The organism is Variovorax sp. 770b2 (assembly GCF_900115685.1).
GTDB lineage: Bacteria > Pseudomonadota > Gammaproteobacteria > Burkholderiales > Burkholderiaceae_C > Variovorax.
In genome coordinates this window covers 279,907-392,339 of the sequence record NZ_FOXJ01000006.1, presented here as the reverse complement: position 1 = coordinate 392,339, position 112,433 = coordinate 279,907, and the positions used below count along the sequence as shown (strand labels likewise).

The window sequence follows — 112,433 nt, the reverse complement described above, 5'->3', positions numbered from 1 at the left end:
AGCGCAGTAATGCGTTAAGCTAACTGATACTAATTGCTCGTGAGGCTTGACCCTATAACTTTGATCAAAATACAGATCAAGGTGTTATGCCAAGTTGACGCATTCAAAATACATTCAAGCCAGTGCAAGACAATTGCATGCTGATTCCAAACTCTATGAATTCGTCTGATTGATCGCGTGATCAACCAGACAACCCTTTATGCCTGATGACCATAGCGAGTTGGTACCACTCCTTCCCATCCCGAACAGGACAGTGAAACGACTCAGCGCCGATGATAGTGCGGGTTCCCGTGTGAAAGTAGGTCATCGTCAGGCTCTTACAGCCCAGAAAACCTCAGTCAGCAATGACTGGGGTTTTTTGCTTTGCGGCAAGCGCCTTTATTCAATGCTAAAGGGCGAATATTCCAGCGAGTAGCTTGAAGCAATCGACCAATAAAAAAGCCCGGTGGAGCAATCCACCGGGCTTTAATTATTTAAAGCTGCTGAAGATCAGGCAGCCAAGCGTTGTTCAATGGCTGCCTTGGTTTCCGGCAGCTCCTTCGGCAGGTGATGCGACAGCTGCTGGAACAGTTCCGCATGCAACTTCAGCTCGGCTTGCCAGGCAGCCTTGTCGATGCTGGTTACCGTGGCGAATTGCTCGGCGCTGAATTCCAGCCCCGTCCAATTGAGATCTTCATAACGCGGGCTCACACCGGTGATGTGTTCGATGCCTTCGGTCTTCTTGCCTTCGACACGATCGATCATCCACTTCAGCACGCGCATGTTCTCGCCATAGCCAGGCCAGACGAACTTGCCGTCGGCACCCTTGCGGAACCAGTTGGTCGTATAGATCTTCGGCAGCTTGGCGCCCGAAGCCTCCAGCTTCTTGCCCACGTTGAGCCAATGCTGGAAGTAGTCGGCCATGTTGTAGCCGGCGAACGGCAGCATGGCGAACGGGTCGCGGCGCACCACGCCTTGCTGGCCGCCGGCCGCTGCCGTGGTTTCGGACCCCATCGTGGCTGCCATGTAGACGCCTTCGACCCAATTGCGCGCCTCGGTCACCAGCGGCACCGTGGTCGAACGGCGGCCGCCGAAGATGAAGGCGTCGATCGCCACGCCCTTCGGATCGTCCCACGCGTCGTCCAGCGCCGGATTGTTGGTCGCGGCCACGGTGAAACGCGAGTTCGGGTGCGCCGCTTTCGCGCCGGTTTCCTTGGCGATCTGCGGCGTCCAGTCCTTGCCCTGCCAGTCGGTCAGGTGCGCGGGCAGCGTCCTGGTGTCCTGCTCCATGCCTTCCCACCAGACGTCGCCGTCGTCGGTGAGTGCCACGTTCGTGAAGATCACGTCGTGGTTCAGGCTGTCCATGCAGTTCGGATTGGTCAGCATGTTGGTGCCAGGCGCCACGCCGAAGTAACCCGCTTCGGGGTTGATCGCGTACAGGCGGCCGTCCTTGCCGGGCTTGATCCAGGCGATGTCGTCGCCGATGGTCGTGACCTTCCAGCCCTCAAAGCCGGCGGGCGGCACCAGCATCGAGAAATTCGTCTTGCCGCAGGCGCTCGGGAAAGCAGCCGCCACGTGGTACTTCTTGCCCTCGGGGTTCGTCACGCCCAGGATCAGCATGTGCTCGGCCAGCCAGCCTTCGTCGCGGCCCATGTTCGAGGCGATGCGCAGCGCGAAGCACTTCTTGCCCAGGAGCGCGTTGCCGCCGTAGCCCGAGCCGTAGCTCCAGATCTCGCGCGTCTCGGGGTAGTGAACGATGTACTTGGTCTTGTTGCAGGGCCAGGACACGTCCTTCTGCCCGGCTTCGAGCGGCGCGCCCACGGTGTGCACGCAGGGCACGAATTCGCCGTCGGCGCCCAGCACCTCGTACACGGCTTGGCCCATGCGGGTCATGATGCGCATGTTGACTGCCACATAGGGCGAATCGGAGAGCTCGATGCCGATGTGCGCGATCGGCGAACCCAGCGGGCCCATGCTGAACGGCACCACATACATCGTGCGGCCCTTCATGCAGCCGTCGAAGAGCGGCTGCAGCGTCGCACGCATCTCGGCGGGCGCCATCCAGTTGTTGGTCGGGCCGGCGCTTTCCTTCTCGTTGGAGCAGATGAAGGTGCGGTCCTCGACGCGCGCGACGTCGGTCGGGTCGGACACCGCCAGGAACGAGTTGGGCCGCTTGGCAGGGTTGAGCTTCTTGAAGGTGCCCGCATCGACCAGTTGCTGGCAGAGGCGGTCGTACTCTTCCTTGCTGCCGTCGCACCAGTAGACGGCCTCGGGTTTGCACAGCGCGGCCATGTCGGCCACCCAGGCAATCAGTTTCGCGTTCTTGACGTATGAGGGCGCCTGAATGGCGAGGCCCTTCATCGTGGGTGCGTTCATCGGAAATCTCCTAAGTTGAAAAATCGTCTTTCCGAACGGGACGCCGTGCCTGCGTGGGCGCGGAGGTCCGTTTGAGAAAACGTTTCGCGAAGGGAGATTGCGCCGCCGCGGGCCGCACCGCCCGCGGACGACAGCCCAACAGGCTGTCAGGCCAAGTAGACAGCGATGGATGCCAGCAGGAGCATCAGCACGCCGCCAGCGAGCGGCAGCACGAGCGGCATCAGGTGAACGACCGATTCGACGGCGTCATGTTCGGTGGCCGCGGCGTGGCCGGGCTCGACGGGAGTGGGGTTGGACATCGGGAAGTACCTCGAATACACAAATGACAAAACTGCCGGCATTTTACCGGCGGGGCTCCGCGGAGCGGTCTAGGGGGTTGCGAGCCCCTCTCGCGCTCTCAATGTTGCTCCTCGGCCTCGAAGCCGGCGTCCTTCAGGGCCATGAGGACGCTGGCCAGGTGGGCCCGGCCGCGGGTCTGCAGGACCAGTTCGATGTCGACGTTCTGGGCTGCCAGCATCGTGAACGCGCGCTGGTGATGAACCTCATCGACGTTAGCACCCGCTTCGGCCACGGTGGCCGTGATCTCGGCCAGCGAGCCCGGCACGTCGCGCGCGCTCACCCGCACCCGCGCCAGCCGCCCGGCCCGCACCATGCCGCGCTCGATGATGGCCGCGAGCAGCAGCGGATCGATGTTGCCGCCCGACAGCACCAGCCCCACCCGCTTGCCCTTGAAGCGCTCCGGATGCCGGATCAGCGCCGCAAGGCCGGCCGCACCCGCACCTTCCACAAGGGTCTTTTCGATCTCCAGCAGCATCAGCACGCCCTGTTCGATGTCGCCTTCGTCCACTAGCAGCAGGTCGTCGACCTTGCTCGCGATGATTTCCTGCGTCAGCACGCCCGGCGTGCCCACCGCGATGCCTTCGGCGATGGTGCTCTTGCCCTGCACGTGGTGCGTGCCCTTGATGGCATTCACCATGCCCGGGAAGCGCGTGGTCTGCACGCCGACGATCTCGATGCCCGGCTTGCGATCGCGCGCCGCGACCGCCATGCCGGCGATCAGCCCGCCGCCGCCGACCGCGACGACCAGCGTGTCCAGGTCCGGCACCACGTCGAGCATCTCCAGCGCCACCGTGCCCTGGCCGGCGATGATGGCCTCGTCATCGTAGGGATGCACGAAGGTCAGCCCTTCGCGTTCGGCCAGTTCCAGGGCATGGGCACGGGCTGCATCGAGCGTGTCCCCGTGCAGCACCACCTCGGCGCCGAAGCCGCGGGTGCGCTCGATCTTCACCCCAGGCGTGAAGCGCGGCATCACGATGAGGGCCCGGAGCCCGAGCCGCTGCGCGTGATAGGCCACACCTTGTGCATGGTTGCCGGCCGACATGGCGATCACACCGCGCGTGCCCGCCGCCGAAAGATCGACCAGCTTGTTGCACGCACCCCGCTCCTTGAACGAGGATGTGAACTGCAGGTTCTCGAATTTCAGGAACACCTGCGCACCGACGATTTCGGAGAGCGTGCGTGACTCGACACAGGGCGTATTGAGCACCTGCCCCTCAAGGCGCACCGCGGCGCGCCGGATTTCTTCGATTCCAACCATGGCGCGCATTGTGGGGGTGGAACGGCCGGATCAGGGTTTTTACCCTTTCGGCGTCTTCCCGAAGCCAAAAGTCTGCGTTATGGTCTCTCCACGAAATTCCTCATCGGAGGTTGCCTGATGGTCAAGCGTGCGGGTGTCGATGCAGTGGCTGCTGCCGTGCGCGGGCAGGCATTGCCTTCGCCTGGCCTGAAGGAAGCGCCGGTGCTCGAGCTCATGTGCTCGCACTTCGTGCTCACGCTCGCCGCCAAGCAGGGGCCGCGCTTCAATGTGCGGCGCGATATCAACGGATTGCTCTCGCTCACGGGGCGCCACCTCGTGTGGCCCGTCGCGGTATTGCAGCGATTGCGCGAATTCCTCGGCCGACGCTGCGCGGGCAACGAAGCATGGAAGGGCGTGGAGAATTTCGACGGCCGCACGCTGCTCGAACGCCACGGCGTCTGGCGCGGCCCGTATGAAGAAGGCACGCTCTTCTTCTACCTGGACGAATACGCGAAGGACCAGCCGAAAGACCTGCTCTCGGTGCTCGCCGTCACGCGCGACTGGCTCACGCATGCCCTGCGCAAGCAATCGACTTTGGTCGAGAAGAACATCGATGCGCTCGCGGGCCTCCTGCAGCTCAACAAGGCCGAGCGCGCGCTGCTGCTCTACGGCACGCTCGCGCGTTATCAGCGCGACCTGCGTTCCCTCCTGGTCGAGTTCAAGGTCAACAACGCGCCCGAGGCCTACGCCGCCATCGCCGACATCGCGGGCGTCAACGCGAGCGAAGTGGGCGAGGCGCTGCGCGCAGGCTCGCGGCTGGAGCGCATCGGCCTCGTCGAGAACCTGATCTCCGAGCACAACATCACCGACTTGGCCGACCTCATGAAGGTCAGCGAGAAGCTGCCGCCGGTGCTGATGCGCGAGTACCGCGACCACAACGAGTTGATGGCGGTGTTCACGCGGCCTTCGGCCAAGAGCGCGCTCACGCCGCACGATTTTTCCTTCGTCGAAGAAGACGCGCAGATGCTCGTCACGCTGCTGCGCGCCGCCGTTGCGCGCAAGGAGCCCGGCGTCAACGTGCTGCTCTACGGCCCGCCCGGCACCGGCAAGACCGAGCTCGCGAAAGTGGTTGCGCAAGCTGCGGGACTGGAGCTCTTCGAGGTCGAATACGCCGATCGCGACGGCAACTCCTTGAGCGGCCGCGATCGCTACCGCTCGCTGCAGATCGCGCAGGTGTTCCTGAAGGGCAGCGCGCAGGCCGCGTTGCTGTTTGACGAAGTCGAGGACGTGTTCCCGCCGATCAGCACCGAGGCCGCGCAATTCATGGCGCGCGCCGAACAGATTCCGGCGTCCACCAGCGGCAGCGTGAGCGGCAAGGCCTGGGTCAACCAGATCCTGGAGGCCAACCCCGTGCCCACGCTGTGGGTCACCAACCGCATCGAGCAGATCGACCCTGCGTTCCGCCGCCGCTTCGCCTACCACCTGGAACTCAAGTCGCCGCCGCCCGGCGCGCGCGAGCAGCTCGTGAAGAAGACGCTCGAAGGCGTCGTGGTGTCCGAGGCCTTCACCGCCAAGCTGGCCGAGCGCAAGGGCCTCACGCCCGCGCAGATCCGCACCGCGGTGCGCTTCGCAGGGCTCGCCAAGACCGACGACGCCTCGATGGAAGGCCTCATCGAGCGGCAGCTGCGCAACGCCGACCTGGCGCTGGGCACGTTGGACACCGGCCGCGGCGAGCGCCGCAACGTCACCACCTACGACCTGGACATGCTCAACGTGGAGACCCGCTTCGAGATCCCGCGCATCGCCGAGGCGCTCAAGGCCCGCGGCCACGGCACGCTGTGCTTCTACGGCGCGCCGGGCACCGGCAAGACGGCGCTGGCCGAGCACATCGCGCGGGCCGTGGGCCGGCCGCTCATCATCAAGCAGGCCAGCGACCTCATGAGCAAGTACGTCGGCGAGACCGAGCAGAACATGGCCGCCATGTTCAAGGAGGCCGAGGCCGAGAAGGCCGTGCTGCTGCTGGACGAGGCCGACTCCTTCCTGCAGGACCGGCGCGGCGCGCAGCGCACCTACGAAGTCACCGAGGTCAACGAGATGCTGCAGGGCATGGAGCGCTTCAACGGCGTGTTCGTCTGCACCACCAACCTGCTCGAGCGGCTCGACCAGGCGGCGCTCAGGCGCTTCACCTTCAAGATCAAGTTCAAGCCGCTCACGGCCGTGCAGCGCGAACGCATGTTCGTGACCGAGGCGCTGGCGGGCGATGCGGCGCTCCTGACCGGCGAAGCGAAAACGCGGCTCGCGCAATTGGCACAGTTGTGCCCGGGGGATTTCGCGGCGGTGAAACGCCAGACCGATATCCTCGCGGTCGAGTTCTCGGCGACGGAGTTTCTCGACCAGCTCGAGGCCGAGCACCGCATCAAGCCCGAAGTTCGCGAATCGCGCGGCATGGGCTTCGTCCAGTAAAGATCAACAAGCGGGCGTGTCCGCCGTCGCGGGCACGAGGAGGACATCCATGGGCTTTCGCAACACAGACCTGCGGCAGTTGCCGCGTCCCGGCGCGTGGGCGGCCGCGGCGGCGCTCGCCGTGGCCGGCCTCCTGGCGGGTTGCGGCGGTGGAGGCGGGGGCGGAGGAGGCGGCGGCGGCTTTCCGATCGTCGGCGGGCCGCCACCCACGGGCAATCCGCCCACCGACGGCGGTGGCGGGAATGGCGGCTTCGCCCCCTCCTCGGAGGCTGCCGGCCTGTGCGCCGCGCCGCGCCGCGGCATCAACCCCGAAACGGGGGGCGCCTACCCCGACAACGCGGGCACCGTCGACAACGAAAAGAACTGGGTGCGCAGCTGGATCGACGAAACCTACCTTTGGTACAACGAGGTGCCGACCACGCTCAAGGCGGCCGACTACGCGACGCCCGTCGCCTTCTTCAACGTGCTCAAGACGCCGGCCACCACCTCGCCCTCGGGCCGGGCGAAGGACCGCTTCCACTACATCTACGACACCGAGGTGTACCGCCAGCTGTCGCAGGCCGGCGTCTCGCCGGGCTACGGGATCGAGTTCGCGTTCGTGCGCAGTTCCCGTCCGAACCGCGACCTGCGCGTGGCCTTCGTCGAGCCGCACGCCAGTTCGCCTGCCGCGGCCCAAGGCATCGCGCGCGGTGCAAAGATTCTGGAGATCGACGGCATCGACGTGCTCAACGGCACCAACACGGCGGTGATCAACCGCGGCATCTCGCCGCAAGCAGCTGGCGAGACGCACACCTTCAAGCTGCAGGAAGGCAGCGCGACGCGAACCATCGACCTCACGGCCGCCCAAGTGACGCGCACGCCCGTCCAGAACGTCAAGACCATCGGCGATCCGGGCAACCGCGTGGGCTACCTGCTGTTCAACGACCACATCACGACCTCCGAGGCGCAGCTCATCGCGGCGGTGAACAAGCTCAAGGAGAACGGCGGCATCCAGGACCTGGTGCTGGACATGCGCTACAACGGCGGCGGCCAGCTCAATATCGCGAGCCGGCTGGCGTACATGGTGGCCGGGCCCGGCCAGACGGGCGGCAAGACCTTCGAGCTGCTGAGCTTCAACGACAAGAACCCGTTCCGCCTCACGCTCGCACAGGCCCTCACGCCGTTCCTGGGCACCAGCCGCACCAACCAGCCGCTGCCCACGCTCGGCCTCTCGCGCGTCACCGTGCTGACCAGCCCCGACACCTGCTCGGCCAGCGAGTCGGTGATCAACAGCCTGCGCGGCATCGGCGTCACGGTCAACCTCGTGGGCGGCACCACCTGCGGCAAGCCCTACGGCTTCTACCCGCAGGACAACTGCGGCACCACCTACTTCGCGATCCAGTTCAAGGGCGTGAACCAGGCGGGCTTCGGCGACTACGGCGACGGCTTCGCGCCCAATGCCAACTGCACCGTGGCCGACGACTTCGACCACCCGCTGGGCGACCCCGCCGAGGCGCGGCTGGCCGCGGCGCTTGCGCTGCGCAGTGCCGGCGCGTGCCCCGTGCCGGCGGCATCGGCCAAGGCCGCGCCGGGCACCGGCCTGGACAAGGCCCAGGTCGGGCCCGAGGAGGAACAGCCGGCCCTCCTGAACCGCTCGCCGCTGCGCGAGAACCGCCTGATCGACCCTCCGCCCAGCGCGGGCTGACAGGGAATCGACGGGCGCCCGTGGCCGCTTCGCACGGCCTCGCGGAAAACCCCTAGCCACAGCACCTTGCCATGCATGCGCTTCGGCATTTAGAGTTAGGCAAACGTTTGCGCAAAGGTTTGCGCAAACGTTTGTATTTCAGTGGCCTCGACTGAAAACCAAATTCTTAGGAGAAGCAGATGCGCAAATGGATCGGGACGGTGTTCACCCTCATCGTCGTCGCCGTACTGGCGGGTTGTGGTGGCGGCGGCGACGGCAACGGCGGTTTCGGGCTCGCGCCCGGCTTCGGCGCAACGCCGCCGCCCGCGCAGAAGATCATCATCGACAGCGACTACAACACCATGAGCGACGACGGCCAGCTCGGCGTCATGGCCGCGCAGCTGCAGGCGGAGGGCAAGGTCCAGGTCATGGGCATCAGCGTGGTCTCGGGCAACCAGTGGCTCAAGCAAGGCGTGGCCGATGCGCTGATGTCGGTGGAGCGGCTCGGCGTGGGCGATCGCATCGGCGTGTACGTGGGCGAGAACTATGCGCTCAACCACACCTTCGCCGACGTCGAGGCCGAAATGGCCGCAGGTGCGAGCAACGACGGCTACCTGGGCGCCTGGAGCGGCCCCGAGCCCAAGACGGACGCCGACCTGAAGCCCTCGCCCGACGGCTTTGCCACCCACACGCTGGTGCAGCGCAAGAGCGCGGTCGACTTCATCATCGACACGGTGAAGGCCAACCCGAACGAAGTCACCATCCTGGCGATCGGCCCGCTCACCAACATCGCGCGCGCGGTGAAAAAGAGCCCCGAGATCGTGCCGCTGATCAAGAAGATCATCTACATGGGCGGCGCCGTCGACGTGGCTGGCAACACCACCAAGACGGCCGAGTTCAACTGGTGGTTCGACCCCGATGCCGCGCAGTTCGTGGTGCGCCTGCCGATCCCGCAGGTGATCGTGCCGCTGGACGTGACCGACACCGTGTTCCTCACCAAGCCGGTGTACGACCGCATCGCCCACCCGGCCAAGCCGACCGCCGTGACCGAAGTGTTCCGCAAGCTCAACGGCTATGGCTTCAGCGGCACGAACGGCTTCGAGAACAACCCGGACTACACGCAGAACATCTGGGACACCCTCACGCTCGCCTACCTGATCGACCCGACCTACGCCACCAAGACGGTGGAGCGCTACGTCGACGTGGTCGCCAAGCCGGGCGCCGCCGACAACGGCCGCTCCATCGGCTACGCCTCGCAGCCCGCGGGCCCGACGCTGCAGAAGATGACGGTGGTGCAGCGCTTCGACAACCCGCGCTTCTTCGAGCTCTTCGTCGACCTGCTCACGCGGCCCGTGCCGATCACCCTGCCCGCAACTGCGAACTGAACTCGCAACAGGGGAAACGCCGCGGAACCGGCTTCGCCGGGCCGCAGGTGTTGCCCGGGCAGGGGGTTGGCGAAGCGACACGAAGTGCGCGAAGCCTGGGGGTGAGCCTTTTCAAAACGCCGAGCACACGCGCAGCACCTCGGTGCCGTAAGCCTCGAGCTTCTTGGTGCCGATGCCGCTGATGCCCTGCAGGTCCTCGAGCGTCGCTGGTGCGCGCTCGGCGATCGACGCCAGCGTGGCGTCGTGAAAGATCACATAGGCCGGCAGGTTGTGCTCCTTGGCCACCTCGCCGCGCCAGGCCTTGAGCGCCTCGAAGCGCTTCTTGCCGGTGTCGTCGAGCTTGGCGGCGGCCGGCGAAGGCGCGCCCTTGGCGACCTTCTCGCGGCGCGGCTTGCGCTCGGCCGGTGACGAGATGGATTCGCGCAGCGTCACGTTCGCCTCGCCCTTGAGCACCGCGCGCGATCCCTCGGTGAGCTTGAGCGTATTGAACGCTTCCGCATCCACCGCCAGCGCGCCCGTGGCGATCAGCTGGCGCAGCACGCCGCGCAGCTGCACTTCGCTGAACTCCGCGCCCAGCCCGAAGGTGCTGATGCGCTCGTGCCCGAACTGCTTGACCTTCTCGGTCTCCTTGCCGCGCAGGATGTCCATGATGTGCCCCGCGCCGAAGCTGATGCCGCTCAGCTGCTGCACGCGGTAGATGGTGCTGAGCAGCTTGCGCGCGGCATCGGTGCCGTCCCACACGTTCGGCGGATTCAGGCAGTTGTCGCAGTTGCCGCAGGGCGTGCTCTTCTCGCCGAAGTAGCCCAGGAGGCGCACGCGCCGGCAGTCGCTCGCCTCGGCCAGCGACAGCAGCGCATCGAGCTTGCCGCGCATCACCTGCTTGAACTCCTCGCCAGCCGGGCTCTCGTCGATCATGCGGCGCTGGTTCACCACATCGTTCAGGCCGTAGGTCATCCAGGCGTCGGCGGGGGCGCCGTCGCGGCCTGCGCGGCCGGTTTCCTGGTAGTAGCCCTCGATGTTCTTGGGCATGTCCAGATGGCCGACGAAGCGCACGTCGGGCTTGTCGATGCCCATGCCGAAGGCGATGGTCGCGACCATCACGATGCCTTCTTCGCGCAGGAACCGGTCCTGGTGCTTCTGGCGCACCGCCGCGTCCAGGCCCGCGTGATAGGGCAGGGCGTTGATGCCGGCGCCCTGCAGCGTCGTCGCGAGGTCTTCCACGCGCTTGCGCGACTGGCAATAGACCACGCCCGCGTCGCCTTCGTGCTCGCGCTCGATGAAGCGCAGCAGCTGCGTGGTCGCGTCCTTCTTCTCGACGATGGTGTAGCGGATGTTGGGCCGGTCGAAACTGGAGACGAACTGGCGCGCCTCTTCCAGCTGCAGCCGCTCGACGATGTCGGCGCGCGTCAGGTCGTCGGCGGTGGCGGTGAGCGCGATGCGCGGCACGCCCGGATAGCGCTCGTGCAGCACGGTGAGCGCGCGGTACTCGGGGCGGAAGTCGTGGCCCCACTGGCTCACGCAATGCGCCTCGTCGATCGCGAACAGCGAGAGCTTGCCGCGCTCCTTGAGCGAATCGAGCTGCGACAGGAAGCGCGGCGTGTTCACGCGCTCGGGTGCCGCATAGAGCAGCGTGATCTCGCCGCGCAGCATGCGGCGCTCCACGTCCTGCGTCTGCTCCCAGTCGAGCGTGGAATTGAGGAACGCCGCATTCACCCCCGCCTCGTGCAGCGCGCCGACCTGGTCGTGCATCAGCGCGATCAGCGGCGACACCACCACCGCGACGCCGCGCCCCGCACGCTGCCGCGCGATGGCCGGGATCTGGTAGCAGAGCGACTTGCCGCCGCCCGTGGGCATCAGCACCAGCGCGTCGCCGCCGCCCACCACGTGATCCACGATGTCCTGCTGGGCGCCGCGGAACTGCGAATAGCCGAAGACTTCGTGGAGGATTTCGGCCGGTGCGGTGCTGCTGCCGGGAGCGTCGAGGGGGTGGGGTGCGAGGGAGGACACGGGCTGCGGAGGCGGACGTCGGGAGGGGATGAAGGGTGGGCTGGCGGGGGAGGCGGTCGATTGTCCCCCAGCCACCCGGTTATGACTGTGGCACGAGCTTTGCAATGGAGACCCCCGTCCCGCCGCCTTTCTTGTCTAGACAGCAATCTGGTGCATCTTCCTGAAGAAATGCACCGAAACGACCCTCCCGGGTTATCCTGTATATACAAGTTGGGGCGCTTGGCAACAATGCGAGGCGCGCGCAGCCCAGGCCCTGGGGCGCATCGCCGAGCCATATCTGAAAAACGGAACCAGGAGTACCCATGGTCAAGACGGTAGTTGTGAAAGTCGCTTCGCTGCTGGCAGCAGGTGCATGTGCAGCGGGCATGGCCGGAACGGCCGCCGCCCAGGACACCAAGATCTCGCTCGGCATGTCCGGCTGGACCGGCTTCGCGCCGCTTTCGCTGGCCGACAAGGCCGGCATCTTCAAGAAGAACGGCCTGGACGTCGAACTGAAGATGATCCCGCAGAAGGACCGTCACCTGGCCCTGGCCTCGGGCGCCATCCAGTGCGCGGCCACCACCGTGGAAACGCACGTCGCCTGGAACGCCAACGGCGTGCCGATCGTGCAGATCTTCCAGATGGACAAGTCCTACGGCGCCGACGGCATCGCGGTGCGCAACGACGTGAAGACCTTCGCCGACCTGAAGGGCAAGACCATCGGCGTGAGCGCCCCCGGCACCGCGCCGTACTTCGGCCTGGCCTGGATGCTCAGCAAGAATGGCATGACCCTGAAGGATGTGAAGGTCGTCTCGCTCGAGCCGCAGCCCGCAGCCCAAGCCTTCGTGGCCGGTCAGAACGACGCCGCCATGACCTACGAGCCCTACCTCTCGACCGTGCGCGCCAACCCCGCCGCCGGCAAGATCCTGGCCACCACGCTCGACTACCCGATGGTGATGGACACCGTCGGCTGCGCGCCCACCTGGCTCAAGGCCAACCCCAAGGCGGCCGCGGCGCTCACCAAGTCGTATTTCGATGCGCTGGACATGATCAAGGCCGACCCGGCCAAGTCGAACGAGCTCATGGGCTCGGCCGTCAAGCAGAGCGGCGAGCAGTTCGCCAAGTCGTCGGCCTACCTGCGCTGGCAGGACAAGGCGGCCAACCAGAAGTTCTTCGCAGGCGAACTCACCACCTTCATGAAGGAAGCCGCGGCAATCCTTCTGGAAGCCGGCGTGATCCGCAAGGCGCCTGAAGACTACGCAGTCACCTTCGATGCAAGCTACGTCAAGTAAGGCGCTGCCGCAGGTGCCGCCCCGCGCGGCATCGGCGGGTGCCGCGTCCTCCCAGCCCGTCGCGGCGCCCGTGCGCCGCCGCGCGTTCGCGCCGCTCGAGCCCATCGGCGCGCGTGCGCGCGTGCTGCTGGGGCTCGGCTTCTTCGTCGTCTTCGTGCTGGTGTGGTCGCTCGCCACGCTCGGCGGCTTCGTGTCGCCGACCTTCCTCGCGAGCCCGCCGACCATGGTCAAGGAAGGCTGGCTGCTCTTCACCGAGTACGGCTTCATCGGCGACATCGGCATGACCGTGTGGCGTGTGTTCGGCGGCTTCCTGCTGGCCGCAGTGTTCGCGGTGCCTCTGGGCATCGCGATGGGCACCTGGAAAACGGTCGAGGCCTTCTTCGAGCCCTTCGTCTCGTTCTGCCGCTACCTGCCGGCCTCGGCCTTCATTCCGCTCCTGATCCTCTGGGCGGGCCTGGGCGAAATGCAGAAGCTGCTGGTGATCTTCATCGGCTCCTTCTTCCAGATCGTGCTGATGGTGGCCGTGACCGTGGGCGGCGCGCGGCGCGACCTCGTCGAGGCCGCCTACACGCTGGGCGCGAACAGCCGCGGCATCGTGGCGCGCGTGCTCATTCCGGGCGCCGCACCGGGCATCGCCGAAACGCTGCGCCTCGTGCTCGGCTGGGCGTGGACCTACGTGATCGTGGCGGAACTGATCGGCTCTTCGTCGGGCATCGGCCACATGATCACCGACAGCCAGGCGCTCTTGAACACCGGGCAGATCATCTTCGGGATCATCGTGATCGGCGTCATCGGCCTCCTGTCCGACTTCGCTTTCAAGGCGATGAATCGCCGTCTGTTCGCATGGGCCGCACTGTGAAGAACCAGCTTTCCATTCAAGGCGTCTCGCGCGTCTTCACCGGCACCAAAGGTCAAAGCACGCAAGCGCTCTTGCCCATCGACTTCGAGGTGAAGGAGAACGACTTCGTCACCATCCTCGGCCCGTCGGGCTGCGGCAAGTCGACGTTGCTGCGCATCGTGGCCGGCCTGGACTTTCCGACGACCGGCCAGGTGATGCTCGACGGCGAGCGCATCGAAGGCCCGGGCGCCGACCGCGGCGTGGTGTTCCAGAGCTACACGCTCTTTCCGTGGCTCACGGTGGCGCAGAACATCCGCTTCGGCCTGCGCGAGCGCGGCATGAGCGAGGCCGACCAGAAGGAGCGCAGCGAGTTCTTCATCGCCAAGGTGGGCCTGCGCGGCTTCGAGCACCACTTTCCCAAGCAACTCTCGGGCGGCATGCAGCAGCGCACGGCTATTGCCCGCGCGCTCGCCAACGACCCCAAGATGCTCTTGCTCGACGAGCCCTTCGGCGCCCTGGACAACCAGACGCGCGTGCTGATGCAGGAGCTCTTGCTCGGCATCTGGGAGTCGGCGCAGAAGACGGTGCTCTTCGTCACGCACGACATCGACGAGGCGATCTTCATGGCCAATCGCGTGGCGGTGTTCAGCGCGCGGCCGGGGCGCATCAAGACCGAGATCGCGGTGGACTTTCCGCATCCGCGCAGCTACACGATCAAGACCTCGCCCGAGTTCATGGACATCAAGGCGCGCCTGACCGAAGAGATCCGCGCCGAGTCGATGGCCGCGGCCGAGCATTGAACAGCGCACGATGAAACGCGACCTGCCGACCCTCGCGCTCTACGCGCAAGTCAAGGATCACATCTCCCGCAAGATCCAGGACGGCACCTGGCCGCCCGGCCATCGCCTGCCTTCGGAGCACGAGCTGGTCGCACAGTTCGGCATGGCGCGCATGACGGTGAACCGCGCGCTGCGCGAACTGGTGGAGCAGGGCCGCATCGTGCGCGTGGCCGGCGTCGGCAGTTTCGTCGCGGAGAACAAACCGCAATCGACGCTGCTGCAGATCGCCAACATCGCGAGCGAAATCCGCCAGCGCGGCCATGACTACCGCTGCGAGATGCTCGCGGTCGAGCGCATCGCCGCTTCGCCCGACGTGGCCGCATGGCTGGACCTGCGCGCGGGCGATTCGGTGTTCCACAGCGCCTGCCTGCACCTGGAGAACGACACGCCGGTGCAGCTGGAAGAGCGCTACGTCAATCCGCAGGTCGTGCCCGATTACCTCGAGCAGGACTTCACCCTGATGCCGCCCAGCGAATACCTGGTGCGCAACGTGCCCTTCGACCAGATCGAGCACGTCGTCGATGCGGTGCTGCCCAACGCCGAACAGGCCGAGCGCCTTGCGATGGAAGTCACCGACCCCTGCTTGCTGCTCACGCGCCGCACCTGGACGCGCAACACGCCCGTCACCTGGGTGCGCTGCCTGCACCCAGCGTCGCGCTACAGCCTGGGCAGCCGCTTCAAAGCCGACGGCAACCCAAGCTTCGGCTGATTTTTTTCGTCTCACAGACCGATCGTTATCTCTCGCAACTACTTGTATAGACAGGTTCACATGCCAAGCAATCACAAAGCTTCATCCGATGCCACCCTGACCCTCACGCCCGGCAAGGTCGACCTTGCGATGCTGCGCCGCATCCAGGCCGGCGGCGTGCGGCTCGTGCTCGATCCTTCGGTGCTGGACGGCATGGCGAAGGCCGAGGCGGCGGTGCGCCACATCGTCGAGAACGACCAGGTGGTCTACGGCATCAACACCGGCTTCGGCAAGCTCGCGAGCACGCGCATCGGCAACGACCACCTGGCCGAGCTGCAGCGCAACCTCGTGCTCTCGCACAGCGTGGGCACGGGCGAGCCGCTGGCCGCGCCGGTGGTGCGCATGATCCTCGCGACCAAGGCGGTGAGCCTGGCGCGCGGGCACTCGGGCGTGCGGCCCGCGCTGGTCGATGCGCTGCTGGCGCTGTTCAACGCGGGCGTCACGCCGAGCATTCCGTGCAAGGGCTCGGTCGGTGCGTCGGGCGACCTCGCGCCGCTCGCGCACATGGCCTGCGTGCTGATCGGCGAAGGCCAGGCGACGCTGGCGGACGGCAGGGTCGTCAGCGGCGCAGAAGCGATGCGCAGCATCGGCCTCGAACCCTTCGTGCTCGGGCCGAAGGAAGGCCTCGCGCTGCTCAATGGCACGCAGGTGTCGACCGCGCTGGCGCTTGCCGGGTTGTTCGGCGCGGAAGACGTGTTCGCTGCCGCGCTGATGTCGGGCGCGCTGTCGCTCGAAGCGATCCAGGGTTCGATCAAGCCCTTCGACGCGCGCATCCACGCAGCGCGCGGCCAGCCCGGCCAGATCGCCGTCGCAGACGCCGTGCGCACCTTGCTCGAAGGCAGCGAGATCGTCCCGTCGCATGCCGACTGCGGCCGCGTCCAAGACCCGTATTCGGTGCGCTGCATTCCCCAAGTGATGGGCGCCTGCCTCGACAACCTCGCACACGCATCGCGCGTGCTCGTCATCGAAGCCAACGCCGCATCCGACAACCCGCTCGTGTTCTGCGACACCGGTGAAGTCATCTCGGGCGGCAACTTCCACGCCGAGCCCGTCGCCTTCGCGGCCGACATCATCGCGCTGGCCGTGAGCGAAGTCGGCGCCATCGCCGAGCGCCGCATCGCGCTGCTGCTCGACACCGGCCTCTCGGGCCTGCCGCCGTTCCTGGTGCGCGACGGCGGCCTCAACTCCGGCTTCATGATCGCGCAGGTCACGGCCGCGGCACTCGCCTCGGAGAACAAGTCGCTTGCGCACCCCGCCAGCGTCGACAGCCTGCCGACCTCGGCCAACCAGGAAGACCACGTCTCGATGGCCACCTTCGCCGCGCGGCGCTTGGGCGACATGGTCAACAACACGGCCGTCGTCGTCGGCATCGAAGCGATGGCCGCCGCCCAAGGCATCGAGCTCAAGCGCAAGCTCAAGAGCTCGCCGCTGGTCGAAGCGGAATTCGCCCGCATCCGCCAGAACGTCGCGTTCCTCGAGCGCGACCGCTACCTCGCCCCCGACATCGAAGCCATGCGCCAGTGGGCGCTGAAGGCCGAGCTGCCGGCCGCGCTGCTCGAAATCCTGCCCAGTCACTCGTAAGAACGTCACACCGATAGATAGGAGAACCACGCCATGAACGCTCCCGAAAAATTCGCCCTGAACGACCCCGCCGTCGCCGATCCGCGCCACGACCCGACGCGCGTGATCCGCGCCCCGCGCGGCAGCACGCTCAACTGCAAGAGCTGGCTCACCGAAGCGCCTTACCGCATGCTGCAGAACAACCTCGATGCCGAGGTGGCCGAGCGTCCGCAGGACCTGGTGGTGTACGGCGGCATCGGCCGCGCCGCGCGCAACTGGGCGTGCTACGACCAGATCCTCGCGTCGCTGAAGGAACTGAACGACGACGAGACGCTGCTCATTCAATCGGGCAAGCCCGTCGGCGTGTTCAAGACGCACGAGAACGCGCCGCGCGTGCTGCTCGCCAATTCGAACCTCGTGCCCAAGTGGGCCAACTGGGAGCACTTCAACGAGCTCGACCGCCAGGGCCTCTTCATGTACGGCCAGATGACGGCGGGCAGCTGGATCTACATCGGCAGCCAGGGCATCGTGCAAGGCACCTTCGAGACCTTCGTCGAAGCCGGCCGCCAGCACTACGACAACAGCCTCGCGGGCAAGTGGATCTTGACGGCGGGCCTCGGCGGCATGGGCGGCGCGCAGCCGCTCGCGGCCACGCTGGCGGGCGCGGTGTCGCTCAACATCGAGTGCCAGCAGTCGAGCATCGACTTTCGCCTTCGCACGCGCTACGTCGACAAGCAGGCGCGCGACATCGACCATGCCTTCGAGCTGATCAAGCAGCACACCGACGCGAAGGAAGCCGTGTCGATCGCGCTGCTGGGCAATGCGGCCGACATCCTCCCTGAACTCGTGAAGCGCGCGAAGGCCGGCGGCCACAAGCCCGACCTCGTGACCGACCAGACCTCCGCGCACGACCTGATCAACGGCTACCTGCCCTCGGGCTGGACCGTGCCGCAGTGGCAGGCCGCGATGAAGGACGTCTCGCAGCACGACGCACTGAAGAAGGCCGCCGCCAAGTCGTGCGCCGTGCACGTGCAGGCCATGCTCGACTTCCAGGCCATGGGCATCCCCACGGTCGACTACGGCAACAACATCCGCCAGGTCGCGTTCGACGAAGGCGTGAAGAACGCGTTCGACTTCCCGGGCTTCGTGCCGGCCTACATCCGGCCGCTGTTCTGCGAAGGCAAGGGCCCGTTCCGCTGGGTCGCGCTTTCGGGCGACCCGGAAGACATCTACAAGACCGACGCCAAGATCAAGGAGCTGTTCCCCGAGAACACGCATACGCACCGCTGGCTCGACATGGCACGCGAGCGCATCGCCTTCCAGGGCCTGCCGGCGCGCATCTGCTGGCTGGGCCTGGGCGAGCGCCACATCGCCGGCCTGGCGTTCAACGAGATGGTGAAGTCGGGCGAGCTCAAGGCGCCCATCGTCATCGGCCGCGACCACCTGGACACCGGCTCGGTCGCCAGCCCCAACCGCGAAACCGAAGCCATGAAGGACGGCACCGATGCCGTCTCCGACTGGCCGCTGCTCAACGCGCTGCTCAACACCGCGGGCGGCGCGACCTGGGTCAGCCTGCACCACGGCGGCGGCGTGGGCATGGGCTACTCGCAGCACTCGGGCGTGGTGATCGTGTGCGACGGCACCGACGCTGCGGCCAAGCGCATCGAGCGCGTGCTGTGGAACGACCCGGCCACCGGCGTGATGCGCCATGCCGACGCGGGCTACGACATCGCCGTGGCCACCGCGAAGAAGCGGGGCTTGAAGCTGCCGATGGTGCGTTGAAGGCGGGTTGGCAGTAAGACGAAGGTAGAAAGAAAAAACAGGCTGATTCCCACCGAATGGGAATCAAGGCTTGGACGTGGGAACGGCGGGCAAGATACTGCACGCCGGTTCCCACTTTCGACATCCAGCGACAGCCCACGATGACGCCCCTGACCGATGCCCCCGCCCACAACGACCGCGCCCTGCAGGTGCTGTCGGTGCTGGCGCAGAGCAAGGTGGCGATGACGGCGGCCGAGCTGGGGCAGGCCACCGGCCTCGTCAAGAGCACGCTGTACCGGCAGATCGCCACGCTGCGCCGCTGGGGCTTCGTCATGGAGTCGGACGGGCGCTACTCGCCGGGCCCGGTGAGCGTGCAGCTCGCGAGCGGCTTCGACGGCAACTCCGACCTCGTCATGGCGGCCCGCGCCGACATGCGCGCGCTGGTGCAGCAGAGCCACGAAAGCGTGGCGCTGGTCACGGCGGTGAACGACCGCGTGGTGTGCCTGGAGATGATCGACAGCGAGCATTCGCTGCGTTGCTCGTTCGACCGGGGCCGCAGCGTTCCGGCCAGCGACGGCGCCAGCGCCAAGTGCCTGCTGGCGCATCTGCCGCTCGATCAGCGCGATGCCCTGCTCGATGGCCTCGGCGAGAGCGCCGAGCGCCGCGCCGAACGCGCCGCCGAACTCGATGCGATCCGCGAGGCCGGCCATGCCGTGACGCAGGGCGAGGTCGATGCCGGCGTCTGGGGCGCGAGCGCGCCGGTGCTGGCTTCGGGCCGGCGACTGCGCGGCGCGATCACGCTCATGGCGCCGCTCACGCGCGTGGAGGGCATGGAAGCTGCATTGCTCCACATGACCGTCGTCACGGCGGCCCGCATCTCGCGCGCGCTCCAGTAGCCAGTCGTTCCTACCTTTTTCAAACCCACGAAAGCCTTCACCATGAACACCCGTCGCACCCTTGTTGCCGCCGCACTCTCCGGCCTCGCTCTCTTCGCTCTCCTCGGTGTCGCCGGCGCCGCGCACGCGCAGGGCGAGCCGCTGCGCGTGGCCACCGACGCCACCTTCCCGCCGATGGAGTTCGTGGAGAACGGCAAGCGCACCGGCTTCGACGTGGAGCTGGTCGAAGCCGTCGGCAAGGCGATGGGCCGCAAGATCGAGTGGATCGACATCGACTTCAAGGGGCTCGTGCCGGGCCTGATTTCCAAGCGCTTCGACATGGCCGTTTCGGCCATCTACATCACCGACGAGCGCAAGAAGGTGGTCGACTTCACCGTGCCCTACTACGCGGGCGGCCTCGTGGTGATGGTGAAGGACGGCAACACCGCCATCAAGGCGCCGGCCGACATCAACGGCAAGAAGGTCAGCGTGCAGGTGGGCACCAAGTCGGTCGCCTTCACGAAGGAAAAGTACCCGCAGGTGCAGCTGATGGAAGTCGAGAAGAACCAGGAGATGTTCAACCTCGTGGACATCGGCCGCGCCGACGCCGCCGTCACCGGCAAGCCCGCCGCCTACCAGTACGTGCGCACGCGCGGCGGCCTGAAGGTGCTGCCCGAGCAGATCACCACCGAGGAGTACGGCATGGCCATTCGCAAGGACACGCCCGAGCTCACCAAGGCGGTGAACGGCGCGATCGAGAAGCTCAAGGCCGACGGCACCTACGCGCAGATCGAGAAGAAGTGGTTCAGCGCCACGGCCAAGTAAGAAAAGTAACGCGCGATGGATTTCGATTTCTCGCCGGTCTGGCAGGGCTGGCCCGACCTCTTGCGCGGTGCGCTCGTCACGGTGGAAATCACCGCCTGCGCGCTAGCACTCGGCTGCGTGCTGGGCCTCGTGGTCGGCATCGGCCGGCTGAACCCGAAGCGGCGCTGGATCTACGGCGTGTGCACCGCGTATGTGGCGGCCATTCGCGGCACGCCGCTGCTGGTGCAGCTGTTCATTTTGTTCTTCGGCCTGCCGCACTTCGGCATCCTGCTGCCGGCCTTCCTGTGCGGCGTGCTGGGGCTCGGCGTGTACTCGGGCGCCTACGTGTCGGAGATCGTGCGCGGCGCGATCCAGTCGATCGACAAGGGCCAGACCATGGCGGCGCAATCGCTCGGCATGACGCCGGGCGTGGCGATGCGGCAGATCGTTCTGCCGCAGGCGGTGGTGCGCATGATTCCGCCGCTGGGCAACGAGTTCATCGCGCTCATCAAGAACTCGGCGCTGGTGTCGCTGCTGACCATCCATGACGTGATGCACGAAGGGCAGAAGATCATCAGCGTGTCGTACCGGTCGCTGGAGGTGTACCTGGCGATTGCGCTCGTGTACTTCGTGCTGACCGGAACCATGACGCTGGTGCTGCGGCACTTCGAGCAGAAGCTGCGCCAGGGCGGACTGATGCGATGAGCGTGCTTCGTTTTTCTCGCACCACGCTGCCCGCCGCGCCGTGGAAGAACGGTGGCGGCACCACGCAGGAGATCGCGAGCTGGCCGCAGGGCGCGGGGCTCGACCGCTTCGGCTGGCGCGTGAGCATCGCGACCATCGCGGCGGCGGGGCCGTTCTCGGTGTTCGCAGGCGTCGATCGCAGCATCACGCTGCTGGAAGGCGATGGGGTGCAGCTCTTCACGCACGATGGGCGCGTGGCGCATCGGCTCGACGTGCCGCACCGGCCGTTCGCCTTCAGCGGCGACGACGAGATCGACTGCACGCTGCTGGGCGGCGCGTCGAACGACTTCAATGTGATGACGCGGCGCGGACAGTGGCGCGCCGATGTGCAGGTGCTGGACCACGCGTCGACCGTCGAAGCGGCACCGCACGGTGTGCTGCTGGCGCTGCGCGGCGCTTGGCGATTGAATGACGAGGCATGCACAGAGGGCGAAGGCCTGTGCTGGGCCGACGCGGCGCAGGCGTGGCAGGCCGCGCCGGCGAGCGAAGGCGCGCGGCTGATGGCGGTTCGCATCGTGCCTGCGTCACCTGCAGAAAGAAAAAAATGATGAAACCTGCAAGCGAATTCCCATCGGCCGACGGCCTCTGGACCGGCCTGCGCCTCGCGCCCGATGCGGCGCCCGGCGTTGCGCTGGAGGCCGGTGCCGAAGCGGCCATCGTGGTGGCGCAAGGCGCGATCCGCTGGGTCGGCGCACGCAGCACGCTGCCGGCAGAGTTCGCTGGGCTCGCCGTGCACGACGGCGGCGATGCACTCGTCACACCCGGCCTGGTCGATTGCCATACGCACCTGGTCTACGGCGGCCAGCGCGCCAACGAATTCGCGATGCGGCTCGCCGGCGCCACGTATGAAGAAGTGGCCAAGGCCGGCGGCGGCATCGTCTCGTCGGTGCGCGCCACGCGCGAAGCGGATGAAGACACGCTCTTCGCGCAGGCTGCTGTGCGCCTCGAACAACTGCTGGCCGATGGCGTGTGCGCCATCGAGATCAAGTCGGGCTATGGCCTTTCGCTCGAACATGAGCGAAAGCAACTGCGCGTGGCGCGCCGTCTCGGTGAAGCGTATGGCGTGACCGTGCGCACCACTTTCCTTGGTGCACATGCACTGCCACCGGAATACGCGAACCGCAGCGGCGAGTACATCGACCTCGTGTGCCGCGAGATGCTGCCCGCGCTCGCGGCCGAAGGGTTGGTCGATGCGGTGGACGTGTTCTGCGAACGCATCGCCTTCTCGCTCGAAGAAACCGAGCAGGTCTTCAAGGCCGCGAAGGCGCTGGGCCTGCCGGTCAAGCTGCATGCCGAGCAACTCTCGGACATGGGCGGCGCCGCGCTGGCCGCGCGCTACGGGGCGCTCTCGTGCGACCACATCGAGCATCTGTCGGCCGACGGCATCGAGGCGATGCGCCAGTCGGGCACCGTGGCCGTGCTGCTGCCCGGCGCCTACTACACGCTGCGCGACACGCACCTGCCGCCCATCGCCGCGCTGCGCGCTGCGGGCGTGCCGATGGCCGTGTCCACCGACCACAACCCCGGCACCTCGCCGACGCTGAGCCTGCTGCTGATGATCAACATGGCGTGCACGCTGTTCCGCCTGACCGTGCCCGAGGCACTGGCCGGGGTGACGGTGCATGCGGCGCGCGCGCTGGGCCTGTCGTCCACCCACGGCGTGATCGCTCCCGGCATGCCCGCGAACTTCGTCCTGTGGAACGTGCGCGATGCGGCCGAACTGGCCTACTGGTTCGGGCAACGTCCGTTGCGCACCGTGGTGCGGCAGGGCCGCGTCGCCGTGGAGAACGCCGCATGACGCGCACGCTCTTCGCAGCCGATGCGCTGCTGCCTGCCGGCTGGACGAAGAACGTCCTGCTGACGTGGAACGATGCCGGCCAGCTCACGCAGGTGCAGCCCGCAACGCAACCGCCCGCGGGCGCGCAGGCGGCGAGCGGTCCCGTGATCCCCGGCATGCCCAACCTGCACTCGCACGCCTTCCAGCGCGCCTTCGCGGGCCTCACCGAACACCGCGCCGAGCAGCAGGACAGCTTCTGGAGCTGGCGCACGCTGATGTACCGCTTCGCCGCGCGCCTCGGCCCGCAGCACATGGAAGCCATCGCGACCTGGCTCTACGCCGAGATGCTCGAAGCGGGCTACACCAGCGTGTGCGAGTTCCAGTACGTGCATCACGACGCCGACGGCCGCCCCTACGCCGACGATGCGACGCTGAGCCTCGCGTTGCTGCGCGCCGCGCAGAAGACCGGCATCGGCTTCACGCTGCTGCCGGTGCTCTACCAGACCAGCGGCTTCGGCGACCAGCCACCCAACGAAGGGCAGCGCCGCTTCGTGCGCTCGACCGAGTCGATGCTCCGTTTGCTCGAAGCGCTCAAGCCCGCGTGCGATGCGCAAGGCGCGCGGCTGGGCCTGGCGCCGCATTCGCTGCGCGCAGTGCCGCCCGAGGCACTGCGCGATGCGGTCGCAGGCCTCGAAGCCATCGACCGCACCGCGCCGATCCACATCCACATCGCCGAGCAGACCAAGGAAGTCGACGACTGCGTCGAGTGGAGCGGCCTGCGTCCCGTCGAGTGGCTGCTCGACCATGCCCCGGTCGATGCGCGCTGGTGCCTCGTGCATGCCACGCACATGAACGACGCCGAATACGAGTACGCGGCCAGGAGCGGCGCGGTGGCCGGCCTGTGCCCGACGACCGAGGCGAACCTCGGCGACGGCATCTTCGATTTCGCCAAGTGGCGCAAGCACGGCGGCGCCTGGGGCGTGGGCTCCGACAGCCACGCCAGCGTCAACGCGGCCGAAGAACTGCTGATGCTCGAATACAGCCAGCGCTTTGCCAGGCGCCAGCGCAACGTGGGCGCGAGCGCGGCGCAGCCGCATGTCGCGACCGCGCTCACGCTCGAAGCGGTGCAGGGCGGGGCGCAGGCCTCGGGCCGCGCGGTGGGCGGGCTCGCCGCAGGGCAGCAGGCCGACTTCCTCGTGCTCGACGCCGCGCACGTTGCGCTGCAGGGCCTGTCGGCGCCCGACATGCTGTCGGCCCACGTCTTCGCGAGCCATCGCACCTCCGCCATCGACACCGTCTGGGTGGCCGGCCGTGAGCGCGTCTCGGCCGGGCGCCACGCGCTGCACAACGAATCCGCGTCCGCCTTCGTGGCGGCGCGCACCCAACTCCTCCAGGACTGAAACCACCATGGCCTTCACCACCGCCGAACCGGCGTTCCGCTTTCGCCAGGGCACGCGCCCGCTGCTGATCTCGATGCCGCACGTCGGCACCCACGTGCCGCCCGCGCTGGCCGCCCGCCTCACCGACGAAGCGCGCCACGTGCCCGACACCGACTGGCACCTCGAGAGGCTCTACGACTTCGCCGATGCGCTCGGCGCCTCGGTGCTCGTGGCCACGCATTCGCGCTACGTGATCGACCTGAACCGTCCGCCGGATGGCGCGAGCCTGTACCCGGGCCAGAGCGTCACCGGCCTGTGCCCGGTCGATACCTTCGACGACACGCCGGTCTACGCATCGGGCGACGACCTGCCGGACGACGCAGAAGTGGCCCAGCGCCGCGACGCCATCTGGCATCCCTATCACCAGCAGCTGCAGGCCGAGCTGGACCGCCTGAAGGCCGTGCACGGCACCATCGCGCTGTGGGACGCGCACTCGATCCGCTCGGTGCTGCCGCGCTTCTTCGAAGGCAAGCTGCCCGACCTGAACCTGGGCAGCGGCAACGGCACGAGCTGCGACCCGGCGCTGGCCGCCACGCTGCTGGGCATCGCCGGATCGGCCACGGGATACACGGGCGTGCTGAACGGCCGCTTCAAGGGCGGCCACATCACGCGCCAGTACGGCAACCCGGCCACCGGCGTGCACGCGGTGCAGCTGGAGATGACCCAGTCGAGCTACATGCAGGAGAAGCTGCCCTTCGACTACCTGCCCGAGGTGGCGGCCGGCGTGCAGCCGCATGTGCGGCGGATGATCGAGGCGGTGCTGGCCTTCGTCGAGGGCCGCTGACGTTGCGCTGCGGCGTGTTCAGGTGGAACGCCATCGATCCGGCTTTGCCGGTCGATCGGCGTTGCCCCCGGCAGGGGGAAGGAGAAGCGACACGAAGTGCGCGGAGCCTGGGGGCGAGCGAGAATATGAGGTTATGAAGCCCGTCATCTATACCCGCGGCCAGGCACTTGCCGGCATCCTCGAAAAGCGCATCGCCATCCTCGATGGCGCCATGGGCACGATGATCCAGCGCTTCAAGCTCACCGAGGAGCAGTACCGAGGCGAGCGCTTCAAGGACTTCGAGCGCGACGTGAAGGGCAACAACGAGTTGCTCTCGCTCACCCGGCCGGACGTGATCTCCGACATCCACGAGGCCTACCTCGCCGCCGGTGCCGACCTGATCGAGACCAACACCTTCGGCGCGACCACCATCGCACAGGAGGACTACAAGATGGCCCACCTGGCGCGCGAGATGAACCTCGAATCCGCCAAGCTCGCACGCGCGGCCTGCGACAAGTTCAGCACCCCCGACAAGCCCCGCTTCGTGGCCGGCGCCCTCGGCCCGACGCCCAAGACCGCGAGCATCAGCCCCGACGTGAACGACCCGGGCGCGCGCAACGTCGATTTCGAATCGCTGCGCGCGGCCTACTACGAGCAGACCGAAGCGCTGGTCGAAGGCGGCGCCGACGTGATCCTGGTGGAGACCATCTTCGACACGCTCAACGCCAAGGCCGCGCTCTTCGCGGTCGACGAGTATTTCGACAACAGCGGCCACCGCCTGCCGCTGATCATCAGCGGCACCGTCACCGACGCCTCGGGCCGCATCCTGAGCGGCCAGACCGTTACCGCCTTCTGGCACAGCGTGCGCCACGCGCGGCCGCTGGCCATCGGCCTGAACTGCGCGCTCGGCGCGGCGCTGATGCGCCCCTACATCCAGGAACTGGCGCGCGTGGCGGGCGACACCTTCATCAGCTGCTACCCGAACGCGGGCCTGCCCAATCCGATGAGCGACACCGGCTTCGACGAGACGCCTGATGTCACCTCGCGCCTCCTGCACGAGTTCGCGGCCGAAGGGCTGGTGAACATCGTGGGCGGCTGCTGCGGCACCACGCCGGACCACATCGCGGCCATCGGCAAGGCGGTCGCGCCGGTCGCGGGCCGGGCGCTCGGCAGCAACAGCGCCGGCTTCTACCGCGAAGCCGAGACCGCCTAACTCGCGGCAGCAGCGTGCGCGGCCGCCTGCCGGTCGCGCGCGATCAGCGCCACGAAGCGCTGCGCCCCCAGCCCCAGCGGGCGCTCCCTCGACCACACGACGTCGACCCACAGGTCGAGCCCGTTGCTGAGGTTCTCGAACGGAATTTCGACCAGCGCGCCCGCCGCCACGTGCGGTCGCGCAACGTTGCGCGGCAGCCAGCCCCAGCCCAGGCCTGCGGTGATCAGGCTCAGCGCCGCCAGTGCGTTGTCGGTGCGCCAGACGTGGCGCGCGAACACGAAGCGCGGGTCGCTGGTGGCCAGGTCGCGCCCGGCGACGACGATCTGGCGGGTGTTCGTGAGGTGCTCTTCTCGCAGCCGTTCTCCCGCCGCCGCGACGAGGGCGGGGTGATCGGGCGCCATCACGGCCACCATCGTGTCGCTGCCCACTTCCTGAAAACCTTCGCGGCCGTCCAGGCTCGGGCGCTCGAACACCAGCGCCAGTTGCGCGCGGCCGCTGTGCAGCAGCGCCAGCGCGTCGGCCTGCGGGGCGGCCAGCACCTCGACCTGCAGCAGCGGGTATTCCTGCGCCAGCTCGGCGAGCGGCCCGCTCCAGGGGGCGGCCAGCAGTTCGGGCGCGATGGCGAGCGTGAGGCGGTTTTCCAGCCCCTGGGTGAGCGCGAGCGCCTGCACCTGCAATTGCTTGAGCTGCGCCGCGAGCATCCGCGCCTGCGGCTCCAGCGAACGGGCGGCGGCGGTGGGCTGGGGCTCGCGGCCCTTGCGGTCGAACAAGGGCAGGTCGAGTTCGGCTTCGAGGCCTGCGATGGCCATGCTCACGGCCGACGGCACCTTGTGCAGCGCCCGCGCGGCGGCTGAAAACGAGCCGTGGTCGATCACGGCCAGGAACACCTCGACGCTGTCGCTGGAAAAGGCCATGGCCTCCGATCTATCAATTTAATTGAAACAAGATGACTTTTTATATCAGTAAATGGCAAATAAAGTCCACCCATCCCATTCAAGTTCAAGAGGAAAAGTCATGCAAGGGCTCCAGCGTCGTGTCGTCTACATCTCCCTGTACGAAGGGATCGCCATCGTGTGCGCCAGCGCCGGCCTGGCCCTGATGACGGACGCCGGGCTCGGCCATTCCGGCGTGCTGGCGGTGGCCGCGTCGGTCGTCGCGGTGATCTGGAACCTGATCTTCAACGCCCTCTTCGAGCGCTGGGAAGCGCGCCAGGCCGTTCGCGGCCGCAGCGTGCGCCGCCGCATCGCCCACGCCATCGGCTTCGAGGGCGGGCTGATCGCCTTCCTGGTGCCGATGTTCGCCTGGGGCCTGGGCGTGTCGCTCTGGCAGGCGCTGGTGATGGACCTGGGCCTGGTGGTGTTCTTCCTGGTCTACACCTTCGTCTTCAACTGGGGCTTCGACCGGGTGTTTGGCCTGCCCCGCTCGGCGATGGGTTCGGCCCAGACGGCGTAGGCCGCGATCCCCGCAGCGCCAGTGCGCCGGCCAGGCGCAGGCGCTCGCGCTCGTTGAAGAGCGAGTCGCGCAGCTGCGCCTGCTGGTCCGGGGACGCGTTGGCGTACTGGTCGAGGCGGTTGTTCCAGTCCTGGTTTTCCTGGTCCAGCGCGGCCAGCTGGCGTGCGGCTTCGTAGCCGTAGGCGGTGCTGCGTTCGGCAAAGCGCTCCTGCGCGCTGGCGCCGCGCGCGTTCATGGCATCGGTCTGGCGCTGCACGTCGACCTGCGCGGTGAAGGCGCGGCGCTGCTCGCGTTGTTCCGGCGTGAGCAGGGCCTCCTCGCGGCGCTGCGCGGCAGCCTCGCGCTCTTCGGGCGTGAGGTTGGCGTCGCGGGCGAGCGCCATCTTGTCGGCCATGAGCGTGTCCTGGCGGATCTCGTCGCCGAAGAGGCCTTCGATCTCCTCGGGCGCGAAGTACCTGCGCCGCACCTCGGCGCGCGCCTCGATGGTCTTGCGCAGCGATGCGGGGTCGCCCGCGTCGGGCGGCGGCAGGGCCTGCATGGCTTCCTGCATGTCCACATACCGTTCGAGCAGGCCCATCGCGCGCGCGACCAGCTCGGCCGGCAACCGCTTGGCGAGCAGGGCGGGCGCCATGGCCATGAAGGCGGCCTTGCCGGTGGCTTGGGCCTCGGCGAGCGCGCTCTCGAAGACGAGGATGAGCGACGGGTTCAGCATCGCGTCGGGGGCGGGGCCGGCATCGCCGCTCGGCTGTGCTGCCGGCACCGCCCCGACCGCACCACCCGGGCCGGTGGCGGCGGAAGTCGCCACCACCGTCTCCGGGGCGTCGGCCGGCGGCAGCCCGTCCACCAGCCACCATCCGGCAAGGATGGCGAGCACCGCGGCGCCCGCCATCGCGCCGAGCTGCAGCGGTCTCACGGTGAGGCGCGCCGCATCGTCAGAGCCCCGCGCTCTTCAAGCGCGCCGCCTGCTCCTGGTAGAGCTGCACCGGCTTCTTCTCGAACAGCGTCCACAGCCCGATGTAGGTCAGGCCGAAGAGCTGGTTGACCTCGTCCAGGTGGTTCTGGCGGTAGTCGCCCAGGTGCGTGCCCAGGCGGGTGCTGCACACGGCCAGCAGGCCGTCGTTGGTCTCGCTCCCGAAGGCGATCAGGCTCAGCCCGCCCATGGCCACGTCGCTCGCGTCGAACGCGTTGGTGAGCGGCTGCACGCCGGACCACGAGTAGTAGCGCACGCCGTTCGCTTCGGCCGGGCCGCTCTTCACGTCGCACGAGGAGCCGGGCGCCGGGCGGCCCTGCGGAAACTTCTTGTCGAAGGCCGCGCCGCCCACGGTGGTGAGCGAGTTGAGGGCGTTCAGCGGCACCTCGGGCAGCTGGCTCGGGTCCTTGCCCGAGATGGCGCCCAGCAGGAGCATCGCCAGGCGCAGCGTCTCCGCGACCACCGCCTCGGAGGCGCTGCCCTCGGGAATCTTGCGCAAGAGGTCCGCCACCTTGGAGCCGCCGTTGGCCCCGCCCACGGAGGTGACCGAGGCGACCAGCCCGGGCTCCACCGCCGCCACGTAGCGCGCGGTGGGCGCGCCCTGCGAATGGCCGACGAGGTTGAACTTGAGCGACGGGTTGCCCGAGAGCGCCCGCAGGTTCTTCAGCTCCTGGATCAGCTGCTCGCCGCGGATCTCGGAGCTGTTGGCGCCCGAGAGCTGGGCCACGTACACCTTGGCGCCCGCGCCGGCCAGGCTCTCGGGGATGCGATAGAAGTAGTCGATGCCCAGCACGTTGTCGAAACCGAACAGGCCGTGCACCAGCACGATCGGGTTCCTGGTCTTCGCTTCGCTGGACGTCACCCGGGCCTGGACCTGCGTGGGGGTGTCGGTGATGGCCGCCTGGCTCAGTGTTGTCGTCCCCACCAGGCCGAAAAGCAATGCGGCGCAGACCGGGCGGGCGGCGAGGCGCAGCAGCCTCGAATTCCTCTTTCTTGGCATATCTTCATTCCTTTGTTTTCAAATAAAAACACGAACGTTCGTTCTTCGACGAATTGCGCGCCCGCATTCTGTGGGGGGTGCCTGCGGGGCCAAACTAGGGCTTTCCCGCGGGCGGTCGGGAAGGACCTTAAAATGCATCCCCTCCCAAGGAGCGTTGCAGCGGTCCGCCAGGCGGGCCGTCAGGCTTGGGATTTCAAAACGACGCTCGCCTGTTTGTTCCTTTCGCAGGTGAGCCCATGGCCCAGACCCCACAGATTGCCGTTCCCCCCATGAAGCTGTCCGGCCTCGAGCCGGTCGCCATCGGCGCGGGGACGCTGTTCGTCAACATCGGCGAGCGCACCAACGTCACCGGCTCCAAGGCCTTCGCGCGGATGATCCTGAACGGCCAGTTCGAAGAGGCCCTGGCCGTTGCGCGCCAGCAGGTGGAGAACGGCGCCCAGGTGATCGACATCAACATGGACGAGGCCATGCTGGACAGCAAGGTCGCGATGGTCCGGTTCCTGAACCTCATCGCGAGCGAGCCCGACATCGCGCGCGTGCCGGTGATGGTCGACAGCTCCAAGTGGGAGGTGATCGAGGCGGGCCTTCGCTGCATCCAGGGCAAGGGCATCGTCAACTCCATCTCCATGAAGGAGGGCGTGGACAAGTTCAAGCACGAGGCCAAGCTGGTCAAGCGCTATGGCGCGGCCGCCGTGGTCATGGCCTTCGACGAGAAGGGCCAGGCCGACACCTACGAGCGCAAGGTCGAGATCTGCGAGCGCGCCTACCGCATCCTGGTGGACGAGGTGGGCTTTCCGCCCGAGGACATCATCTTCGACCCCAACATCTTCGCCATCGCGACCGGCATCGAGGAGCACGACAACTACGCGGTCGACTTCATCAACGCCGTGCGCTGGATCAAGGAGAACCTGCCGGGCGCCAAGGTGTCGGGCGGCGTGAGCAACGTGAGCTTCAGCTTCCGCGGCAACGACCCGATGCGCGAGGCCATCCACACCGTGTTCCTGTACCACGCGATCCAGGCGGGCATGGACATGGGCATCGTCAACGCCGGCATGGTGGGCGTGTACGACGACCTGGAGCCGATCCTGCGCGAGCGCGTGGAAGACGTGGTGCTCAACCGCCGCCCCGATGCCGGCGAGCGCCTCGTGGAAATCGCCGAGACCGCCAAGAGCGGCGCCAAGGACGAGAGCAAGCGCCTCGAATGGCGCGGCACGCCGGACGCCCCGGTGCACGTCAACCAGCGCCTCTCGCACGCGATGGTGCACGGCATCACCGACTTCATCGTGGAAGACACCGAAGAGGCCTACCAGCAGATCCTGGCCAAGGGCGGCCGTCCGCTGCACGTGATCGAAGGCCCGCTCATGGACGGCATGAACATCGTGGGCGACCTGTTCGGCGCCGGCAAGATGTTCCTGCCGCAGGTGGTGAAGTCGGCGCGCGTGATGAAGTCGGCCGTGGCCCACCTCCTGCCCTACATCGAGGAAGAAAAGCTGCGCGACGAGGCCGCCGGCCGCGACGTGCGCACCAAGGGCAAGATCATCATCGCCACGGTGAAGGGCGACGTGCACGACATCGGCAAGAACATCGTCACCGTCGTGCTCCAGTGCAACAACTTCGAAGTGGTGAACATGGGCGTGATGGTCCCGTGCCACGAAATCCTGGCGCGCGCCAAGGTCGAGGGCGCGGACATCGTGGGCCTCTCGGGCCTCATCACCCCGAGCCTGGAAGAAATGCAGTACGTGGCCGGCGAGATGCAGCGCGACGACCATTTCCGCATCAAGAAGATCCCGCTCATGATCGGCGGCGCCACCACCAGCCGCGTGCACACGGCCGTGAAGATCGCGCCGCACTACGAAGGCCCCGTGATCTACGTGCCCGATGCGTCGCGCAGCGTGAGCGTGGCGCAGTCGCTGCTCTCCGACCAGGCCACCGCGTACATCGACGAGATCAACGCCGACTACGAGAAGGTGCGCACGCAGCACGCCAACAAGAAGCAGGTGCCGATGTGGCCGCTGGCGAAGGCGCGCGCCAACAAGACGCCCATCGACTGGTCGAACTGCGTGCCGCCCGTGCCCAAGTTCATCGGTCGGCGCGTGTTCAAGAACTACGACCTGACCGAGCTCGCCAGGTACATCGACTGGGGCCCGTTCTTCCAGACCTGGGACCTGGCCGGCCCGTTCCCCGCGATCCTGAAGGACGAGGTCGTCGGCACCGAGGCCGTGCGCGTGTATGCCGACGGCCAGCGCATGCTGAAGCGCCTGATCGAGGGCCGCTGGCTCAGCGCGAGCGGCATCGTCGGCTTCTGGCCCGCCAACACGGTGAACGACGACGACATCGAGCTCTACACCGACGAGACGCGCAGCGAAGTCGCGCTCACCTGGTACGGCATGCGCCAGCAGACCGAGAAGCAGGCGATCGACGGCGTGATGCGCCCCAGCCGGTGCCTGGCCGACTTCGTCGCGCCCAAGGACAGCGGCCTGAAGGACTACGTGGGCGTGTTCGCGGTCACCGCGGGCCTGGGCGTCGAGAAAAAAGAGAAGTACTTCATCGACGACCTGGATGACTACTCGGCCATCATGTTGAAGGCCCTGGCCGACCGGCTGGCCGAAGCGTTCGCCGAATCGCTGCACCACCGCGCGCGCACCGATCTCTGGGGCTACGCGCCCGACGAGGGCCTGAGCAACGAGGACATGATCGGCGAGAAGTACCGCGGCATCCGTCCCGCGCCCGGCTACCCGGCCTGCCCCGACCACAGCGTGAAGGGCCCGATGTTCGACCTTCTGGCCTGCGCGGACATTGGCATGACCCTGACGGAAAGCCTCGCTATGATGCCCGCCGCCAGCGTCAGCGGTTTCTACCTGAGCCACCCCGATGCGACGTACTTCAACGTTGGCAAGATCGGGCACGACCAGTTGCAGGACCAGGCCGCGCGGCGCAAGGAGAGCGAGTCCGATCTGGAGCGGCTCCTCGCGCCCAACCTTTGAACCTGCCGGCCGGCGTGGCCGACCGGCACCGGGAGTTGTTATTCAGAAGCTGATGTTTGCAGCCGCGCACTACGCGGCACTCGTGGTTTTCGTCGTCAGCTGCTGGGGGTGGGGGCGCGGCGTGCTGGCCCGCCTGGCACCGCCGCCGCGCCGCGACGGCGGGCTCGAAGCTGCCGTGGCGGTGGCGCTCGGCGTCGGCCTCTTCATCTGCGCGTTCCAGGTGCTGGCGATCTTCGGCGTGTTCAGGCTCGGCGCCACGCTGGCACTCGTTGCCGCGGGCATCGTCGTGGCCGCGCTGCAGCTGCCCTCGTGGCTGCGTGAGCGGCGCGCCCTGAACGCGAGCGCCGTCGCCGTGCCGTGGACCTACTTCGACCGCGTCGCCATGGTCGCGCTGGTGCTGGTTGCGCTGCCTGCGCTGGTCGCACCGCTCGCGCCGCCCGCCGCTTTCGACGAGCTGATGTACCACCTGCCCTATGCGCGCGAAGTCGCGCAGCAGGGCTCGCTCGGCATCCACGAGTGGCTGCGCTACCCCTGGTTTCCCTACAACTACAACCTGCTCTACGCCGCCGCCCTGCAGGTGGGCGACGACGTGCTGCCGCACTTCCTGAATGCGCTGGCGGGCGGCCTCTCGGTGGTGATGATCTATCGCCTGGGCATGCTGCACGCCAACCGGCTCACCGCCTGCATCGGCGCGGCGATCTGGCTGGGGCTCGGCGATTACTCGAACGCGCTGATCGACATGGGCGTGGCGCTCTTCGTGCTCACGGCCTGCGTTTCGTTGTGGTGGTGGCGCGAATCGCAGCCGGTGCACAGCGGCATGCGGTGGCTGGGGCTTGCCGCCTTTTGTCTCGGCGTGGCCGCGGGTTCCAAGTACCAGGCGCTGGTCTTCATGCCGCTGGTGGCGCTGTTCGTCGTGTGGCACGAGCGCCGGCCCAAGGCCTGGGCGCTGGCGCTCGTGTGCTTCCTGATCCCGTGCATCTACTGGTATGCGCGCAATGCCGTCATGACCGGCGACCCGTTCAACCCCATCGGCGCGCGCGTGTTCGGCTTCAGCGAGTGGATTCCGGCCGACTACGTGCAGCAGCTGGCCGACGTGCGCGATCACGCCGAGATGCCGAACGCGCTGATCTGGTCGGTGTTCCTCGCGCCCTTCGGCGCCTTGTGGAAGCGCTCGGCCGCGGTCCGCGCCGCGGGCTGGTTCTGCTTCTACTCGCTGGCCGTGTGGGTCGCGACCTCGCGCTACCCGCGGTATCTGACGGCCTCGTTCCCGTTGCTCGCGATGACGGCCGCCATCGGCTGGCAGGTGCTGTTCGGCTGGATCGCGGCGGGCGTGCGCCGCCTGTTCGGCATGAAGGCGAACCCGGGCGAAGGCGTGCCCGAGCTCACCAACCGGCGCAGCGCGGCGCGCATCGGCGACTGGGCGGCCGTGCTGCTCCTGGCCGTGCTGGCGGCGGTGTCGGTGCGGCAGACCGCGGGCAAGGTCGCGATGATCTCGCCCACCCCCGAAACCCGTGAGGCTTTCCTGCGCAAGAACGTGCCGGGCTACGCCGTCATGGACTACCTGCGCCAGCACCCGACCGGCCGCGTCTACCAGATCGCGCTGAACGAGGCGATCTACTACGGCCCGAATCCGATCTGGGGCGACACGCTCGGCCCGTGGCGCTACGCCGACTTCCTGCTGCTGCCGCCCGGCGACATGGCGCGCAAGCTGGGCAAGCTGGGCTTCACCGCCATCGTCATGCCGGACCACCTGGCGCCGACGCTGGCGACCCGCGCCGGCTTCGACACCCACTTCGCCCCGCTGTTCGCGCAAGACGGCAGCCGGGCCTACCGTATCCTCCCCACCGCACCATGACCGACGCCGACGACACCGTGACCCGACGAAGCGCTGCGCCGCGCATTGCCGCGGTCATTCCGTGCTTCAACGAAGCGCTGGCCATCCGCCAGGTGGTCGAGGGCTTCCGCGCATCCCTGCCGGCCGATGCAGAGATCCACGTCTTCGACAACAACTCGACCGACGACACCGCTGCCGTCGCGCGCGCGGCCGGCGCCATCGTCACGCACGTGGCGGCGCCGGGCAAAGGCAATGTGGTGCGGCGCATGTTCGCCGACGTGGAGGCCGACATCTACGTGATGGTCGACGGCGACGCCACCTACGACACCGCCGCGGCGCCCCGCCTCATCCAGCGTCTGGTCGACGGCAACCTGGATATGGTGGTGGGCAACCGCATCGACGACGGGCAGGACGCGCTCACCTACCGCGCCGGCCACCGCCTGGGCAACCGCATGCTCACCGGCGCGGTGGTGCAGCTGTTCGGCGGGGGCCTGACCGACATGCTCTCGGGCTACCGCGTGTTCTCGCGGCGCTATGCGAAGTCGTTCCCGGCGCTCTCGCGCGGCTTCGAGATCGAGACCGAGCTCACCGTGCACGCGCTGGAGCTGCGCATGCCCTGGGCCGAGGAAAGCACCGCCTACAGCACGCGCCCCGAGGGCTCGCACAGCAAGCTGTCGACCTACCGCGACGGCTGGCGCATCCTGAAGACCATCTGCAAGCTTTTCGTGAGCGAGCGGCCGCTGCAGTTCTTCTCGATCATCGCGGCGCTGCTCGCGGCGGGCGCGATCGCGCTGGTCGTGCCGCTGGTGGTCACCTACATGCACACCGGCCTGGTGCCCCGGCTCCCCACGGCGGTGCTGGCCACCGGCGCGATGCTGGGCGCGATGCTGTCGATGGTCTGCGGCGTGGTGATGCACGCCGTGACGCTCGGTCGCAGGGAGGCCAAGCGGCTGCGCTACCTGGCGATTCCGGGCGTGCGCAACTGCACTCGGAAATGAAGCTCGGGCGCGAGCTCCTGTCGTTCGGCGTGGTGGGGGTGATCGGCTACGTGGTCGACGTGGCGGTGCTGTACCTGCTCGCGCCGCCGATGGGCCCCTACGCCGCCCGGGTGGTCTCGTTCCTTGCGGCGGCCACCACCACCTGGGCCTTCAACCGCCGCTACACCTTCGCGGCCCGCGTGTCGGCCGGGGGCTCGATCTGGCGGGAATACCTCGGCTACCTAGTCACCATGTCGGCCGGCGCGGTGCTGAACTACGGCGCGTATGCGCTCACGCTGCACTGGGTCGAAGGCCGCGGGGCCCTGGCGCTCGCCGTCGCGGTCGGCAGCCTGGCGGGCATGACGGTCAACTTCCTGTCCGCGCGCTACCTGATCTTCAGGTCGAAGCCCGGCGCCTGAGCGCCGTGCGCTTCAGTGCGCGCCGGACACCACCACCGGAATCTCGGTCGCAGGCGGCGTGTTGCGGCTGCGGCCGCAGCGCACGATGCCGTCGATCATCACCATGCCCACGCCCGGGATGTCGCCCAGCTGCACGCTCTCCAGCAGGCCCGGCGCGGGCGAATGCTGCGCGCGGTCCATGAAGACGAAGTCGGCATCGCGGCCCACTTCGACGAGGCCGCAGTTGAGCTTGCGGATCTTGGCCGTGTTGCCCGTCGCGAAGCAGAACACCAGCTCGGCCGGGATGTTCGCAATGGACGACAGCATCGCCACCATGCGCAGGATGCCCAGCGGCTGCACGCCCGAGCCCGCGGGCCCGTCGGTGCCCAGGATCACGCGGTGCGGGCACTTCAGTTCGAGCGCGGCCTTGGCCGCCGCGATGGCGACCTTCTCGTTGCCGTTGTGCACGATCTCGATCGCGCGCGTGCTCTTCTCGCACAGCTCGCACACGTGCGCCTCGGGCAGCGAGGTGTGGCCGCCGTTGATGTGGCCGATGATGTCGGCGTCGGCTTCGAGCACCACATCCTTGTCGATCAGGCCCGAGCCGGGGATCGACGGGCCGCCCGTGTGGATCGTGCTCTGGATGCCGTACTTGCGCGCCCAGGCCACCATCTCCTTGGCCTCGTAGCCGGCCTTCACCGAGCCCAGGCCCACTTCGCCCAGGAGGCCCACGCCGGCTTCGGCGAGTTCCTTGAAATCGCTCTCGACCATGCCCTTCTCGATGACCGGCGCGCCGGCCAGCACCTTCACGCCGCCGGGGCGGAAGTTGTCGAAGGCGCGCTGCGCGGTGATGGCCAATGCCTTCAGGCCGACGATGTCCTTGGGGCGCCCCGGCAGGTGCACTTCGCCGGCGGAAATCATGGTGGTCACGCCGCCGTGCATGGTCGAATCGATCCAGCCGATCTGGCCCTGGCGCGGCGTCCAGTCGCCGAACACCGGGTGCACGTGGCTGTCGATGAGGCCAGGCGCGACGCAGGTTTTCTTCGCGTCGATGACGGTCCTGGCGCCTTCGAGATCGCAGTCCTTCTCCTTGCCGACCGCGACGATCAGGCCGTCGTTCACCACGATGGTGTCTGCGTCCAGGATGGGCTTGTCGATGTCGCCCGAGAGCAGGAGCCCGATGTTCCTTATGACGACCTTGCCCGACTTTGCGCCGGCTGCGATTTCTGCCATTTCGTGTTGTCCTCGTGGGGTGGGGTGTTGTCTTGTATGTCGTCCGCGCGCACGGTGCGCAGCACGGTCTCGATCACGAAATCTTCCCAGTGCGTGACCGCCTCGGGCGACTCCAGCGGCTCGCCGAGGAAGGCGGTGAGCGTGTGCCGGTTGGAGGTGTAGAAATAACCGGTGGACGCGATCAGCAAGTAGATGTCGCGCGCCACCAGGTCCTTGCGGAACAGGCCCTGAAGCGAGCCGCTCGCCAGGATTTCCGCAATGATCGCCACCGCCCGCGACGAGTACTCGCGCGCCCTGAGCGACTTGGAGATGTGCCGGCCCTTGTGCAGGTTCTCGGTGTTCAAGAGCGTCACGAACTCGGGGTTCTTGCGGTAGTAGCCGAGCACGAAGCGGATGACTTCGGTGAGCGCTTCCACGGGGCGGCTCGCGTCGAGCGCGATGGCGGCCTCTGCATCGTCCATGCGCTTGTAGATGCCTTCGAGCACCGCGATGAACAGGCCCTCTTTGCTGCCGAAGTAGTAGTAGATCATCCGGTCGTACGACTTGGCGGCCTTGGAGATCTTCTCCACGCTGCCGCCGTCGTAGCCGTACTTGGCGAACACCTTGGTTGCCGCCTTCAGGATGCTGTCGCGCGTGGCCTGCGCGGCCGCCTCGCGCACGCCGGTGCGGCGCTGGGGCTTTGCCTTCGTGGCGGTGCGGCTGTCGGCCATCGTGCGCGCGGCGTCTCTGGCTTACTTCTCTGCGAAGGCGCGTTCGACGACGAAGTCGCCCGGCGTCGAGGTGTTGCCTTCCTTGAAGCCGCGCTTCTCCAGGATGTGCTTCAGGTCCACCAGGAGGCCGGGGCTGCCGCACAGCATGACGCGGTCTTCCTGGACGTTCAGCGGCGGCAGGCCCAGGTCGTCGGTGAGCTTGTTGCTCTCGATCAGGTCGGTGATGCGGCCCTGGTTGCGGAACTCTTCGCGCGTGACGGTCGGGTAGTAGAGCAGCTGCTTTTCGATCATCTCGCCCAGGATCTCGTGCTTGGGGAGGTGATCGGTCACCAGGTCGTGATAGGCCAGCTCGTCGACCTGGCGCACGCCATGCACCAGGATGACCTGTTCGAACTTCTCGTAGGTCTCCGGGTCGCGGATGATGCTCATGAACGGTGCGAGGCCCGTGCCCGTGCCGAACAGGTAGAGGCGCTTGGCGGGCAGCGTGTAGTCGATCAGCAGCGTGCCGGTGGGCTTGCGGCCCACGATGATGGTGTCGCCCACCTGGATGTGCTGCAGCTTGGAGGTGAGCGGGCCTTCTTCCACCTTGATGCTCAGGAACTCCAGGTGCTCCTCGTAATTCGGGCTCACGATGCTGTAGGCGCGCAGCAGGGGCTTGTTGTTCACCTTCAGGCCGATCATCGTGAAATGACCGTTCGAGAAGCGCAGCGCCGGGTCGCGCGTGGTGGTGAAGGTGAACAGGCGGTCGGTCCAGTGGTGGACGCTCAGGACGCGTTCTTCGCTGAATGCACTCATACGGAACTCAAGAGTTGGTTGGTAACAAAGAGGGAGAGGTTGGCTGAGCCGAGATGCACACCCTTGGGGCGCGAGACGTCGGCCGGCTCCGAACCCTCCATTGTCGTTGGTCGGAAAAACCCCGATGAACATCGCGAGAAAACACCATTGCAAGCATCGGGCCTGTTTGCTACATTGACCTTCAATGTAGTGAATGCAACATGAAAGTGTAGGGAATGCTACACAAACGGCAGGCGACGCACAAGCGGGCAGACGGCACGTTTGTTGCAAACCCCACCGGACCGGATTGCCCCATACACGTCGCCCACGAGATCGCCCCGATGACCGAACACACCAAGACAGACGGATTGCCCGGCATGGACATGCCAGTGATCGCCGAAGCCGGCGCCAGCGCCTTCGGCAAGGCCCCGCCGCGCAACGACAAGATGAGCACCGCCAAGGTCGAGTGCAACGCCTGCCCGGTGCTGTGCCAGATCTCCGACGGCCGCACCGGCGCCTGTGACCGCTATGCGAACCGCGAGGGCGTGCTGGTGCGCGTGGACCCCGTGGTGCTCTTGCGCCGCGCCATCGCGAGCGAGGCGCCCACGCTGGTGCCCTTCGATCGCCCGGCCGCCGAAAAGACCGAGGTCGCCGAGGCCGATGCCCCCGACTGGAACGGCGACCTGCTGCATGCCGACGAAGTCTTCGTCACCGGCGTCGGCTCCTCCACCACCTACCCCGACTACAAGCCCGCGCCCTTCATCGTGGCCTCGAAGGCCCGGGGCGTGGACATGGTCACCGTCGTCACCGAAGGCATCTTCAGCTACTGCAGCTTCAAGGTGAAGATCGACACCGACCGGTTCCTCGGCTCCGAGCAGGCCAACGTGCGCTACCGCGGCGAGGTCGTGGGCCACGTCACCACGGCCGAATACGGCTCGCAGATGCTGTCTCTGGGCGGCGTGCACCACCTCACCGGCGGCAGCAAGAAGGAAGGCCGCATGACGGCCGAGCTCATGCAGTTCCTGGGCAACAAGAAAGCGGTGGAGTGCACCATCGACGGCGGCTCCACCCTCGTGATCCAGGCGGGCAAGGCGCCCATCGTCAACGGCGTCGAAGAGCAGCGCATGCGCGTGGGCTGCGGCTCCGCGGCGGTCGGCATCTTCGCGCGCCAGTTCGCGGGCGTGGCCGACGAAGTGGTGGTGGTCGACGACCACATCACCGGCGTGCTCACCGAGCACCAGGCCGGCCGGTGCCTGGACATGGCGCCCTCGGGCATCCAGATGCTGGGGCGCAAGTCCACGCCGGGGCGCTACTTCCAGGTGGCGAACCCGGGCAACGGCTGGGGCGGCACCGACATCGCCGATCCGCTCGCGATCATCGAGGGCTGGGAAGAGGGCGTTGCGCGCCCGGGCCTGCGCCTGCTCATGACCTCGACCACCGGCGAGCACGCGCAGTGGTACGTGCTCGACGACGCACTGAAACCCGTCGAGCAGGAAATGCCCGCCGAAGTGAAACGCATCGTCGATCGCATCGGCGAGAACTGCGAACCGTCGCTGTGCACCGTGCTGTTCCTGGGCGGCGCCGGTGGGAGCCTGCGTGCCGGCGTCACCGAAAACCCGGTGCTGCTCACGCGTGCCATCAAGCGCGCGCTGGTCAACGTCACCTGCGGCGGCGCACCGGCCTATGTGTGGCCCGGCGGCGGCATCACCGTGATGGCCGACGTCATGCGCATGCCCGACAACAGCTTCGGCACCGTGCCCACGCCGGCCATCGTGGCGCCCATCGAGTTCAGCATGCAGCGCGCCGACTACGAAACGCTCGGCGGCCACATGGAACACATCTTCTCGCTCGAACAGGCGCTCGCGCGCGGTGCGTGGCAGGAAGACGGTGCGCCCCTCGCGCGCCAATGGCTCGTCATGGACGACGCCAACCCGTGGCCCCTGGGTCACGCACCCATGCTGGGCTGAACCATGTCCGCCCAACGCAGCCCGCTCGACGGCGGTCGCTGGCATTTCAACCACGGCCCGATCGACATCGTGGCCGAGGCGCACGGCGACCCGTACGCCGTCGCGGCCGCGCACGACGCGGCCTGGGCGCGCTTTGGCCATGTGCTGGACGAGCTGGTGCGCGAACTGCCGCTCTTGCGCCTGCCGGTGGTGGACAAGATGCGCCCGCGCGGCGTCGTCGGGCAACGCATGTGGGATGCCTGCGCCGCGTTCTCGCCGATGTTCATCACGCCGATGGCCGCCGTGGCGGGCTCGGTGGCGCAGGAGCTCGTTGCGTTCTACGACCGCCCCGGCATCGAGCGCGCCTGGATCAACAACGGGGGCGACATCGCGCTGCATCTTGCGTCCGGCCACTCGGCGCGCGTGGGCGTGTTCGCCGACATCGCGCGCTTCGACTGGCGGGACAACGGCATCCTCACCACCGACGGCCAGTTCGAGCTGCATGCCGACGAGCCCGTGCGCGGCGTCGCCACCAGCGGCTGGCGCGGGCGCAGTTTCTCGCTGGGCATCGCCGACAGCGTGACGGTCCTGGCCGCCACCGCTGCGCAGGCCGATGCGGCGGCGACGGTGATCGCCAACGCCGTCGATGTCGACGACGCCCTCGTCCAGCGCAAGCCTGCCAGCCAATGCAAGGACGACAGCGACCTGGGCGACACCCTGGTCACCGTCGACGTGCCGCCGCTCGCACCGTCGCAGGTCAGGAGCGCACTCGATACGGGCGCGATCTGCGCCAAGGTCCTGCAAAAAGGGGGGCTCGTCTGGGCCGTTCTACTCGTTTGCCAGGGGCAGTTCCGCCTTGTCGAGCCCTTATGCTCGAAGTCGCTGCAGACCGTGCTGCCGAAGGCAGTTGGTTCAGTATTTGCTTAACGAAAAGCAAGGTTCTTTTTCATGATCGATATTCGCCGCGTCTTCACCCATGTCGAGCACATCCACCACGAGTTCGGACCGCGTGCCGCTACCCCGTTGGTGCGCGGTGCCATCGGCGTGGTGCTGACCAATCCTTTCGCGGGCCGCTACGAGCCTGACATCCTGCCGATGATGGCGCTGCTGGACCCCGTGGGCGTGGACATGGCGCACAAGCTGCACGCCGCCATGGACGTGCCGCTCGAGCAGATCGCCACCTACGGCAAGGGCGCCATCGTGGGCGCCGACGGCGAGCTGGAGCACGGCGCGCTCTGGCATGTGCCCGGTGGCTATGCGATGCGCGAACTGCTCGGCTGGAAAGGCAGCCGCGTCGCCTACACCGCGGGCATCGCCGAAGAGAAAAAGGGCCAGCCGGCCAACGCGCTCTCCATCGTGCCCTCGACCAAGAAGGTCGGCCCGCCCGGCGCCGCGCTCGACGTGCCGCTCACCAACATCAACGCCAGCTACGTGCGCGGCCAGTTCGACGCCATCGAGGTGCGCGTGCCCGGCGCGCCGGCGGCCGACGAGATCGTCTTCATCCTCGCGATGAGCACCGGCTACCGCGTGCACGCCCGCGTCGGCGGCCTGCTCGCCAAAGACATCAGCAAGTGGGACGGCCTGCGCTGAGCCCACGCACACAGAGACAAGACAAGGAACACACAGAACATGACTGCCAACATCCGCAAGCTCGTCATTCAGGTCGATGAAGTCCGCAAGGAAATGGGGCAAGACGTGACGCCGCCCACGCGCCGTGCCGTCGCCATCGCCGTGATCGAGAACCCCTACGCCGGGCGCTTCAGCGAGAACCTGGACGAGCTCATCGCCATCGGCGAAGAACTCGGCGCGCTGCTGGGCCAGAAGGCCGTGGCGGCGCTCGGCATCGAGCCCGGCCAGGCGCAGAGCTACGGCAAGGCGGCCATCGTCGGCGAGCGCGGCGAGCTCGAACACGCGGCCGCCATCCTGCACCCCAAGCTGGGCGCACCGCTGCGCGTGGCGGTCGAGAAGGGCGCGGCGCTCGTGCCTTCGGCCAAGAAGCAAGGCACGCTCGGCACCGCCATCGACGTGCCGCTCGGCCATAAAGACGCCGCCTTCGTGCGCAGCCACTTCGACGCCATCGAGGCCCGCGTGTCCGATGCGCCGCGCGCCAACGAGATCGTGGTCGCCGTGGCCGTCACCGACAGCGGCCGTCCGCTGCCGCGCATCGGCGGGCTGCAGGCCAGCGAAATCAAGGGCGAAGACGGACTGCGCTGACGCCGACGTCAGCGCATGCCCGCCACCCACCATTCACGCCGTTTCTTTTTCTCTTTCGATTCCCCAAGGAGTTTCCCCATGAACCCATTGCGTCACGTCTTCAGCGCCGCGGCACTTGCGTCGCTGGTCACCGCTCTCGTTCCCGCGCATGCGCAGGGCGTGATCAAGATCGGCGAGGTCAACAGCTACAAGTCGCAGCCCGCCTTCCTGGAGCCCTACAAGAAGGGCATGGAGCTGGCCGTCGAAGAGATCAACGCCAAGGGCGGCGTCAACGGCAAGAAGGTCGAGCTCATCACGCGCGACGACAACGCCAACCCCGGCGACGCCGTGCGCGTGGCCGAAGAGCTGGTGGCGCGCGAGAAGATCGACGTGCTCACCGGCACCTTCCTGTCGAACACCGGCCTGGCCGTGGCCGACTTCGCCAAGCAGAAGAAGATCTTCTTCCTGGCCGGCGAACCGCTGACCGACAAGATGACCTGGCAGGGCGGCAACGAATACACCTTCCGCCTGCGCCCCGGCACCTACATGCAGGCCGCGATGCTGGTGCCCGAGGCCGTCAAGCTCAAGAAAAAGCGCTGGGCCGTCGTGTACCCCAACTACGAATACGGCCAGTCGGCCGTGGCCGCGTTCAAGGCGCTGCTGAAGGCCGCGCAGCCCGATGTCGAGTTCGTCGCCGAACAGGCACCGCCGCTCGGCAAGGTCGATGCCGGCGCCGTGGTGCAGGCCCTGGCCGATGCCAAGCCCGACGCGATCTTCAACGTGCTGTTCGCCGCCGACCTTTCCAAGTTCGTGCGCGAAGGCAACACGCGCGGTCTCTTCAAGGACCGCACCGTGGTCAGCGTGCTGACCGGCGAGCCCGAGTACCTGGACCCGCTCAAGGACGAAACGCCCAACGGCTGGATCGTGACCGGCTACCCCTGGTACGGCATCCAGACGCCCGAGCACAAGGCCTTCTTCCTCGCGTACCACGAGAAGTACAAGGACTATCCGCGCCTGGGCTCGGTGGTCGGCTACAGCATGATCAAGTCCGTCGCGGCCGGCATCGCCAAGGCCAAGGGCACCGAAACGCCGAAGCTGGTGGCCGCCTTCAAGGGCCTGCAGGTCGACACGCCGTTCGGCAAGATCAGCTACCGCGCCGAAGACCACCAGTCCACCATGGGCGCCTTCGTCGGCAAGACGAAGAACGAGAACGGCAAGGGCGTGATGGTCGACTACACGTACTTCGACGGCGCCAAGTTCCAGCCCACCGCCGCCGACATCAAGAAGTCGCGCGCCGCAGACTGATCCTTTTCCGGAACGCTTGCACCCATGAGCCTCTCGTCCCTGCTGCTTCAGTTCCTCACCGGGCTGTCGTCGGCTTCGTCGCTGTTCCTCGTGGGAGCCGGCCTTTCGTTGATCTTCGGCGTCACGCGCATCGTCAACTTCGCGCATGGCTCCTTCTTCATGGTCGGCATCTACGTGGCCTACACGCTGGCCGAGAAGCTGGGCTCCGGCGTCGGCTTCTGGTCGGCGCTGGTGATCGCGGCCGTCGCGGTCGGCATCCTCGGTGCGCTGATCGAGATGGTGCTGCTGCGCCGCATCTACAAATCGCCGGAGCTGTTCCAGCTCCTGGCGACCTTTGCACTGGTCCTGGTCATCAAGGACGCGGTGCTCTACATCTGGGGGCCCGACGAATTGCTCGGGCCGCGCGCGCCGGGCCTGTCGGGCTCCGTCGAAATCCTGGGCCGGCAATTTCCGACCTACGACCTGTTCCTGATCGTCGTCGGCCCGGTCGTGCTCGGCCTCATGTGGCTCTTGCTCACGCGCACCCGCTGGGGCACGCTGGTGCGTGCCGCCACGCAAGACCGCGAGATGGTCAGCGCGCTCGGCGTCAACCAGGCGTGGCTCTTCACGGCCGTGTTCGCGCTCGGCGCCATGCTTGCGGGCCTGGGCGGCGCGCTGCAGCTGCCGCGCGAGCCGGCCACGCTCGCCATGGACCTGAACACCATCGGCGCGGCCTTCGTGGTGGTGGTGGTAGGCGGCATGGGCTCGATTCCGGGCGCCTATGCGGCGGCGCTGCTGCTCTCCGAGATCAAGGCCGTGTGCATCTGGCTCGGCGTGGTCGACGTCTTCGGCTACAGCATCTCGTTCTCCAAGCTCACGCTGGTGGTCGACTTCATCGTGATGGCCGTCGTGCTGGTGTGGCGTCCGTGGGGCCTGTTCGGCCGCCCGCAGGCGCCCAGCCGCTACGTCGGCATGGCCGAGGAGCCGCTGCGCCGCGCGAGCAAGGGCTACCTGTGGCTGGTCGCCGCGCTCGGCGTGGTGCTGATGGCGATGCCGCTGCTCACCGCCGATTCGCCCTACACGACGGTGCTGCTGATCGACCTGCTGATCGCCGCGCTGTTCGCAGCCAGCCTGCACTTCATCATGGGCCCGGCCGGCATGCATTCGTTCGGCCATGCGGCGTACTTCGGCCTCGGGGCCTATGGCGCCGCGCTGCTGGTGCGATCGAGCGGCCTGCCGATGGAAGTGGCGCTGATCGTGGCGCCGCTGGTCGCGGCCATCGGCGCCTTCATCTACGGCTGGTTCGCGGTGCGCCTGTCGGGCGTGTACCTCGCGATGCTCACGCTGGCTTTCGCGCAGATCACCTGGGCCATCGTCTATCAGTGGGATTCGTTCACCGGCGGCAGCAACGGCCTCACGGGCGTGTGGCCTTCGGAGTGGCTGTCGGACAAGCGCGTGTACTACTGGCTCACGCTGGTGCTGGTGGCCGCAGGCATCCTGATGCTGCGCCGCGTGCTCTTCTCGCCCTTCGGCTATGCGCTGCGCGCGGGCCGCGATTCGTTGCTGCGCGCCGATGCCATCGGCATCGACGTCAAGCGCATGCAGTGGACCGCCTTCGTCATCGCGGGTGCCGCGGCGGGCCTGGCCGGTTCGCTCTACGCTTTTTCCAAGGGCAGCATCTCGCCCGAAAGCCTGAGCGTCGACAAGTCGGTCGACGGCCTCGTGATGGTGCTGCTGGGCGGCATCCAGACGCTGGCGGGGCCGGTGGTCGGCGCCGTCACCTTCAGCTGGCTGCACGACACCGTGGCGCGCAACACCGACTACTGGCGGGCCACGCTGGGCGCCATCATCCTGATCCTCGTGCTGCTGTTCCCGCAGGGCATTGCGGGCTTCGCCAAGCAACTGACCGAACGCGTCCTGCGACGCAAACCCCAGGCCGACCCCGTGCCCGAAGTGAAGGAGGCCAAGGCATGAGCAACACCGCACCCCTCCTGAAAGTCGAGAACCTCGGCAAATCCTTCGGTGGCGTCAAAGCGGTCGATGGCATCAGCTTCGAACTGCATGCCGGCGAACTGCTGGCATTGATCGGTCCGAACGGCGCCGGCAAGTCCACCACCTTCAACATGGTCAACGGCCAGCTCAAGGCCGACCAGGGCTCGATCCGGTTCAACGGCCAGGAGCTGGTGGGCCAGAAGCCGCGCGCCATCTGGCGCATGGGCGTGGGCCGCACCTTCCAGATCGCCGAAACCTTTGCCTCGCTCACCGTGGCCGAGAACGTGCAGATGGCCATGCTCTCGCACGACGGCAAGCTCTTTTCCATGTGGCGCCGCGCTGCGGACCACAAGCGCGACGAGGCGCTCGCGCTGCTCGACCAGGTCGGCATGAAGGCCCAGGCCGACCGGCCCTGCAGCGAGCTCGCCTACGGCGACGTCAAGCGCGTCGAGCTGGCCATCGCGATGGCCAACAGCCCGAAGCTCCTGCTGATGGACGAGCCCACCGCGGGCATGGCGCCCAAGGAGCGCAATTCGCTGATGGCGCTCACCAAGGACCTGGTGGTCCAGCGCGGCCTGGCCGTGCTCTTCACCGAGCACAGCATGGACGTGGTGTTCGCGTATGCCGACCGCATGATCGTGCTCGCGCGCGGCCGTCTCATCGCGCAGGGCAAGCCGCTGGAGATCCGCGACCACCCGAAGGTGCAGGAGGTGTACTTCGGCAGCGGCAAGACATTCGAAAAAATCGCCGAAAAGGCTGCAGCGGTTTCGGCCGCGCTGGGAGAAACCGCATGAGCGGAGAACTGTTGCTCGAAGCGAAAGCGGTGTGCGCCTGGTATGGCGCGGCGCAGATCCTGTACGACGTGGACCTCGAAGTGCGGCGCGGCGAAGTGGTCGCGCTCATGGGGCGCAACGGCGCTGGCAAGTCGACCACGCTCAAGACGCTGATCGGCATGCTGGCCAAGCGCCGCGGCGCGGTGCGTTTTCTGGGCCACGACATCTCGAAAAGCGAGCCGCATGTGGCCTCGCGCCTGGGCCTGGGCTTCGTGCCCGAAGACCGGCGCGTGTTCACCGACCTCTCGGTGATGGAGAACCTCGAAGTCGGCAAGCAGCCCGCGCGCCGCTGGACCGACGGCACCGACGCGCCGCTGTGGACGCCCGAGCGCCTGTTCAAGCTCTTCCCCAACCTGGGTGAGATGCCCAACCGGCCGGGTGGCCGCATGAGCGGCGGCGAGCAGCAGATGCTCACCGTTGCGCGCACGCTGATGGGGAACCCCTACCTCGTGCTGCTCGACGAGCCTTCCGAGGGTGTCGCGCCCGTCATCGTCGAGCAGATGGCCAACATGATCCTGGAGCTCAAGGCGCAGGGCGTGAGCATCCTCTTGTCCGAGCAGAACATGCACTTCGCCGAACTCGTGTCCGACCGCGCCTACGTGCTCGAGAAGGGGCAGATCCGCTATCACGCCACGATGGCCGAGCTTGCGGCCAACGACGAAGTGCGCCGCGCCTACCTGAGCGTCTGATTTTTTCAAACCCACCGGAGTCCACACCATGCATCGCAGAATCGTCTTGAAGTCCGCCGCTGCCCTCGGGCTCATGAGCGGCCTCGGCAGCTTCGGTCTCTCCGCCTTCGCGGCCGGCAAGATCAAGCCCGGCAGCAAGGCCGCGCTGATCGTGGTCGATGTGCAGAACTGCTTTCTGGACGGCGGCACGCTCGCGGTCAAGGGCGGCAACGAGGTGATCCCGGTCATCAACACGCTGGCACCGGCGTTCGAGAACATCGTCGTCACGCAGGACTGGCACACCGCCGGCCACGCCTCCTTCGCGAGCACCTACTCTGGCAAGAAGCCGTTCGAGACCACCAAGCTCAACTACGGCACGCAGGTGCTGTGGCCCGACCACTGCGTGCAAGGCACCGAAGACGCCGCGCTCGGCAAGGACCTGAAGGTGCCGACCGCGCAGCTCATCATCCGCAAGGGCTTCCATAAAGAGATGGACAGCTACTCGGCCTTCGAGGAAGCCGACCACAAGACGGCCACGGGCCTGGCCGGCTACCTGAAGGCGCGCGGCATCAAGACCGTGTTCGTCACCGGCCTGGCCACCGACTTCTGCGTGGCCTGGACCGCGATGGACGCGCGCAAGGCCGGCTTCGAGGCCTACGTGATCGAAGACGCCACGCGCGGCATCGACCTGAACGGTTCGCTCGCAGCCGCATGGAAACAGATGGCCGCCAAGGGCGTCAAGCGCATCCAGTCGGCCGACGTCCAGGGCACCTGAGCACACGGCTCGCCCATGCACAACAACAACAACAACAACGACAACTCCGAGACAAACGACGCATGAAGCTTTCGATTTCAAGGCGCGCCCTAGTGGCGGGCGGCGCAGCCCTGGCACTGGGCCCCGGCCTTCTGCGGCCGGCACGCGCAGAGAACGGCGTGACCGACACCACCATCCGCATCGGCCAGTCGGCCGTGTTCAGCGGGCCGGCGAAAGACTTCGGCGTCGACTACCGCGCGGGCATCAAGCTCTACTTCGATCGCGTCAACAAGTCGGGCGGCATCAACGGCCGCAAGATCGAACTGGTCACCTACGACGATGCCTACGACCCGGCGAAGACGGCCGTCAACACGGCCAAGCTGATCGACGAGGACAAGGTCTTCGCGCTCACCGGCTTCGTGGCCACCGGCAACCTCGCGGCCGCGATGCCGCTCGCCGAGAAGGCGGGCGTTCCGATGTTCGCGCCGCTGGTGGGCACCACGTCGTTTCGCACCAAGGTCAACCGCAATCTCTTTCATGTGCGCGCGGGCTACGACCTGGAGCTGCGCAAGATCATCAGCCACCTCTCGACCATCGGCATCTCCTCGATCGCGGTGGTGTTCCAGGACAGCCCCTTCGGCAAGTCGAACCTCGCCACCTGCGAGCAGCTCGCGGCCGAGTACAAGGTGCAGGTGGTCAAGACGCTGCCGCTGGCCATCACCGCGGAAGACGCGAAACAGGTCGCCACCGAAATCTCCGCGGCCAAGCCCGGCGCGGTCGTGATGATCATGGCCGGCCGCATGGTCGAGACCTTCATCCGCGACTACCGCGCGGGCGGCGTGGGTGCGCCGCTGTACACGCTGTCGGTCGGCATCACCGATGCGGCCGGCTCGGCCAAGCGGCTGGACGGCAAACTCGCGGGCCTGGTCACGGCCAGCATCGTGCCGCCGCCGACCGCGCAGCGCGTGCCCATCGTGGCCGACTACCAGCGCGATCGCGCCGAGTTCGGCGAGAAGATCGACAGCTACACCACGCTGGAGGGCTACATCGTCGCGCGCGTGATGGTCGAGGGCCTGCGCCGCGCGGGCAAGACGCTCACGCGCGACAGCTTCGTCGCCGGCCTGGAGAGCATCGGCAGCACGCGCTTCGGTGACTTCCCCATCGACTACAGCGCGAAGAACCACAACGGCTCGACCTTCGTGGATCTGGAGATGTACACCCGTGACGGCCAGTTGCGGCGCTGAGCCGCTGCACCTGCAGGTCAACGGCCAGGCGCAGTCGCTCGCGAGCGTGCCCCGCGAGGCGTCGTTGCTGCACTTTCTGCGCAACGACCTCGGCCTCAACGGACCCAAGTACGGTTGCGGGTTGGGGCAATGCGGTGCGTGCACGGTGCATGTCGACGGCGTGGCCGCGCGTTCGTGCGTGATTCCCGCACACGGCGTGGCAGGCCGCAAGGTCACCACGCTCGAAGGGCTGGGCTCGCGCGGGCGCTGGCATCCGGTGCAGGCCGCCTTCGAAGACGCGCAGGCTGCGCAGTGCGGCTACTGCCTCAATGGCATGGTGATGCAGGCGGCGGCGCTGCTCGCGCGCGATCCGCAGGCGAGCGAGGCGCGCATTCGCAGCGAGCTGTCGGGCAACCTGTGCCGCTGCGGCACGCACATTGAAATCCTGGACGCCGTGCAGCGCGCGGCCGCGCGCATGAGCGCCGCGCACGAAGACAAGGCCGCATGACACGCCGCGCCGACCTGCCACAGACCCGCGCGGAGTTCTTCGCTGCCGAGGGCGTGTTGCTCGTGGTGCGCGAGACGCCCGCTGCACCGGCACCCGCAAAGGGCCAGCCTGCAGTGATTGCCGGCAACCCCATCGAAGGCGACGAGATCCTGATCGCCGTCTGGGACGACGGCAGCGTCTCGGCGCTCAACGGCCACGTCGATCTCGGTACCGGCATCCAGACCGCGCTGTCGCAGATCGTGGCCGAAGAGCTCGACCTGGGCATGCCGTGCGTGCGCATGATGCTGGGCGACACCGCGCGCGTGCCCAACCAGGGCGCGACGATCGCGAGCGCGTCGATCCAGATCCATGCGCAGCCGCTGCGCCTGGCCGCAGCACAGGCGCGCGCCTGGCTGCTCGCCCGCGCGGCCGAACGATTGGGCGTTGCGATCGACGGGCTGCAGGCGCGCAATGGCGTGGTGCGCGTCACCGAGGCGCCGGACCGCCACATCAACTACGCAGACCTCGTGGTGCATCAGCGCACGGTGCTGCGCCTGGACCCGGCCGCGCAACCCAAGGACCCGGCCGACTACCGCATCGTCGGCACGCGCCAGGCGCGCGTGGACATTCCCGCCAAGCTCGCCGGCGACCTCGTGTTCGTGCACGACATGCGCGTGCCCGGCATGCTGCACGGCCGCGTCGTGCGCCCGCCGTATGCGGGCGCGGACCACGGCGAGTTCATCGGCAACACGCTCGAATCGGTCGATGAATCGTCGATTGCGCACATCCCCGGCATTCGCGCCGTCGTGGTGGTCCGCGATTTCGTCGGCATCGTGGCCGAGCGCGAAGAGCACGCCGAGCAGGCGCTGCGCGACCTTCGCGTCACGTGGAAGCCGTGGCCCGGCATGCCCGACCTCGGCGACCTCGCGCAGGCCCTGCGCGACAACCCTTCGACGCAGCGCCTGCTCGTGGACGAAGGCGACGTCGATGGCGCCATCGCATCGGCGGCGCAGCCGATGCGGCGCACCTACGTCTGGCCCTACCAGATGCACGCCTCCATCGGCCCGTCGTGCGCGCTGGCCGACTGGCAGCCGGCCGACGGCAGCGGCATGCAGCTGCGCGTGTGGGCCGGCTCGCAGAACCCGCACGTGCTGCGCGCCGATCTCGCGAAACTCATGGCCGTGGACGACGTGCAGGTCGATGTGGTCCGCATGGAAGCCGCAGGCTGCTATGGCCGCAATGGCGCCGACGACGTGGCGGCCGATGCGGCGCTGCTCGCGCGCGCCGTCGGCATGCCGGTGCGCGTGCAGCTCACGCGCGAGCAGGAGCACGCGTGGGAGCCCAAGGGCGCTGCGCAGTTGATGGAGGTCGATGGCGGGCTGATGGCCGATGGCCGCATCGCCGCCTACGACTTCGAAACCTCGTATCCGTCGAACGGCGCGCCCACGCTCGCGCTGCTGCTCACGCGCACCATCGAGCCGGTCGCGCAGGCCTATGAAATGGGCGACCGCACCGCCCGCCCGCCGTACAGCTACGACAACCTGCGCGTGAAGGTCAACGACATGGCGCCGATCGTGCGCGCCTCGTGGCTGCGCGGCGTGTCGGCGCTGCCGAGCTCGTTCGCGCACGAGTCGTACATCGATGAGCTGGCGACGGCGGCGGGTGTCGATCCGGTGCAGTTTCGCCTGCGCCACCTGAACGATCCGCGCGCGGTCGAGCTCGTGCAGGCCACCGCGCAGAAGGCCGGCTGGCGCATGCGGACCGGGCCGCAGGAGCACGCGGACGGCGGGCTCGGCGAGGGTGGCGACATCCTCTTCGGCCAGGGCTTTGCCTATGCGCGCTACATCCACAGCAAGTGGCCGGGCTTCGGCGCCGCATGGGCCGCGTGGGTGGCCGACGTGGAGGTCAACCGCAAGACCGGCGAGGTGCATGTGCGCCGCGTGGTGGTGGGGCATGACGCGGGGCTGATGGTCAACCCCGCGGGTGTCGAGCACCAGGTGCACGGCAACGTGATCCAGACCACGAGCCGCGCGCTGATGGAAGAGGTGAAGTTCGCGCCGCAGCAGGGCACGGCGACGGGTGGTGCGCAGTTGCCCGGCGTGCTGCCGACCGGCGTGGTGGCCAGCCGCGAGTGGGGCAGCTACCCGATCATCAGCTTCCGCGATGTGCCGGTGATCGAGGTGATGCACATGCCGCGGCCGGGCGAGCCTTCGCTGGGCGCGGGCGAGTCGTCGTCGGTGCCGGGAACCGCGGCGATTGCCAATGCGATCTTCGATGCGACGGGGGTGCGGTTCCGGTCGCCGCCGTTCACGCCGGAGACGGTGCTCGCTGAATTGAATCGGGGTTTGCTCCCTCCTCCTCTGGCGGAAGGCGGGGGTGGGGGCATGCGGCGCTCGAAGGGTGATGCTGCCGTGCCCCCATCCCAACCTTCCCCCAACGGGGGAAGGCGCAATGCACCCTGGCCTCGGCGCAAAGGCGTGTGGGCCACCGGCGCCGCGCTCTTCATCGGCGGCATCGGCGTCATCGCCGGTCTGCTCGGCTGGCGCTCCACCATCGCGCCCGTCTCGCTCACCGCACCGGTCTACAGCCAGTCCACCATCGAACGCGGCCGCGTGCTCGCCGCGCTCGGCGACTGCGCGGTGTGCCACACCGCACCCGGCGGCGCGCCCAACGCAGGCGGCCGTGCGATGGACACGCCCTTCGGCACGCTCTACACCACCAACCTCACGCCCGATGCGGATACGGGCCTCGGCCGCTGGTCGTTCAGCGCGTTCCAGCGCGCGATGCGCGAAGGCGTCTCGCGCGACGGCTACCACCTGTATCCGGCGTTCCCCTACACCGCCTTCGCCAAGACCAGCGACGACGACCTGCAGGCGCTCTATGCGTACTTCATGGCGATGCCCGCGGTGCGCGCGGAAACGCCGAAGTCCGAACTCAAGTTCCCCTTCAGCATGCGGCCGTTGATGGCCGGCTGGAACGCGCTCTTCCACGACCCGGCACCGCTGCAGCCCGTCGCCACGCAAAGCGCCGAGTGGAACCGCGGCGCATACCTGGTCAACGGCCTGGGCCATTGCGGCGCCTGCCACACGCCGCGCAATGCGATGGGCGCGGAGCAGGGCGGCAGCGCATTCCTCTCGGGCGCGATGGTCGATGGCTGGGAGGCCCCGGCGCTCACGCATCTTTCGAAATCCGCCGTGCCGTGGGATGCCGAAGAGCTCTACCGGTACCTGCGCAACGGCCACACGCAACGCCACGGCATCGCCGGCGGCCCGATGGCCGAGGTGGTGCGCGAACTCGGCCAGGTGCCCGATGCCGACGTGCGCGCGATGGCAACGTATCTCGGCGCGTTCAACCCGGCGCCGGCTGCCGAACCGCAAGCCCTCGCGCAGCAGGCCATCGCCAACGCGGCGCGCACGCAGGGCCGGTTGCTCGGGCCCGCGCAGCGCATGTTCGACAGCGCCTGCGCCTCGTGCCATCACGACGGCAACGGCCCCACGCTGCTGGGCGTGAACACGCCGCTCGCACTCAGCAGCACCCTCACGAGCGCACACCCCGACAACCTGCTGCGCACCATCCTGGATGGCGTTCGCGAGCCGGCGACCCGCGACATCGGCTTCATGCCGGCGTTCCGCGAAGCGCTGGACGACCGGCAGATCGCCGAGCTGGCCGGCTACATGCGCGCGCGCTTCGCGCCGCAGGAGCCGGCGTGGACCGACCTGCCCGCGCAGGTGGCGCGCGTGCGCGCCGCAAAGGCGCACTGAGCCGTTGTCCCGGTGCGCACGCCTGCGCACCGCCGAGGCTACGATGCGGCGTCGCGCATCGGCCTCATCGTTCGCGCGCAGCACCGAACACCCTCAACGGAGACACACAGCACCATGGCCCTGAACCTCTCGCCCTCGACCAGCCTTCCCAGCGACGCCGACCGCGCCACCCTGGTCGGCCGCATCTGGCAACCCGATGTGGGCCCGGTGCTGGTGGCCGTGCACGAAGGCGGCCTGCACGACCTGTCCAGGCTCGCGCCGACCATGAGCGACCTGCTCGAAGGCAAGGGCTCACCGTCGGTCGCCGTGCGCGATGCGCTCAAGGGCGGCAAGGCACCGCGCATCGCCGCGCTCGATGCCGTGCTCGCCAACAGCGACGAGACCGTGCGCGACAACGCCAAGCCCTGGCTGCTCGCGCCTTGCGACCTGCAGGTCATCAAGGCGAGCGGCGTGACCTTCGTGGCGAGCCTGCTCGAGCGCGTGATCGAGGAGCAGGCGCGCGGCGATGCCTCGCAGGCCGAGGCCACGCGCGCGGCCATCGGCAAGGTGCTCGGCGACAACCTCGCGGACATCGTGCCCGGTTCGCCCGAGGCCGCGAAGGTGAAGGAGGTGCTGATCGCGCAGGGCGTGTGGTCGCAGTACCTCGAAGTGGGCATCGGCCCCGATGCGGAGATCTTCACCAAGGCCCCGGTGCTCGCCGCCGTGGGCACCGGGGCCGACGTGGGCATCCACTCGGGCTCGGTCTGGAACAATCCCGAGCCCGAGGTCGTGCTCGCGGTCAACAGCCGCGGCGAGACGCTGGGCGCGGCGCTCGGCAACGACGTCAACCTGCGCGACTTCGAAGGCCGCAGCGCATTGCTGCTGGGCAAGGCGAAAGACAACAACGCCTCGTGCGCCATCGGTCCTTTCATCCGCCTGTTCGACGATCACTTCGGCATCGCCGATGTGCGCCGCATCACGGTCGCACTCGAAGTGACGGGGCCCGAAGGCTTCATGCTGGAGGGCTCGAGCTCGCTCACCAGGATCAGCCGCGATCCGCTGGACATCGTGTCGCAGGCCGTCGGCATTCATCACGACTACCCCGATGGCTTCATGTTGTTTCTCGGCACGATGTTCGCGCCGACACAAGACCGTCACGGCCCTGGGCAAGGATTCACCCACGTCGTCGGTGACCACGTGCGCATCGGCGCACCGGAACTCGGCGCGCTGTTCAACCGCGTCGTGCATGCCGATCAGGCGCCGCGTTGGACTTTCGGCGTAAGCGCGTTGATGCGAAATCTTGGCGGGCGTGGTCTCCTGTAATCCTTCTGTGTGACGTGAAAAAGAAGTTGTACTTCTTTGGGTTTCATCGCCCGTGCGTTGCATTCGGTTGCGGTTGACCACCGTTCCTGTTCCCCTCAAGATAACCAAACGTTGATGATGGTTAACTCAAGGGGGACCGGTTGTTGCCGAGTGAGATCGATCTATTGCAGTCGCCTGTCGAAGGCTCGCTTCCGTGCGGCGAAGACCTGGAATACGACCCCGATTTCATGGCGCTGCAACAGGCCACGACGGGCAAGCGGGAGCAGCAGTTCGGCACGACGATCATTCCGGCCGAACCTCCCGACTGGGCTCGCGTGGAGCGCATTGCCAGGCAGCTGTGCGAACGCACGCGCGACCTGCGGGTGCTGGTTCCGCTGACCCTGGCATGGACCGAGACGCGCGGCCTTTCCGGTTATGTCGATGGCCTCAGGCTGGTCGATGCGGTGCTGCAGAAATTCTGGAACGACGTGCATCCGCGCGTCGCCGACGACGGTTTCGAAGACCCGCTGCCGCGCATGAATGCGCTGGCCGCACTGGCCGAAGCCGAAGGCCTTGGGCGCAGCGTGCGCGATGCACGACTGCTCGACGACGGTGGTTCGTCGGTGAGCCTGCGGCAGGTCGAGGCCCTGCTCGATTCGAGCAAGGCCGACCAGATCGACTACCCCGGCGGCATCGGCCGGTTGCGTGAAGCGGCGCGGCGCGCGCACGAGAAGGCCACGCCGCAGGTGGTGGCCCTGCGCGCCGCTCTCGAATTGCTGCAGCGCATTCGCGAGACCTCCGAGCGCGCACTGGGACAGAGCTGGGCACCGGATTTTTCCAGGCTCGAGCGTTCGCTTCGCACCGTGGTGCAGCTGATGCCCGAGCAGGCGCCGCCCGAGCCGGCGGCCAGCGTTTCGCATGAAGGCGATGCGCATGCACAAGGCACCGCGCAGGGTGCCGTGGCGGGTGCGCAGGCCGCAGCCTCCGGCGCCGCAAATGTCGGCGCGGGCCTACGCGCAACAAGTATTAAAGAGATTGAAATATCGAGCCGTGATGATGTGCAGGTGTTGTTGGAGAAGGCTTGCCAGTACATGGAGCGCACGGAGCCCAGTCATCCGGCGCCCATGCTGATACGGCGAGCGCAAAGACTCCTGGACCTCAACTTCTTCCAGATCATCGAAGAGCTCGTGCCCGAGGGATTGCAAAAGATAGAGAGCCTGGCCGGACGGCCGTTGAACGGCGGAGCCTCCTCGCAATAGGTGGCCCTCGCTGCCGATACCGGAGGCCCGAGGCCAGCAGGACAGACAGCCAGGTCCGACCCACGCATTCAGTTTCAAGAGGAAGCTTATGGCAGACAACCGTGTCAGAAACAGTGGTCAGAAGTTCATCGCGCGGAACCGGGCGCCGCGCGTGCAGATCGAGTACGACGTCGAGATCTACGGCAGCGAACGCAAGATCCAGCTGCCCTTCGTGATGGGCGTGATCGCCGACCTGGCGGGCAAGCAGACCGACCCGATGCCCGACCTGGCGGAGCGCGATTTCATGGAGGTGGACATCGACAACTTCGATGACCGCATGAAGTCGATCAAGCCGCGCGTGGCGTTCCAGGTGCCCAACACGCTCACGGGCGAAGGCCAGATGAATGTGGACATCACCTTCGACACCATGGACGACTTCTCGCCCGCGCGCATCGCGGGCCAGGTGGGCGCGCTGCAGCAGTTGCTCGCGGCCCGCACGGAGCTGTCGAACCTGCTCTCGTACATGGACGGCAAGAACGGGGCCGAGCAGCTGATCGCGCAGGCGCTGCAGAACCCGGCGCTGCTCAAGTCGCTCGCGTCCGCGCCCAACCCCGCGGTCGCCAAGGCGGTCGATGCGGCGAATGAAAAAGCGGGCCATGCGCCCGGCGGTTCCCCCGAGTAAGCGCCAAGCCAGGCAACGCACAGCAAGCCGACAGGATCTCCACCATGAGCACCGCACCGAAACAGACAGCGCGCGCACAGGCCACCACGGTCGAGGCGCTCGCGCCGAACGAGTTTTCCGACCTCCTGCAGCGCGAGTTCAAACCCAAGACCGACCAGGCGCGCGAGGCGGTGGAGAACGCCGTCAAGACGCTCGCCGTGCAGGCGCTGGAGAGCACGGTCACCATCTCCAACGATGCCTATCGCACTGTTCAGGGCATCATCACCGAGATCGACCGCAAGCTCTCCGAGCAGATCAACCAGATCCTGCACCACGAGGACTTCCAGCAGCTCGAAGGCGCATGGCGTGGCCTGCACTATCTCGTGAACAACACCGAGACCGACGAGCAGCTCAAGATCCGCGTGATGTGCGCTTCCAAGCGCGAAGTGGCGCGCTCGCTCAAGCGCCACAAGGGCATCGGCTGGGACCAGAGCCCGCTGTTCAAGAAGGTCTACGAAGCCGAGTACGGCCAGTTCGGCGGCGAGCCTTTCGGCGCGCTGATCGGCGACTTCCACTTCGACCACAGCCCGCCCGACGTCGAGATGCTCGGCGAGATGGCCAAGATCGCCGCGGCCGCGCACTGCCCCTTCATCGCGGGCGCATCGCCCACGGTGATGCAGATGGACTCGTGGCAGGAACTGTCGAACCCGCGCGACCTCACCAAGATCTTCCAGAACACCGAGCACACCGCGTGGCGGTCGCTGCGCGAGTCGGAAGACGCGCGCTACATCGGCCTGGCCATGCCGCGCTTCCTGGCACGCCTGCCCTACGGCGCGCGCACCAACCCGGTGGACGAATTCGAGTTCGAGGAAGAAACCGATTCGGCCGCGCACACCCGCTACACCTGGGCCAACTCGGCCTATGCGATGGGCGTGAACATCAACCGCTCGTTCAAGCAGTACGGCTGGTGCACGTCGATTCGCGGCGTGGAGTCGGGCGGCGCGGTGGAGAACCTGCCCACCCACACCTTCCCGACCGACGACGGCGGCGTGGACATGAAGTGCCCGACCGAGATCGCGATCAGCGACCGGCGCGAGGCCGAGCTTGCCAAGAACGGCTTCATGCCGCTCGTGCACCGCAAGAACTCCGACTTCGCGGCCTTCATCGGCGCGCAGTCGCTGCAGCAGCCGGCCGAGTACTACGACGCCGATGCCACGGCCAATGCGAACCTCGCGGCGCGCCTGCCGTACCTGTTCGCCTGCTGCCGTTTCGCGCACTACCTCAAGTGCATCGTGCGCGACAAGATCGGCTCGTTCCGCGAACGCGAGGACATGGAGCGCTGGCTCAACGACTGGATCATGAACTACGTGGACGGCAGCCCCGGCACGTCGTCCCAGGACACGAAGGCAATGAAGCCGCTGGCGGCGGCGGAGGTCCAGGTGGAAGCCATCGAGGACAACCCCGGCTACTACGCCGCCAAGTTTTTCCTCCGGCCGCACTATCAGCTCGAAGGGCTGACGGTTTCTCTGCGGCTGGTTTCGAAGCTGCCGTCCAACAAGAAGGACAGCAGCTAAATCAACGGTGCTCCACGAGGGCGCAAATAACTTTGGGGGTAATCATGGCAGTAGACATGTTCATGCGCGTTGAAAGCGCGAGCGGCGAATCCAAGGACTCGAACCACAAGGATTGGAGCGATATCAAGTCGTTCGCATGGGGAGCAACGCAGCCTGGAAACATGGTCAGCGGCGGTGGCGGCGGCGTGGGCAAGGCCAGCTTCAACGACCTGCAGGTGCTCGCGCGCATCGACAAGGCGGCGCCCTCCATCATGAAGAACTGCGCGAGCGGCAAGCACCTGGGCAAGGTCGAGGTGTCGGTGTGCAAGGCCGGCGGCACGCAGATCGAATACACGCGCGTCACGCTGGAGGAAGTGCTGGTCACCTCGGTGCAGTACACGGCCGAGCAGGGTTCGGATGCGGTGTTCGTGCAGTTCGCATTCCAGGCCGCCAAGGTCAAGCAGCAGTACTGGGAGCAGACCGACAAGGGCGGCAAGGGCGCCGAGACCGTGCTGGCCTGGAACCTCAAGGAAAACAAGGAAGCCTGAAGTCTTCCTGTTGTTGCCGTCATGCCGGGGGCAGGCCGCGCGAGCAACTCGCGCGCCGAAGAAACTGAGAGAGAGAAGGCCCGCCTTCCGGCCGAGGATCGATCACCACCGGACAACTGCGCCTCGTGCGCGAGTCAGTCAATGAGGAAGCTTCATGGGCGATGGGTTTGCAGTGCTGGGCGAGCGCTCCGTGGCCGAGCACACCGAATGGGTACAGCGGCAGATTCGCGCCAGTCCCCAGGACGCCAGCCTGCGCCTTGCCCTTTGCCACTTCCTCGCGCTGCGCGGCGAATGGCAGCGGGCTGAAGACCAGCTCAAGCTCGCCGCGAAGATCGATCCCTCTTTCGCGCCGGCCAGCGCCACCTGCGCGATGGCGCTGGCGGCCGAACGCCATCGCACCGACTTCTGGAATGGCGGCCGCGCGCCGGCCGTCGTTGCCGGCCAGGCCGGCTGGGTCGACGGGCTGATCGCCGCTGCGGCGCTGCCGCCCGAGCAGGCCGGCGAAGCGGCGGCATTGCGCGAGGCGGCGCGGCAGGACGCGCCCGCATCGCCGGGCACGCTGAGCGTGGTCGACCGCTCCGACTCGCGCGCCGTCCAGGCCATCGACGGCGAGCCGGTCGAGACCGCCGGTTTCGCCTGGCTCTGCGACGGCGACGTGCGCATCGGCGCCGTGCTCGAACTCCTCACGCCTTCGGGCTATGCGTGGTTGCCGCTGCATGCGGTGCGCCGCCTGAAGTTCAAGCGCCCGCAGCACCTGGTCGACCTCTTGTGGACGCCGGCCGAGATCGTGCTGCAGGACGGCCGCGGACTCAACGGCCTGGTGCCGGTGCGCTACCCGGGCAAGCTCGACGGGCTGGACGACGAAACCACGCTGGGCCGCCGCACCGACTGGCTGCCGCTCGCGGGCGAAGAGCAGTACGCGGGCACTGGCCAGCGCACGCTCATCAGCGAAGCCGGCGACCATTCGCTGCTCGACGTGCGGCTCGTCGAATTCGACGCGGCAACCGGAACTGCGGAAGGCGCCGCACCGTGAGCACCACGCTGCCCGCCAGCCGTTCCGCGGCGATCGACATCGATGGCGATCCGCAGGAAAGCGTCGCGCGCGACCGCCTGCAGCCCGTGCTGCTCGACCGCCTGACCGACAAGCAGCCGCAGAGCCGGCAGGAGCGCGCGGGCAGCTTCCTCATGAGCGGCAAGCTCCTGCGCGACTCGGTGCTGCGCGACCTGCAGTGGCTGCTCAACACCACCAACTTCGGCGCGGATCACACCATCAACGCCATGCCGCGCGCGCGGCGCTCGGTCGTGAACTACGGCGTGCGCGGCTGGGCCGGCGGGCGCATGTCGGAGGTGGACTTCGCGGACGTCGAGGCTGCCATCCGCGCCTCGATCATCGACTTCGAGCCGCGCATCATGAAGGACAGCATCGACGTGCGCTGCGTGACCGATGCGACCGACCTCGAACACCACAACCTGCTCGCGCTGGAGATCCGCGGCACGCTGTGGTCGGTGCCTTACCCGATCGAATTCATCTTGCGTTCGGAGCTCGATCTGGAAAGCGGCCACATGATCCTGCGGCCGACGGGAGGGCTTTGATGGATGCCCGGCTGCTGGATTACTACAACCGCGAGCTCACCTACATGCACGAGCTCGGGGCCGAGTTCGCGCAGCGCTACCCCAAGATCGCGGGGCGCCTGGGCATGCGCGGCATCGAGGTCAGCGACCCCTATGTGGAGCGCCTGCTCGAAGGCTTCAGCTTTCTCACGGCGCGCATCCAGCTCAAGATGGACGCGGAGTTCCCGCGCTTCTCGCAGCGCCTGCTGGAAGTGGTGTACCCCAACTTCCTCGCGCCGCTGCCCGCGATGGCGGTGGTGCAGATCGACGGCAACCTCAACGAGGGCTCGCTGAAGGCGGGCTACGAGCTGCCGCGCCACACCATCCTGCGCGGCCGCATGATCAAGGGCGAGCAGACGGCCTGCGAGTTCCGCACCGGCCACGCCGTGACGCTGTGGCCCATCCGCATCGCCGAGGCCAGCATCGGCCCGGTGCCCGCGGAGATCGGCCACGCGATGCCGATGGTGGCGCGCCAGGCCAAGAGCGCGATCACCATCAAGCTCGAGGCGGTGGGCGGCGCGCGGTTTTCCGAAATGCCGCTGGACCGGCTGGAGTTCTTTCTCTCGGGCGCCGAATTGCACGCACTGCGCGTGCTCGAACTGGTGGCGCACCACAGCGTGGGCACCGTGTGCCGCAGCGGCCCCGGTGCCCAAGACGGGGCCCCGCGCATCGTGCCGCTGGGCGACGAGGCCATCCGCCACGAAGGCTTCGATCCCGACCAGGCACTGCTGCCCTACGACGCGCGCTCCTTCCAGGGCTACCGGCTGCTGCACGAGTACTTCGCGTTCCCCGACCGCTACCTGTTCTTCAGCGTGAAGAACCTGCGCGCCGCGGTCTCGGCCATGAGCGGCAACACGATGGAGATCGTGATCCTGCTGGACCGCGCAGACGGCGACCTGGAGCGGCTGGTCGATGCCAGGCACTTCTCGCTCTTCTGCACGCCCATCATCAACCTGGTGCCGCGCCGCAGCGACCGCATCCCGGTCGGGCCGGGCCAGCACGAGCACCACGCGGTGATCGATCGCACGCGGCCGCGCGACTTCGAGATCTTCACCGTCGAGCGCGTCACGGGCCACATGGCCAATGGCTCGGAGGAGCGCGAGTTCCGCCCCTTCCTCGGTTCGTTCGCGACCGACGACGGCGACTTCGGCGCCTACTTCTCGCTGCGCCGGGAACCACGCCTGGTGTCCGACCGCGCCCGCGCGCAGGGCACGCGCACCAGCTACACCGGAAGCGAGGTGTATGTGTCGCTGGTGGACCAGCACGACGCGCCCTTTCCGCACAGCCTGCGCCACATCACGCTCGATGCGCTGTGCACCAACCGCGACCTGCCGCTCTTGCTGCCGACCGGGCTGGAGTCGGACTTCACGCTGCGCATCTCTGCGCCCGTGCGGTCGATCCGCATCCTGCGCGGCCCGTCGCGGCCCTATCCCGCGCTGGCAGAGGGCGCGCTCACCTGGCGGCTCATCAGCCACCTGGGCCTGAACTACCTGAGCCTCACCGACGTCGATGCCGCGCAGGGCGCCGCCGCGCTGCGCGAGATGCTCGACCTCTACGGCAACCTGGCCGACCCCGCGGTGCGCCGCCAGATCCAGGGCGTGCGCTCGATGGCGCTGGCGCCTGTGTTCCGCCGCCTGCCGGAGCCCGGGCCGATCGTCTTCGGGCGCGGCGTGGAGGTGGCGCTCAAGATCGACGAGGTCGCGTTCTCCGGCGCGAGCCCTTATCTTTTCGGCGCGGTGCTGGAGCAGTTCTTCAGCCGCCACGTATCGCTCAATGCCTTCACCGAGTTCGCGCTCTCCAGCCTGCAGCGCGGCGAAATCGCGCGCTGGACCCCACGGGTCGGACGCCGCCCCGCCGTATGAGCGCAGCCGGCTTCTCCGACGGGATGCAGCAAGCCGCGCAGGCGGAGGGCGAGGAGGCGTTCGAGGCGAGCTCGATCGATGAACCCACGGGCCGCGAGACGCCGCCAGAGATTGCAACGACGGGCCGGCGCGACGCCCTGCTGGCAGACCCCGCGCTGTGGGCCGGCCTGGTCGATCAGCCCTTCGAGCACGACCTGTTCATGCTGCTGCGCCGGCTCGACGCGCAGGGCGACCATGCCTTGCTGGGCCGCGCACCCCGCCCCTCGGACGAGCCGCTGCGCCTCGGGCAGGAGCCCTCGATGGCCTTCGCGCCCTCGAACGTGTCGGGCGTCGATGTCGATGGCGACGGGCCGCCGCGCATCTCGATCTACGGCTTCGGCCTGTTCGGCCCCAACGGCCCGCTGCCGCTGCACCTGACCGAGTACGCGCGCGAACGCAAGCGCCACCACAACGACCACACCCTCAGCGCCTTCGCCGACCTGTTCCATCACCGGCTCATCCTGCTGTTCTACCGGGCCTGGGCCGATGCGCAGTCGGTCAACAGCCTGGACCGCCCCGACGGCCATCGCTTCGTGGACTACGTGGCCAGCCTCATGAACATGGGGCAGCCGGGCCTGAAGGAGCGCGACCGCATCGCCGACCATGCGCGCACCTTCATGGCGGGCCACCTCGTGCGCCAGACGCGCAACCCCGAGGGCCTCGTCCAGATCCTGCGCCTGTACTTCGACGTGCCCGTGCGCGTCGAGGAATTCGTGAGCGACTGGGTGATGATCGACGAGCGCCAGGTGAGCCGGCTCGGTCTCTTCGGACGCAACCACAGGCTGGGCGGTGGCGCCACCATCGGCCTCGCGGTGCGCGACGCGCAGAGCAAGTTTCGCCTGGAGCTCGGGCCGCTTTCGCGCGAGCAGTTCAACACGTTCCTGCCGGGCAGCCGGCGGCTGCAGCAGGTGGTCGACTGGGTGCGGCAGTACGTCGGCATCGAGTTCGCCTGGGAGCTGCGGCTCGTGCTCCGAAAGCAGGAGGCGCGCGGCATGCAACTGGGCAGCGACCAGCGCCTGGGCTGGGGCAGCTGGGTCGGCACCCGCCTCGCGAACACCGACGCCGGCGACATGCTGTTCGAGCCCGAGGCGCTGTATCCCCGCAACGCATCGGCGGCCGATGGGCCTGCCGAGTCTGCATCTTCCATGGCCCTATGACCGACATCCGCCGCGTCTCTCTTTTCTCCAAGCTGAACCCGATGCTCTACAAGGCATTGGAGACCGCCACCGCCTTCGCCAAGCTGCGCGGCAATGCCTACGTCGAGCTCGTGCACTGGCTGCACCAGATCCTGCAGCTGCAGGACAGCGACATGCTGCGCATCGTCAAGCGCGCGGGGCTCAACCTCGATGCGGTGGAGCAGGACCTCGTGCGCGCACTCGACCGCCTGCCGCATGGCGCCACGTCGATCAGCGACATCTCCGAGCACGTGGACAACGCCGTCGAGCGCGCATGGGTGTATGCGAGCCTGCGCTTCGAGGCCACGTCGATCCGCGGCGCGTATCTGCTGGCCGGCATCATCAAGACGCCGGGGCTGCGCCAGGTGCTCTCGGGCATCTCGCGCGAGTTCGACAAGATCGTGCCCGACGTGCTGGTGGCCCAGCTCGCCGCGTGGACCGAAGGCTCGCCGGAAGACGACTACGACGTCGCGCCGAACGCGGGATCGGGCGGCGGCGCGCCGGCCGCGCAGCACCAGGGCGATGGCGCACCGGCCGGCGGCTCGGCACTCGCCAAGTACGCGAGCGACCTCACGGCCAAGGCGCGTGCCGGCGAGCTCGACCCGGTGTATGGCCGCGACGACGAGATCCGCCAGATCATCGACATCCTCATGCGCCGCCGGCAGAACAATCCGCTGCTCACCGGCGAGGCCGGCGTCGGCAAGACGGCGGTGGTCGAGGGGCTCGCCTCGCGCCTGGCTTCGGGCGACGTGCCGCCATCGCTGAAAGACGTGTCGCTGTGGGTGCTCGACCCCACGCTGCTGCAGGCCGGCGCGGGCGTGAAGGGCGAGTTCGAGCAACGGCTGCGCCAGGTGATCGACGAGGTCGAGAAAAGCCCCAAGCCCATCGTGCTGTTCGTCGACGAGGTGCACACGCTGGTCGGCGCGGGCGGCACGGCCGGCACCGGCGATGCGGCCAACTTGTTGAAGCCCGCACTCGCGCGCGGCCGGCTGCGCACCATCGGCGCGACCACCTGGTCGGAGTACAAGAAGTACATCGAGAAAGACCCGGCGCTCACGCGGCGCTTCCAGACCATCCAGGTGCACGAGCCCACCGAGCCCAAGGCGGTGATCATGCTGCGCGGCATTTCGGCGGAGCTGGAGAAGCACCACGGCGTCTTGATCCTCGATGCCGCGCTCGAAGCCGCAGTGAGCCTGTCGCACCGCTACATTCCCGCGCGGCAATTGCCCGACAAGGCGGTGAGCCTGCTCGACACGGCATGCGCGCGCGTGGCGTTGAGCCAGCATGCGCTGCCTGCGGCGCTGGAAGACCTGCAGCGGCGCATCGAAGTGCTGGGCATCGAGTCGGGCATCGCGGGGCGCGAGGCCGCCATCGGTGTGGGCGAGCACAAGCGTGTCGAAGACATCGCGGCCCAGGTGGCCGCGGCGCAGGCCGAGCTCGATCTGCTGGAGCAGCGACGTGTGGAAGAGGCCGCGCTGGTGCAGCGCATCGTGGCGTTGCGCAAGTTGCTGTCGCCTGCGGCCGTGCCGGCGCAGGCTGAAGTGGAAGAGCGCGATGAAGAGTCGCAGGACACCGCGCCCTCTGGGCCCGAAAAAAAGCCCGAAGAAATTCGCGCCGAACTCGACGCGGCGCAAGACAAGCTCGTGCAGCTGCAGGGCGAATCGCCGCTCATCCTCGCCGCGGTCGATGCGCAGGCCATCGCCACCGTCGTGGCCGACTGGACCGGCATTCCCATCGGCCGCATGGTGCGCGACGATGCGCAATCGGTGCTGCGCCTGGGCGAGATTCTCTCGGCCCGCGTGGTGGCCCAGCCCGATGCGCTGGAGACCATCTCGCGGCGCATTCGTACCGCCCGCGCGCGGCTGGACAACCCCAACAAACCCGTCGGCGTGTTCCTGCTCTGCGGCCCTTCGGGCGTCGGCAAGACCGAGACCGCGTTGGCACTTTCGGAGGCCTTGTACGGCGGCGAGCAGAACCTGGTCACCATCAACATGAGCGAGTTCCAGGAGTCGCACACCGTCTCCACGCTGAAGGGCGCACCGCCCGGCTACGTGGGCTACGGCGAAGGCGGCGTGCTGACCGAGGCGGTGCGCCGCCGGCCCTACAGCGTGGTGCTGCTCGACGAGATCGAGAAGGCGCACACCGACGTGCACGAGATCTTCTTCCAGGTGTTCGACAAGGGCTGGATGGAAGACGGCGAAGGCCGGCACATCGACTTTCGCAACACCGTGATCATCATGACCTCCAACGTCGGCACCGACCTGGTCATGCAGCTGTGCGAAGACCCGACCCTGCGCCCCGACCCCGAGCCGCTGGCGGCCGCGCTGCGCGAACCGCTGCTCAAGGTGTTCGCGCCCGCGCTGCTCGGGCGGCTGGTTGTAGTGCCTTATTACCCGTTGCAGGCCGATGCGTTGCATCGCATCATCCGTCTTCAACTCGACCGCATTGCCACGCGGCTCGCGGCGAACCACGGCATTACCTTGGACTACAACGACAGCGCCGTGGAGCTTGTGGCGCGCCGCTGTACCGCCATAGAGTCGGGTGGCCGGATGATCGATGCGATCTTGACGCACACCATCCTGCCGCGGTTGAGCGAGGAAGTCATTGGCGCCACGGTCAGTGCGCGCAAGCTCGCCGCCGTGCAGCTGAGCGCGGCGGGCGACGATTTCCATTACGAATTTTCTGAACGCTAGTCCAAGAGAGAAAGGGAGCGCGTCATGGCCAGAGTCGTCAAAGCCCACACACCGCTTGGAGAGGAGCAGTTGCTGTTCCGCTCGATGCATGGCAACGAAGGGCTCTCGCAGCTGTTCGAGTTCGAGGTGGACCTGCTCAGCCCGAACACCTCGGTGGACATGAAGGCCGTGCTCGGCAAGCCGCTCACGCTGGAGATCGTCACCATCAACGGCGCGCCGCGCTATCTCAACGGCCAGATCACGCGCTTCACGATGATCGGCCGCGAAGGCGGCTCCTCCCGCTACACCGTGTACCGCGCCTCGGTGCGGCCCTGGCTCTGGTACCTCACGCGCACCAGCGACTGCAAGATCTTCCAGAACAAGTCGGTGGTCGAGATCCTGGAGGAGGTGCTCGGCGAATACGGCTTTGCCTTCGAGAAGAAGCTCAGCGCCTCCTACCGGCAATGGGAGTACTGCGTTCAGTACCAGGAGACCGACTTCGCCTTCGTGAGCCGCCTGATGGAACACGAAGGCATCTACTACTACTTCAAGCACGAGAAGAACCAGCACACGCTGGTGCTGGCCGACGACATGGGCGCCCACGAGCCGCTGCCCGAGTACCCGAAGATCGGCTATCTTGCGACCGACCGCGTGTCCGACCCCGGCCGCGAAGTGATCGACCAATGGGAGGTGACCGAGGAGATCCGCCCCGGCACCTATGTCGTGGACGACTTCGACTTCAAGAAGCCCAAGGCCGACCTGCTCACCACCCGCAGCCAGCCGCGTGGCAACGATCACGGCCAGTACGAGATGTACGAATGGCTGGGCGGCTACAGCGATGCGGGGCAGGGCGAGCACTACGCGCGCATCCGGCTCGAGGAAGCGCAGGCGCAGGCGGAGCTGGACACCGGCCACGCCAACGTGCGCGGCATGGCCCCAGGCTATCGCTTCACCATGCAGAACGCGCCGCGCAACGAGGACAACCGCGAGTACCTGATCGTCTCGGTGATGTACAGCCTGCGCGAGGGCGGCTACGCCACCGGCGCAGCGCCGGGCGAGTACGGTTTTCATTTCGGCGTGCAGCCCACCTCGTTTCCATTCCGGGCGCCGCGCGTCACGCGCGCGCCCAGCACCCACGGCCCGCAGACTGCCACCGTCGTCGGGCCTCCTGGCGAAGACATCTGGATCGACAAGTACGGCCGCGTGAAGGTGCAGTTCCGCTGGGACCGCTACGGCCAGCGCAACGAGAACAGCTCCTGCTGGGTGCGCGTGTCCAGCGCGTGGGCGGGCTCGAACTTCGGCGCAGTGAATCATCCGCGCGTGGGGCAGGAGGTCATCGTCGATTTCATTGCCGGTTGTCCCGACCGGCCGATCATCATCGGCCGCGTCTACAACGCCGACCAGATGCCGCCGCTCGAATTGCCGGCGAAGGCGACGGTCAGCGGTTTCATCAGCCGCACGATCAAGGGCGACGGCGAGTTGGCCAACCACTTCATCATCGACGACGATCCGGGGTGCGAGTCGATCAAGATCCATGCGCAGAAGGACTTCACGCTGGAGGTGGAGAACAACGAGTTGCACACGGTGGACGGAGAGCGCACCACTATCATCACGGGCGCCGACACCTACACCGGCGACACCTCGCTGGACGAGACCATCAACGGTCCGCACACGCTGACCGTCAACGAGGGCGGGCCGCAGAAGATCACCGTCAACGGGGGCGACCAGTTCATCAAGGTCAACGGCGGCAACCAGCAGGTCGACGTCATCGGCAACCAGACCATCCACGTGACCGGCAAGCGGCACGACACGGTGGACACGGGCGAAGACCGGTTCATCAAACCCCACCTGAACGAAACGGTCACCGGGACGAAGGAACTCACGGTGACAGAAACGCACACCGAAACCGTGGGCCGCAAGATTCTCAAGACCACCAAAGGCCGGCTGGAGGTGGACGTCGCCATGTTCGCGACCCTGAAGACAGGCGGTTTCTACAAGGCGAACATCAAGGGCGATTACACCGTGGAGACCGACGGCGGCGATATCACCTTCAGGGCGCCGGGCAAGAACTGGCTGGTGGAGGCCGACAAGGTCACGCACAGATCCAACCGGAATTCCGTTGAATACAAGGTCGGGGTCGACACGACGGCCGGCGAATACATCAGGTCGCACGCGAAGGACGAAATCATCTCGAGGTCGGACAACCTGATCCAGTCGCAGGCGCCGACGATCCACACCTATGCCGACCATCACTTCATCATGCGAACACCGCTGAGCATGACGTTTGCGGGAGCCGCTTCGAACGTCGGGGTGGTGGCAGCGGACTTCAAGCTTCTCAGGTTTTCCAATGTTGCATTGAATCAGTCGAATGACGCGGTTTCCGCGAAATTGAGCGGAGTCGCCGCAAAGATCGCCGGTTTGTTTTCCTTCTTCTAGCAATCCGCAAGCGAGCCGTGATTTTTTCCGGAATTGGCCTGCTCCTCGTTCTGCTTGCCGTGTCCTTCACGTTCGTCAAGTCGACCGGCGGCATCGATTACTCATGGCTCTCCGTGCTGGCCGGGTCGGTCGGCGCTCTTCTGCTTTGCGGAGGCGGCGAGATCATCGGAATTTTCAGTGGCAGGCTGAAAAAGAAGCGGATGAATGCCAGCGCCATGGGATCGGTCGAGAGCATCCAGCTGGGTCGGGGCATCGTCAATGGCCGGGCCATCGTTTCCCTGGTGGTGTCCTTCGCGAGCGAGGATGGTGTTCCCCGCCGGATCAAGACGAACGCGCTGGTGTCGCTCGCCAGCCTGTCGACTTATGAGAAAGGAAGATCGGTGGTTGTCCGATACAACGCCGCCAATCCCGATGATGGAATCCTCGTTGAAGCAATCAACTAGCCGATCAAAAGCCTTGTGAAGACAGTCAAGCCGTTTCGCCTCAGCACACTGACCCGCCCTTATCGCTGGCAGCGCCGCGACCACCTCGGCGTGGCCGTGATGGCGTTCTGCAGCCTGGGAGACGAGCCGCGCCTCATGCCGGAGCAGGCGCTGTGGAAGACGGCGGCCGACGAGATGGGCCCCGGCGCTGTGCTCGATCTGGGCACGCCCAAGCGGACGCCGGAGTTCCTGGTGAGCGGCTACGGCTACACCAGTCACCAGGCCGAAAAGACGGCCTGCGCGGTGCGTGTGCGCGTGGGCGAGATCGACAAGAAGCTCACGGTCTTCGGCGACAGGTTCTGGCTGAACAATCGGCCTACGCCCGCGCAGCCTTTCGAGAAAATGCCGGTGGACTGGCGCCACGCCTACGGCGGACCCGGGGTGCCCGAAAACCCGCTGGGCATGGGCACGGTGGACGAGACCGTCAACGGTGTGCGCACGCGCCGGTTGCCGCACGTCGAAGCGCTTGGTTCGCAAGTGTCGTCGCCGCGCCAGGCCGCCGCGCCGGCGGGATTAGGCGCCATTCCACCGGAGTGGCCGCAGCGCATGTCGCTGATGGGAACCAAGTACGACCAGGAATGGCTGGAGAACGACTTTCCGGGTTTCGCGCGCGACATCGATTGGCGCTACTTCAATGCCGCCCCGCCCGACCAGCGCTGGGAGGGGCATCAGGAGTTGCCTGCCGGTGCGTCCTACGAGATCTGGAACATGCATCCCGACATCCCGGTTCTGCGCGGCAACTTGCCGGACTGGCGGCCGCGCTGCTTCGTGAGCCCACGCAAGGATGGAGCCGAACTGCGCGAGACCCAATTGCGCCTGACCACCGCCTGGTTCTTTCCGCACCGCGACCGCGTGGCGCTGATCTGGCACGGCGTGTTTCCGATCGTCGAAGACGATGCGGCCGATGTCCAGATCATCATGGCAGCGCTCGAGTTGCCCGATGCACCCCGGCCGCTGAGTCACTATGAAGAGGTCATGCGGCGGCGCCTGGATTCCGAGCGAGGCGCCATCCACGCCATGCGCGACAGCGACCTCGTGCCCAGGGAAGTGATGGGCGAATGGGACAGCGCATTGATGCCCGACGTGCTGGCCGACCCGATGGCCCGCAACATGCGCGCTGGGCAACAGCGCGACTATGAGGCGCGCCGCGCAGAGTTGCTGGCGCAAGGCGAGGACCCTGACAGGTATCTGTCGCCACCGCCGCCCGAGGAGAAGCTGCCGGCCATGGACGATCTGCCGGAATTCCTCGAGCGGATGGAAGCACAGGCCCAGAAAACCAAGGAGGAGATGGGACTTCCCCCTGGGTGGGATGCATCCACGGACGTCACGCGCTTCGATGCGGGCGCCCCCGAGGCTGCGGAAGATGCCGCGGACGATCCGCTGCCTGGCGAAACCGAAGCGCCTGTCGTCGACGAAGGCACGCGGCGCATGGCGGCGCTGGTACATCAAAGCCAGCTTCATTCGGCGCATTTCTCGGCCCCCGCGTCGGCCATGCCGTCGTTTCGCTCAGCGAAGTGGCGCCGGCGCCTGGCAGCGGTGGATGCGGGTCGGCGAAATTTTTCAGGTCTGAACCTCACGGGCGTCGATCTGTCGGAGATGGATCTTCAGGGCGCCAATTTTTCCGGCGCCATCCTCGAGGACGCGAACCTCAGCGGCGCCAACCTGGACGATTGCGATTTTTCGCAGGCCATTCTGGCGCGAGCCCAATTGACGCGAACCTCCCTGGCGCGCGCCACGCTGCGGCAGGCCAACCTGGGTGGCGCGCGGTGCGACCATGCCATCCTGACCGGCGCCAGCCTGCACGAGACGAACTGCCACAGAACGCAGTTCGAGTCCTGCAACATGGCGGGTGCCAGCTTCGACCAGACGCAATTCAACGAAACGTTGCTGAAGAAGTGCGATCTTGGAAAGTCGCGCTGGCGGCAGGTGACGTTGATCAGGATGACGTTGGAAGACCTGGTCTTCGACGAAGCCGACTTCGACCAGATGACCTGGATCGAGTGCCGCCTGCGACGCGTTTCCTTCGCCGCAGCCAGGCTGCTGCGCTGCGGCTTCGTCACGACCGACTGCAGCGACGCTGTCGATTTTTCGGGAGCGGCCCTGGAGGGCAGCAGCTTTGCGCACGGCAGCTCGCTGGCGAACGCGCTGTTCAGGAACGCTCTCGTGAAGCAATGCGGCTTGCGGACCACACCGCTTGCGCATGCCGACCTGAGCGGTGCCCGGCTCGACAACAGCGACTTCTCCGAGTGCGACATGAGCCATGCGAAGCTGGAGCGCATTGCGGCAGGCGACAGTCTTTTTATTCGCACCAATTTCACGGGCGCCTCGTTCCGCGACGCCAACCTGATCGACGCGAATCTGTCCAAGTCCGACCTCCGCTCTGCGGATCTGGGCGGCGCCAACCTGTACAGGGCCGACGTTTCCCAGGCCCAGATCGACGCCCTGACGCGCATGCAGGGCGCCTATACGCAAAATGCCAAGGTCTGGCCGGCGCGGCGACCCGAGGCCCCGGCAGCATGACCCATGACGAACTGCTCGACAACATCCGGCACGGCGTTCCCATCAACGGCGTGGATTGCAGAGGCTGGGACATGAGCGGGCTCGATCTGTCGGGTGCGATGCTCGAAGGCATCGACTTCAGCGGCGCGAAGTTCGCCGGCGCGAATGTCGAGGGCAGCATGCTTGTGCACTGCCGGATGGATGACAGCGATTGGTCGCGCGGCATGCTCAAGAACGCCAAGTTCGTCCGCTGCCAGTTGCAGAGGACGCGCTTCGACGACGCCATGCTTGAGAGCGCATCCTTCACCGAATCGGCGTTGCCGCAGGCGAGCTTTGTGAACGCGGAACTGGAGCGCACGATTTTCTTTCGGTGCGAACTGCAGGAAAGCCGGCTGCAGTCGCAGAAGTTCAAGCACGTCACCTTCGCGGAATCCTCGCTCGAACGCATCGATTTTTCGGGCGCCTTGCTGAACGCTGTGATTTTTCATCGTCTCGAGCTGACCACGGCTGTCTTCGCTGGCGCGCGCTTCGACACGGTCATGTTCGTCGAGTGCGGGTTGAACGGCCAGCACTTCGGCGGGCAGCAGTTCCAGCGTTGCGTGTTCACCGACAGCAAGATGGAGAACGTCGATTTCCAGAACGCCACTCTGACCCAATGCATCTTCAAGGGCGCTTCGTTGCGCGGCGCCAGCTTTGCGGCCGCCGATGCACCCAACGCGTTGTTCCCCGAGGCCGACCTCACAGGCGTGAGTTTTCGCGGCGGGCGCTTCGATCGCTCCATCTGGGTGGATGCCAAACTGGAAGGCGCTGATTTCAGCGATGCCCGCATGCCCGAGAGCGTTTTCCAGCGTGCGCGCTGCACTGGAACGATCTTTCGCAATGCCGAGCTGCAGGACGTCGACTTCTCCTACGCCGAGCTCGTCGGTGCCGACCTGCGCAAGGCGCACTTCCTGCGCACCCGTTTTCATCGCGCCAACCAGAAGGGCGCTCTGTTTTCGGGGCGCGGCGGCATCATCGAGAACGACCCGGACCTGTTCAAAGCCCAGGCCCGCTCCGGCATCCTTTGACGGCAGGCCGTCTACCGATTCATCCATCCATTTGTCCAGATCATTCAAAGCGAAAGGGATCCACCATGAACGTCGTTTCGTTGCGTCCATTGCCCACCGAGTCGGTGCCGGTCCAGCTCGTGGGGAGGCTGGTCTCGACGCTGCCCGACGGGCAGCTCGGTGTCGAAGGCGAAGATGGCACTCTCTGGTCGTGCCGCCGCGCGGCGAGCTGCCTGCTCAAACCGGAGCCCGGCGACACGGTGCTGCTTTCCGGCCCGGACCGCCTGCGCGTCTACCTGATCGCGGTGATCGAGCAGGCCGACACTTCCATGAGCCGCATCGACGTGCCCGGCAGCCTCAGCCTCGCCGCGAACGCGGGCACGGTGTCCATCGAAAGCACCGCCGACCTCTCCCTGCGAAGCGGCGGCACGCTGGACATGCAGGGCGCGCAATGGGCGCTCAAAGCCGACCAGGCGCAATGCCACGTCGCGGACATGCGCTACACCGGCCAGTCGGTCGATGGCACGGTGGGCCGTCTGCGCCTCGTGGGCAAGGTGTTCGAAACCGTGGCGGAGCGCATGGTGCAGATGGCGCGCAGCGCATTGCGCCTGGTCGACGAGACCGACCAGATCCGTGCGGGGCATCTGGACATCCGCGCCCAGGAGTCGATGTCGATGCACGGCAAGCACGTGATCATGACGGGCAAGGAACTGATGAAGGTCGACGCCGCGCAGATCCACATGGGCTGACCGGCGCTGCCCCGGACGCCTTTTCACTCACAACCTCAAGGAGCCAATTCTCATGTGTCTAGGAACTCACCAATGGGCGGGAGGGTCCGTCGGCTTTCCCGACGTCTGCCGCATGCCGTTCCCGTTTCCATTCCTGAATCTGGCGATCCGCCCGATGTCCATTCCCGTTTGCTGGAACATGTTCTTGATGGGGGCGCCGATGCACAACATGGCCACCCTGACGCCGATCACTCTGGGTGACCAGCCAGGCACGCTGGGCGGAATGATTTCGCAGGTCTTCATGCAGGTGATGCGCCACATCACCGGCATGTTCACCCTCTTGCTGAAGGGCACGCCCGCAACGCGCCTGGGTAGTCTGACGACGCAGAACCGCATGAACATCCTGGGGTTCGAGTGCATTCCCGGCATGCACTTCAAGATGTTCTATTTCGGCTTCTGACGAAGCCGAGCCCGGCAGCAGCTATGCGGTGACCCGCGGCGGCACCGCCGTCCCCGCCAACGTCACCTGCTGCGGAAACCCCACCCACACCGCCAGCGCCGAGTAGTTGTCCTGCGATTTGTCCGCCTTCGCCTCGGCCGCGCGGCGCAGCAGCGCGAGCCATTCTTCCGCGCTGTCCGCCAGCTGCAGCGATCGCTCCATCACCTGCTGCGAAATCAGTTGCCAGAGCCCGTCGGTGCACAGCAGGAACGCATCGCCATCGGCCAGCTGCTGCGGTGCCGACACCGTGGTCTCTGCCGTCGCACGCGCACCGAGCGCGCGGTACAGGAGGTTGGTCTTGACCAGGCGCTCGCCCCCATTGGCGCCGTTGCCCGTGGCGGCCTCGCCCGAGCGCTCCGACAGGCTGTGGTCCTCGGTGCGCTGCATCAGCGCGCCGCGGCGGAACCAGTAGAGGCGGCTGTCGCCCACGTGGGCCCAAGAGGCGTGGCCGCTCGCGCGGTCCACGAACAGCGAGACGATGGTCGCGCTCATGCGGCTCTGGTCGGCCAGTTCGCGCTGTCTCGCGAGGATGGCGTCGTTGGCTTCCTTCACTGCATGGCGGATGTCGTCGGCCGCGACCGAGGGGTGGTCCACGAAGGTGTTGAGCGCGGTGTCCACCGCGATGCGCGCGGCGAGCTCGCCGCCGGCGTTGCCGCCGACGCCGTCGCTCACCACGAAGCAGGCGTTGTGCTCATCGAGGTGGTAGCCGATGGCGTCCTGGTTGCCGGAGCGCTCGCCCACGCAGGAGAACTGCGAGGTGGAGATGGGCACCGCGAAAGCGGCGCGAGTGACTTCAAGCACGGCGCGCCTCCTTCAAGCGTTCCATCTCCCTGTCGTAGGCCTGCTGGAACGCGCGGCCGAAGACGGCCTGGAAATCGTCCTCGACGGCCGCGGTCGTTTCCGCATGCAGCTGCCGCAGCTGGCGCCACAGGCGCGCCTCGCGTCCGCCGGGCAGCATCTTCTCGGCGAAGCTGCTGTCGTGCGGCGTGGTGCGGTTCAGCGTCGCGGGGTCGAAGCGCTGCAGCACGGTAAGGAGCGCCGCGCGCATGCCGGCCACCATGCCCAGCTGGTGCGATTGCAGGTCGCCGAGCGCGTCGTGCACGGCGGCCTCGGGCGTCAAGAACCCGGGCATGCGCGCGCCGAACATCTGCATCAGCACGGCACGGCCGTTGGGAAGGATCTTGAACGGGTTGTTCTCTTCGTCCACGATCATCGTGATCTCGGCGCGCACCTCGCGCTTGAGCATCGCGCGCGACGACAAGAGCTCGATGGTGCCGTCGGTGAACGCGCGCATCAGCCGCCCGAGGTGGCGCATGGCCTCTGCATCGAGCGGCTGCTGGCCGGCGACGTCGGGCACGCCGGCGCCTTCGAGAAATGCCTTGAAGAGTTCGTCGGACGAAGCGGGCGATGACGCCGCCGATGTGGGCGGGAGCGCCGCAGCCACTGCGGCAGGAGCAATGGGTGTGGGGGCCTGTTCGGGTTCGGGCTCGACGGGCTCGGGCGATGCGATCTCGGCGGGCGGAGCGGCCTCCGCGGGTGCGGCCGCTATCGGCAGCGCGGCAGCGGGCGCTTCCGGTTCAACCGTTGCGGGTGCCGATGTTGCTTCAGGCGCAGGAGGAGGTGGCGGTGGTGGCGGCGGTGGCGGTTCAGGTGGCGGACTCGCCTCGACCTTCACCGGTTTCGCCCCGGGCGCATCGAACGGCACCGGATTCGGCGGCCTGAATTGCGCCCCCACTTCGCGTGCGTGGTTCGCGTGGTTGTACCCCTGCGCGGCGGGCGCAGGGGCCAGCAGGTCGAGGGCCGGGTGCCTGTCGCTGAGCGGGTCTTCGTGGGTCAGCGCGGTGGGGCGCGGATCGGACAGGGGCGAGGGCGCGTTGCTGTCGGCCGCGAAGAACGAGAGCGGGTCCATGCCGCGCTTGAGCGCGATGTCGGACATGCCGTTCGCCGCATCCGGGTTCAGTTCGGCGAGCGGATCGACGGGGTTTCTTCGTGCCTGCGACGGCAGCTCGAAAGGCTCGTGCGCCAAGGGGTCGGGCATCGGCGCCGGCGTGCTGTCGACGCGGCGCGGCGCGTTCGCCAGGATGGCGTCCCAGTCGGCTGCGGAAGGGATCTGCGATGCGGTCGGCGCAGCCGTCTTCGCGAACGGCGATGGTGGCGGTGGCGGTGGCGGTGGTGCAGTCGTGACCGCAGGCGCGGCGAACTGTGCCTTGGGCGGCGGTGCAAAGACCGGCGCAGGCGCAGGCGCGGGCGTCGGTGCAGGTAGGGGTGCAGGTGCAGGTGCAGGCGCAGGTGCAGGCATCGCCACGGTCGTCGGCGGCGCATCGCCGATGGGCAGTGCGCCCGCGCCGAACAGGTCCGAGAACACATCGGACACCGGTGCCTCCGGCAGCAGCGCATCCATCGCACTCGCCTGCATCGATTGCACCGCAGGCGGATGCAGCGTTGCCGGCACATCGATCGGTGGCAGTGGCGGTGGCGGAGGTGATGGCGGCATCGCTGCAACGCGCGCCGCGCGCTGCGCACTCGCAGCCTCCAGCACGTAGCTCCCGATGGCCACGCGGTCCCCATCCGCAACGCGCGACTCTTCTTCATGCCGCAGCGTGCGACCGTTCACGCTGATGGGCAGCACCGCGCTCATGTTGCGCAGCACCGCGGCGCCCTCTTCGTCGAAGCGCACGGTGGCCTGCAGGCGCGAGATCTGCCGCTGCTCGTCGGGCAGCACGAGGTGGTTGTCGGGGCTGCGTCCGATGGTGCCGCCCGGCGCTGCGAGCAGCGCCGAAGGGCCCGTTGTCACCGGCCTGCCGGCATGTTCGATCACGGTCCAGCGCATGGCGTCTTCCTGTTCATGTCGAGCATCGGTCTGTGACCGCGAGGGTCAGCGCCTCAGTCGCCTGGCGGCCTCGAAGGCGGGGCCCCATACCGGGTGCTTGCGCTCGGCGACGTTGAGTTCGAAGCTCGGAAATACATCGAGGATCCTGCGGAATTGCGCGCGGCATTCCGGGATCTGGTTGCTCACGCAATAGCTGAAGGCCTCCAGCTTCATCGCGCTCTGGCGCGTGGCGGGCTCGGCGCCTTCGAACACCGAGACGCCGCCGCTCTTGAGCGTGGTGATGGCCTTGGCGTAGTCGCCTTCGTCATAGGCCTGCTGCGCACGCTCGAGCGTGTCGCGCGCCACCTTCTGGCTCAGGCGCTCGGGTTGCGGCGGCGGCTCGGGCGTGGTCTGGCAACCGGTGACCAAAAAGAACGTGAACGCCAGAGCAGGCAGACATGACTTCAATCTTCTCTCCTACCTTGCAAAAGGCATTGGACGGCAATGATCGAGACGGTGTGCCAGCGCATTGCGGCACTTGCATCGCTTGCATGAGTTGCGACATGACGCACCCGATGCGTGTCGCACAGATGCACGACTTCGATAATATAGGCCGCGAACCTCCGAGGGAGAACCCATGCAGCGACGAACCTTGCTTGAAGGCGCACTTGCAACCACACCGTTGTTTGCGGGCCTCATTAGCGGATGCGCATCGACCGCGAAATCCTTGCCCACACCTTATGCGGTCACCGTTCGTATCGACGATGGCGTGAACCCCGATGGACGCGGCCACGCGGCGCCGATCCTGGTGAAGGTCTTCGAACTGAAATCTTCCGGTAACTTCGAGACGGCAGACTACTTCGCGCTTCAGGACCGCGACCGCGAGACGCTGTCCACCGAACTCGTGAATGCCGACCAGGCCATCATGCGAAGCGGCGAAGAGCGCGTCTTCAAGCGAGAGGCGGGGCTGGACTCGCGCTCCATCGGCATCATTGCGGGCTATCGCAAGCTGGAGGCCGCGCGCTGGCGCATCGTGCTGCCGCTGAAGGAGCCCAAGCAAACCAACCTGTACAAGGTGTGGCAGTTTTCGCCGAGCGAACAGGCCGTGCGCATCGCCATCCGCAAGACGGGCATCGAGTTACTACCAAGTCGTTAATCGCACTCCAAAGGTAGTGCGAAAGTGCGAAAAAACAGTGCGCGAAATGCGGTGCAAAACGCAACAAGCGGCGTGTAGCATCAGAGCAGACCGATCGATCGGGAGGCCGTTCATCAGCGCATCTCCCGCTTCCGTGTGAGCACTCCCCAGGAGGTTCTTTGGTGACAGTTCGCAACTCGGGCTCCGCAAGATTGGGCGCCCATCCGCAGGCATTGGGCCATCGCGTGGTGTGGTCCGAGGGCATGTACCTGCGGCCCCAGCATTTCCAGCAACTGGAGCGCTACGTGGAGCAGTACGTCACGCGCCGCGCCGCGGGCCTGCAGGGCGCGTACTGGGGATGGCTGCACCTGGACATCGACCGCGATGCCTATGCGCTCGGGCGCCTGTCGCTGCGCGGTGGCGCGGGCGTGTTGCCCGACGGCACGCCGTTCTCCTTCGGCATCGAAGACGCACCGCCGCCCTACGAAGTGCCCAACGACCTGACCGACGAACTCATCGTGCTCGCGCTGCCGTTGCGAAGGCCCGGCAGCGAGGAGGTCATCTTTGCCGAAGACGAAGGCTCGGCCGCGCGCTTCGGCGTCATCGAGCGCGAGGTGGCCGACGGCAATGCGGTCGCGCTCGGCCCCGCGGTGCTGCAGCTCGCGGCGCCGCGCCTTCGTCTGGCGCGCGCCTCGTCGCTCACCGCGGAGTGGCAGGCCATCGGCGCGGTGCGCGTGATCGAGCGGCGCACCGACCACAAGCTGGTGGTCGATGCCAACTACATTCCGCCGGTGCTCGATGCATCGGCCCACGCGATGCTGCGCAGCATGATCGCGGAGCTGCACGGCCTGCTCACGCAGCGCTCCGAGGCACTGGCCTCGCGGCTCTCGCAGCCGGGACGCGGCGGCGTGAGCGAAGTGTCCGACTTCCTCCTGCTCGAACTGGTGAACCGCTACCTCGCGACGACCTGGCATGCCCAGCAGGCGGTGCAGGTGCACCCCGAGCAGTTGTTCACCGACTGGCTCAAGCTGGCTTGCCATCTGGCCACGCACACCTCGCCCACGCGGCGCCCGGTGCTGTGGCCGGTGTACGACCACGACAACCTGAACGAGAGCATCCGTCCGCTGATGGAAGAGCTCAGGCGTTCGCTCTCGGCCGTGCTGGAGCAGAGCGCGATCGCCATCGAACTGGAGGAGCGCAGCCACGGCGTGCGCGTGGGCCGCATGCCCGACCCGGTGCTGGTGCGCAACGCGGGCTTCGTGCTCGCAGTGCATGCAGATCTGCCGGCCGATGCGATCCAGCAGCGCTTTCCCACGCAGGTCAAGATCGGTTCGGTCGAGCGCATCCGCGACCTCGTGCAGCTGCAGCTGCCGGGCGTCACGGTGCGGCCGCTGCCGGTGGCGCCGCGGCAGATTCCGTACAACGCGGGCTACCACTACTTCGAGCTCGACAAGAGCGGCGACATGTGGCGCCAGCTCGAAAAATCGGGTGGCGTCGCGATGCACCTGGCCGGTGACTTTCCGGGTCTGGCCATGGAGTTCTGGGCCATCCGTCCGTGAGGGAGCCTATGAACGGTGTCAACGACATGGCCGTCGGTGCCGGAGGCTTCGTGCCGCCGAATCCCGGCGGCGGCAACGGCAACGGCAACGGCAACGGTGATCCGTCCACGCTGCGCGGCCTCGGCCAGCAGCCCGAATCCTTCACTGCATGGCACGACGCGCGGCGTCCGCACGCGGGCGACACCGCGCTCGCGGGCAACAACCCGCTGGTGGCGGCGGCCAATCCGCTGCTCGACCTCATCCCGCAGATCCGCGCCACCGGCCATCACGACGCGCCCGCGCAATTGCGCGAGCACCTGGTCGATGAAGTGCGCCGCTTCGAAACGCGCGCGCAGCAAAGCGGCATCTCGCCCGAGGTGATCATCGGCGCGCGCTATTGCCTGTGCACCGCCGTCGACGAGGCCGCCGCGCTCACGCCGTGGGGCGGCAGCATCTGGTCGTCGCAGAGCCTCCTGGTGATGTTCCACAACGAGACCTGGGGCGGCGAGAAGTTCTTCCAGCTGCTCTCGCGCCTGGTGCAGAACCCGCAGCAGCACCTGCACCTGATCGAGCTCATCTACTTCTGCCTGGCCATGGGTTTCGAGGGGCGCTTTCGCGTCATCGACAACGGCCGCACGCAGCTGGAGACCCTGAAGCAGCGGCTGCTGCAGATCATTCGCCAGGCGCGCGGCGAAATCGCGCAGCCGCTCTCGCCGCACTGGCAGGACGCGACCGCGCCGGTGCGCCGCCAGCGCAACTGGCTGCCGGTGTGGGCCGTGGGCGCGGTGGCTGCGGTGCTGCTGGTGCTGACCTTCGCGGTGCTCACCTTCAACCTGGCGGGCAGTTCCGATGGCGCGTTCGCGGCCGTCAACGCGGTGCGCCTGCCGCAGACGGCGCGTGCGGTGGTCATGCCCGCGCCGCAGCCGCGGCTGCAGCGCTTTCTCGAACCCGAGATCCGCGACGGCTTGCTGACGGTGCGCGACGAGGCCGACCGCAGCGTGGTCGTGCTGCGCGGCGACGGGCTCTTCGCCTCGGGCTCGGACCGCGTGCTCGACCGCTATGCGCCGGTGTTGAGCCGCGTGGCCGATGCGCTCAATTCCGTCGAGGGCAACGTGCTGGTCAGCGGCTTCAGCGACGACCAGCCGATCCGAAGCGTCCGCTTTCCTTCCAACTGGCAGCTCTCGCAGGCGCGGGCCGATGCCGTCAAGAAGATGCTGGCCGCGCGCATCACGCGGCCCGAGCGCCTGCGCGCCGAAGGCCGCGGCGATGCCGATCCGCTCGCGCCCAACGACTCGCCGGCCAACCGCGCGCGCAACCGCCGCGTCGAGGTCACGCTGCTGGTCGCGCCCGTGGCGCCGTCGGCACCGGGGACACAGCAAGGGGGAACCCGCTGATGCTGCGTTCCATCTTCCGTTTCTTCATCAGCCGCGACCTGTGGATTTTTCTCGGCCTCCTGGCCGTCGCATTCCTGATCTGGGTCATCGGCCCCGTGATCGCCGTGGGCCGCTACCGGCCGCTGGAGAGCGAGTTCGTGCGCATCGCGGTGATCGCGCTGATGTTCGCGATCTGGATCGTGCGGCTGGTCTATCGCAAGTGGCGCGAGAGGCGCTTGAACGCGCAGTTGCTCAACCAGCTGCGCGTGCCTTCCAGGAAGGAAAAAGAGGCCAGGCCCGAAGACGCGCCCGAAATCAAGGAGCTGCAGAGCGGCTTCACCGACGCCACGGCGATCCTGAAGAACATGCGCTTCGGGCAGGGCGCCGACGGCAAGCCCGCGAGCCGCTTCTCGGTGTTCGACCGGCAGTACCTGTACCAGCTGCCCTGGTACATCTTCATCGGCGCGCCGGGCTCGGGCAAGACCACGGCGCTGGTCAACTCCGACCTGGACTTTCCGCTGGCCGACCAGCTGGGCAAGGCCGCGGTGCGCGGCATCGGCGGCACGCGCAACTGCGACTGGTGGTTCACCAACGAGGCGGTGCTGATCGACACCGCCGGCCGCTACACCACGCACGAGAGCAACCGCGAGACCGACGAGGGCGAGTGGAAGGGCTTTCTGGACCTGCTCAAGAAATTCAGGCCGCGCCAGCCGATCAACGGCGCGATCCTCACGATCAGCATCGCCGACCTGCCGCTGGCCGACGACGCGCAGCGCGCCCGCCATGCGATGGCGCTGAGAAAGCGCCTGCTGGAGTTGCGCAACGACCTGGGCATCGACTTTCCGGTCTACGTGCTGGTCACCAAGACCGACCTGCTGGCCGGCTTCAACGAGTACTTCGGCTCGCTGGGCCGCGCCGAGCGCGCGCAGGTGTGGGGTTTCACCTTCCCCATCGAGGCCCATTCGGCGGACGCCGCGAAGGCCGCGAACACCGACCTGCGCGAGCGTTTCCACCAGGAATACAAGCTCCTGCACCAGCGCCTGGACGAACGCCTGCCCGAACTGATGGCCGCCGAGCCCGACCCGATGCGCCGCGCGCAGGCCTACCTGCTGCCCCAGCAGTTCGCGAGCTTCGAGGACATCCTGGGCACCTTCCTGGCCGACGTGTTCAACCCCTCCAAGTTCGAGGCCGCCTCGATGCTGCGGGGCGTCTACTTCACCAGCGGCACGCAGGAGGGCACGGCCTTCGACCGCGTGATGGGCGCGATCAAGCGCTACCTGCAGGTCAACGCGCCGCCCGCGCCGCCGCCGGGTCCGGGCAAGAGCTACTTCCTGAAAGAACTGCTGCAGCAGGTGATCTTCCGCGACGCGGGCGTGGCCGGCACCAACCTGCGCTGGTACCGCCGCCGCCGCGCCATCGACATCGCGGGCTACAGCCTCGTCGGCGTGCTGCTGGTGGTGCTGCTGGGCGCCTGCGTGAACAGCTGGCGCCACAACAAGGACTACGTGGCCGAGGTCGACAACAACGCCAAGGCCTTCAACAAGGCCGCCGCGCGCGGCGAGCTGCCGACGGTGGTCGATGCGAGCGGCGATCTCGCCAGTTCGCTGCTGATCCTGGACCGGCTGCGCGACCTGCCGAAATCGGGCCAGTTCGACATCGGCGATCCGCCCGTGTCGCACCGCTTCGGCCTCTACCAGGGCGAGAAGCTGCAGGCCGCGACCGACGGCGTCTACCAGCGCGCGCTGGAGAGCGTGCTGCTGCCGCAGGCGGCGCAGCGCATCGAGCAATCGCTGCGCGATGCCGCGAAGACCGATGCCGAGTACAGCTACGAGGCACTGAAGGCCTACCTCATGCTGTACGACGCCGAGCGCTACGACGCCGACTTTTTGCAGGCATGGCTGCTCACCGACGTGGACCGAAAGATCGGCGCCTCGCTCACGCGCGAGCAGCGCACCAACCTCGAGTCGCACCTGAAGGCGCTGTTCGCGGAGCGCGTGGTGGCCTCGCCCTTCGCCAAGGACGACAAGCTCATCACGCAGACCCGCGAGCGCCTGGCCGGCGTGCCGCTCGCGCAGCGCTCGTATGCGCGGCTGCGCCGCATCCTGTTGCAGACCAGCCCGCCCAATGCCTTCACCATCGCCGAGATGGCGGGGGCCGAGTCGGCGCTGGTGATCCGGCGCGCCAGCAACAAGCCGCTGACCGACGGCATCCCCACGCTCTTCACCTACCGCGGCTACTGGGACATCTTCGACAAGCGCATGGCCGAAACCACGCTCTCGCTCGAGCAGGAAGACCGCTGGGTGCTGCAGATCCGCGCGCCGGGCATCACCGACGTCACCTCGCGCGAGCTCTTGCTGCGCGAAGTGCGGCGGCTCTACCTCACCGACTACATCCGCGTGTGGGACGAGTACCTGGCCGACGTGCGGCTGGCCGAGAGCAAATCGCTGCTGCAGAGCATCCAGATGACGCGGGTGCTCTCCACCGGCGAGTCGCCGATGTCGCGGCTGATCCGCGGTGCGGCACGCGAAACCGACCTGCTGCGCAACCACGACGAGGCCGCGCGCAGCCTGCTGGACCAGGCGCAGAACCGCGTGGCCAGCACGCGCGAGCGCATCGAGCAACTCATCGGCCAGCCCGACGGCAGTCAGCGCCGCAATGCCGCACCCGACCGCCCCGAGTCGCTGGTGGACAACCACTTCGAGCCGCTGCGCCGCATGGTGACCGCGCCCAAGGCCGGCGGGCAAACGCCGCTGGACGCGACGGCCGCGCTCATCAACGAGCTCTACACCTTCCTTACCGCCACCGACACGGCGCTGCGCAGCGGCAACATCCCGCCGTCCAGCGACGCGGTCACCAAGGTGCAGGCCGAGGCGGGCCGGCTGCCGGTGCCGTTCCAGGGGATGCTGAACGACCTGTCGGCCACCGCATCGTCGAAGGCTGCGGCGGTGACGCGGCAGAACATCGGCCAGAACGCGGCGGCGACCATCGGCCAGTTCTGCAACCAGGCGATTGCGGGGCGCTACCCGTTCACGCGCGGATCGCCGCGCGATGTGGCGAGCGGCGACTTCGCGCAGCTGTTCGCGCCGGGCGGAATGATGGACGACTTCTTCCAGAAGAACCTCGCCTCGCAGGTGGACACCTCGGTCAACCCGTGGACCTTCAAGCGCGGCGTCGACGGCAGCGCCGCAGGCCGCTCGGCGTACCTGGATTCTTTCCAGAAGGCGCAGGCGATCCGCGACGTGTTCTTCACCGGCATGGCGGGCAGCCGCACGCCCTCGTTCACCATCGATCTCCGGCCCGAGGACATGGACGCGGCCATCACCCAGTTCACGCTCGACGTCGACGGCCAGACGGTGCGCTACGCACACGGCCCGCAGGCGCCGAGCACCGTCAAGTGGCCGGGCCCGCGCAACAGCAACCAGGTGCGGCTGCAGGTGACGACGGCCAACGGCACGCCGGCCGGCGGCATCGTGACCGAAGGGCCGTGGGCGCTGCACCGGCTCTTCGACAAGGCGTCGATCTCGGCGGGCGGATCGTCCGAGTCGTTCAATGCAACGTTCGATCTGCAGGGCAAGAAGGTGGTGCTCGCGGTGACGGCCAACAGCGTCTACAACCCGCTGCGGCTCAACCAGATGAGCGGGTTCTCGTGCCCCGGGAAATCCTAGGATGAACAGCAGCATCCCTCCGCACGCCTGGGTGCCGGTCGACGAGCAGATCGGCTGGTACGGCAAGCTGCCCGGTGCGGGCGACTTTCTGTACCGCCGCATGCCGCGCGAGCTGCAGGCCTGGTGGGACCGCTGGATGCAGAACGGGCTGGGCAGCTTCAAGCGCTGGCCCGATGCCATGACGCGCCACTACGCAGTGGCACCGGTCTGGAACTTCGCGATCCCCGCGACGCACGGCGTCGATGCAGTGCAGTTCGGCTGCATCGCGCCGAGCTGCGACCGCGTGGGCCGCTACTACCCCGTGTGCGTGACGCTGCAGGTGTCCGCATCGAACTACCGGCCCGCGGTGCTCGAAGGCTCGGCTTCCTGGTACTGGCAATGCGGCACCGCCTTGCTGCAGGCCATTCGCCATGGCGTGGCGCCCGATCTGTTCGACGGCCAGATCCTCGCCGCCGGGCGCGAGGGCTTTCGCACCGCCAGTGGCGGCTCGGACGACATTCTTTCCATCCTCGGGCCTACAGCCGCTGGCGCGAGCGCCCAACAACGCCTGGGCTGGCCGGAGCTTCCACTGTGTTTCGATCCTTTCGGCAGCACCAGCTACTGGTGGACCAACCAGGCCGACGGTTCACCGTTGAGGACCGCGGCCCATGGCGGCGGCCTCAACACACCGCTGTTCTCGAAATTGTTTTCGCAGGGGCACGTGCCATGGGCATGAAAAACCAGCTTCCTGCGGCAGGAGGAGATGCATGACGACGCACGGCAGTGGCAGCGGCGGCGACAGTTCGCCGTCCGATGCACAGGACACCTCGGAGAAACCGCACCCGCTGGGCACGGGCCACCGGCTGGACGAGTTCGAGCTCCTGGAGGTGATCGGCGAAGGCGGCTTCGGCATCGTCTACCGCGCCTACGACCATTCGCTGCAGCGCGAGGTCGCGATCAAGGAGTACATGCCCTCCATGCTCGCGCGCCGCGTGGGCGACAACAGCGTGCACGTGCGCTCCGAGCGGCTCACCGCCACCTTCCAGGCGGGCCTGCGCAGCTTCATCAACGAGGCGCGCACGCTCGCGCAGTTCAGCCATCCGGCGCTGGTGCGGGTGCATCGCTTCTGGGAATCGAACTCCACCGCCTACATGGCGATCCAGCTCTACAAGGGGCGCACGCTGCGCCGCCTGGCCGACGAAGAGCCCTCCAGGATCACCGAGCCGTGGCTCCTGGGCATGCTCGGCCCGCTGCTCGGCGCCCTGGAGACGCTGCACCGCAACCAGTGCTTTCACCGCGACATCGCGCCCGACAACATCTTCATCCAGCACGACGACCTGCCGGTGCTGCTGGATTTCGGCGCGGCGCGCAAGTCGATTGCCGACCTGGTCGACGAAGTGGCGGTGATGGTGAAGTCGGGCTACTCGCCCATCGAGCAGTACGCCGACGACAACACGCTGCTGCAGGGCGCCTGGACCGACATGTATGCGCTGGGCGCCGTGCTGTACCGCGCGGTCACCGGCCACCCGCCGCCCTCGGCCGTGGTGCGCAGCGTGCAGGACGCGTATGTGCCGCTCGCGTCCATGGGGCGCAGCGACCTGAGCCCGGGCTTCTGCGCCGCGGTCGACCACACGCTGGCCGTGCACAGCAAGGACCGCACGCAGACCGTGTCCGCCTTCGCGGCCGAACTGGGGCTCGTGAAGCTGGGCGACATCTACGTGAACGCGATGGCGGCGCCGACGGTGATCATTCCGGCAGCGCCCGTGTCGGCGACGCCGCCGCCTCCGCCGCTCGCGCCGCTGACACCGCCGCCGTTCTCGCCCGTGTCCGCGTCCGTGCCCGCGCCGGCACCGCTCGAGACCACCGCCTTCGTCTCGCCGCCCGCAATGGCGGCCGAGCCGGCGAAGGCCGCCAGGACGCCCACGCCGCCGCCGCCGCGCGCCGCATCGTCGAAGGGCGAAAGCAGCGAGCCCGCCGCGGGCGCGAAGTCGTCGGCCTTGCCGCGCTGGGGCCTGGTCGGCGTGTTGCTGATCGCGCTGGTGGCTGTCGGCTGGTGGATCGGCCTGCGCATGACCTCGGACAAGCCGGACACGACCACCGCCATGGTGCCGGTGCCGCCGCCTGCGGCGCCGATGTCCGACCCCAGCGCGCCGCCGGCCGCGATGCCGCAGCCGGACCCAAGTGCAGCGCCCGGGACGACGCCCGCCATCGCCGAGGGCACGCCGACCGGTGTTGCCACGGTCATTGCCGGTGGCGCCACGCCGCCTGCAGCGCCTGCCAGTGCAGCGACAGGTGGGGCGCCGATGACGCCGCCGCCCGAGAGCGCGCCCGCTGCCGCGCCTCCGCCCGAACCCCCGGTGGCAGTGGCCACGCCCACCGTGCCGCCCGAAGCCGCCCAGGCCACCAGCGAGGTCGAGGACTGGAACCTCGCGCAAGCCGAGAACTCGCGCGAAGGCTACGAGGCGTACCTGCGCCGCTACCGGCGCGGCCCGCATGCACGGGAAGCGCGCAACGCCATCGCCGAGTTGAACCGGCTGTCGCCGACGATGCCCGCGCCGCCGACGTCGGTGCCCTCGACGAACAATGTGCCGACCGTGGTGGCGAGTGGCGCATCGCCGACTGCGGCGTCACCGGGGATGGGGCGCGTGCAATTCAACATCCGGCCGTGGGGCCAGGTGCTCGTCGATGGCGCGGACCGCGGGGTGAGCCCGCCGCTCAAGTCGCTGTCGCTGCGGCCGGGGATCTACAACATCGAGGTGCGCAATGGGGACCTGGAGCCGTACCGGCAACGGGTGACGGTGCAGGACAGCCGGTCGGCGCCTGTGGTGGCGCACGAGTTCAAGTAGGGGCGCCTTGCCTACGGGCAGGTTGTCGGAACCGTAGGTGATCTTGCTTGGATCGGTGCGCACCTCTGATGGTCAATACGAGGTGGTGGCTCCACCGTGGCTCGCTGCCTCGAAATCTTGCGACTAGGCGTGTAGAGCACCAATTGCATCCCCGATTACATTGCCAAAGGCATCCGATGCGAGTGCTGCCGCACTGATCTTTCCACCGCGCACAGCCTGCGCCGCGAGGCTGCCGCCCAGACCCGAGACCAGGCTCTTGCCCAGATCGAACTGAACGCCGAGTTGACCAGGGTGATAGCCCATCGCCGCATTCAAGCCTTGGCCCACACCCGCGCTCACGGCACTGGTGGCGACGCTCTTCCAACTGAACTTGTCCTGCAAGCCCGTAGCAATTGCAACGCCTTGGGATGCGGCGTTGCCGATAGCATTTCGCACGATCGCATTGCCCACCAGCGCAGTCTGACTTGCCGTGCCAAAAGGTTGGAACCACCCAGGCCACCCCCAATTGCGCCCCCGATCGCCCCGAGCGCCACACCCTTCCAACTGAAGGAGTCTTGCGCTCCGATAGTCACGCCCACCACTTGACTTGCGATGGAACCGACAGCCCCGCCAATAGCACCTGAGGCGACCAGTGCGCCAGTACTCGCGGTCGCAGCGGTCGTGCCCATGGCCGCGAGTGCCGCACCCCCGGTATAGACCGCCACGACCACGGGGACGATGGCCACAATGACCTGCCCAAGTCCCCCACACCCCTTGTCCTGCGCCGGCTGAGGCAGGTCCAGCATCGTGGGCGTGATGTCCCCCACAAGCCTGCTCGGGTCATAAGGCGTGAAGGTATTGACATTGCTCGCGTTGGACAACACCACCGGCAGCGTCAGCGCCTGGCCGTTGACCAGGTCCGCGTTGTCGGCCAGGCCATTGGCCTCGGCGATGCGGTACCACAGGCTCGGGTCCCCGTAGGTGCTCTTGGCGATGCTCTGCAGCGTGTCGCCCTCGCGCACCACCCACACCCCCGGGTTGGTGCCCAGGCCGCTCATGCGCTGGCTCGCAAAGTCGAAGGTGGCCTGCGCGTTGTAGCCCAGCAGCGTGAAGTTGGGGAAGCCGAAGGGCATGCGCCCCCCGACCGTCTCGCCGTACTGCCCCAGCGCTTCCCCATTGACGATCAACTGGCGCTGGATGTGGTTGCCCGTGCCGTCGTCGGTCCATAGCATCCGCCCCCCCGCGTCGTAGACGAAGTTGCGGTTGCGCGCAGCCGGGTTGCCCTCGAAGTCGTTGACGATCAGGGTCTTGTTGCCGTTGGCGTCGTAGTGATTGGTCACGCTGCCGATGGTGCTGGCCGCCCCGTTGAGCACCAGGCCCGTCGTGTTGCCGGTGCCCGCCTCGATCTGGATCGCGCCGCGCGCGTTGATGGTGGTGCTGGCCAACTGCTGATAGCCCTGCGGGCCCGCCACGTAGGTGGTGTGCGTGTGGCTGCTGGTGTTGGAGCCCGGGTCCACGTACAGCGAGTTCACCGCGTTGCCCGCCGCGTCGTAGAAGTAGATGGTGGTGTTGCTCCCGGAGAGCGCCGAAGCCGTGCCCTTCAGCTGCGTGGAGGCGATCAGGCGTCCGTTGTCGTCGTAGTCGTCGGACTTGACTCCAGCTTCTTCGGCGGTCTGCACCACGCGGCTGGCTGCGTCGTAGGCGCGCACCTCGTAGGTGCCGTCGCTGCGCGAGGTCCGGGTGAGGCGGTTCAATGCGTCGTAGTCGTAGCTCTCGTTGATGCCGCCGCTGCTGCTGTCGGTGTCGCTCGCGCGATTGCCGTTGGCGTCGTAAGTGAAGGTGTGGCTGCCGGCGGTGAGCTGGCGGTTCATCGCGTCGTAGGTGTAGGCGGTGTCGGAGGCGGCCTGCACGCCGACATCGCGCGCCACGGTGGTGACCCGGGTGCGGTTGCCCGCCTTGTCGTACTCGATGTTGACGTAGGCGCGCGCGTCCGCCACCCAGCGCATGCGCCCGAGCGCGTCGTAGGCGATGAAGTTGTCCTGGTAGACGCTGGCGTTGTTGACGGTGGTCTCGCGCACGTGGCGGCCCGCCAGGTCGTAGACGTAGGTGCTGGTGGTGCCGATTCGCGTGTCGTCGATGCGCACCAGCTGGCCGGCCGCGTCGTACTGCATCGTCTGGCCCTGGCCACCGGAGATCTGGAACAGCTGGCGCGCGTTGTCGTAGCTGTAGCCGTAGCCGGTCTTGCCCAGGTCAGTGCGCGCCTGCAGCTGGCCGAAGTAGTCGTAGCGCCAGGTGGTATTGCTGCCGTTGGCGTCCACCTCCAGGATCTTTTGGTTGCGCGCGTCGTAGGCGGCAATGGTGGCCAGCCGCTCGGGCGTGGCGCTGCCCTCGGCGCGCAGCTGGGTGGTGCCCACCAGGTTGCCGCGCAGGTCGTAGGCGTACTTGACGGTCTCGTTGTTGGCGTTGGTCTGGCTCAGCTTGCGGCCGGCCTGGTCCCAGCGCTGGGTTTCCTGCAGGTTGCGCTCGCCCAGGTTCGTGACCACCACGCCCCCGAGCACGAACCCGGAGGTGTACACGCCCGCCGCAGGGCGCACGGTGCGCACCAGGCGGTCGAGTTTGTCGTAGGTCGAGGTGGTGGTATTGCGCCTTGCATCGACTGTCGCGACCTCGTTGCCGAAGGCGTTGAAGCGGTGATCGATCGTGCCGCCGTCGGCGTGACGCTCCTGCACGAGGTTGCCGCCCGCGTCCCACACCTGGGCATTGACGTTGTCCCTGGCGTCGCGCACGGCCACCTGGCGGCCCAGCGCGTCGAAGTAGACCTGCGTGACCGGTGCGTTGGTGTTGGTGACGTTGCCGCTCGCATCGGCACCTGCATTGCCGTCCGAGTCGGTCTGCACCTGCTGCACCAACTGGTTGTTGGCGTTGTAGCGGTAGGTGGTTTTCCAGGCACTGGAGCGCGGGTCGGTGATGGAGACCACGTTGCCCCAGCGGTCGGTGTTCTGCGTGACCACCGGGCGCACATAGCCGGCACCGCTGCCGTTGAGGGCCTGGCCGATGTGCAGCTGCGGGCCGCCCAGCCAGCGATCCTGGCTGATGGCATAGGGGCTGTCGGGGGTCGTGCCGGTGTAGGTGTACTGGGCCGGCGTGCCCGGTGTGCCGGGAACGCCGGGCGTGGCGGGAATGACCTGCACAGGCGGCGTGGTGTCCTCGAACTGCACGCTGCCGTCCGCGAAGTAGGTCAACTTGCCGGAGGTGTACTGCGTGGCGTCGGCATTGAGAAAGGGGGAGTAGGAGTAGACGAACTCGTAGACCTGGCCGCGCAGCAGGATGCTCGAATCCGTGACGACGAACTCATCGTAGCCGTCTGGGCGCGATGGCGGCCATTGGCGCTGCTGCATGAGCAGGAGCGGAAGGTTGTCGCCGTTGATGCGCATGCCCACGCGGCCGACCAAGCCCAGGGGGGGCGGCGGCAGGCGCACGACCCACACGGTGCGGGTCGTGACGGGATTGCCGTTCTCGTCGTTTTCAACGCTCTCTGTTCGCGACTCCACCACTACGCCATCGATGTGAGGCAGGCTCACGGTCCGCTCGTCCGTGCCCGGTATGTCTGGCGTGCCGGCCACCGCGGCCTTCTTGTAGATTTGCCCGGTTGCATGCGCATAGGGTCCCGCCTCACCCGCATGGCTCCACAGCAGTTCGTACTCGTAGGTGACGTTGCCGGGCAGGTCGGCCAGGCTGATGCTGCTGGTGCCGCCGTTCTGGCCGATGGCTTGCTCGTACCACGCAGCGGTGCCCACCTGGCGCAAGCGAATGATCTGCGTGTCGCCAGCGCCCGGGCTTTGCCAGTCGAAGGTTTGCGCCGCGGCATTGACGCTGCCGTTGGCGCTGAAGCTGCTGAGCACCGGCGGCGTGACCGAGAGTACGCCACTGGCCGTGACCGTCGCCGGCTGGTTCATGAGCGCGGTGAACACGCGGTACTCGTAGCTGCCTTCGCCGAACGCGGAGGCGTCGAAGCGCAGGCTCTCTCCGAAATTGGCCAGCGGCGCATTCACCCAGCCGCTGTCGCCGGCACTGCCGGCAACGCGCCACTGCAGGTTGATCTGCGCACCGGGCGGCGGCCCGGCGGGCGTGCCAGGCGCGTCGATGCGCACGCTGCGCCCGGCGTTGCCCGTGCCGTCCTGGTTGATCACGGTCTGCCAATCGCCCAGAAGATCGCGCTTCTGCACGGTGACGTGGGTCACCCGTACCACCCCGTTGGGCACGGCGTCGCTGGCGTCGGCCCAGGCCATGGTGTAGCCGCTGGCGGCCTGCAAGGCGCTGACCGTGACAGTGCGGCTGGTGACGCCCGTCTCGGCCCCGTTGGCATCGCGCTGGGTGTAGTGCAGCGTGACCTGCACGTCGCCGCCGCCCAGGCCTTCGAGGACGCCGGGCCAACTCAGTGCGACGCTGTTGTTGCCGCTGCCGCCGAGGATGGCTATGCCCAGCTTGCCGGTTTGCGCCGTGACCCCACCCTGGCTGTCGGTCCAGCGTTCGGCCAGGGCCTGCTGCGTGACGCGGCCCAGCAGGTCGTAGCTGGTGTTGGTGCGACGCACGTCGACCAGGTCGCGCACTTCAGCCGCGGTGCCATAGGCGCGCAGGTTGAGGTCGCCGCGGGCCTTGCCCGCGCTGCGGATGTCGGCGCTCTGGTTGCCAAGGAGGTCGTACAGCGCCACTTTGTCCACGCCGTCGCCGGCGTTGGTGCGCCAGAGCTGGCCGGCGTTGTTGTAGTCGAAGTATTCGCCGGCCTGGCCGTTGACGCTCTTGGTCACGAGTTCGCCGAAGGCGTTGTAGGCCATGGCGGTGTCGACGGGGGGGGCGGAAGCGTTCGCGCCTGCGGTGGTGTTGGTCTGGCCATCCGCTTGTGCCGGCGCGCCTTGCCACAGCAGCACCCAATTGCCTGGGCTTTGTTCCTGGAGGATCCGGATGGCCGAGACGCCGGCCATGGGCTCCTCGGGCGATAGCGTCACGCCCTGCGCCGCGGTGGCGGCCGACGGGAAGTCCTGCGAGAAGGTGCCTGCGCGGCCGGGGGTGATGGTTTCGGGCGTGTTTTCGTCTCCCGGCGATGTGGTGGCGTGCGTGACGTAGTCGAACTGGACCCGCACAGCACCGCCCTGCGCATTCACGACGTTGGCCAGTTGCAGCGCGAGCTTGCCGTTGTCGACCGGTTGCCCCGGGAATCCGCCACCCAGAACGCTGCCGGGGGGCGGCGCGGGGGTGACGGTGGCCTTGGGGTTGGTCGTGTAGATGCCGCTGGCCCCGCCCTGGGTGGCGTCCGCGTTGTCGGTGGCGGTGCCTGGGTCGTACACATGGGTCTGCTGGCCCAGCGCGTCGTAGGCATAGGCGCGGAACAGGGTGTGCGTAGCACCGTCGTTGCCGCTGACGCCTTGCCAGTCCTTGGCCACGAGGCCCTGGCTGTTGTAGGAGCTGTAGTGGTTGACGCCCATGGCGTCGGTGGTCTGCACCTTGTGACCCAGTGCGTCGTATTGGCTGAAGCTGGCGCGGTCGGTGTTGGCGTAGAGATCGGCGTCGCGCACCGGATCGGGGGCGACGTTGAGGGTGCCGGGCACATAGAGATGGTTCTGCGCGCCCACCAAGCCGAGCAGCGGGTCGGTGATCGCCAACTGCATGTGGTGCAGGGGCGTATCCAGCGTCGCGGTCGGCGCGGCGCTGACATAGCCCATGAGCTTCTTCTCGCCCCAACCCGTGGCTTCCAGCGCCGCAATGGTCCCCGGATCGGAGACCAGCTGGGTATAGGCCCATGGCGGGTTGAACTGATGAAGCCGGTAGAGCGGGATCGTGCCAGCCGGCTGGGGACTCTCTGGATCGGCCACGTAGCCGACGATGCCCCCGTCTTTCCAGGCGCCCGAGGCGTTGTCGAAAGCCCGCTCGCTCTCGTCGGTCGTGTAGGCGTTGACCCAGCTGTAGAACGTGCCCTGCAGGCGGTACAAGGGCTTGCTGCCGGGGAAGGCGGCGCTGGACATGTAGCCGATGTCGTTGATGTCGACATAGCCCTCGCCACGCAGCTTCACAAGCTCGGGATTCGCGATGGCCACATGGTCCGGCATGGCATGGGGACTGAGCGCATTGCCGTTCGCATCGGCGCCGTTGATGAACTCGGTCTTGAGCACCACGTTGCCGTGCGCATCGCGCCGGAAGACGGTCAACGGCGTGATCGGCGTGCTGCCGTCGGCGCCCGCGTGCGTGGGCTCGGCCACGGCCGTCACGCGCCCGAGGGCGTCGTAGTAGCTGACGGTGCGCCCACCCAGGGCATCGGTGGTCACCGTGAGGTTGCCCACGGCGTCGTATTCATAGACGGTCGTGAGATTGCCGCGCGTCGCGCTGGCTTCTGAAGCGGCGCTGTATTCCACGTTGACCCGCGTCTCGCTCGTCTTGCGATTGTTGCGGTCGTACATGGTGGTGGTGGTTCGGTCGTCCCTTGCGTTCGCTGCGGGCCGGGGCGCCGTTCCGCTTGCGCCGGCGTTGGTTGCCCCCGTCCAGCCAGCCATCGCCTCGAGGCCCGCCCAGTTGTCCAGCTTGTTCGCGTACTCGGTGCGGGAGGCCACGTTGCCGCCCGCATCGAAGGCCTGCGTGGTGACATGGCCTTCCGCGTCGACGCTGTCGGTCTGCTGACCGCGCCGGTCGTAGAAGGTGGTGGTCAGGGCCCAGGTGCCGGCAGCAGCGTTCTTGAGCTTGGCCACCTGCACGAGTTGACCGAAGCTGTCGTAGGTGTTGCGCGTGGTCTTGCTGGCGTTGAAGTTCTGGGTCGCGAGCGTGGCGTCGTAGCCGGCGGTCTGCGTCTCGGCCACCTGGATGGCGCGTCCGAGGCGGTCGTAGTCGGTGCGCAACGCGCGGTCCGCGCCGGAGAGCAGGGCGCCCATCGTGGCAACCACCTGGTCTCGGGTGGGGGCCTGAGTGGGATTGGCTGCCGCGCCGGCGGCCAGGGTTGTACCGGCCGCAAAGCGGGTCAGCGTTTTCACATCGCCGAAGGTGTTGCGTTCGTAGCCGGTGACGTAGCCCAGCGCATCGATCTCATGGGCCATGCGACCCAGGTTGTCGTAGGTCTTGTAGCTGTAGTTTCCGCCGATGTCGCGATTGGCGACGGCATTGCCCAGGGCGTCGTAGGTTGTCTCGGTGAAGAGGTTCTGCACCGATTCCACCCGTATAGCAGACCCGTTGGCGCCGTTGGCTGCGAGCGTGGCGGCCGACTCGCCGTTGTATACGCCCACGGCCGGATAGATAACCTTGACCTGACGACCAACCCGGTCGTACTCGTAGGTGGTGGTGCGCTCTTCAGGTCGCCACGCACCTTCGGTGCGGCTGCGCAGATTGCCGAAGCTGTCGTACCTCAGCACCGTGATGACATTGCCAGTACCACTCGAGCCCGCATCGACCTGCAGGCGGCCATTGCCATCCGGTGTGACTGCGGTGAGCTCGACCTGCGGAGAGGTCTCCTGCACCAGCCGGCCGTAGACGTCGTACGCGTAAGTCCACACGGCCTGCTTGGCGTTGGTGTAGCTGGTCTTGTTGCCGAGGGCGTCGTAGGTCCACGACTCGGGAAAGCCCATGGCGTCGACGGTGGAGAGCACGCGTCCGACGGCGTCGTATTGAAAGCTCTTGGGGCGATCGTCGGGCGAGATGACGACGGCGTCGGCGATGGCGGTGGCCGTGTTGGCGGTGTCCGTCGGGATGGACAGCGCGTATTGGGTGGTGCCGCGCACCATTCCCAGACCGTCGTAGTCGGTCTTGCTGACGAAGCCCATGGGATCGACGCCGTAGATCTTTTGCCCGGCGCCATTGAAGACCTGGTGCGAGACACGGTCGTTGACGGTATCGGCAGTCGCGCGCGCGCGCACGTCGGCCGCGCTGGCCGTGGTGCTCAAGCCTGCGACATTGATCGCCCGCGCATATCGGCGGGTTTGCACTTCCTGGCCGAGGCCGTCGTAGACGGATTCGGTCGTGCCACCCTGGGCATCGACGGCGAAGACCTGGCGATTGGCCTGGTCGTAGGCGAAGCGCTGGATGCGATCGGCGCTCGCATTGGTGCCCGTGCTCGCCTGCAAGCCGGCATCGGTGTAGATGCTCGCTGTCGTGGGAGGGGCTGTTCGAATGTCGTAGCCGATCTGCTGCGTGACATTGCCGAAGGCGTCATAGACAGTTCGACCGACACTGCCCAGTGCATCGACCGTGAAGGTGCGGCGGCCCGCACCATCATGGGCGAATGCGGTGATGCGGTCGACCGCGGCATCGGGACGCAGCAACGACTGGAGCGCACTGTCGGTCAGTTGCGGGATCGCATAGCCGTTCGCAGCCCCCCCGAATCCGAGGACATCGACGGTCTGGGCGTACTGGATCGTGCGCACGGCGCGACCGGTGCCGTCGTAGTCGTTGCGCGTGACGGCGCCGGTGCCGTCCACGCTCCAGCTCAATCGACCCGCGGCGTCGTAGACCATGTACTTCGCCTGGTCGATGCCCGGTGCAACGCTCAGGTTGCCGAAGACAGAGTCGATGTCGTTGCCCACGTAGCTGAACAGTGGCCACGCGTGCGCGGTCTGGCGCACGAGCCGGCCCACGCCGTCGTAGTCGTAGGAGGTGACCTCGCGCATCCAGCCCATGCCGGACGCCATCTCGGAGGTGTCTGTCCAGCGCAACTGGTAGCGCAGGCGGTTGCCCGCGTCGTACAGGTAGTCGACGACACGGTCGGCATCGCTGTCGGGCACGCCGGCCGGATCCGCTCCCTCGGCAACGGGCGTGGCGTACTGGCTGCGGCGCGTGACATTGCCGTTGGCGTCGTACTCGGTCTTGCTGACCGCGCCGATGCCGTCCACGCTCCAGACCAGCCGGTTGGCCGCGTCGTAGACATTTCGCACGCGCTGGTCGTGTGCGTCGTCGGCCGCAGGGACGGGTGCCGTGCGGCCGTCCCAGGCGGCGAGTGCCGTGGCCGTCAGCGGGGTGGCGTAGCTGCGCTTCGCGATGACATTGCCATCGGCGTCGTAGGTGTAGTGGACAACATCGCCCAGCGCGTCGACGCTCCAGGTCGCGCGGTTGGCGGTGTCGTAGACGGTGCGGATGCGCTGGTCGCGGGTCGCGTCAGGCACGACAGTGGGCGCGGACTGGCCGTCCCAGGCGCCGAGCGACGCACCGGTCAGTGCGTTGGCATAGGCCAGGGTCTCGGTGACGTTGCCGTTGGCGTCGTAGATGTTGTGCCGCACGTTGCCCGCGCCATCGACCTTCCACAGGGCGCGGTTGAGCGCGTCGTACACCGTGCGCACGCGCTCGTCGCGCGTCGCATCCGCCGACACGGGCGGATCGCCCGCGATGTTCCAGCCCGCGAGGTTGATCCGATTGGCATAGGCGCGCGCCTCGATGACGTTGTTGGCCTTGTCGTACTTGTATTCGACAACGGAGCCCGTGCCGTCCACCAGGAAGTGCAGGCGGCCATCGCCGTCGTAGCGGCGGCTCTCGGTGACGTCCGACCCGGCGCTGACCACCACCTTCGCCTGAATCTGGGCGACAGTCGGCGCATTGCCCAGGCCCGTGGTGTCGATCGGCACTGCGTACGAAGTGCGACGTGTGACTCGCCCTTCCCCGTCGTACTCTTGCCTGGAGAGGTTGCCCAGGGCATCGAGCGTGAAGACCAACCGGTTGTTGGCGTCGTAGGCATAGCGCGTGGCGTCGCGGTTGGCATCGATGGAACGCGTGACGTTGTCTGCCGCGTCGTACTCGTAGTCGCGCGTGAGATTCAGGCCCGCGGGGTCGACCTGCTCCTTGACGCGCCGGCCGGCGCCGTCGTAGGTGTACTGCGTGACATTGCCGTTCGGGTCGGTGACTGTGAGCACCTGGCCCGAGGTGTCGTGGGTGTAGCTGGTTGTGAGGCGCAGACCTGTGGGATCGACCACCTGCCGCACGGTCTGGCCCGTGAGATCGAACTCGGTGGCAGTGGCCGTGCCCTTGGGGTCGGTGACGCTGACAGTCTGGCCCTTGGCGTCGTAGCCATAGATCGTGACGAGGTTCAGGCCCGCGGGGTCGAGCGTGCGGGTCAGCAGGCGATTGGCTGCGTCGTAGGTGTAGCTGGTGACCACACCATTGGCGTCGGTGCTGTCGAACTTGAGGCCGGTCTTGTCGTAGGTGGCGCTGGTGCTGACGGTCGTGCTGCCGTCCAGGGCGGCAGACGTCTGCAGCAGATTGCCGCTCTTGTCGTAGGTGTAGTTGGTGACGTTGCCGCGGCCGTCGGTCACGCTCTGGGTCTGGCCCTGGCGGTTGCGCACCGTCGTGACCGAAACGCCCTCGGAGGTGGAGACCGTGGTGCGGCGATTGGCGAGGTCGTAGCCAAAGCTGGTCCAGTAGCCGACGGCATCGCGCTGGTACATCACGCGATCGAACGCGTCGTACTGGGTCAGGCGCTGGCCGTTGAGCGCATCGGTCGTGGTGACTACCCGACCGAGACGGTCGAAGGAAAACTGGCTGCGATTGCCGTTGCCATCGAAGACATCGGTGGCACGGCCGAAGGCATCGTAGATCTTGCGTTCGGTGATGCCGAGCGTGCCGGTGTCCTGGGCTGTCTGCGTCTTCAGGCCGCGGCGGTCGTAGGTGGCGGTGTCGGTGACGACATAGCCGCTCTTCAATGCGTAGCTGCTGGCGATGGCCTCGCGGAAGGCGTTGTAGGAATAGCTGGTGGTGCTGTTCAACGCATCGGTGGTGCTGGCCTGGGTGCCGGTGGCGTTGTAGGTGTGCAGGACGTGGGTGTCCTTGGCCGCATTGGCCACGAGCGCGATCCGGTCCGCCACGGCACCGGTGTCCAGCCCGCCGGGCGAAGTGGCGCCCAGGGTGGCGACATCGATCGGGGCTCCGTAGATGACCTGCTCGGTCAATTGGCCCATCGCGCTGTAGCGGCTCTCGGTGACTTCGCCCATCGCGTTGACGGTGTAGCGCAGTCGGCCGATGGCGTCGTAGAAGAACAGCGTGCGGTGGCCGTTGGCGTCGGTGGTGCTGGCGCGCCGGCCTGCGGCGTCGTAGGTGTGGGTCAGGCCGTTGGCCGCCCACAGGGAGAGCGGATCGGCCAGGGCCACGGCGTCGCTGCCGCGGCCGTCGAGCTCGCCGATGAGGCGACCCTGGATGTCGTAGCGCGCACGGCTGATGCGTTCGTCCGCGGTACCCGCGGCCGTGGTGGTCTGCACGAGTTGGCCGACGCTGTTGTAGGCGAACCGGGTGACCGTGCCTTCCACGTTCGTGCGGCTCAGGAGCTGGTTGGCCGCGCTCCAGGTCTGGGTGATGACCTGATCCTGAGCGGCGTCGGGTGCGGGACGGATGCTGTCCACAGTGGAGGAGGCATTGACGGCGCCCGCCGGATTGGCGCGGCGAATGATCTGCGTGACATTGCCGCGGGTGTCGTAGATGGTTTCGGTGAGGTAGCCCTCGCCATCGACCTGCCCGACCAATCGTCCTTGGGCGTCGTACAAGTTGTAGGTGTGGATGTCCGCATCACCCCGTTCCTGCGGACGGACACCGGTCAAGTTATAGCTGCCGCGTGCGATGGCGATGGCCGCAGTGCGATCGGCCGCACTGGTGAAGTCGGTCGCGCGGTTCGCGTAGGCGATGGTTTCGATCTGCTCACCCGCAGCGTTGTACTTGTACTCGGTGAGGTAGCCCTCGGCGTCCAGCAACCCCTGAAGCTGGCCATTGCGGTTGTACAGCCGAGTGACGGTGCGGTCCTGCTGAACGTCCAGAGATGCATAGATGGCGGTAACGGGTGTCCCCTGAACCATCTGGGTGAAGCTGACTTCGCCTTCCGTGTTGTAGGCATCGCCAGCATAGGCTGCCGTGAAAGTGCGGGTGCCCGGGGGCAGCGGCACACCGGAGAGCGTGGCTACCCAGTTGACAACCTCGGCCGTGCCCAAGAGGCGAAGTCCCTCATAGAAGCTCACCAAGCCATCGGGCTCCACTCCATTGATACGAACCGACAGCGAGCCATCCTTGGAAATCGAAGGTGGTGTCAAGTTGGTCAGTGTGGTTGGAAAGAGCGCGACAGTGACATAGCCGTATACCGTCGCCGTCGTGTTGTTCACATCCCCTGAATACACGGCACTCAGCTGATTGGTGCCGACGGGCAGGTTGCTCACCGTCAGGCTGGCCGAGCCATTGGCGAGCGGGGTCGTGCCAAGGACATCTGTGCCGTTGTAGAAGGTGACGTTTCCTCCTTCAGGACCAGCCGGACCAGCGAAGGTCGCTGTCAACACCTCGGGAGTGCTATAGGTGATCTGGCCTTTGGAAACGCCGAGGCTGCCATATATCGGTGGCGGCGATGGGGGCGGCGGGGTGATGGAAGTCACCACGTCCACATTCAGATAAGTCGTCGCGCTGCTGTTGCCGGCGTCACCCGAATACACAGCGCTCAGTGCATGCGTACCTTCGGCCCCCCCGTCGAATGTCAAGCTCGCGCGTCCATTGACAAGGGTGGCGGATCCGATGACATCGGTGCCATCGAAGAAGGTGACAGTTCCGCCGTCCGGACCACCGGAGCCAGCGAAGGTTGTGTTCAGCGTTGCGGATGACCCAAGGAGAACAGGCGATGCAGAAATACTCAGCGAACCGTAGGAATCGAAAGGATCGGACTGAACAGTGACTACCACGTTGCCGGGACTCCACCAAGGCTCGCTCGTCGTGCTCGGGTTGTTGTTGCCGTCTCCGGAGTAGCTGGCGGAGATGTCGGCGGTGCCCAGCGGCAGGCTGCTGGTGATGAACGTGGCGACACCATCGACCACACCGGCCGTGCCGATAGCCGTGCCGCTGCTGTAGAACGTGACGGTGCCCGTGACGTTAAACGAATTGGCAATGGTGGCCGTGAGCGTGAGCGGTGCTCCGGCGGTGATGCTGGTGCGCGAAGCGCTCAACTGCGTAGTGGTCTCGGCAGGAACCGTCGTGAGCACCACCTTTGAACTCACGGCACTCTTGTTATACAAATCGCCGGAGTACACCACCTGGAGGGTGTGAGTGCCCAGCTGAATCTTGTTGTTCACAAGAGCACCGGAAGGCCCCGCTTGCAGCAGCACGCCATCGCTGAAGAAGCTGTACGTCCCGGTCCGCGGATGTGCGTTGGCGGAAGACCAAGACGAAGAAATCATGACTGAGAGCTCCGCGCCTAAAGGGAATTGCGCGCTCTCGGAATAGCTGGGAAGAATCTCATAGTCGACGGGTCTCCACGGGCGTCCAGTGTCGACGCCGAGCCGCAGGTAGACGTCCTCGGTGCCCATTGTGTCCAACGGGGCGACTGGACCGGCTGCTTCCGCAACGGTTAGATTGACATCCTGGGAGGCAAGACTGCCAAGGTTGTTGGCATCCCCTGCATACCCCGCAGTGATGACATTCAAGCCCAAGGGGAGGTTGTTGATGATCAGGCTTGCTTGGCCGTTGACCAACGCGGCTGTACCCAGCACCGTCATACCGCTGACAAAGGTCACAACCCCGCCGGGGGCTGTGCCTGTCACCTGCGCCGTCAGCGTGATCGGTGCATCTTGAGTTGCGCTCGTTGGGGAAGCACTCAGGACGACGGTACTTGCAGATGCAGTCGCAGTCAAAGTCACAGTCTGGGAAATACTCCCCGAGACGCTGGTCGCATTGTTGTTGTCGCCGCTGTACCTGGCTGTGAAGTTATGAGTTCCGGGCGACAAGCCGTTGAGCGTGGCGCTGGATTGGCCATTGACCACGTTCGCGGTCGCTACAAGGGTGGTCCCCTCGTAAAAACTCACCGTACCGCCGGCATCCGGTGCCACTGCAGTCCCCCACATGACCGAGGTACTCAGTGTCACAGCCGTTCCATATGCCGTGGCTTGATCGCCAGCAGAGGCCAGCGTAAGAGAGGTAGGCGCCACTTGGAGCGAAGCATTGACGGCCTCGACCACAACTGGCGAAGCGCTGGCCGTGTTGTTGCCGTCACCGGAGTAGCTCGCGGTCATGTCGGCTGTGCCTAACGGCAGGCTGCTGATGGTGAACTTGGCAACACCATCGACCACCCTGGCCGTTCCTATGGCCGTGCCGTTGCGATAGAACGTGACAGTGCCTGTGGCGCCGAAGGCGCTGGCGGCGGTACCGGCAACGGTGGCCGTGAGCGTGAGCGGAGCTCCGGCGGTGATGTTTGTGCGCGAAACGCTCAACTGTGTGCTGGTCGCTGCGGGAACCACCGTCACTACCACCTGCGAACTCGCAGCGCTCTTGTTGTAGGAGTCACCGGAGTACACCACCCTGATGGTGTAAGTGCCCAACGGAAGCTGGTTTGTCGCGAAGTCGAGTGAAGTGCTCGATTGCAGCAACTCGCCGTCACGAAAGAAGCTGTACGTACCTGTCAGCGGATGCGTGCTGGGCGGCGACCATATGAAAGACACGCTTGCGGAGAACACCCCCCCAAGCGGAATCTGCACGCTCTCAGAGTAATTTGGAATATTGGCATATTCAACCGGCACCCACGGCCCCCCGCTGTTGTATCCAAGCCGCACGTAGACGTCGTCGGAGCCCCTTGTATTCAGCAGCGTGATCGGACCAACTGCCTCGGTGATGGAGAGGCTGACGCCTTGCGATGCAAAGCTGCCGAGGTTGTTGGCATCTCCTCCATATCCTGCAGTGACGACATTGACACCCACTGGCAGGTTGTTGATGACCAGGCTTGCCTGGCCATTGACCACTGCGCCCGTACCCAACACAGTCATGCCGCTGACAAACGTGACGACGCCGCCAGGGACTGCTCCGGTAACCTGCGCTGTCAGCGTGATCGGTGCATCTTGCGTCGCACTCACGGCCGAGGCACTCAAGGTTACCGACGAGGGAGACGCGGCGATAGTTTCTGCGAAACTCCCAGACACGCTGGTGGCATTGTTGCTGTCACCGCTGTATCTTGCGGTGTAGTTGTGCACGCCAGGTGCCAGGCTATTGAGAACAGCGTTGGCTTGGCCGTTCACCACCTGAGCCGTTGCCACGAAGGTCGTCCCGTCATAAAAATCCATCGCGCCACCCGCCATCGATGCGACCGAACCGTCCCAGCCGTGAACTGACGCGTTCAGCGTCAAAGACGCACCGTACGCCGACTGGATCGAGGAGGAGGTCAGCGCTGTCGCAGTAGGTGCCACTTGCGTGGATGCAATGACCTGTTGCAATAGATTTGCCGAGGCGGCGCTTCCGTGGCTGGCATCGCCCGAATAGACCGCACTGATGTTGCTGGTGCCTAACGGAAAGTTGTTCACCGTCAACTTGGCCAGACCGTGGGTCACGGTGGCGGTGCCGATGGCTGCTCCGTTGCTATAGAAGGTGACTAATCCACCTATGGCGAGGTCGCTGAAAGTACCGGCAGATTGGTACCCAATCGTGGCCGTGAGCGTTAACGGTATGCCGGCGGTGATCCGCGACACAGACGAAGACACCTGCACCACACTGCTCGGGTGGACCGGAGGGTCCACGACCAACTGAGGGGTCGCCATGGCCGTGGTCCGCCCGGGGTCGCCCGCATACACGACGGTGAGGTTATGGGTACCCGCTGACATCGCAGGCAGGTTGACCCCATACATTCTCAAAGACACAAAGCTCGCGACCAACGTCTGGCCATCGAACACGCTGTAAGCCCCCGGATAGTAAAGATCGTCGAAGTCTTGGGCTGGATAAACTACGACCGTTGGGGGCACCCCTTCCGTGGTGCTGCCCCGGGGGCCGAAGGCCACAGCGTTGAGAGCCACCGCAGGCGCGCTCACCGCGCTCGATCCGGCCGCCACACTCAGGATGGGCCCCTGAGAAATCACGCTGCCGGCGTTGCTCGCATCGCCCGAATAGGCCGCACCGAGCTTAATTTCGGACCCCACCGGCAAATAGGTGGTCACAAAGTTGGCTCGGCCGTCGACCACCGAGGCCGTTCCGAGGAACTGCATGCCCGCGAAAAATGTTACCAAGCCACCTGGTGCTGCGCCCGCCACCCGCGCCGTCAAGGTAACAGCCTGGTCTTGCGTTACGTTGATGCTCGATGCACTCAAGGTCACGCTCGTGAGTGAAGGCGAGATGGTGCCGGGTGTCCCTGAGGTACCGCTTGGGGCGTTGGTGACATCGCCCTCGTAGATGGCCTGGAACGCCGCACCTGTTGTCGCGCCTGCGTATTGCAAGGTCGCCACGCCGTTGACCAAGGTGGCCGTGCCGATGGCGGTGCCGCCGTTATAGAAGGTCACCGTTCCGCTTGGCGCGCCTGAACCCAATGCCGATCCCACGCTCGCCGAGAGCACAAGAGCACCACTGCCGCCCGCGACCTGGGTCAGCTTCGTGACGGTCGGCACCGGATTGACGACGTAGTTCTGCTGATGGGAGATTGCCGCGTGCGTTGAATCCCCCGCGTACTCCGCGCGGATGTCTAACATTCCGACGGAAGGAGCGCTCGTGGCAAGCACCGCCATCCCATTGATGATCGAGGCTGTCCCCATGAGCGTGCTGCCGCTGTAGAACTTGACCTCCCCCGTGGCCGCTGGGAGTCCCGGTGGTTGCGCAGTGGTCAGCGCCACCGATACCGTGACCACATCGCCATAGGTAGCCGGAGAGTCCGGCGAAAAACTCAGCACCGCGTTCGTCACTGCCGCAGTGACGGTTTTCTGGGCCGCCGCTGACACACTGGCTGATCTCTGAGTATCACCCGAATAGGCTGCACGGATGTCGTCGACCCCTACGGGCAGTGCGCTTGTGACGAGCGTAGCCACGCCATCCGCTACTATCGCGCTTCCCAGGACAGTCTCACCGCTGAAGAATGTCACCATCCCACCCGGGTTGTTGCCATCGATGTTCGCTGTGAGAGTGACAGCCGTACCAAACGTCACGGTGCCAGCATCGATGGTGAGAGAAATGCCTCCCACGGTCGCCGGATTCACCAGCAACTCGATGTTCGCCCCATTTCCCAACTGCGTCACATCGATCGAGTTGGCCAACTGCGTCACGCTCAGAATGCGCGATGCCCCGTCATAGGTCGTCTGCGTCACGTATCCCAGTGCATCCACCTGCCACGCGAGCCGATTGGCCGTGTCGTAGAAGCGCCAGACCTTCTGGTCCTGCGGCATGTTTACTGGCCGCAGCGCATCCAGACTGGTCGTCGTGTTGCTTGCCGTCCATGCCGTGGTTGGCTTACCCGCTCCGTCTACGAGCGCAGCCGTGCCGACCGGCGTCGCGTACGCAATGGTCTCGCGCAACTGCCCATTGGCGTTGTACACATACTCGATCACCGCCCCGGTCGCATCGATGTCCGCGATCTTGCGATCCGCCTCGTCATACAGCATCCACTTGCGCACGCCCGTCGGGTCCTGCGTCATCAGCAGGTTGCCGTCCTTGTCGTAGACATACGAGGTCGTGCCCAGCACGCCGGTGCCGGCACTCTGCTGCGTCACGCTGATGAGCCGCCCGGCCTTGTCGTAGGCCGAGACGGTGACCAGCCCGTTGGCGATGGTCACGCTGGTCTTGCCGTTGGCGTCGTCGTAGCTGGTGATCGTTGTATTGGGCGTGGCACCACCGTCCAGCGACGGTGCGCTGACGCTGAGCAAACGGCCCAGGCCGTCGTAGGTGTAGGTCGTGACGGCCGTCGCGCCACCAGCTGTCGTTGCCGGTTCGATCCTCTGCAGCAGCAGCCCGCGCGGATCGTAGATGTACTGGGTGGTGGCCGCGGTGCCGGCCACGCCGCTGCCGTTGGCCGCCGTCGCGGCGTAGGTCGTGCTGCTGCTCAACTGGCCGCGCGCGTCGTAGACCAATTCGGTGAGCTCGGTGCGTGTGCGATCCTGCGCAGCGACCCAACTGCTCAACTGCGCCTCGGTGGGCACATCCCCAAGGGACAAGGCTGTCGTGTCATACGCAGCGCCTGCATATTTGATGGCACTGGTGCGCTGGCCGTAGGCGTCGTAGCGGTACTCGGTGACATTGCCCTGCGGCGTGATCGCAAAGCGCAGGCGGTTGGCATTGCCGGCCGCATAGACGTAGCGCGTGGTCTCGGGCAGCGCGGCGTCCTTGTTGAACGCGGCACGATCGACCACGGCCGCGTCGGCGTAGATCGTATCGGTCAGCAACTGGTTGGCGCTGTTGTAGGTGCGCACGCGGGTGTCGCCGGCCGAGTCGACCTCCCGGGTCAGGTTGCCGTGGTCGTCGTACTGCAGCGTGACCTTGTGGCCCTCGCCATCGGTGACGAGGGTGACGTTGCCCGCGGCATCGTAGGCGTAGCTGATCTGGCTCAGGCCGCTGACGTTGGCGGCGGTGACGCCATTGCGCACCTGGGTCAGTTGGCCCTGGGCGTCGTACAGGTAGACCGACTGGGCACCCAGCGGGTCGGTGACCGTGGTGGTGTTCTGGGCGGTGTCGTAGCTGAAGCGGGTGACCGCGCCCAGGGCGTCGGTGACGGTGGCCACCTTGTAGGCGCCACCGCTCTGGACATAGGTGAAGCTGAGTTGCGTGCCATCGCTCTGCGTGACGCTGGCCACACGCTTGCTCGTGCCCTCGTAGGTGTACGTGGTGACGTAGACGTCGCTGCCCGCGGCCGTGTTGTCGCCGGGCGAGAGGTCGACGGTGACCTTGAACAGGCGGTTGCCGGTGTCGTAGGCGTAGCGCACGGTGGTGGTCGTGACGCCGCCCGAAACGGTGCGGATCTGGGTGAGGTTCGTGCCGCTGTAGTCGTAGTAGCTGACATCGCCATTGGCATCGGTGACCGACTGCACGGTGCCGTTGGCGTTGTAGGCGTAGCTGACGGTGTTGCCGTCGGTGTCGGTCACGGAGACCAGGCGGCCGGCGCCACTGGATTGGTAGCGCTCGATGCGGCCGGTGTCGCCATCGGTCCAGACGAACTGCGAGGCGTTGCCGTCGTAGGCGATGGTGTCGAAGGCGCCGGAGCCCGAAGGGCTGGTGTAGCGGTTTTGGGCGGCGTCCCAGGTGTAGGCGGCTTGGGCGCCGTCGCGGTCGGTGCGCGTGAGGGTGCTGCCGGCAGTGCCGACGGCACCGGAGGTCAGGACGATCTTCTGGCCGAAGGCACCGACGCTCCAGTTGTCGCCGTTGTCGTCGGTGAACAGGCCCTGGCTGTTGTAGGTGCGCACGGCGTTGATGTCCAGCCCGCGGCCCAGGAGCACGTCGTCGCGGTCCTGCAGAACGAGGTTGCCGTTGGCGATGTTGACGAAGGACTGTTCGCCACTTCGCCCCTGTCCCGCCGTCCCCACCAAACCGCGCTGGCCCAGAGTGGCCAAGGAACCCAGGCTCAGGCCCAGACTATTACCGCTGACGATTGCAACCATGACTTCATTCCTGAATGTTGTTCACGGACCTGCAATCTCACCTGGCACGGGGTACTGCAGTCCTCTGTGCAATACATCCACGGGAAATTCAGAACGTTTAGGGGTTGGCAGCGAAAAATCGCTTCAATGCCCGTAATCTACGAAATAAGTCACGAAGATTCCCTGAATGAAGCTCTGAACTCGGCCGACTCAACGCAAAGGCTGAGGAGACATACCGACAGAAGCACTCCGGCATCGCGAGATTCCGCAGTTCGAATGTCACGCGATGGCATGCAGTCCACGGCGGTACTGCACCGCCTCCGCCACGTGCGCGATCTGCACGGCATCCGCCGAATCCAGATCGGCAATCGTGCGCGCCACCTTCAGCGCACGGTGCGTGCTGCGCGCCGACCAGCCGAGCTTGGCGGCGGCGTTGTAGATGAACTTGAGCGCCGTGGCGTCCAGCGCCGCATGCGTGTCGATGGCGCTGCCCTGCAGATTCTGGTTCGCGTGGCCCTGGCGCTGCATGGCGCGTTCGCGTGCCGCCACCACGCGGCCGCGGATGCTCTCGGTCGATTCGCCCGATGGCGAGCCGAGCAGTTGCTGCGCCGACACGGCGGGTACTTCGATGTGCAGGTCGATGCGGTCCAGCAGGGGGCCGCTGAGCTTGCCCTGGTAGCGCGAGACCTGGTCCGGCGTGCAGCGGCACGGCTTCAATGACGAGCCGAGGTAGCCGCAGGGGCAGGGGTTCATGGCCGCGATCAGTTGAAAGCGCGCGGGGAATTCGGCGCGGCGCGCCGCGCGAACGATCGTGATGGTCCCGGTCTCCAGGGGTTCGCGCAGCGCCTCCAATGCGGAACGCGCGAACTCGGGAAATTCGTCCAGAAAGAGCACGCCGTGATGCGCGCGTGAAATCTCGCCCGGCCGCGGCGGCGAGCCGCCGCCCACGAGCGCCACCGCGCTGCAGGTGTGATGCGGCGCCGACGTCGGCCTGCACATCCAACGCTCCGTCGCGAAGCGCCCGCCCAGGCTGGCCACCGCGGCGCTCTCCAGTGCTTCGTCGATGCTCATTGCCGGCAGCAGGCCCGCAAAGCGCTGCGCGAGCATCGACTTGCCCGAGCCCGGCTCGCCCACCATGAGCAGGCTGTGGCCGCCCGCCGCGGCGATCTCGAGCGCGCGCTTGGCGCCGGCATGGCCCTTGACCTCGGCCAGGTCGGCATACGGCGATGCGGAAATGCCCGGCGTGACATGGATTCGCGCCCAGCCGTCGTCGGGCGGCTCGGGGGTTGTGGCCTTGTCGTCCTCGGAAATGAATTGCCGCACCACATCGAGCAGGTGCCTCGCGCCGTAGACCTCGCCGTCGGGCACCAGCGCCGCCTCCTGTGCGCTCTCGATGGGCAGCACCAGCTTCGTCGCGACACCGCGCGTGTGCAGGGCCAATGCCACGGCCAGCGCCCCACGAACGGGCCTGAGCTCACCCGAGAGAGACAGCTCGCCCGCGAACTCGTGCCCCGCCAGCCGCGCGCCCTGGATCTGCCCGCTGGCCGCCAGGATGCCCAGGGCGATCGGCAGATCGAAGCGGCCGGAGTCCTTGGGGAGGTCGGCCGGCGCGAGGCTCACCACGATCTTCTTGTTGTTCGGAAACTCCAGCCCCGCGTTCTGGATGGCCGAGCGCACGCGGTCGCGCGACTCCTTCACCTCGGTCTCCGCCAGCCCGACGAGCGTGAAACTGGGCAAACCATTCGCCAGATGCACCTCGACCGTGACATCGGCCGCTTCCAGCCCAAGCAAAGCACGGCTTTGCACCAAAGACAGACTCATTTTTCTTCCTCTCCCCAAGATGGTGCACCCACCTTTTTGTTGGCCCACGGCCGCGCGGCACGCTGGTGCCTGCAACCGATCGAAACATTCCTTGTAACGAATTGGCGCTCATCGGCGGTCGCTGGTTCCCTCTAGGGCGGCCGTATTCGTGCACTTTGGCACGCTCCCTGCTTTGAGGGTGTTCAGGTCCCACAACACTTACTTACTTGCGAGGAGTCTCCCGATGACGCACCGTTCCGCCGTCCAGGCGCTGATCGTTCTGGCCACTGCATTGACCACGTCGGGCGCCGCCCTGGCGCAGACGGCACCGGCAGACCCGGCGCCCGCCCCGGCGCCCTCGCTGACCGGCAACATCTCGCTGACCACGAACTACAAGTTCCGCGGCCAGGACCAGGACATGATCGGCCGCAACGACTACGCCAAGACGCGCGGCCTGAAGCCCGCCATCCAGGGCGGCTTCGACTACGCCTTCGGCGACAGCGGCTTCTACGTGGGCAACTGGAATTCCAGCGTCAACTGGCTCAAGGGCAACAGCATCGAGACCGACCTGTACGGCGGCTACAAGTTCAAGGCCGGCCCGGTCGACATGGACGTCGGTGCGCTCACCTACATCTACCCGGGCAACTCCGCGGGCAACACCACCGAGCTCTACCTGGGCGCCACCTACGCCAACGAAACCTTCGGCTCGTTCACCGCCAAGTACTCGCACACCGTCTCCAAGGACTACTTCGGCTACGCAGGCAACAAGGCCGGCTCGGGCCTGAAGGGCCGCAACACCGGCTACCTGAACCTCGCGTACAGCAAGGAAATCGTGCCCAAGGTCACGCTGAAGGCGGCCGTGGGCTTCACGAACATGTCCAGCGACATCCGCAGCCTGGGCTACAAGAGCTACGTCGACTACAACGTGGGCGCCTCGTATGACTTCGGCAACGGCCTGTCGCTCACGGGCTCGGTGCAGGGCGCCAACAAGAAGGCCAACTACCAGGTCGTGGCGAACCCGGGCATCGACATCCCCGACTTCGGCACCTTCGGCACCACGTACTACTCGCCGAACAAGGCGCGCTTCATCCTCACGCTGACGAAGACGCTCTAAATAAAACAACGAGGTGCGGCCCAAGCTGCCGCACCATTCCATTTCCATCCAAAGGAGAAGTTCACATGAAGCTGGTCACAGCCATCATCAAACCGTTCAAGCTCGACGAAGTGCGTGAAGCACTCTCGGCGATCGGCGTGCAGGGGATCACCGTCACCGAAGTGAAGGGCTTCGGGCGCCAGAAGGGCCACACCGAGCTCTACCGCGGCGCGGAGTACGTGGTCGACTTCCTGCCCAAGGTCAAGATCGAAGCGGCCGTCTCCGACGACCTGGTCGATCGCGTGATCGAAGCCGTCGAAGGTGCCGCCCGCACCGGCAAGATCGGCGACGGAAAAATCTTTGTCTACAACCTCGAACAGGTCGTACGCATCCGCACCGGCGAAACGGGCCGCGAAGCCCTCTGATCGAGTCTGGCCCGAAAGAACAACGACTATGAAAAAACTGCTTGTCTCTCTTGCGCTCGGCTTGAGCGTTCTCGCCGCCGGCACGACCGGTTTCGCACAAACGCCCGCCGCGCCTGCTGAAGCGCCCGCCGCATCCGCGCCGGCTGCCACGGCACCCGCGGCCGCTCCCGCTGCTGCAGCGCCTGCAGCCGCAGCTGCTGCACCCGCCGCGGCCGAAGCAGCGCCTGCTGCCGCGCCCGCGCCGTCCTTCAACAAGGGCGACACCAGCTGGATGATGCTGTCCACGCTGCTGGTGATCATGATGACCATCCCGGGCCTGGCCCTGTTCTACGGCGGCCTCGTGCGCAGCAAGAACATGCTGTCGGTGCTGATGCAGGTGATGGTCACCTTCTCGCTGATCGTGGTGCTGTGGCTCATCTATGGCTACAGCCTCGCCTTCACCGAGGGGAACGCCTTCTTCGGCGGATTCGACCGGCTCTTCATGAAGGGGATCTTCGATCCGGCCACCGGCGTGTTCGCACCTGGCGCAACCTTCAGCAAGGGCGTCTACATCCCCGAGTTGCTGTTCGCCGCCTTCCAGGCCACGTTCGCCGGCATCACCTGCTGCCTGATCGTCGGTGCCTTCGCGGAACGCGCCAAGTTCTCGGCCGTGCTGCTGTTCATGGTGATCTGGTTCACCTTCAGCTACGCACCGCTGGCCCACATGGTCTGGTTCTGGATGGGCCCTGACGCCTACACCGCAGCCAACGTGGTGGACGCACAGAACGCCAAGGCCGGCCTGATCTGGCAATGGGGCGCGCTGGACTTCGCAGGCGGCACCGTGGTGCACATCAACGCTGCTGTCGCAGGTCTGGTCGGTGCCTATGTGATCGGCAAGCGCGTGGGCTACGGCAAGGAAGCCTTCACGCCGCACTCGCTCACGCTCACCATGGTCGGCGCCTCGCTGCTGTGGGTCGGCTGGTTCGGCTTCAACGCAGGTTCGGCCCTGGAAGCCGGCACCAGCGCCGTGCTCGCCTTCATGAACACCTTCTCGGCCACCGCCGCTGCGGTGCTCGCATGGTGCATCGGTGAAGCGCTGATGCGCGGCAAGGCCTCGATGCTGGGTGCCGCCTCCGGCGCCGTTGCAGGCCTCGTGGCCATCACCCCGGCCGCCGGCAACGTCGGCCTGATGGGCGCCCTGGTGATCGGCTTCATCGCCGGCTTCGCCTGCCTCTGGGGTGTGAATGGCCTGAAGAAGCTGCTCGGCGCAGACGACTCGCTGGACGTGTTCGGCGTGCACGGTGTCGGCGGTATCGTCGGCGCGCTGCTCACCGGCGTGTTCAACACCCAGGCACTCGGCGGCCCCGGCCTCGTGGGCGACTGGGTCACGGCCAGCGTCATCTCCAACGGCATCGGTGCCCAGGTCTGGATCCAGCTGAAGGGCGTGCTGCTGACCATCGTCTGGTCGGGCGTGGTGGCGTTCATCGCCTTCAAGATCGCCGACCTCACCATCGGCCTGCGTGTGTCGGAAGAAGAAGAGCGCGAAGGCCTCGACATCTCCGCCCACGGCGAAACCGCCTACAACCGTTGATCGGCCACTGGGGAGCCTTCCGGGGCTCCCCAGCCGGATGACCACCATCCTTTTTCTTCACAAGAACAATTCTTCGTAACGAGTTTTTCAAGCGAGGTCTCCTTTGGATGTTCAGCCCGCGAGCGCTCCGGCGCCAGCGGGCTTTTTTTTGCCCGCGTTTTGCCTACCCAGCGGTGCTGCGCACGCATGCACAATCTCCCGCATGTGGACCTCTCTGGACAACAGCCTCTGCGAACTCGGCGAATCGCCTTTCTGGCATCCGCAGGAACGCTCCCTCTACTGGCTCGACATTCCGGGCCGCGCCGTGTTGCGAACGCGCGGCGACATCGGAACGCCATCCGCCACGGTTCAGCGATGGGCGCTCTCCACCGAACCCGGTTGCATGGCGCCAGCCAAAAGCGGCGGCCTCGTGATCGCGCTGCGCGACGGCATCTACCGCGCGCGCGAATGGGGCGGCGAACTGGTCGCGATGGCACGCGTGGAGCACGACGTGCGCACCATGCGCTTCAACGACGGCAAGTGCGATCCGCTCGGCCGTTTCTGGGGCGGCTCACTCAACGAGGCGAAGGACCGCGCCAACGCCGCCCTCTACTGCTTCGATGCGCGCCCCGACACCGGCATCGCCCCCACGCTCACGCAGATGGCCAACGAGTCCACCACCGCCAACGGCCTCGCGTTCTCCCCCGACGCCCGCACCCTCTACTGGGCCGACACCGCCGCGCACGTGGTGTGCGCATGGGACTGGGACGCCGAAGCCAACGCGCTCTCGCACGCCCGCGTGTTCCACCAGTTCGATGCCAAGCCCGAAGGCTGGACGCCCGACTCTTCTGTTCGCTACGAAGGCCGTCCCGATGGCGCGACGGTCGACGCAGAAGGGCACTACTGGGTCGCGATGTTCGAAGGCGCGCAACTGCTGCGCTTCGCGCCGTCGGGCGAGATCGTGGCGTCGGTGCCTGTGCCGGTTCAATGTCCGACCATGCCGTGCTTCGGTGGCGATGACCTCAAGACGCTCTTCGTCACCAGCGGTCGCAAGGGACGGCCTGCCGCGGAA

76 protein-coding genes, 1 rRNA gene and 1 riboswitch (1 of these 78 running past the window's edge) are annotated in these 112,433 nt (G+C 66.9%); of the genes, 61 read left to right on the top strand and 16 right to left on the bottom strand.

The window, feature by feature from the left end; genetic code table 11:
- The first annotated feature begins 202 nt into the window (after positions 1-202).
- Positions 203-315: ribosomal RNA gene (gene rrf / locus BM133_RS27775) — 5S ribosomal RNA — on the top strand.
- Positions 316-489: 174 nt separating this feature from the next.
- Here the strand turns inward: rrf and BM133_RS27770 are convergent.
- From BM133_RS27770 to BM133_RS27765, 3 genes are all read right to left on the bottom strand, one after another.
- Complete coding sequence (locus tag BM133_RS27770; protein WP_093441202.1) at positions 490-2,355, bottom strand: phosphoenolpyruvate carboxykinase (GTP); 1,866 nt, start codon at positions 2,353-2,355, stop codon at positions 490-492.
- A gap of 146 nt (positions 2,356-2,501) precedes the next feature.
- Positions 2,502-2,654 carry a hypothetical protein gene (locus BM133_RS35245; RefSeq protein ID WP_177224959.1) on the bottom strand — a complete coding sequence of 51 codons (153 nt, stop codon included), beginning with the start codon at positions 2,652-2,654 and terminating at the stop codon, positions 2,502-2,504.
- A 98-nt stretch (positions 2,655-2,752) separates the two neighbouring features.
- The gene (locus BM133_RS27765; protein ID WP_177224958.1) at positions 2,753-3,952 is read right to left on the bottom strand and encodes a threonine ammonia-lyase; all 1,200 of its coding nucleotides are present in this window, start codon (positions 3,950-3,952) and stop codon (positions 2,753-2,755) included.
- 117 nt (positions 3,953-4,069) lie between these two features.
- On the opposite strand from BM133_RS27765, the gene BM133_RS27760 reads away from it, so the two are divergent.
- From BM133_RS27760 to BM133_RS27750, 3 genes are all read left to right on the top strand, one after another.
- Positions 4,070-6,394 (top strand): ATP-binding protein, encoded by a 2,325-nt coding sequence (locus BM133_RS27760; RefSeq protein WP_093441197.1) that lies wholly within the window; start codon positions 4,070-4,072, stop codon positions 6,392-6,394.
- 49 nt (positions 6,395-6,443) lie between these two features.
- On the top strand, positions 6,444-8,078 hold the full coding sequence (locus BM133_RS27755; RefSeq protein ID WP_093441195.1) for a S41 family peptidase: 1,635 nt from the start codon (positions 6,444-6,446) through the stop codon (positions 8,076-8,078).
- Positions 8,079-8,257: 179 nt separating this feature from the next.
- Positions 8,258-9,442 carry a nucleoside hydrolase gene (locus tag BM133_RS27750; RefSeq protein WP_093441193.1) on the top strand — a complete coding sequence of 395 codons (1,185 nt, stop codon included), beginning with the start codon at positions 8,258-8,260 and terminating at the stop codon, positions 9,440-9,442.
- 111 nt (positions 9,443-9,553) lie between these two features.
- Here the strand turns inward: BM133_RS27750 and recQ are convergent, their stop codons facing one another.
- A complete protein-coding gene (gene recQ / locus BM133_RS27745) occupies positions 9,554-11,449 on the bottom strand; it encodes a DNA helicase RecQ (RefSeq protein WP_093441190.1) in 1,896 nt (631 codons plus the stop codon).
- 302 nt (positions 11,450-11,751) lie between these two features.
- On the opposite strand from recQ, the gene BM133_RS27740 reads away from it, so the two are divergent.
- The 14 genes from BM133_RS27740 (at position 11,752) to BM133_RS27675 (ending at position 26,081) form a co-directional block, all read left to right on the top strand.
- Complete coding sequence (locus tag BM133_RS27740) at positions 11,752-12,720, top strand: ABC transporter substrate-binding protein (protein WP_093441188.1); 969 nt, start codon at positions 11,752-11,754, stop codon at positions 12,718-12,720.
- Positions 12,701-13,579 (top strand): ABC transporter permease, encoded by an 879-nt coding sequence (locus tag BM133_RS27735; RefSeq protein ID WP_177224957.1) that lies wholly within the window; start codon positions 12,701-12,703, stop codon positions 13,577-13,579. Before BM133_RS27740 ends, BM133_RS27735 begins: the two co-directional genes overlap by 20 nt.
- Positions 13,564-14,358 (top strand): ABC transporter ATP-binding protein, encoded by a 795-nt coding sequence (locus BM133_RS27730; RefSeq protein ID WP_093441183.1) that lies wholly within the window; start codon positions 13,564-13,566, stop codon positions 14,356-14,358. Before BM133_RS27735 ends, BM133_RS27730 begins: the two co-directional genes overlap by 16 nt.
- Positions 14,359-14,368: 10 nt before the next feature.
- Entirely contained in the window at positions 14,369-15,106 is a 738-nt protein-coding gene (gene hutC, locus BM133_RS27725; protein ID WP_093441180.1) for a histidine utilization repressor, read from the top strand.
- A 60-nt stretch (positions 15,107-15,166) separates the two neighbouring features.
- On the top strand, positions 15,167-16,726 hold the full coding sequence (hutH, locus tag BM133_RS27720) for a histidine ammonia-lyase (protein WP_093441178.1): 1,560 nt from the start codon (positions 15,167-15,169) through the stop codon (positions 16,724-16,726).
- 33 nt (positions 16,727-16,759) lie between these two features.
- The gene (gene hutU, locus BM133_RS27715) at positions 16,760-18,487 is read left to right on the top strand and encodes a urocanate hydratase (protein ID WP_093441175.1); all 1,728 of its coding nucleotides are present in this window, start codon (positions 16,760-16,762) and stop codon (positions 18,485-18,487) included.
- Positions 18,488-18,627: 140 nt separating this feature from the next.
- Positions 18,628-19,362: an IclR family transcriptional regulator gene (locus tag BM133_RS27710; protein ID WP_093441173.1), complete on the top strand. Its 735-nt coding sequence runs from the start codon at positions 18,628-18,630 to the stop codon at positions 19,360-19,362.
- A 42-nt stretch (positions 19,363-19,404) separates the two neighbouring features.
- Positions 19,405-20,166, top strand: a complete 762-nt coding sequence (locus BM133_RS27705) for a transporter substrate-binding domain-containing protein (RefSeq protein ID WP_093441171.1) — start codon at positions 19,405-19,407, stop codon at positions 20,164-20,166.
- Between the two features lie 15 nt (positions 20,167-20,181).
- Complete coding sequence (locus BM133_RS27700; protein ID WP_093441169.1) at positions 20,182-20,850, top strand: amino acid ABC transporter permease; 669 nt, start codon at positions 20,182-20,184, stop codon at positions 20,848-20,850.
- A complete protein-coding gene (locus BM133_RS27695) occupies positions 20,847-21,437 on the top strand; it encodes a HutD/Ves family protein (RefSeq protein WP_093441167.1) in 591 nt (196 codons plus the stop codon). Before BM133_RS27700 ends, BM133_RS27695 begins: the two co-directional genes overlap by 4 nt.
- Positions 21,437-22,687: an imidazolonepropionase gene (gene hutI, locus BM133_RS27690; RefSeq protein ID WP_093441164.1), complete on the top strand. Its 1,251-nt coding sequence runs from the start codon at positions 21,437-21,439 to the stop codon at positions 22,685-22,687. Before BM133_RS27695 ends, hutI begins: the two co-directional genes overlap by 1 nt.
- Positions 22,684-24,066 carry a formimidoylglutamate deiminase gene (locus tag BM133_RS27685; protein WP_093441162.1) on the top strand — a complete coding sequence of 461 codons (1,383 nt, stop codon included), beginning with the start codon at positions 22,684-22,686 and terminating at the stop codon, positions 24,064-24,066. Before hutI ends, BM133_RS27685 begins: the two co-directional genes overlap by 4 nt.
- A gap of 7 nt (positions 24,067-24,073) precedes the next feature.
- Positions 24,074-24,889 (top strand): N-formylglutamate deformylase, encoded by an 816-nt coding sequence (gene hutG, locus BM133_RS27680; protein ID WP_093441159.1) that lies wholly within the window; start codon positions 24,074-24,076, stop codon positions 24,887-24,889.
- 133 nt (positions 24,890-25,022) lie between these two features.
- Positions 25,023-26,081 carry a homocysteine S-methyltransferase family protein gene (locus BM133_RS27675; RefSeq protein ID WP_093441157.1) on the top strand — a complete coding sequence of 353 codons (1,059 nt, stop codon included), beginning with the start codon at positions 25,023-25,025 and terminating at the stop codon, positions 26,079-26,081.
- On the opposite strand, the gene BM133_RS27670 is transcribed toward BM133_RS27675, so the two are convergent.
- Complete coding sequence (locus BM133_RS27670) at positions 26,078-26,995, bottom strand: LysR family transcriptional regulator (protein WP_093441154.1); 918 nt, start codon at positions 26,993-26,995, stop codon at positions 26,078-26,080. The genes BM133_RS27675 and BM133_RS27670 overlap by 4 nt on opposite strands.
- A 100-nt stretch (positions 26,996-27,095) precedes the next feature.
- On the opposite strand from BM133_RS27670, the gene BM133_RS27665 reads away from it, so the two are divergent.
- Positions 27,096-27,533, top strand: a complete 438-nt coding sequence (locus BM133_RS27665) for a PACE efflux transporter (RefSeq protein ID WP_093441151.1) — start codon at positions 27,096-27,098, stop codon at positions 27,531-27,533.
- Here BM133_RS27665 and BM133_RS27660 read toward each other — a convergent pair.
- Both BM133_RS27660 and BM133_RS27655 read right to left on the bottom strand, forming a co-directional pair.
- Entirely contained in the window at positions 27,466-28,446 is a 981-nt protein-coding gene (locus BM133_RS27660; RefSeq protein ID WP_143100227.1) for a lipase secretion chaperone, read from the bottom strand. The two genes, BM133_RS27665 and BM133_RS27660, sit on opposite strands and share 68 nt — an antisense overlap.
- 19 nt (positions 28,447-28,465) lie before the next feature.
- Positions 28,466-29,503, bottom strand: a complete 1,038-nt coding sequence (locus BM133_RS27655; protein ID WP_093441146.1) for a lipase family alpha/beta hydrolase — start codon at positions 29,501-29,503, stop codon at positions 28,466-28,468.
- A 140-nt stretch (positions 29,504-29,643) separates the two neighbouring features.
- Positions 29,644-29,717, top strand: a riboswitch (S-adenosyl-L-homocysteine riboswitch).
- Between the two features lie 22 nt (positions 29,718-29,739).
- Here BM133_RS27655 and metH point away from each other — a divergent pair.
- The 4 genes from metH to BM133_RS27635 are packed head-to-tail and all read left to right on the top strand — an operon-like array spanning position 29,740 to position 35,717.
- Positions 29,740-32,487 (top strand): methionine synthase, encoded by a 2,748-nt coding sequence (gene metH / locus BM133_RS27650; protein WP_093441144.1) that lies wholly within the window; start codon positions 29,740-29,742, stop codon positions 32,485-32,487.
- Positions 32,488-32,539: 52 nt separating this feature from the next.
- Positions 32,540-34,342: an ArnT family glycosyltransferase gene (locus BM133_RS27645; RefSeq protein WP_093441141.1), complete on the top strand. Its 1,803-nt coding sequence runs from the start codon at positions 32,540-32,542 to the stop codon at positions 34,340-34,342.
- Entirely contained in the window at positions 34,339-35,319 is a 981-nt protein-coding gene (locus tag BM133_RS27640) for a glycosyltransferase (RefSeq protein ID WP_093441139.1), read from the top strand. Before BM133_RS27645 ends, BM133_RS27640 begins: the two co-directional genes overlap by 4 nt.
- Positions 35,316-35,717 (top strand): GtrA family protein, encoded by a 402-nt coding sequence (locus BM133_RS27635; RefSeq protein WP_093441136.1) that lies wholly within the window; start codon positions 35,316-35,318, stop codon positions 35,715-35,717. The genes BM133_RS27640 and BM133_RS27635 overlap by 4 nt, the downstream gene beginning before the upstream one ends.
- Before the next feature lie 12 nt (positions 35,718-35,729).
- On the opposite strand, the gene BM133_RS27630 is transcribed toward BM133_RS27635, so the two are convergent.
- From BM133_RS27630 to BM133_RS27620, 3 genes are read right to left on the bottom strand one after another with little or no spacing between them, the layout of a single operon-like run.
- Positions 35,730-36,929, bottom strand: coding sequence for an amidohydrolase family protein (locus BM133_RS27630; RefSeq protein ID WP_093441133.1), 1,200 nt, complete (start codon positions 36,927-36,929; stop codon positions 35,730-35,732).
- Positions 36,884-37,639 (bottom strand): TetR/AcrR family transcriptional regulator, encoded by a 756-nt coding sequence (locus tag BM133_RS27625; protein ID WP_093441130.1) that lies wholly within the window; start codon positions 37,637-37,639, stop codon positions 36,884-36,886. The genes BM133_RS27630 and BM133_RS27625 overlap by 46 nt, the downstream gene beginning before the upstream one ends.
- A gap of 21 nt (positions 37,640-37,660) precedes the next feature.
- Entirely contained in the window at positions 37,661-38,434 is a 774-nt protein-coding gene (locus tag BM133_RS27620; protein ID WP_093441127.1) for a ferredoxin--NADP reductase, read from the bottom strand.
- A 320-nt stretch (positions 38,435-38,754) separates the two neighbouring features.
- Here BM133_RS27620 and BM133_RS27615 point away from each other — a divergent pair, with 320 nt between their 5' ends.
- The 28 genes from BM133_RS27615 to BM133_RS27480 all read left to right on the top strand — a co-directional run bounded on the left by BM133_RS27615 (position 38,755) and on the right by BM133_RS27480 (position 73,845).
- Positions 38,755-40,380 (top strand): 6-hydroxynicotinate reductase, encoded by a 1,626-nt coding sequence (locus BM133_RS27615; RefSeq protein ID WP_093441125.1) that lies wholly within the window; start codon positions 38,755-38,757, stop codon positions 40,378-40,380.
- Between the two features lie 3 nt (positions 40,381-40,383).
- Positions 40,384-41,286: a UPF0280 family protein gene (locus tag BM133_RS27610; RefSeq protein ID WP_093441122.1), complete on the top strand. Its 903-nt coding sequence runs from the start codon at positions 40,384-40,386 to the stop codon at positions 41,284-41,286.
- Positions 41,287-41,307: 21 nt separating this feature from the next.
- A complete protein-coding gene (locus BM133_RS27605; RefSeq protein ID WP_093441119.1) occupies positions 41,308-41,949 on the top strand; it encodes an amino acid synthesis family protein in 642 nt (213 codons plus the stop codon).
- Positions 41,950-41,988: 39 nt separating this feature from the next.
- Positions 41,989-42,573 (top strand): amino acid synthesis family protein, encoded by a 585-nt coding sequence (locus tag BM133_RS27600; protein ID WP_093441116.1) that lies wholly within the window; start codon positions 41,989-41,991, stop codon positions 42,571-42,573.
- A gap of 78 nt (positions 42,574-42,651) precedes the next feature.
- On the top strand, positions 42,652-43,857 hold the full coding sequence (locus BM133_RS27595; protein ID WP_093441114.1) for an ABC transporter substrate-binding protein: 1,206 nt from the start codon (positions 42,652-42,654) through the stop codon (positions 43,855-43,857).
- 24 nt (positions 43,858-43,881) lie between these two features.
- Positions 43,882-45,810, top strand: a complete 1,929-nt coding sequence (locus BM133_RS27590; RefSeq protein WP_093441111.1) for an ABC transporter permease — start codon at positions 43,882-43,884, stop codon at positions 45,808-45,810.
- Positions 45,807-46,622, top strand: coding sequence for an ABC transporter ATP-binding protein (locus tag BM133_RS27585; RefSeq protein WP_093441109.1), 816 nt, complete (start codon positions 45,807-45,809; stop codon positions 46,620-46,622). The genes BM133_RS27590 and BM133_RS27585 overlap by 4 nt, the downstream gene beginning before the upstream one ends.
- Positions 46,619-47,350: an ABC transporter ATP-binding protein gene (locus tag BM133_RS27580; RefSeq protein WP_093441106.1), complete on the top strand. Its 732-nt coding sequence runs from the start codon at positions 46,619-46,621 to the stop codon at positions 47,348-47,350. Before BM133_RS27585 ends, BM133_RS27580 begins: the two co-directional genes overlap by 4 nt.
- Positions 47,351-47,378: 28 nt before the next feature.
- Entirely contained in the window at positions 47,379-48,104 is a 726-nt protein-coding gene (gene pncA, locus BM133_RS27575; RefSeq protein WP_093441104.1) for a bifunctional nicotinamidase/pyrazinamidase, read from the top strand.
- Between the two features lie 62 nt (positions 48,105-48,166).
- Positions 48,167-49,327 (top strand): ABC transporter substrate-binding protein, encoded by a 1,161-nt coding sequence (locus BM133_RS27570; protein WP_093441101.1) that lies wholly within the window; start codon positions 48,167-48,169, stop codon positions 49,325-49,327.
- Positions 49,305-49,814 carry a (2Fe-2S)-binding protein gene (locus BM133_RS27565; protein ID WP_093441099.1) on the top strand — a complete coding sequence of 170 codons (510 nt, stop codon included), beginning with the start codon at positions 49,305-49,307 and terminating at the stop codon, positions 49,812-49,814. The genes BM133_RS27570 and BM133_RS27565 overlap by 23 nt, the downstream gene beginning before the upstream one ends.
- Positions 49,811-53,554, top strand: coding sequence for a molybdopterin cofactor-binding domain-containing protein (locus BM133_RS27560; protein WP_093441096.1), 3,744 nt, complete (start codon positions 49,811-49,813; stop codon positions 53,552-53,554). The genes BM133_RS27565 and BM133_RS27560 overlap by 4 nt, the downstream gene beginning before the upstream one ends.
- A 114-nt stretch (positions 53,555-53,668) precedes the next feature.
- Positions 53,669-54,856 (top strand): fumarylacetoacetate hydrolase family protein, encoded by a 1,188-nt coding sequence (locus tag BM133_RS27555; RefSeq protein WP_093441094.1) that lies wholly within the window; start codon positions 53,669-53,671, stop codon positions 54,854-54,856.
- Positions 54,857-54,996: 140 nt separating this feature from the next.
- The gene (gene tssA / locus BM133_RS27550; protein WP_093441091.1) at positions 54,997-56,094 is read left to right on the top strand and encodes a type VI secretion system protein TssA; all 1,098 of its coding nucleotides are present in this window, start codon (positions 54,997-54,999) and stop codon (positions 56,092-56,094) included.
- Between the two features lie 88 nt (positions 56,095-56,182).
- Positions 56,183-56,755: a type VI secretion system contractile sheath small subunit gene (gene tssB, locus BM133_RS27545; protein WP_093441089.1), complete on the top strand. Its 573-nt coding sequence runs from the start codon at positions 56,183-56,185 to the stop codon at positions 56,753-56,755.
- Between the two features lie 44 nt (positions 56,756-56,799).
- Positions 56,800-58,308, top strand: coding sequence for a type VI secretion system contractile sheath large subunit (gene tssC, locus BM133_RS27540; protein WP_093441086.1), 1,509 nt, complete (start codon positions 56,800-56,802; stop codon positions 58,306-58,308).
- Positions 58,309-58,352: 44 nt separating this feature from the next.
- Positions 58,353-58,835, top strand: coding sequence for an Hcp family type VI secretion system effector (locus tag BM133_RS27535; protein WP_093441083.1), 483 nt, complete (start codon positions 58,353-58,355; stop codon positions 58,833-58,835).
- 154 nt (positions 58,836-58,989) lie between these two features.
- On the top strand, positions 58,990-59,868 hold the full coding sequence (locus tag BM133_RS27530; protein ID WP_093441081.1) for a type VI secretion system accessory protein TagJ: 879 nt from the start codon (positions 58,990-58,992) through the stop codon (positions 59,866-59,868).
- A 32-nt stretch (positions 59,869-59,900) separates the two neighbouring features.
- Positions 59,901-60,428, top strand: a complete 528-nt coding sequence (gene tssE / locus BM133_RS27525) for a type VI secretion system baseplate subunit TssE (RefSeq protein WP_093441266.1) — start codon at positions 59,901-59,903, stop codon at positions 60,426-60,428.
- Positions 60,428-62,308 carry a type VI secretion system baseplate subunit TssF gene (gene tssF, locus BM133_RS27520; protein ID WP_093441078.1) on the top strand — a complete coding sequence of 627 codons (1,881 nt, stop codon included), beginning with the start codon at positions 60,428-60,430 and terminating at the stop codon, positions 62,306-62,308. The genes tssE and tssF overlap by 1 nt, the downstream gene beginning before the upstream one ends.
- The gene (gene tssG / locus BM133_RS27515; RefSeq protein WP_093441076.1) at positions 62,305-63,504 is read left to right on the top strand and encodes a type VI secretion system baseplate subunit TssG; all 1,200 of its coding nucleotides are present in this window, start codon (positions 62,305-62,307) and stop codon (positions 63,502-63,504) included. The genes tssF and tssG overlap by 4 nt, the downstream gene beginning before the upstream one ends.
- Positions 63,501-66,215: a type VI secretion system ATPase TssH gene (gene tssH, locus BM133_RS27510; protein ID WP_093441073.1), complete on the top strand. Its 2,715-nt coding sequence runs from the start codon at positions 63,501-63,503 to the stop codon at positions 66,213-66,215. The genes tssG and tssH overlap by 4 nt, the downstream gene beginning before the upstream one ends.
- Positions 66,216-66,239: 24 nt before the next feature.
- Positions 66,240-68,630, top strand: coding sequence for a type VI secretion system Vgr family protein (locus BM133_RS27505; RefSeq protein ID WP_093441071.1), 2,391 nt, complete (start codon positions 66,240-66,242; stop codon positions 68,628-68,630).
- Between the two features lie 17 nt (positions 68,631-68,647).
- Positions 68,648-69,073, top strand: a complete 426-nt coding sequence (locus tag BM133_RS27500) for a DUF3592 domain-containing protein (protein WP_093441068.1) — start codon at positions 68,648-68,650, stop codon at positions 69,071-69,073.
- Positions 69,074-69,088: 15 nt separating this feature from the next.
- Positions 69,089-71,632, top strand: a complete 2,544-nt coding sequence (locus tag BM133_RS27495) for a DUF2169 family type VI secretion system accessory protein (protein WP_093441064.1) — start codon at positions 69,089-69,091, stop codon at positions 71,630-71,632.
- Positions 71,629-72,678 carry a pentapeptide repeat-containing protein gene (locus BM133_RS27490; RefSeq protein WP_093441063.1) on the top strand — a complete coding sequence of 350 codons (1,050 nt, stop codon included), beginning with the start codon at positions 71,629-71,631 and terminating at the stop codon, positions 72,676-72,678. Before BM133_RS27495 ends, BM133_RS27490 begins: the two co-directional genes overlap by 4 nt.
- Before the next feature lie 65 nt (positions 72,679-72,743).
- Positions 72,744-73,406, top strand: a complete 663-nt coding sequence (locus tag BM133_RS27485) for a DUF3540 domain-containing protein (protein ID WP_093441060.1) — start codon at positions 72,744-72,746, stop codon at positions 73,404-73,406.
- Positions 73,407-73,458: 52 nt separating this feature from the next.
- A complete protein-coding gene (locus tag BM133_RS27480) occupies positions 73,459-73,845 on the top strand; it encodes a DUF4150 domain-containing protein (protein ID WP_093441058.1) in 387 nt (128 codons plus the stop codon).
- Between the two features lie 21 nt (positions 73,846-73,866).
- Here the strand turns inward: BM133_RS27480 and BM133_RS27475 are convergent, their stop codons facing one another.
- Genes BM133_RS27475 through BM133_RS27465 form a run of 3 tightly spaced genes read right to left on the bottom strand, consistent with a single transcriptional unit; the run spans position 73,867 to position 77,161 of the window.
- The gene (locus BM133_RS27475; RefSeq protein WP_093441055.1) at positions 73,867-74,685 is read right to left on the bottom strand and encodes a PP2C family protein-serine/threonine phosphatase; all 819 of its coding nucleotides are present in this window, start codon (positions 74,683-74,685) and stop codon (positions 73,867-73,869) included.
- Entirely contained in the window at positions 74,678-76,714 is a 2,037-nt protein-coding gene (gene tagH / locus BM133_RS27470; RefSeq protein WP_093441053.1) for a type VI secretion system-associated FHA domain protein TagH, read from the bottom strand. Before tagH ends, BM133_RS27475 begins: the two co-directional genes overlap by 8 nt.
- 45 nt (positions 76,715-76,759) lie before the next feature.
- Positions 76,760-77,161 carry a TssQ family T6SS-associated lipoprotein gene (locus BM133_RS27465; protein ID WP_093441050.1) on the bottom strand — a complete coding sequence of 134 codons (402 nt, stop codon included), beginning with the start codon at positions 77,159-77,161 and terminating at the stop codon, positions 76,760-76,762.
- 169 nt (positions 77,162-77,330) lie between these two features.
- Between BM133_RS27465 and tssJ the strand changes: the two genes are divergently transcribed.
- From tssJ to BM133_RS27435, 6 genes are all read left to right on the top strand, one after another.
- The gene (gene tssJ / locus BM133_RS27460; RefSeq protein WP_093441048.1) at positions 77,331-77,849 is read left to right on the top strand and encodes a type VI secretion system lipoprotein TssJ; all 519 of its coding nucleotides are present in this window, start codon (positions 77,331-77,333) and stop codon (positions 77,847-77,849) included.
- A gap of 158 nt (positions 77,850-78,007) precedes the next feature.
- Positions 78,008-79,387, top strand: coding sequence for a type VI secretion system baseplate subunit TssK (tssK, locus tag BM133_RS27455; protein ID WP_093441045.1), 1,380 nt, complete (start codon positions 78,008-78,010; stop codon positions 79,385-79,387).
- A gap of 8 nt (positions 79,388-79,395) precedes the next feature.
- Entirely contained in the window at positions 79,396-80,760 is a 1,365-nt protein-coding gene (locus BM133_RS27450; protein WP_093441042.1) for a DotU family type VI secretion system protein, read from the top strand.
- On the top strand, positions 80,760-84,404 hold the full coding sequence (gene tssM, locus BM133_RS27445) for a type VI secretion system membrane subunit TssM (RefSeq protein WP_093441040.1): 3,645 nt from the start codon (positions 80,760-80,762) through the stop codon (positions 84,402-84,404). The genes BM133_RS27450 and tssM overlap by 1 nt, the downstream gene beginning before the upstream one ends.
- A 1-nt stretch (position 84,405) precedes the next feature.
- Positions 84,406-85,119 carry a type VI secretion system-associated protein TagF gene (tagF, locus tag BM133_RS27440; RefSeq protein WP_093441037.1) on the top strand — a complete coding sequence of 238 codons (714 nt, stop codon included), beginning with the start codon at positions 84,406-84,408 and terminating at the stop codon, positions 85,117-85,119.
- Between the two features lie 31 nt (positions 85,120-85,150).
- On the top strand, positions 85,151-87,229 hold the full coding sequence (locus tag BM133_RS27435) for a serine/threonine-protein kinase (RefSeq protein WP_093441035.1): 2,079 nt from the start codon (positions 85,151-85,153) through the stop codon (positions 87,227-87,229).
- 123 nt (positions 87,230-87,352) lie between these two features.
- Here the strand turns inward: BM133_RS27435 and BM133_RS34890 are convergent, their stop codons facing one another.
- The 3 genes from BM133_RS34890 to BM133_RS27425 all read right to left on the bottom strand — a co-directional run bounded on the left by BM133_RS34890 (position 87,353) and on the right by BM133_RS27425 (position 108,315).
- Positions 87,353-87,610: a hypothetical protein gene (locus BM133_RS34890; RefSeq protein WP_143100226.1), complete on the bottom strand. Its 258-nt coding sequence runs from the start codon at positions 87,608-87,610 to the stop codon at positions 87,353-87,355.
- Positions 87,565-106,515 carry an Ig-like domain repeat protein gene (locus BM133_RS27430; RefSeq protein ID WP_093441032.1) on the bottom strand — a complete coding sequence of 6,317 codons (18,951 nt, stop codon included), beginning with the start codon at positions 106,513-106,515 and terminating at the stop codon, positions 87,565-87,567. Before BM133_RS27430 ends, BM133_RS34890 begins: the two co-directional genes overlap by 46 nt.
- 258 nt (positions 106,516-106,773) lie before the next feature.
- Positions 106,774-108,315, bottom strand: a complete 1,542-nt coding sequence (locus tag BM133_RS27425) for a YifB family Mg chelatase-like AAA ATPase (RefSeq protein ID WP_093441031.1) — start codon at positions 108,313-108,315, stop codon at positions 106,774-106,776.
- Between the two features lie 223 nt (positions 108,316-108,538).
- Between BM133_RS27425 and BM133_RS27420 the strand changes: the two genes are divergently transcribed.
- The 4 genes from BM133_RS27420 to BM133_RS27405 form a co-directional block, all read left to right on the top strand.
- Positions 108,539-109,408, top strand: a complete 870-nt coding sequence (locus BM133_RS27420; protein WP_093441028.1) for a TorF family putative porin — start codon at positions 108,539-108,541, stop codon at positions 109,406-109,408.
- A gap of 65 nt (positions 109,409-109,473) precedes the next feature.
- Positions 109,474-109,812: a P-II family nitrogen regulator gene (glnK, locus tag BM133_RS27415; RefSeq protein ID WP_007833403.1), complete on the top strand. Its 339-nt coding sequence runs from the start codon at positions 109,474-109,476 to the stop codon at positions 109,810-109,812.
- Between the two features lie 28 nt (positions 109,813-109,840).
- Positions 109,841-111,382, top strand: coding sequence for an ammonium transporter (gene amt, locus BM133_RS27410; RefSeq protein WP_177224956.1), 1,542 nt, complete (start codon positions 109,841-109,843; stop codon positions 111,380-111,382).
- 202 nt (positions 111,383-111,584) lie between these two features.
- A protein-coding gene (locus tag BM133_RS27405; RefSeq protein WP_093441023.1) for an SMP-30/gluconolactonase/LRE family protein crosses the window boundary here: on the top strand, positions 111,585-112,433 show its 5' portion. 84 nt of this gene lie beyond the right edge of the window; the window shows 849 of its 933 coding nt (coding positions 1-849); it begins with the start codon at positions 111,585-111,587; its stop codon lies off the right edge, out of view.

Bases quoted from the DNA above. Each gene is read 5' to 3' on its own strand.
- hutC (WP_093441180.1), top strand. From the start codon at position 14,369: ATGAAACGCGACCTGCCGACCCTCGCGCTCTACGCGCAAGTCAAGGAT.
- BM133_RS27705 (WP_093441171.1), top strand. From the start codon at position 19,405: ATGAACACCCGTCGCACCCTTGTTGCCGCCGCACTCTCCGGCCTCGCT.
- BM133_RS27625 (WP_093441130.1), bottom strand. From the start codon at position 37,639: ATGGCCGACAGCCGCACCGCCACGAAGGCAAAGCCCCAGCGCCGCACC.
- BM133_RS27615 (WP_093441125.1), top strand. From the start codon at position 38,755: ATGACCGAACACACCAAGACAGACGGATTGCCCGGCATGGACATGCCA.
- pncA (WP_093441104.1), top strand. From the start codon at position 47,379: ATGCATCGCAGAATCGTCTTGAAGTCCGCCGCTGCCCTCGGGCTCATG.
- tagH (WP_093441053.1), bottom strand. From the start codon at position 76,714: ATGCGCTGGACCGTGATCGAACATGCCGGCAGGCCGGTGACAACGGGC.
- BM133_RS27710 (WP_093441173.1), top strand. From the start codon at position 18,628: ATGACGCCCCTGACCGATGCCCCCGCCCACAACGACCGCGCCCTGCAG.
- amt (WP_177224956.1), top strand. From the start codon at position 109,841: ATGAAAAAACTGCTTGTCTCTCTTGCGCTCGGCTTGAGCGTTCTCGCC.
- tssF (WP_093441078.1), top strand. From the start codon at position 60,428: ATGGATGCCCGGCTGCTGGATTACTACAACCGCGAGCTCACCTACATG.
- glnK (WP_007833403.1), top strand. From the start codon at position 109,474: ATGAAGCTGGTCACAGCCATCATCAAACCGTTCAAGCTCGACGAAGTG.
- BM133_RS27640 (WP_093441139.1), top strand. From the start codon at position 34,339: ATGACCGACGCCGACGACACCGTGACCCGACGAAGCGCTGCGCCGCGC.
- BM133_RS27740 (WP_093441188.1), top strand. From the start codon at position 11,752: ATGGTCAAGACGGTAGTTGTGAAAGTCGCTTCGCTGCTGGCAGCAGGT.
- BM133_RS27765 (WP_177224958.1), bottom strand. From the start codon at position 3,952: ATGGTTGGAATCGAAGAAATCCGGCGCGCCGCGGTGCGCCTTGAGGGG.
- BM133_RS27450 (WP_093441042.1), top strand. From the start codon at position 79,396: ATGAACGGTGTCAACGACATGGCCGTCGGTGCCGGAGGCTTCGTGCCG.
- BM133_RS27435 (WP_093441035.1), top strand. From the start codon at position 85,151: ATGACGACGCACGGCAGTGGCAGCGGCGGCGACAGTTCGCCGTCCGAT.
- BM133_RS27480 (WP_093441058.1), top strand. From the start codon at position 73,459: ATGTGTCTAGGAACTCACCAATGGGCGGGAGGGTCCGTCGGCTTTCCC.
- BM133_RS27760 (WP_093441197.1), top strand. From the start codon at position 4,070: ATGGTCAAGCGTGCGGGTGTCGATGCAGTGGCTGCTGCCGTGCGCGGG.
- hutU (WP_093441175.1), top strand. From the start codon at position 16,760: ATGAACGCTCCCGAAAAATTCGCCCTGAACGACCCCGCCGTCGCCGAT.
- BM133_RS27700 (WP_093441169.1), top strand. From the start codon at position 20,182: ATGGATTTCGATTTCTCGCCGGTCTGGCAGGGCTGGCCCGACCTCTTG.
- BM133_RS27560 (WP_093441096.1), top strand. From the start codon at position 49,811: ATGACACGCCGCGCCGACCTGCCACAGACCCGCGCGGAGTTCTTCGCT.
- BM133_RS27490 (WP_093441063.1), top strand. From the start codon at position 71,629: ATGACCCATGACGAACTGCTCGACAACATCCGGCACGGCGTTCCCATC.
- BM133_RS27675 (WP_093441157.1), top strand. From the start codon at position 25,023: ATGAAGCCCGTCATCTATACCCGCGGCCAGGCACTTGCCGGCATCCTC.
- tssB (WP_093441089.1), top strand. From the start codon at position 56,183: ATGGCAGACAACCGTGTCAGAAACAGTGGTCAGAAGTTCATCGCGCGG.
- BM133_RS27420 (WP_093441028.1), top strand. From the start codon at position 108,539: ATGACGCACCGTTCCGCCGTCCAGGCGCTGATCGTTCTGGCCACTGCA.
- hutH (WP_093441178.1), top strand. From the start codon at position 15,167: ATGCCAAGCAATCACAAAGCTTCATCCGATGCCACCCTGACCCTCACG.
- BM133_RS27735 (WP_177224957.1), top strand. From the start codon at position 12,701: ATGCAAGCTACGTCAAGTAAGGCGCTGCCGCAGGTGCCGCCCCGCGCG.
- tssG (WP_093441076.1), top strand. From the start codon at position 62,305: ATGAGCGCAGCCGGCTTCTCCGACGGGATGCAGCAAGCCGCGCAGGCG.
- BM133_RS27605 (WP_093441119.1), top strand. From the start codon at position 41,308: ATGATCGATATTCGCCGCGTCTTCACCCATGTCGAGCACATCCACCAC.
- BM133_RS27425 (WP_093441031.1), bottom strand. From the start codon at position 108,315: ATGAGTCTGTCTTTGGTGCAAAGCCGTGCTTTGCTTGGGCTGGAAGCG.
- BM133_RS27770 (WP_093441202.1), bottom strand. From the start codon at position 2,355: ATGAACGCACCCACGATGAAGGGCCTCGCCATTCAGGCGCCCTCATAC.
- BM133_RS27670 (WP_093441154.1), bottom strand. From the start codon at position 26,995: ATGGCCTTTTCCAGCGACAGCGTCGAGGTGTTCCTGGCCGTGATCGAC.
- hutG (WP_093441159.1), top strand. From the start codon at position 24,074: ATGGCCTTCACCACCGCCGAACCGGCGTTCCGCTTTCGCCAGGGCACG.
- BM133_RS27505 (WP_093441071.1), top strand. From the start codon at position 66,240: ATGGCCAGAGTCGTCAAAGCCCACACACCGCTTGGAGAGGAGCAGTTG.
- BM133_RS27695 (WP_093441167.1), top strand. From the start codon at position 20,847: ATGAGCGTGCTTCGTTTTTCTCGCACCACGCTGCCCGCCGCGCCGTGG.
- BM133_RS27590 (WP_093441111.1), top strand. From the start codon at position 43,882: ATGAGCCTCTCGTCCCTGCTGCTTCAGTTCCTCACCGGGCTGTCGTCG.
- BM133_RS27620 (WP_093441127.1), bottom strand. From the start codon at position 38,434: ATGAGTGCATTCAGCGAAGAACGCGTCCTGAGCGTCCACCACTGGACC.
- tssJ (WP_093441048.1), top strand. From the start codon at position 77,331: ATGCAGCGACGAACCTTGCTTGAAGGCGCACTTGCAACCACACCGTTG.
- BM133_RS27485 (WP_093441060.1), top strand. From the start codon at position 72,744: ATGAACGTCGTTTCGTTGCGTCCATTGCCCACCGAGTCGGTGCCGGTC.
- BM133_RS27635 (WP_093441136.1), top strand. From the start codon at position 35,316: ATGAAGCTCGGGCGCGAGCTCCTGTCGTTCGGCGTGGTGGGGGTGATC.
- BM133_RS27665 (WP_093441151.1), top strand. From the start codon at position 27,096: ATGCAAGGGCTCCAGCGTCGTGTCGTCTACATCTCCCTGTACGAAGGG.
- BM133_RS27600 (WP_093441116.1), top strand. From the start codon at position 41,989: ATGACTGCCAACATCCGCAAGCTCGTCATTCAGGTCGATGAAGTCCGC.
- BM133_RS27610 (WP_093441122.1), top strand. From the start codon at position 40,384: ATGTCCGCCCAACGCAGCCCGCTCGACGGCGGTCGCTGGCATTTCAAC.
- BM133_RS35245 (WP_177224959.1), bottom strand. From the start codon at position 2,654: ATGTCCAACCCCACTCCCGTCGAGCCCGGCCACGCCGCGGCCACCGAA.
- BM133_RS27645 (WP_093441141.1), top strand. From the start codon at position 32,540: ATGTTTGCAGCCGCGCACTACGCGGCACTCGTGGTTTTCGTCGTCAGC.
- BM133_RS27630 (WP_093441133.1), bottom strand. From the start codon at position 36,929: ATGGCAGAAATCGCAGCCGGCGCAAAGTCGGGCAAGGTCGTCATAAGG.
- tssM (WP_093441040.1), top strand. From the start codon at position 80,760: ATGCTGCGTTCCATCTTCCGTTTCTTCATCAGCCGCGACCTGTGGATT.
- BM133_RS27430 (WP_093441032.1), bottom strand. From the start codon at position 106,515: ATGGTTGCAATCGTCAGCGGTAATAGTCTGGGCCTGAGCCTGGGTTCC.
- BM133_RS27530 (WP_093441081.1), top strand. From the start codon at position 58,990: ATGGGCGATGGGTTTGCAGTGCTGGGCGAGCGCTCCGTGGCCGAGCAC.
- tssH (WP_093441073.1), top strand. From the start codon at position 63,501: ATGACCGACATCCGCCGCGTCTCTCTTTTCTCCAAGCTGAACCCGATG.
- BM133_RS27570 (WP_093441101.1), top strand. From the start codon at position 48,167: ATGAAGCTTTCGATTTCAAGGCGCGCCCTAGTGGCGGGCGGCGCAGCC.
- hutI (WP_093441164.1), top strand. From the start codon at position 21,437: ATGAAACCTGCAAGCGAATTCCCATCGGCCGACGGCCTCTGGACCGGC.
- BM133_RS27655 (WP_093441146.1), bottom strand. From the start codon at position 29,503: ATGCCAAGAAAGAGGAATTCGAGGCTGCTGCGCCTCGCCGCCCGCCCG.
- BM133_RS27555 (WP_093441094.1), top strand. From the start codon at position 53,669: ATGGCCCTGAACCTCTCGCCCTCGACCAGCCTTCCCAGCGACGCCGAC.
- BM133_RS27755 (WP_093441195.1), top strand. From the start codon at position 6,444: ATGGGCTTTCGCAACACAGACCTGCGGCAGTTGCCGCGTCCCGGCGCG.
- tagF (WP_093441037.1), top strand. From the start codon at position 84,406: ATGAACAGCAGCATCCCTCCGCACGCCTGGGTGCCGGTCGACGAGCAG.
- metH (WP_093441144.1), top strand. From the start codon at position 29,740: ATGGCCCAGACCCCACAGATTGCCGTTCCCCCCATGAAGCTGTCCGGC.
- BM133_RS27750 (WP_093441193.1), top strand. From the start codon at position 8,258: ATGCGCAAATGGATCGGGACGGTGTTCACCCTCATCGTCGTCGCCGTA.
- tssC (WP_093441086.1), top strand. From the start codon at position 56,800: ATGAGCACCGCACCGAAACAGACAGCGCGCGCACAGGCCACCACGGTC.
- BM133_RS27535 (WP_093441083.1), top strand. From the start codon at position 58,353: ATGGCAGTAGACATGTTCATGCGCGTTGAAAGCGCGAGCGGCGAATCC.
- BM133_RS27585 (WP_093441109.1), top strand. From the start codon at position 45,807: ATGAGCAACACCGCACCCCTCCTGAAAGTCGAGAACCTCGGCAAATCC.
- BM133_RS27595 (WP_093441114.1), top strand. From the start codon at position 42,652: ATGAACCCATTGCGTCACGTCTTCAGCGCCGCGGCACTTGCGTCGCTG.
- BM133_RS27580 (WP_093441106.1), top strand. From the start codon at position 46,619: ATGAGCGGAGAACTGTTGCTCGAAGCGAAAGCGGTGTGCGCCTGGTAT.
- BM133_RS27730 (WP_093441183.1), top strand. From the start codon at position 13,564: ATGGGCCGCACTGTGAAGAACCAGCTTTCCATTCAAGGCGTCTCGCGC.
- BM133_RS27685 (WP_093441162.1), top strand. From the start codon at position 22,684: ATGACGCGCACGCTCTTCGCAGCCGATGCGCTGCTGCCTGCCGGCTGG.